This window comes from Micromonospora globbae (assembly GCF_003610785.1).
GTDB classification, from domain to species: Bacteria; Actinomycetota; Actinomycetes; order Mycobacteriales; family Micromonosporaceae; genus Micromonospora; species Micromonospora globbae.
On sequence record NZ_RAQQ01000006.1, the window covers coordinates 223,117 to 338,459 of the forward strand.

Genomic DNA, 115,343 nt, shown 5'->3' on the forward strand with positions numbered 1-115,343 from the left:
GACGACCCGGTCCACGATGCCGGCCACCCGCTGCGGGTCGATGTCCCCCTCGTACGGGCAGCCGAAGCTGGTCGCCACGATCACCTCGACCCGTGCGCCCGCGCCGTGCAGCAGGTCGATGAGCTCGGCGATGTCGTCGAGCGACTCGTCGGTCGAGCGGTTGACGTTGCGCCGGTTGTGCGTGTCGCTGGCCGACACGACCACCTCGATCTCGGTGAAACCGGCGGCCAGGGCCCGCTGCGCGCCGCGGGTGTTCGGCACCAGCGCCGAGTAGCGCACCCCGTCGACCCGGCTGGCCTGCCGCCACACCTCGTCCGCGTCGGCCATCTGCGGGATCGCCTTCGGGTGCACGAAGGACACCGACTCGATGCGCTTCACGCCGGTGCGGGAGAGCGCGTCGAGCAGACGCACCTTGGCGTCGGTCGGGATCGGGTCCTCGTTCTGCAACCCGTCGCGGGGCCCGACCTCCCGGATCGACACGGAGTTCGGAAGGCTCGTCATAAGGGGTCACCTCACTGTGACGCAGTGCTGGGTCGTGTCCTCCAGCATGTCACCCCGTCCACCCAACCCTGTTGATCATGAGGTTAGCGGGGGACAAAAGGGACGGACGCCCTCGCTAACCTCATGATCGCCGGGGAAGCGGCCGGGGGGCCGGGGGCCGGGGGCGGGGGGGTCAGCGCATGCGGGACACGATGGCCGTGTCGTAGTCGCCGGAAAGGAACTCCGGGTTCTCCAGCAGCTCGGCGAAGAACGGCAGGTTGCACTTCGGGCCGGCGATCTCGAACGCGGCGACCGCCGCCCGGGCCCGCTCCAGCGCCTCCGCGCGGTCCCTGCCGTCGACGATCAGCTTCGCCATGAGGCTGTCGTAGAACGGGGTGACCGTGTTGCCGGCGACGTACCCCGAGTCGACGCGTACGCCCTCGCCGACCGGCTCGGTCCACGTGGTGACCGCCCCCGGGCCGGGCAGGAAGCGCTTCGGGTCCTCGGCGTTGATCCGCAGCTCGATGGCGTGTCCGCGCGGGGCGAGCGCGTCCGGGTCGAACGTCGGGGCGAGCCCGGAGGCCACCCGCAGCTGCTCCTCGACCAGGTCCAGTCCGTAGACCAGTTCGGTGACGGGGTGCTCGACCTGGAGCCGGGTGTTCATCTCCAGGAAGAAGAACTCCTCGGCGGCGTCGCCCTTCGCGTCCGGCTCACGGGGGACCAACAGGCACTCCACGGTGCCCGCGTTGCGGTAGCCCACCGCCTCCCCGGCCCGCACACCGGCGGCCAGGAGCCGTTCCCGCAGCTCCGGGGAGACCGCCGGGGACGGGGACTCCTCGACGAGCTTCTGGTTGCGCCGCTGCACCGAGCACTCCCGCTCCCCGAGCGCCACCACGCGCCCGTCGGCCAGGCCCAGGATCTGCACCTCGACGTGCCGCACCCGCGGGAAGTAGCGCTCGATCAGCACCGAGCCGTCGCCGAACATCCGCTCGGCGAACGACCGCACCTTGTCGTACTCGGTGCGCAGCGCGGCCTCGTCGGTGGCCACGCCCATGCCCATGCCGCCACCGCCGGCGGCGGCCTTCACCATCACCGGGTAGCCGATCTCGGCCGCCGCGGCGACCGCCGCGTCCAGGTCGGCCGCCGGCTCGGTGGTGCCCGGCGCGACCGGGACGCCGGCCGCCGCCATGAGGTTCCGGGCATTGATCTTGTCGCCCATCGCGGCGATCGCGTCGGCGCCGGGCCCGACCCAGATCAGGCCGCTCGACTCGACGGTACGGGCGAACTCGGCGTTCTCCGACAGGAAGCCGTAGCCCGGGTGGATCGCCTGCGCGCCGGTGGACTTGGCGGCGGCGAGGATCGCCTCGACGTTGCGGTAGCTCTGTGCGGGGTTCGCCGGGCCGACGCAGACCGCCTCGTCGGCCTCGGTGACGAAGGGCAGGTCGGCGTCGACCTCCGAGTGCACCGCGATCGCGCGGATGCCGAGCCGCTTCGCGGTACGGATGATCCGGCGGGCGATCTCCCCCCGGTTGGCGATCAGCAGCGACTCGATCATGTTTCCTCCCAGCGTCCAGGATTTGGGACGGATCTCAGGGAACCATGCCGGCCGCCTTCGCACGAGTCCCGGGCCCCCGACCGGAGGCACGGGACCGACGAGTCCCGGGTCGGATCAGGCCAGGAGGGCGGCCAGGGTCGCGCCCCGGAGCAGCTCGGCCCGGCGGCGGCGGTCCACCTCGCCGCCGAGGAACGGGGTGGAGTTCATGAGGCCGAAGGCGGCGTGCGCCAGCACCCGGGCCTCGCCGTCGGGCATGCCGGGGTGCAGGGCGGTGAGCACGCTCACCCACTCCTCCACGTAGAGCCGCTGGAGCCGGCGGATCCGGCGGCGCGGCTCGTCGGGGAGGCGGTCCAGTTCGTGCAGGTGCAGCGCGATCACCGCCGGGTTCGCCAGCGCGAAGTCGACGTGGAAGTCGATGAGCGACTCCAGCGCGGCGCGCGGGTCGGCGGGGTGCGCGGCGGCGCGTTCCCGGCCACCGGCGAGCAGCCCCTCGCTCACGGGGATGAGCGCGGCGGCCAGCATCGCCTCCTTGCCGGCGAAGTGGTGGTAGAGCGCCGGGCCGGTCACCCCGGCCGCCGCGCCGATGTCGTCCATCGAGACGCCGTGGTAGCCCCGGGCGGCGAAGAGGCCGACCGCGACCTCCAGGATCTCGTCCTTGCGTGAACGTCGGCGACCCGCCGCACCACCCGCCGTGCCTCGTGCCTGCTGCTCCACCGTCACCGGGCAAGCGTAGACCCGCACGCCGGCCGAGGTGGAGGGGCGGTTGACGGCCGATTGATCACACCCGAACGGCGCGGGCCGACCGGCGGACGGGCTCGGGCACGCGGGCCCGGTGCCGCTGTCCGGGCCGGGCCGGCCGGCGCGCGGCCGGCCCGGCTCCACGTCAGTGGTCGTGGTCGAGGTCGTGCTCCGCCCGCAGGGCGGCGGCCTCGTCGGCGCGGCCGAGTTCGTCCAGCGCCCGCGCCAGCAGCCAGGCGGCCTGCTGCAACGGGCGGGAACCGGCGGGAAGCCCACCGAGCACGTCCCGCAGCACCCGCTCCGCGTCGACCGGCCGGTCGAGCCGCAGCAGCAGCTCCCCCGTGAAGATCTCCACCTGGGCGGCCTCGCCGAACGCCTCGATCGACCGGAGCCGCTCGGGCACACCGGCCAGCCGGTCCAGCGCCTCGGCCTCCCGGCCGTCGCCGGCCAGCACGCGGGCCGCCGCCTCGGCGGCCAGGGCCCGCTCGTACGTCACCGGGGGTTCCGGCTCCCCGTCCCCGCCGACCGCCGCCGCGAGGCGGTCCATCACCTCCACGGTCCGCAGCGCGGCGGGTCCGTCCCCGGCCCACATCCAGGCGTACGCCTCGCGGCGGCGGGTGCGCAGCTCGTCCAGGGTCAGCCCGGCCAGCTCGTACGCGCCGGCCGCCGCCGCGAACCGCTGGGCGGCGAGGGCGTCCCGGTCGGCGTCGTAGAGCAGCCCGCCCGCCTCCTCCAGCATGTGCGCGCGGTGCGGCAGGTTGTCCGGGCCGTCGAGGTTCTCCGCGAGCTGGTCCAGCAGGGCCAGCGCCGGGTCGATCTCGCCGAGCCCCTGGTAGATGCCGGCGAGCAGGTACCGGCAGCGGTCCGCCTGGACCTGCGCGCCGAGCTTGTCGAGCCCGATGACCGCCTCCTCGGCGACCTCCGCCGCCTCGCTCAGCCGGCCGGCGACCCGGTAGGCGTTCGCCAGTTCCCAGCGCAGCAGGGCGTCGCCCTCGGCGCCCCGCTCCACGCAGAGGGTGACCGCCTCGGCGAAGTCGTCCACGGCCTCGTCGGCGCGCCCGGCAGCCATGAGCGCCCGGGCACGGGTGACCCGGGCCGGGATCAGCCCCTTCGGCGGCGTCACCCGCAGCGCCTCGTCGCAGGCGGCCACCGCCTCCGCAGGGTCGTCCGCCGCCCGGGCGTACGCCAGGCTGGCGCTCATGAGCAGCTCACCGACGCCCAGCTCGCGAGACTGCCGGCGGGCCTGCTCGGCCGCGGCCCGGAACTCCTCCGCGCGTTCCAGCTCCTCGAGGACGTGGGTGCGGTGCAGCGCGATCCGGAGTTCCAGGTACGGGTCGCCGGCCGCCGGCACCCGGTCCAGCGCGTCCAGCGCCTCCGCCCAGCGCTCGCCGTGCATGAGCGCCAGCGCCACCCGGTCGTGGGCGGCGGCCCGCAACCGCTCGTCCCCGAGCCGGTCGAGCGCCTCGGCGGCCGCCTCGACCAGGGCCAGCCCCTCCTGGGTGCCCTCCTCCGTCATGGTGAGCAGCACCCCGAGCCGGCTGGCGACCACCTGGGCGCGGACCTCGTCGCCCAGCTCCCGGTAGGCGGCCACCGCCGTCCGCGCCGTCTCGATCGCCGCCGGGAACTCCTCGGCGTCGCTCAGCTCGGCCGCGCGCAGCTCCAGCCGCCGCGCCACCGCGGCCGGGGCCTGCTCGGTGGCGCCGAACCGCCCGTCGTACGCGGCGAGCGCGGACCGGAATCCGGCGAGGTCGTGCCGGTGCCAGCACGCCTCGGCGAGGTCCAGCAGCTCGTCCGCGCCGGCGTCGTCCGGCACCTCCACACCGGCGCCACCCGGGGCTGACCCGCCCGCGTACCGGCCCGCCGGAGGCGTCCCGGGAGACGGGCCGTCCGCGACCGCGCCGGCCGGGGCGACCGCGACGGCGTCGCCGTCCGCCGTGGCGCGCGGGCGGGGCGGGCGGCGGCGCAGGCTCGCCGAGAGCGGCAGGTGCTCGCCGCTCGGCCGCACCGCGAGGCGGGCGGCGACCAGCTCCGACTGGCGGGTGGTGCCGTTGCGGGCGTCGAACCGGGCCGCCAGCTCCGTGGCCGTCCCGGCCAGCTCGTCGGCGAGCCGTCCCGCCGGCACGTCGGCGGCCGGCCGGTCGCCGGCGGCCCGCCGGTGCACGGGCAACTCCCCGTCCACCTGGCGCAGCGCCGCCGCGGCGGCCGCCGCGAAGTGCATGGCGGCCGCCGGCGAGGGCGCCCGGTCGAGCCAGTCCAGGTGCCGCTCGACCAGCTCCAGCGCCCGCGCCTCGTTGCCGGTCAGCGTGCAGAACTCGATGTGGTCGCCGATGTCCCACAGGTCGGAGAGGTTGCCGCGCAGCCGCCGGTACGCCTCCCGGTGCGCGTTGCGCGCGTCGTCGTGCCGGCCCGTGCGCAGGTACGGCACGAGCAGCGCGGTGAGGATGGCCTGCGGCTGCTCGGTGCAGGTGAGCCGGCCGGCGAGGACCGGCTCGGCGAGGGCCGCCGCCTCGGCGTACCGGCCCGTGTCGGCGAGGTACTGCACCTCGGTCGTCGGGTCGCAGCCCGCGCAGTCGGAGAGGTCGTCACGCGGGGTGGTCTGCCAGAGCCGGTACCAGTGGTCGGCCGCCTCGGCGTCCCCGACGTGCTCGGCCACCCGGAACCGGTGCTTGTGGACCGCCTGGAGGCTGTGCCCGCCGGCCCGGTAGCGGCGTTCCATGTCGTCGAGCACCGCGTACGTGCGGTCCAGCGGCACCTCCGGGAACTTCAGCAGGCCGTTGACCATGTACTTGAAGTGCCAGAGCAGCTGCCGCGCGTACCGGGCGTGGTAGGGCTGCGGATCGCGGTCGAACTCCGCGACGCACCAGGAGAACGTCACGAAGGACTTGGCCGGCTCACCGCCGTAGGTGTACGCGGTGGTGCCCTGCATCCGGGTCACGAAGGCCAGCTCCCGGTCCTCGGCGGCGTCGACCCGCCGGAGCAGTTGCTCCAGCGCGGCGATCTGCCCCGCTCCGTACGGCATGTTGCTGACCTCGCGGAGCACCCGCCACAGGTCCTCGTCGGTCGTGCCCACGAATCACTCCCGTCCCGGTACGGCCCGGCCGAGCAGGCCGAGGAACGAACTGTTCAGCAGCGCGGCGTCGGCCGCGCGGATCGGATGGTGCCCGAGCAGCAGCGCCTGCCCGTACAGCGCCTCGACGGCGAGCCCGACCAGCTCCGGGTCGGTGAGCGTGGTGACCCGGCGCAGCAGCGGGTTGCGGTGGTTGAGCACCAGTTGCGGACGGTCCGGCGGGGCCGACGCCGCGATCGCGTCGAGCACGCCGGCCCACAGCTCGTCGGCCCGGTCCCGGCTGGCCGCGAGCTGGTCGTTGAAGGCCGCCGAGCGGCTCACCAGGTAGAGCGCGGGCAGGGAGACCGGGTCGTACGCCCGGATCACCACCTCGCACCCGGTCCGCTCCAGCGCCTTCTGCGCGGCCGCGAGGAACGGCCGCAGTGCCAGCTCGACCTGCGGGTCGAGGCTGTCGAAGCGGGTGGTCAGGTCGCTGGGTTCCAGCCGCTCGATGAGCACCGACCGGTCCACCGTGGGCAGCCGCTCGATCAGCTCGGTGTCGTACGTGTAGCCGCCGTTGACCACGGCGAGGTCCTGCGCGGCGGCGACCGCGGCGAGCTGGCGGAACTCGTCGAGGCTGGCCGCGTACCGGATCAGGCCGTGCCGCTGCCGGAACTCGGCCAGCGTGAGCGTGCCGACGTTGGTGTCCATCGGCCACCACTCGTCGACCAAACGGAGCATCTCGTCGTCGTGCAGCGCCAACGCCTTCACGCCGAGGTGGTGCACCTGGAGGAACTCGGCGAGCCGGCGCGGGTCGTGCCGGGCCAACCGGACCAGCCAGCCGCGGACCTGCTCGCCGAGCGCCTCCCGGGTCGCCGTGAGCAGCGTGTCCTCGTAGAGCGCCTCGCGGCTCGCCGTCGGCCGCAGCTCGCTGGCGTCGACCACGCAGTGCGCGAAGAACGCCCAGTCCGGCAGCAGGCCGTCGGCGTGCTCGGTGAGCAGCATCCGCTTGAGGTAGACGCGGTGCCCGGCCCGCGCCGCCGGGTTCACCGGCTCGGGAAGGATGAACGCGACGCCGGTGAGCCCCGCCTCCGGCACGGACAGCGGCAGCACGTCGAACGGGTCGAAGCCGAGCGTCTCCCGCGCGTACCGGATCAATCCCGGACGGTCGACCGGCGCGCCCGCGGTGGTGGGCCACGGCGGTGGCCCGGCGGTGGTCACCACGTCGCCGACGCGCACCGTGACCGGCAGCAGCGAGCCGAACAGCCGCGCCAGGTCGGTGACGGTGGCCGTGGTGAACCACTGGTCGGCGTCCCGGCGCGGTACCAGCGTGACCGTGGTGCCCGGTTCGCTGCGCCCGGCCCCGGCCGGAGCGGGCTCGACCGTGTAGCGGCCGTCGGAGTGGCCCGTCCAGCGGACGGTCGGCTGGTCGCCGTGCCGGGTGAGTACGCGGATCTCGTCGGCGACCAGGAAGCAGGAGAGCAGGCCGATGCCGAACTGGCCGAGGAACTCGTGCCGGGAGAAGCCCAGCTCGTCCCGCTTCGAGCTGCGGCCGATGGTGGCCAGCAGCTCGTGCACCTGCGCCTCGGTGAGGCCGATGCCTGTGTCGTGGATCCGCAGTGTCCCGTCGCCGGTCAGTTCCGGCGGTTCGATGCGGATCAGCGCCGGCGCGTCCGGGTCGGTCGCCCGGCGCGCGGTGATCGCGTCCACCGCGTTCTGCAGGAGCTCGCGGACGTACACCCGCGGGCTGCCGTAGAGATGATGACTGAGCAGGTCGACGACGCCACGAAGGTCGACCTGGAAGGTGTGGTCCACGCCTGTGTGCTCCCCGGTCCGATGCCGGCGCTCACCGTACCGACCGTCACCGACGCCGCGCGTCCCCCGTTCACCCGTCGGCTTGACCCTCGAGCGGGTCGACCCTCCAGGGTCACCGCCATGCCCGCATCCCGGCTCGGCCGCGACTACCACCTGCTGTGGTCCGCCGCCGTCTCCTCCCGTTTCGGGGACGCGCTGCGTACGCCCGCTCTGGCCCTGCTGGCCGCGACCCTGACCCGCGATCCCCGGCTGATCGCGGCGGTCACCGTGGCCGCGCAGGTGCCGCCGCTGCTCTTCGGCCTGCTCGGCGGCGTGTACGCCGACCGCTGGGACCGCCGCCGGACGATGGCGCTCGTCGACGGCGTACGCGCCGCCGTGGTGGCCGCGCTCGCCGTGGCGGTCGCCGTGGACCGGGCCGGCCTCGGGATGCTGCTGCTGGTCGCCTTCCTGCTCGCCACCCTCGGCACCCTCTTCGACGCCGCCTCCTTCGCGCTGCTGCCGTCGGTGGTGCCGCCGGACGCCCTGCCCCGGGCCAACGGCCGGCTCCAGGCCGGTACGGCGGTGGCCGGGGGTCTCGTCGGCGCGCCCGTCGCCGGTGCGGCGTTCGCCGCGGCCCCCGCCCTCCCGTTCGCCCTCGACGCGGTGACGTTCGCGCTCGCGGCCACGCTGGTGCTCGCCCTCACCCCGCCCACCTCCCCGCGATCTTGCATTTTCCGCCCCGACAAACCCCACGAAAAGCCACGAACCAAGGGCCACAACTGCAAGATCGCGGGAAGCAGGGCACGCGCGGGGGTGCTCTGGGTTGGGGTGCGGTGGTTGCGGGGGGACCGCACGCTGTGGCGGGTCACCCTGTTGAGCGCGGCGAGCAACCTCGCGATCAGCGGGCTCATGGCGATCGTCGTGCTCCACGCGCTGGAGGTGCTGCGGGTGCCGCCGGCCGGGTACGGCCTCTTCATGGCCACGGCGATCGTCGGCGGTCTGGCCGGGGCGCTCGTGGCCGGCCGCCTCGCCTCCCGGTTCGGCACGCTGCCCGTGCTGCGCGCGGTGCTCGCCGCGCAGACCGTCGCGCTGGCCGGGTTCGCGCTGGCCCGACACCCTGTGCCGGCCGGGCTCGCCCTGGCGGTCTTCGCCGCCGGCACGTCGGTGTGGAACAGTCTGTGGGCCGCGTACGGGCAGCAGCGGGTGCCCGCGACGCTGCTCGGGCGGGTGGGTGCCGCCCAGCGGATGGTGGGGCTGCTCACCGCACCGATCGGGGCGGCGGTCGCCGGTCTGGTCGCGGGGGCGTACGGGACGGTGACCGTGGCCGGGGCGGCCGCTGGCACGTTCGCGGTGGTCACCGTCGCGGCGTGGCGGGTGCTCCGCGGGGCCCGGCCGGAGCCGGAATCCGATCCGCTGCCCGCCCCAACCTTTTCCGCCCCCCGTGCGTCTGAGTGATGAGCGCGACGACCCGCCGGAGGGAGGCGCCATGGCACGGGCGGCCGGAGACGACGGGCGGGACGGCTACGTCAGCTTCGTCGAGAGCCACCAGCACCGGCTGCTGCGTGCCGCGTACCTGGTCTGCGGCAACCGGCACCAGGCCGAGGACCTCCTCCAGGACGCGCTGCTCAAGCTCGCGCTGCGCTGGCCCAGCGTGCGCGAGGGCGACCCGGCCGCGTACGTGCGCTCGATCCTCTACCGGGACGCGGTCTCGTGGTGGCGACGGCGCCGCCGCGAGTGGCTGAGCGCCCGGACGCCGGACCAGGCCGGCGCCGACCGGGACGACGCGCTCCGGCTCGCGTTGCGCGAGGCCCTGGTCCGGCTGCCGCCGCGGCAACGCGCGGTCGTGGTGCTTCGGTACTACGAGGACCTGACCGAGGCGGCCACCGCCGAGGTGCTCGGCGTGAGCGTCGGCACCGTGAAGAGCCAGTGCCACGCCGCGCTGCGCCGGCTCCGCGAACTGGCCCCCGAGCTGGGCCGCGACGACGGGCTGGCCAGCGGGATGGAGGTGACGCAGTGAGGGAAGAGGAGCTGCGGCGGCTGCTCACGGTCGCCGCCGAGGACGTACGCCCGAGCCACCCGGCGGGGACCGCCTGGGAGCGGGCGCGGCGGGTCCGGCACACCCGGCGGGCCGTCGGCGCGGCGGCCCTCGCCGTCGCGCTGGCCGGCGGCGGCACCGTGTTCGCCCTGCGTCCCCCGGTCGGACCGCCGCCCATCGTGGCCGACCCGAGCGTCACCGACCTCACGCCCACGCACGCCCCGCCGGTGCAGCGACCGCCGGCCACGCTGGCGTTCCGGGCCGACCCGCTGGCGCGTCTCACGGATCCGGCGACCGCGCCGCTCTCACGCGAACCCGTCCGGCGCGCGCTGGCGCTCTACCAGCCGGTCGACGCCGAGTACCGGGCCGACGGCCCGGTCCGGGTGCTGGGCGACGACGGCGTGGTCCGCTCGCTCGACGTGGTGGACCTCGAACCCACCCGGGACGCCGGCGGCAACGAGGCGCCCGCCCTCAAGCCCGGTGTGCTCTCCCCGGACGGACGGACCGCCGCGTTCGCGCAGACCGGCGAGCTGGTCCTGGTCGACCTGACCACCGCGGGCGTACGCCGTGTCCCGCTCGACGGGTACCTCGAACTGGTGGTCTGGGCCGGCGGCCGGGTGCTGGTCGGCGGCGACGACCGGACGTACGCGGTGGACCGGTCCTCGGGCGCGGCGGCGGGGATCGACGTCTCCGCCTGGGACGTGTCCGCTCCGGACCCGGCTGCCGGGCGGGAGGCGGCGCTCGTCGAGCTGAGCGGGATGCGGGACGGTCTCACGCTGCGCAGCCGGTCGGCGGGGGACGGCGCCCTCCGCACCGAGCAGCGGGTCGGCCAGGGCGACCTGCCGGCGTCGTACCGGGTGAACGAGTTCTACGGCCGGGGCTGGCTGCGCGGTGACCGGGTGGCCCGGGCGGCGTGGATCACCAGCAGGGAGATCGACGGCGCGGAGGGGGTGGCCGTGCTCGACGCGCGTACCGGCGCCGTGGCGCATCTCCTCGACCTCGGTCGAGATCGGACGAAGGGCTGCTGCGAGGTACTGGGCTGGGGCGAGGGCGGCACCGTGCTGCTCCGGCTCGCCCCGGACGCCGGCCTCGCGCGCTGGGACCCGGAGACCGGTGAGATCACCGGCGTCCTGCGCGAACTCCAGGGCCTGGTCTCGCTCGCCGCCGGCTGAGCGCTCACCGCCGGGCTGAGCGCGCCGGCTGAGCGCCCGCCGCAGGGTGAGCTGTCCGGGACGTCGAGTAGGGGCCCCTTCCGGAAGGGGCCCCTTCTCGCACCGGCGTCAGGGGTTCAGGCCGCCGGGCTGGTCGCCCTTCACGACGGGGGCGCGGACCAGGTTGCCCCACTCGGTCCACGAGCCGTCGTAGTTGCGCACCTGCGGGTAGCCGAGCAGGTGCCGCAGCACGAACCAGGTGTGGCTGGACCGCTCACCGATGCGGCAGTACGCCACGATGTCGTCGTCCGGGCTCAGCCCGAGCTGGTCGGCGTAGATGGCCCGCAGCTCGTCGGGGGACTTGAACGTCCCGTCGTCGTTCGCCGCCGACTTCCACGGCTTGTTGAGCGCGCCCGGGATGTGGCCGCCGCGCAGCGCGCCCTCCTGCGGGTAGTCGGGCATGTGCAGCATCTCGCCGGTGTACTCGCCGGGCGAGCGGACGTCGACCAGCGGACGGCCGGCCGCCACGTGCGCCATCACCTGCTCGCGGAAGGCCCGGATCGGGGCGTCGTCCCGCTGCGGCACCGGGTACTCGGCGCGCGGCCGGCTCACCTTCTCGCGGCTCAGCTCGCGTCCCTCCTCGACCCACTTCTGCCGGCCGCCGTTGAGCAGCCGCACGTCGGGGTGGCCGAAGAGGGAGAAGACCCAGAGGGCGTACGCGGCCCACCAGTTGAAGTTGTCGCCGTAGAAGACGACCGTGTCGTCCCGGCCGATGCCCTTGGCGGCGCACATCTCGGCGAAGCTCCTGGCGTCCAGGTAGTCGCGGGTCACCTGGTCGTTGAGTTCGAGGTGCCAGTCCACCTTGACGGCGCCCGGGATGTGGCCGGTGTCGTACAGCAGCACGTCCTCGTCGCACTCGACGACGACGAGGCCCTCGTCGCCGAGGTGCTCGGCCAGCCAGTCGGTGGTGACCAGGCGCTGCGGGTCCGCGTACGCCTGGAGGCGGGGATCAGGATCGCTCGGCACAGACATGATCCCCAAGGTACGCCGGGCGGCCCTTCCCCGACCCCCAAACGTGACGGGGCAGGCAGTCCGCGCGTCAGTCGGAGATCGGGCTGAGCGAGGGGCGCTTGGCGGTGACGGTGTCGCCGGACGAGCGGCCGGTGAGTCGCCGCTTGATCCACGGGGCCAGGTGCTGCCCCGCCCAGCGCAGGTCGGCCGCCCGGGCGGCCAGCCACGGCGTGGGCTCCGGGTGGGGCGGGACCATGAGCCACTCCTCGTCACAGCCCACCCCGAGCGCGTCGAGCACCTGGCCGGCGACCCGCCGGTGCCCGGCCGGCGAGAGGTGCAGCCGGTCGGTGCTCCACAGCATCGGGTTGAGGTACGTGTCGTCGGCGTACAGGTCGACCAGGATCGCGCCGTGCCGCGCGGCGGTCTCGCCGACCGCCCGGTTCAGCAGCTCGACGCGGGGCCGGACCAGCCGCTGCCCGGGGAGCCGGGCCATCACGTCCGCGAACCGGAAGATCAGCACGTCCGAGCCGTTCGCCCGGAGCTGTCCCACGATCTCGTCGAAGCGGCTGACCAGCCCGGCCCCGTCGAACGTGCGGCGCAGCACGTCGTTGCCGCCGGCCGCGAAGCTCACCAGGTCCGGCTTCATGGCGAGCGCCTCGGGGATCTGGTTCGCCACGATGTTGGGGAAGAGCCGGCCGCGGATGGCGAGGTTCGCGTAGCGGAAGTCCGGGCCGGCCTCGGCGGCGAGTCGGGTCGCGACAAGGTCGGCCCAGCCCCGGTAGGTGCCGTCCGGGTACGGGTCGTCCATCCCCTCGGTGAAGCTGTCACCCACCGCCACGAAGCTGCGCCAGCGCACCCCGGCCTCCCTCACGCTCCCTCGTTGCCTGCGGCGACCAGTTTGTCACCGCGATTCGGGCCGGCAGGTGCCGCTGCCGACCGAACGTGGCAGAGGTCATCGCCGACGCCGCTGACCGGCGACGGCGTCACACCGCGTGAGGCCGGCGTAGGCACGGGGCGGACCACGTGGTCCGCCCCGTCCCTGCTCGGTGCGAACCACGGCCGGGCGTCCGACCTGTCGTCTACCATCGATGTATGGCTGGCTCGTCCGCGCTCCTGCGGGTGATGTGGGGCATGGTGGCGGCTGTCGTCGCGATGCTGCTGTCCGGCTGCGACGGGAGCGACGAGCGCGAAGAGGACCGGTCGGACAGGGCGCTGAAGGAGGTTCTCGAGGAGTACCGGCCGCGCTACGAGCAACGGCGCGTGGCTCTCGCCGACGCCGCTTCGCGCGTGCCCAGAGAGAGCCCCGGCAAGGATTCGTGCGACAGGACGTTGGACCCGGAACCGGATTTCGTCCACTTCGATCACACGTCCCTCGTCCTGGACAGCTACAACAGCCCGGGCCAAGGTGGCAACGTCGACATCGCGCCGCTGAGCGAGGCTGGCGTTCCGGAACAGATCGCCGACAATCCCAGCCAGAAGTTGGGCAGGTTCGCCGTGGCGCCGGGCTGGCTCATCCGCGGCATGTGGGTCACGGGCCCGCAAGGCCCGCTGGGCACCAACCGCTTCGAGGTGACCAGCCAATACGGCTACGAGCCGTACAAGGGCGTCGAGAAAGATCCCGCCACGCGGCTCAGGAAGATCCTCGACGTCGGGCTGCACAAGCGCTACGCCCTTCTGTACCGCGTAACGACCTACGACGACCCCTACGCACGGGATGGGGACGTCAAGGATGTCGTGAGGGCGGACGTGTTCCTCGCCGACCTGGAGAAGGGCGACGTGCCCTGCCGACTTACCGCGACTGGGCATGACTACGACATGGAGGGCGTCGAGCTGAGCTGGCATTCGGGCACTCCGTACGAGGACATGCAGGTCACGTTCCAGCTGGACATCGATGCCAAGCTGCGGATCCTCACCCGCAGGTGACTCCGGTCAGTGGGAGGGTGGCTCGACCATCCCCCTCCGGTACGGGCCCCAGGCCACGAACCGCTCGAACAGCTCGCGCGGGGTCGGACCGTCGTGCGGGTTGAGCCGGAACAGGTCGTGCGTCGCCTCGTGGTAGAGCCCGGACAGGTAGATGGCCAGCTCGACGGGGTTCTGGTCGTACTCGACCCGCAGCAGCAGCCGCGCCTCGGCACACGGCCACGGCTGCCCGCAGGCCCGGCACATCCACAGCGGTCGGATCGGCACGTGCGGCGGGTGGCCCGGCGGATAGGGACGCGGCCGGTCGGCGTACGGACCGAGGCGCGGCACCGGGAATCCCGTCCGGGCACGGCCGCCGGTCACCAGCGCCCTCCGTTGGCGCGCCACTGCTGCGCCGGGGTCAACCGGCCCGGGCTGCCCGGGCGCGACGTGGGGATGACGCGGGTGGGCTCCCGCATCCAGCCCGGCAGGTTGGTGCTCTCCGGCGCGGCAGGCGGTGGTGGCGGCTCGGCGGTGCGGCGCCGGAGCCAGCGGAGCGGGTTGCGCATCTCGACCTCCTTCGGGTGTGGGGCCGCCCCGGCACGGGGGGAGGTGCGGGGCGGCCCCGGAAGTGGACCGGACGGGAGGCGGTCCACCGCGTGACAGTCTGGTGAGGACGCCACTACTCTCGGAAGGCATCGACGCCCTTCGGGGCGGGGTCGGGGGGACCGTCCCGACCGCGTGGACGTGCCGTGGAGACGCCGGGAAGATCGTGGAGGACGCGTGGAGGGCGAGCCGACCGCCGAGCTGATTCGGACGCAACTGCGGCGCCTACGGCAGAACGCCGGCCTGAGCCAGGAGGAGTTCGGGAGGCTCGTCCACTTCTCCGGCTCGCAGGTGTCCGCCGTCGAGCTGGGCCAGCGGCCGCTCGACCGGTTCTTCCTGAAGCGTGCCGACGAGGTGTTGAACACCGGCGGGCTTCTGCTGTCGCTGCTCAGGATGGCCGAGCGCGACGGGCAGCCGAGCTGGCTCCGACCGTGGCTGGACGCCGAGCGCGACGCCCAACTGCTCTGGTGCTACCACCCGACGCTCGTGCCCGGTCTGCTCCAGACGGAGAACTACGCCCGCGCGGTGATCCGGGCCGACGACATGCTGAGCGACGACGAGGTGGAGAGGCGGGTGGCGGTCCGGTTGGACCGGCAGGCCGTCCTCGGTCGCGCGCAACCGCCCAAGCTCGTCACCGTGGTGGAGGAGGCCGTGCTCCGCCGGGCCGACGAGAGCTTCCGGGGCATCATGGCCCAGCAGGTCGGTCACCTGATCCGGTGCGTCGAACGCCCGCACGTCCGGGTGCACGTCATCCCGGCCGAGGTGAGCACGCACGTGGGACTCGCCGGCCCGTTCACCCTCGCCCGGGGTGCGGACGGCGGCTGGATCGGCTACCTGGAGAACCAGCTCGGCGGCACGACGATCGACAGGGATGAGGACGTGGCTAGTCTGGTCGCGAGGTGGGAGAGCGTCCGCAGCGAGGCGCTGCCCCACCGGCAGTCGGTCGAGCTGATGAAGGAAGTGGTGTCGTCATGGAGCTGACCGGCGCCGTCTGGCGCAAGTCCACCCGCAGCGGCAACAGCGAGTGCGTCGAGGTGGCCGACAACCTGCCGGGGGTCGTCGGCGTACGGGACAGCAAGGACCCGACCGGTCCGGTCCTCACCTTCACCCCGCGAGCCTGGCGCGCCTTCGTCGCGCACGCCCGGCGCCCCTGACCGATCGCGCCGCACCCGACCTGATCCCCGCGATCACGCGGTCGTGGTGGGCAGGACAAGCGCAGGTGTCGCCCCTGTCCGGCACCACAACCGCGTGATCGACGCGGGCTGGGGCTCGCGAAACCCGTCGCCGGGCCGGCGGCGCCGGTCGTACGCTGCGGCAATGCTGCTGCGTATGTCGACCCTCCTGCTGCGGACCCTGCGCGAGGACCCGGCGGACGCGGAGGTGCCGAGCCACCGGCTCCTGCTGCGCGCCGGCTACGTCCGCCGCGCCGCGCCGGGCGGCTACACCTGGCTGCCGCTGGGCAAGCTCGTGCTGGACCGGGTCACCGAGGTGGTCCGCGCCGAGATGACGGCCATCGGCGACCAGGAGGTGCACTTCCCGGCGCTGCTGCCGGCCGAGCCGTACCGGACCAGCGGCCGGTGGACGGAGTACGGCGACGACATCTTCACCCTCGCCGACCGGAAGGGCGCCGAGCACCTGCTCGCCCCCACGCACGAGGAGCTGGCGACCCTGCTCGTCGGGGACGTCTTCACGTCGTACCGGGACTTCCCCGTCACGCTGTTCCAGATCCAGACCAAGTTCCGGGACGAGGCCCGGCCGCGCGCCGGCCTGCTGCGCGGGCGGGAGTTCCTCATGAAGGACGCCTACTCGTTCGACCTGGACGAGGCGGGTCTCCAGGCCGCGTACGACCGGCACCGCGCCGCCTACACGAAGGTCTTCGACCGGCTCGGCCTGGACTACACGATCGTGCGGGCCACGTCCGGTGCGATGGGCGGCTCGGCGTCGGAGGAGTTCCTGGCGGCCGCGCCGGTCGGCGAGGACACGTTCGTGGGCTGCACCGCCTGCGACTACGCGGCGAACACCGAGGCCGTCACCACCCGCGCGCCGGCGGCCGGCGACCCGTACGCGCACCCGCCGGCCGAGGTGCACGACACTCCCGAGACGCCCACGATCGCGAGCCTCGTGGAGCTGGCCAACGCCCGCCGCCTCGCCGGCCGGAGCGACTGGACGGCCGCCGACACGCTGAAGAACATCCTGCTGACCGTCCGCCGGCCCGGCGCCGACGAGACCGAGCTGCTCGTGATCGGGCTGCCCGGCGACCGGGAGGTCGACCTGAAGCGGGTCGAGGCCGCGCTGCACCCGGCCACCGTCACCGTCTTCGAGGACTGGGCGGAGCACCCGGAGCTGGTCCGCGGCTACATCGGCCCGCAGATCCTCGCCAAGCTCGGCCTCCGCTACCTGGTGGACCCGCGCGTGGTGCCCGGTTCGGCCTGGTTGACCGGGGCGAACGAGCCGGGCCGGCACGCCACGAACGTGGTCAGCGGCCGGGACTTCACCCCCGACGGCGCGATCGAGGCCGCGGAGGTGCGCCCCGGCGACCGGTGCCCGGCGTGCGAGGCCGGCGAGCTGACCATCCGGCGGGGCATCGAGATCGGTCACATCTTCCAGCTCGGCCGCCGCTTCACCGACGCGTTCGCCGTCGACGTGCTCGGCCCCGAGGGCAAACCGGTCCGGCCCACCATGGGCTGCTACGGCATCGGGATGTCCCGGCTCGTGGCGGCCATCGCCGAACAGCACCACGACGACCGGGGACTCGTCTGGCCGGCGTCGGTCGCGCCTCTCGACGTACACCTCGTGGCGGCCGGGAAGGGGCCGCAGGTGGAGGCGGCGCTCGACCTCGGCGGGCGCCTCGCCGCGGCGGGCCTGCGGGTGCTCGTCGACGACCGCGCCGGCGTCTCCGCCGGGGTGAAGTTCACCGACGCCGAGCTGATCGGCGTCCCGCGCGCCGTCGTGGTCGGCCGCCGGCTCACCGAGGGGTACGTGGAGCTGCGCGACCGGGCCACCGGCGAACGGAGCGACGTGCCCCTCGACGGGCTGGTCGAGCGACTCGCCGACGAGGTGCGCGCGACGCGCGGGCACCTGGTGTAACGGGGGCGTGACGGGGTACCGCAACCGGATCGGCGAACGCGTTTGTGGAGGGCTCTCATGACCGGATACCGGGTCAGCGACGTGATGACCAGGCAGGTCGTCTACCTGCCGGCGGAGACCACTCTGGACGAGGCGGCCTCGGTCATGAAGGAGGCCGACATCGGCGACGTGGTGGTGACCGACGGCGCCAGCCTCGCGGGCATGCTCACGGACCGCGACATCGTGGTGCGGGCGGTGGCCGAACGCGTGAACCCCGCCACGACCACGATCGGCTCGATCATCACCCGCGAGGTCGTGATGATCGACCAGCACGCGACGGCCGCCGAGGCGGCGGCGCTGATGCGCGAACGCGGGATCCGGCGGGTGCTGGTCTGTGACAACGACCGCAAGTTGGTCGGGATCGTCTCCCTCGGCGACCTGGCCATGCAGCTCGACCCCCGATCCGCCCTCAGCGAGATCAGCGAGCAGGCGCCGACCGTGTGAGGAGCGGCCCCTCCTCGACGTTCCCGGTAGAGGAGGGGCCGCCTCCCGACGGGGGTAGCCTCGAACGCATGTCTGCCATGCCGGCCAGGTTGGCCGAGATCGTCGACGAGTTCGCCGCCGCACCCCGCGACGTGGTGCTGGAGATGCTGCTCGAGTACGCCGACGTCATCCCCCCGCTCCCGCCGGGCGAGCGGGAGGGCATGGAGCAGGTGCCGGAGTGCCAGACCGCGTTCTTCCTGCGCGCCCGGGTGACGCCGGAGAAGACGGTGGAGACCGCCTTCGACTGCCCTCCCGAGGCGCCGACCACGCGGGCGTTCGCCGGCATCCTCGCCGAGGGGCTGGCCGGCGCCAGCGCGGACGAGGTGCTCGCCGTCCCGGACGACCTCTACCAGCGGATGGGGCTGGCGCAGGCGATCAGCCCGCTGCGGGTACGCGGCGGCACGGCGATCCTGGCCCGGCTGAAGCGCCAGGTCCGGGAACAACTCGGCTGAGCGGGAAGTTGCCACCGGTCATGGAGATCGAGATCTACGCGGACGTGGTGTGCCCGTGGTGCTACATCGGCAAGCACCGCCTGGAGCAGGCCCTCGCGTCGTACGACGGTGACGTGACCGTCCGCTACCGGCCGTTCCAGCTCGACCCGTCGCCGGTGCCCGAGCCGCAGCCGGTCGTCCAGTCGCTCGCCGCGAAGTTCGGCGGTACGGCCAACGCCCGGCAGATGGTCGACCGGGTCACCGACGTGGCCGCGGGCGTCGGGCTTCGGCTCGACTACGACCGGGCCGTCGCGGCGAACACCTTCGACGCCCACCGGCTGGTCGCGTACGCCACCGAGCGCGGCCTCGCCGCCGAAATGGTGGAGGCCCTCTACCGGGCGCACTTCGTGGACGGAATCGACGTGGGGTCGCGGGAGGCGCTCGCCACCCTCGCCGGGCAGGTCGGGCTCGACGCCGCCGACGCCCGCCGGTTCCTCGACTCCGACGAGGGCACGAAGGAACTCGCCGCCGAACTGGCCAAGGCCCGGGACATCGGAGTCACCAGCGTGCCGACCTTCGTGCTGGCCGGCAAGTACGCGGTCACCGGCGCCCAGGAGCCGCAGACGCTGCTCGCCGCCCTGGCCGAGGTCGAGCGGCTGGAGTCGACCAACGGCTGATCCCGGTCGCGGTCGGCGGCCTGCCGACCACGACCGGCGATGTTTCACGTGCAACCACATCGACGCCGACGAGTGCGCCGCGTCCGGGCCGGACGGTCAGGCCGGGCGGGCCAGATCCTCGACCACCCGGGCGCCGGGCAGCGCCCCGAGGGCCGGGCCGGGCAGCGCGATCTTGCTGTGGCGCACGCCCGAGCCGATGATGACGTGCGGCGTGGCGACCACCCGCGAGTCCACGAGGATCGGCCACTGCGCCGGCAGGCCGATCGGCGTGATCCCGCCGTACTCCATGCCGGTCAGCTCCACGGCGTCCGCCATCGGCGCGAAGCTCGCCTTGCGCACGTCGAGCGCCCGCCGGGCCACCCCGTTCACGTCGGCCCGGGTGGTGGCGAGGACGACGCAGGCCGCGTAGCGGACCACGCCCTCCCGCTTGCCGGCCACCACCACGCAGTTGGCCGAGACGTCCAGCCCCACCTCGTACGCCGCGCAGAAGGCGGCGGTGTCGGCGAGGTCGGCGTCGATCGGCGCCACGAGCACGTCGTCCACGTCGACCGGAGCGTCGGCGGGCCACTCGGCGAGCGCCGCGGCCACCGGCGGGGCGAGCAGGTCGGGGCGGGTACGGGCAGGTTCGGTCTTCAGCGTCCCCATCACGGATGCGATCCTTTCACCCGCCCGTCCGCCGCGCCCACCCGTTCCCCCGCGGAAGGCCAGCGCGTGCCGCCCGGGACGGCGGCAGGATCACCCGCCACCGTCCCGGCGCTCAGCTCCCGGCCGCTCAGCTCCCGGCGAGGAAGGCGTTCTCCTTGAGGAACGTCCGGTCCCGGTGGACCGCCAGTTCCTCGGCCCGCGCGGCCTGGGCGCGGCGCACCTCCAGGTCCTCCAGGCCGTGCCGGACGGCGAGCCGGATCACGCCGTAGAGGAAGACGAAACCGAAGCAGTACAGGATCACAGTGGTGACGACAGCGAACATGCGGTCACGCTAGGTCGAACGTGAACGGGACACGTTCTCATCTCCGGGTGGTTCCCCCGTACGTGTCGGCCAGGTAGTCGGCCCAGGTGCGGGTGCCCTTCGGCAGGGCCGTGGTGACGAGCCCGCCGTCGCGCAGCGCACGGCCGAGCCGCCCCGGCAGGCGTACGGGCAGCAGCGGTCGCCGGGAGTGCCGGGCGGCCCGCCAGGCGCGTACCGCCTCGTCGAAGCGGAGCACCTCCGGCCCGCCGTACTCCTCGATGCCCCGCAGCGGCCCGGCCGCGAGCCGGGCCACGAGCCGCGCCGCGACCTCCGCCGGGTCGACCGGCTGGGCGAGGATCGCGCGGTCCCCGATGGTCGGGCCGAACCGGCTCGACATCCGGAGAAGGTCGTCGAGGAACTCCGGGAACTGCGTGGCCCGCAGCACCGACCAGGGCACCGGCCCGGCCGCGACCACCTGTTCGGCGGCGAGCTTGTGCCGGTAGTACGGGATGGGCACCCGGTCCACGCCGACGATCGAGACGTACACCAGGTGCCGGACCCCGGCCTGCCCGGCGGCGACCACGAGCCGGCGTGTGCCGAGCACGTCGACCTCGTGGGTACCGCGGTTGGGCGCGGACGCCAGGTGCAGGATTCCGTCGACGCCGTCCACGGCGTCGGCCAGCCCGTCCCCGGTCGCCAGGTCGGCGGCCACCCACTCGACGCCCGGGTCGGTACGCGGACGCCGGCTCGTCGCCCGCACGGTGTGCCCGTCCTCCCGCAGCCGCGGCACCACCACGCGACCGAGACGTCCCGTCGCCCCGGTGACCAGCACCTTCATCTCGTCCTCCTCGTGTCGTCGGCCCGCCGTCCACGATCTGGACGGCACGGCCGGTGGCGACGTGACCGGCTGTGCGTCGGATCACCGCGGCCCGGACCGGTCCGGTCAGCTCAGCAGGTCGAGCACGGTCACCAGCGCGTAGAACGCGATGACGACCTCGCTGACGACCCAGGCGTGCCGGTCGGACCAGGTGCGGATGCCGGGCAGTGTGTCCATGGCCCGCCGGCCGGCCAGCAGCAGCGCGACCAGCGGCAGGGCGAGCAGCCCGAGGGTCACGGCGATGAACGGCAGCAGGTGCCACCACGCCAGGTCGTGCCGGGCGACGCTCGCACCGACCGCCGCCATCGTGAGGTCGTCCGTCGGCGAGGTGGCGACCAGCACCACGCCGAGCCGGGCCGCCCGCCCCGGTCCGGCGTGCCGGAGGGCGCTCATCCACCGGGGCGTGCCGGACTCGTGACGGCGGAGGTAGACGACCAGCGCGAGGACGACCAGCAGTCCCAGCACCGCCCAGTCGATCCGCCGCGCGGTGCTCTCCAGGCGGCCGACGTCGGTCTCCGCCCGGTCCGCGAAGCCGCGCAGCACCCTGGTGACCAGCCAACTGACCGTCACCCCGGCGGTGACCACCGCTCCCACGCCGGCCAGGTACCCGAGCGGCGCGGCCCGTGGACGGTCGGCCGAGGGCAGCAGCACCGCCGCGACGAACTGCGTCCCGGCGACCATCACCACGGCCAGCGGCAGGATGGTCAGGAAGCTCATCGCCGCCCATCCTCCCGGCCCGCCACCCGGTACCGGGCCGGTTCGCCGACCGCCCACCTCGGTGATCATGAAGTTGTTGCCGACAAATCAGACAACGAGTGGCAACAACTTCAGGATCAGGCCGAGGCCGTCCTGGTCGAGCAGCACGTCACCGCGGCGAGACGCGGGTGGCCAGGAGCGTGCCGACCAGCGCCAGCGCCGCGGAGACGGTCAGGGTGGTGAGGTAGCTGCCGGGGCCCGGCGCCGATCCCGCGGCGAGCACGGCGCCGGTGAGCGCCAGCACGGTCGCCGCGCTCAGCGAGTCGCCCAGTTGCAGCGACGAGCTGTTGCGCCCCTGCTCCCCGGGACCGGACAGTTCGAGGGTGAGCGCCGACAGCGACGGGTAGAGCAGCCCCATGCCGAGCCCGGCGACGGCCCAACCGAGGACGCCCACGAGGACCGGCGTGCCGGGCGCCACCGTGAACGCCACCGTCCCGATGCCGACCGTGATGCAGACCAGCCCGGCGCGCGGCAGGGTGGCCCGCGAGGCCGGCGCCGGGATCCTCCCCTGGATCCAGGAACCCGCCGACCAGGACACCGCCCCGACGGTGAGCACCAGCCCGGCCGCCGTCGGTGAGAGACCGCGCTCCCGCGAGAGCATGAGCGGGATGACCACCTCCGCGCCGACGAACGCCGCCGAGGCGAGTCCACGCAGGCCGATCACGGTGGGCAGCCCCCGGGCGGCGCGGACGAACCCCGCCGGCAGCAGGCGCGGCGCGCAGAGCAGCAGGCCGGCGATGGCGAGCGCCGTGACGACCACGGCGGACACGCCGCGCTGCTGTCCCCCGATATGCAACAGTGCGGCGCTCACCCCCGCCCCGCACGCCCACGCGATCCGCGCCGCCGCGCCCGCCGGCGGGCCGGTCACCGCCGTACCGGCGATGGACCGCAGGCCCGGGCGCACGAACAGCGCCGCCGGCACGGCCACCGCCGGCACCGCGAGGAAGACCCACCGCCAGCCGAGGTGCTCGACGATCAGCCCGGTCAGGGCGGGTCCGACCAGCGACGGTACGACCCACGCGGCCGCGAACGCCGCGAAGATCCGCCGGTGCAGCACCTCCGGGTACGCCTGGCCGACGATCACGTACAGCGCCACGGAGAGCAGCCCCGAGCCGAAGCCCTGCACCACCCGGCCGACGACCAGCACGCTCATCACGGGTGCGGTGCCGGCGACGACGAGCCCGACCACGAACCAGACGAGCCCGTGCCACATCGGCGCACCGGGCCCGCGGGCGTCGCACCAGATGCCGGAGACCACCATGGCGAGCACGCCGGCGGCGAACGCACCGCCGAAGGCCAGCCCGTACAGGGCGAGCCCGTCCAGGCTGCGGGCGACCGTCGGCATGGCCGTACCGACGGCCAACGCCTCGAAGGCGAGCAGCGAGATGAGCGCGACGCTGCCCACGGTCATCGCGCGCAGCCGGGGCGAGAGAAGCCCCGACACCGGGTCGGCCGGCGCCATCGTGGCGGTCACGCGACACCCGCCCGGAGCAGATCGATCAGCATGCGCCCAGCCTGCGACCTCAACCCGGATTGAGGTCAACCGGCGAGTGGCCCACCTCTCTCACCGGCAACTCCGGTGCCGGCGCGGACGAACGGTCGGACGGTCCAAGATTCCGCCGGTCGGAGGGCATAACGGACGGCACGCCGGGAAGCCAGGGCGCCGGACGCGACGCGCGGGAGGCGAGATGACGGAGGTCAGGAGCAGCAGCGCAGGGGAGTCGGGCCGGCACCCGTCCGGCCGTACGCCTCGATGACCCCGGCCGCGCGCGCCGCCGCTCGGCTCCTTCCGCCGGTCGGCGTGCCGCGGCTGGTCGGCGACGCCTCCCGAACCGCCGGTTCCGCCGCGGCGCGGCTGGCCCGGATGGTCGGCCTGACCAGCCGGCGGGTGTGGTCCCGGCCCGGCCGCCACCACATCGAGGTGCACGGCGTCTGCCAGGACGGCGGCGACGCGCTGGCCCGGCAGGTGGAGGCGGCGCTGGAGAGCGTCCCCGGGGTCGAGTGGGCCCGCGTGAACGCGCCGTCCGGCCGGGTCGTGGTGGCCGTCTCCACGCCGGGACCGAAGCTCCGTGACCTCATCGCCACGATCGCCCGCGCCGAACGCGCCTGCCCGTACGAGCCGGACCCGGAGATCCCGCCACCGCATCCGCCCGAGGAGGGCCCGCGCACCCCGCGTACCCTCGGCGCCCTCGCCTCGGACGCGCTCGGCCTCACCATCTCCGCGGCGACCCGGATCCTGCCGTTCACTCCGGTGCCCGCCGAGGTGGCCGGCCTGCTCTCCGCCGTGGACCTGCACCCGCGACTGCACGCCCTCGCCGGCAAGGGCCTGCGGGCCGACCCCCGCACGGAGGTGCTCTTCCCCCTGGCCGAGGCGGTGGTGCAGGGCCTCACCGGCGGCTGGGCGGGCATCGCGCTCGACAGCGCCCAGCGCATCGTGCAGTGGGGCGAGGCGCGGGCCCAGCTCTCCACATGGGAACGGGCCGAGCCGCGGCTCACCGGCGACCCCGAACGGGCCGTCGCCCGCTGGCCGGCGGCGGAGCGACCGTGCCCGAAACCGGACGGGCCGGTCGAGCGGTACGTCAACCGGATGCTCGTCGCCGGCGCGGCGGCCGCGGCGGCCGCCACCCCGGTCGTCGGACGCAAGCGGGCCGCCGCGCTGGGGCTCTCGACGCTGCCGAAGGCACCCGGGAGCGGCCGCGAGGGGTTCGCCGCCCACCTGGGCCGGATCCTCGCCCGACGCGGGGTGATCGCCATGGATCGCGAGGTGCTCCGCGAACTCGACCGGATCGACACGCTCGTGCTCGACGCCGCCGTGCTCGGCTCGGACCGGGGGACGCTCGCCGACCTGGCCCTCATGCCCGGCGCCGACACCGGGGAGGTGGCGGGCCGGGCGTTCGCGCTGTTCGACCCCGCGGACCCGGACCGGCTGCGGGAGTCGGACGGCTGGCGGCTCGGCCCGCTCGACCGGCTGGACGCCGACGCCCCCGAGGACACGCCGGACGTCGCCCGGCTCCGCGCCGCCGGCGGCCGGCTCCTCGGTCTCGCCGAGGGAGGCAGGCTGGTCGCCGTGCTGCGGGTCGAGCCCGAACCGGCGCCCGGCGTCGACGGCCTGCCCACCGCCGCGCGCCACGCCGGCCTGCGGCTCGTGGTCGCCGGCGACGACGAGGACCGGTACGGCTACGCCGACGCCGTCCTGCCCGGCGGGAACCGGCTGGCCGAGTCGGTGCGGACACTGCAACGCGACGGCGCCGTGGTGATGCTGGTCTCCGGGGACCGGGCCGCCCTCGGCGCCTCGGACTGCGGTCTGGGGATCTACGGCCCCGACGACCTGCCACCCTGGGGAGCGCATCTGCTGGTCGGCACGGACCTGCGCGTGGCGGCCCTGCTCGTCGAGGCCGCCGGGGCGGCCCGGCGGATGACCGCGCAGAACATCCGGGTGGCCATGGCCGGCGCCGGCCTCGGCGCGCTGGGTGCGTTCACCGCCCAGCCCGTCCACCTGCCCGGCCGGAGCCTGGCGGCCGTCAACGGCGCGGCGGCGCTGGCCTTCGGTCACGGCGTGTGGCGGGCCGGCCGGCTGCCGAGCCCGGCGGACACCCCCGCCCCGACAGCCACCGCCTGGCACCTCATGCCGATCGAGACCGTCCTCGACCGGCTGGGCACCCGCCCCGACGGACTGACGAGCGCCGAGGCGGGGCGGCGGCGCACCGGCGCGCACGGCGCGGGCCCCGGTCCGGGCGGTCTGCTCCGGGCCTTCGTCGACGAACTCGCCAACCCGCTCACGCCCGTGCTGGCGGCCGGCGCCGTGCTGTCCGCGTCCTTCGGCTCGCTCGTGGACGCCGCCCTCGTCGGTGGGGTCGTCGGCGGGTCCGCGCTGATCGGGGCCGTGCACCAGCGCAACACCGAGCGGTCCCTCGCGCAGCTGCTGTCCCGCTCGGCGGTGACGGCCCGGGTACGCCGCGACGGCACCGACCGGGTGGTGGCCGCCGACGACCTGGTGCCGGGCGACGTGATCCGGCTGGAGCCCGGCGACTCCGTACCGGCCGACTGCCGGCTCATCGAGGCCGTCGGGCTGGAGACGGACGAGTCGTCGCTGACCGGCGAGTCCCTCCCCGTCGGCAAGACCACCCAGCCGGTGGTGGCGGCGGCCATCGCCGACCGGCACTCGATGGTGTACGAGGGAACGACCGTCGCCGCCGGGCACGGCACCGCCGTGGTGGTCGCCACCGGCGCCGACACCGAGGCCGGCCGCAGCCTCGCCCTGGCCCGGCAGGCGCCACCGGCCAGCGGCGTCGAGGCGCGGCTCGGCACACTCACCCGGGCGGCCGTCCCGCTGGCGGCCGGCTCGGCGGTGGCGGTGGCCGGAGCCGGGCTGCTCCGGGGCGTACCGCTCGCGCAGACCGCCGCGACCGCCGCGAACCTGGCGGTGGCCTCGGTCCCGGAAGGGTTGCCGTTCCTGGTCAGCGCCGCCCAGTTGGCCGCCGCCCGGCGGCTGGCCGAGCACGGCGCCCTGGTCCGCAACCCCCGCACCATCGAGGCGCTCGGCCGGGTGGACGTCCTCTGCTTCGACAAGACCGGCACCCTCACCGAAGGACAGTTGATGCTGGCCGGAGTCGGCGACGGGGACGCCGGCCGGTACGCCCCGGTCGACCGGCTCGACGACCGGCTGCGGCTCACCCTGGGCGCGGCACTGCGGGCCACCCCCGGTGCCGTCGACCCGGAGGAGCTGACCCACCAGACCGACCGCGCGGTCCGGCGGGGCGCCGCGGCGGCGGGCGTAACCGAGCAGGCCGGCGCACCCGGCTGGCGGCTGGTCGGCGGGTTGCCGTTCGAGCCGTCGCGGGGCTACCACGCGAGCGTCGGGGAGAGCGGCGGCGGACTGCTGCTCAGCGTCAAGGGCGCCCCGGAGTCCGTCCTGCCCCGCTGCGCGTCCCGGCGGGTCGACGGGCGGGAGGAACGGCTGGACGACGCCGGCCGCGCCGACCTGCACCGGCTGCTCGCCGACCGGGCCGGCGCGGGGCACCGCATCCTGGCCGTCGCGGAGTGCCGGGTGGCCGACGCGGACGTCGACGACGACCAGATCCGCAACCTGACGTTCGTCGGCTTCCTGGCCCTGGCCGACGGGGTACGGCAGAGCGCCGCACCCGCCGTACGCCGGATCCGGCAGGCCGGCATCCACACCATCATGATCACCGGGGATCATCCGGCGACCGCCGAGGCGATCGCGGCCACCATCACCGAGCACGACGAACAGCGCGTCGCCACCGGCGCCGAACTCGACCAGCTCGACAACGAGGCGCTGGCGGAGCGGCTGGCGCGTACCGACGTGGTGGCCCGCTGCACCCCCACCCACAAGGTGCGGATCATCCAGGCGTTGCAGAAGTGCGGGCGTACGGTCGCCATGACCGGCGACGGCGCCAACGACGCCCCCGCCATCCGCCTCGCCGACGTGGGTATCGCCCTCGGCCAGCGCGGCACCCCGGCCGCCCGGGCCGCCGCCGACCTGGTGGTCACCGACGACCGGCTGGAGACCATCATCGCCACGCTCGTCGAGGGGCGGGCCATGTGGTCCTCGGTACGCCACGCGCTGAGCATCCTCGTCGGCGGCAACCTCGGCGAGATCGCGTTCAGTGTGCTCAGCGCGGCGGCCACCGGGCGGTCCGCGCTCAACGGACGGCAACTGCTGCTGGTCAACCTGCTCACCGACCTGGTGCCGGCGATGGCCATCGCGGTACGCCCGCCTGCCGCGGGCCACGCCGACGACCTGCTGCGCGAGGGGCCGGACACGTCGCTGGGCGAGACGCTCACCCGGGAGATCGGCCTGCGGGCGGCGGCCACCACGCTGGGTGCCACCGCCGGCTGGACGCTGGCCCGCTACACCGGGCGACGCCGCCGGGCCGGCACGGTGGCCCTCGTGTCGCTCGTCGGTACGCAGCTGGGCCAGACCGTCCTGGCCGGGGGCACCAGCCCGGCCGTGCTCGCCTCCACCGCGGCGTCGCTCGGCGCGCTCGCCGTCGTGGTGCAGACGCCGGGGCTCAGCCACTTCTTCGGCTGCACGCCGCTCGGCCCGATCGGCTGGGGCATCGCGGCCGGGTCCGCGGTCGGGGCCACGTTCGCCAACGGCGCGCTGAGCCGGCTGGTCGAGCGGCTGCCCCCGCTCGACGGGGCCGGCGGGGGTGACGGCGACCGCCGCGGCGGCACCGGCGGGGACGGCTCGGCGTCGGAGTGAGTGGGATCGGCATGGCCGGCCCGTTCCCGGGTACGGGCCGGGGTGGAGGTGGGTACGTTGGCAGAGCAGCCCGAGGTCACGTTCATCGGCACCGCCACCACGGTGCTCCGGATCGGTGGGTTCACCCTGCTGACCGATCCGAACTTCCTGCACCGTGGGCAACGCGCGTACCTCGGCAAGGGCCTGTGGTCGCGCCGGCGCACCGACCCGGCGCTGCGGATCGCCCAACTGCCGGAGCTGGACGCGGTGGTCCTCTCCCACCTGCACGGCGACCACTTCGACCGGGTGGCCCGCCGGGAACTCGACCGGACGCTGCCGATCGTGACCACCCCGGCCGCGGAGCGGAAGCTGCGCCGCTGGGGGTTCGGAGCGGCCGAGGGGCTGCCCACCTGGCAGTCCCACGAGCTGCACGGCGACGGCGAGTTTCTGCGGCTGACCGCGCTTCCCGGCCAGCACGGACCGGGGGTGCTCGACCGGCTCATGCCCGACGTGATGGGCACGATGATCGACCTGGTCCGCGGCGGCACCCGCGCGTTCCGCCTCTACATCACCGGCGACACCCTGTACCGGCCGCAGCTCGCCCGGATCCCCGAGCGGTACCCGGACATCGACGCGATGCTCATCCACCTCGGCGGCACGAAGGTCGCCGGCATCCTGCTCACCATGGACGCGCGGCAGGGCGCCGACCTCGTGGAGCTGATCCGCCCCCGGCTCACGGTGCCCATCCACTACGACGACTACCGGGTGTTCCGCTCGCCGCTGTCGCACTTCGTCGAGGAGGCGCGCCGGCGGGGCATCGTCCAGCAGGTGCGCACCATCGCTCGCGGCGAGACCGTGCCCCTCACCGTGCCCGCCCTCGCGAAGCCCGCCGTCACCCGACCGGCCTGAGCCGACCCGGAGCCCACCGTCACCCGACCGACCTGACCCGGCCCTGAAGCCCGGCCGAGCAGGCCCGGAGCGCTCGGCTCCTCGACGTACGACGACCGCCGCCGCGGCCACAGGGCCGACGGCGGCGGTCGAGAGCGAGCCGGGTCAGCCGCGCTCGGAGATGGCCTCGATGAGGTCACCGACCGGGCGCTCCGGCAGCGAGCGGGCCACGTCCGCGACGGCCACGATGCCCACCAGGCTGTGCCCGTCGATGACCGGCAGCCGGCGTACCTTGTGCTGCCCCATGGTCCGCAGGATCTCGGCCGCGTCGTCGTCCGCGCCGATGGTCACCGCCTCGCCCTGGGCCAGCTCGCCGGCCGTGACGTTGCCGGGGTCGCGGCCCTCGGCCAGCACCTTCACCACGATGTCGCGGTCGGTCAGCATGCCCTTGAGCCGGTTGTCGTCACCGCAGATCGGCAGCGACCCCACACCGAGCTGGGCCATCTGCTTGGCGGCCGTCAGGAGGTCGTCCTGCTCGCGGACACAGGTCACGTCACTCGTCATGATCTCTCGTGCGGTCGGCATGTGGCGTCACACCTCACTTCCGGGGGGAGTTGACGCCGTTCCTCCTACCCCGGGCAGCCTCAGCCATGCGCGACGACGCCTGCGCCCCGACGTGCGGGTGGGTCCACAGGCGACCGCGTCGACCGTCCGGTGTCCCGTCAGCCCGCCGCGCGCTCCTCGAAGACCTGGGCGGCGATCTGGTAGCCGTCGAACGCGCGTGCCACACCGGCGTACGCCGCGACCTGCACGAAGACTTCGACGATCTCCTCCTTGGTGGCGCCGGCGTTCAGCGCGATGCGCACCTGGCCCCGCAGTGGTTCCAGGACGCCGAGGGTCGCCGCGATCGTCACGGACACCAGGGCCCGCGTCCGCGTGTCGAGGTGCTCGCCACGCGGCCAGACGTCGCCGAACGCGTGCACCGTCGCGATCCGCTTGAAGTCCGCGGCGTTGTCGGGCTCACCGGGAGTCGGGCCGAGGAAGCGTTCCAGGCGGAAGCCCAGCAGCCGCTCGGCCGTGTCCAGCGCGGCGGCGTACGCCGGGTCCGCCGCGACGTTCTCCGGATCAGCCGCCATGATGTCCATTCTTCCGCCTGCCGTCCGGTGACGCGGCGGATCGACGAAGCGGTACCCGGTCGAGGCGGGCTTGCCTGAACCGGGCCTCGACGCGATCATTGGTCGCTCGGCCGGCGGCCCGCCCGCGTCGGTCTCTTCCGCACACAGTCAGCTAGGAATCGCTTCATGCGCAAGCTCGTGTACTACATCGCCTCGACGCTGGACGGGCACATCGCCGGTCCCGACGGTGCCGACCCCACCGGCCCCGGCGGCTTCTGGCCGCTCCCCGAGGACTACCTGCGCCACCTGATCGCCGAGTACCCCGAGACCCTGCCGGGACCGGCCCGGCAGGCCATGGGCATCACCGCCGCCGGAACCCGCTTCGACACGGTCCTGGAGGGCCGCCACTCCTACGACATCGGTCTGAAGGTCGGCGTCACCGACGCCTACCCCCACCTGCGCCACCTGGTGTTCTCCCGCACCCTGTCGGAGAGCCCGGACCCGGCCGTCGAGATCGTGTCCGGCGACCCGGTCGCGAAGGTGCGCGAACTCAAGCAGCAGGACGGCAAGGATCTGTGGCTCGTCGGCGGCGGCGAACTGGCCGGCGCCCTGTATCCCGAGATCGACCAGCTCATCGTCAAGCTCGCACCGCTGACCATCGGCACCGGCATCCCGCTGTTCGGCCGAAGCGCCGTCTTCGACCCCCGCAGCTGGGAGCTCACCGACCACACCGTCCTGGGCAGCGGCGCGCTCTTCCTCACCTACACGCGTACGTCGGCCGACCAGTCGGCATAGGCGCGCCGCGGGATGCCGCCCGGGCGGCATCCCGCGCGGTGGCCGAGGGCCGGGCTCCATCGTCGCTCTGGCTGCCACGACGTCGCCAGCTCGCGGCGGCGAGAGCGCGAGCCGGGGCGGCTCCCGGCCGCCCCCACGGGTCGTGAATCTTCCCGTACGGTGGGTCTGCATCGCCTTGGTCGGCGGACCACAGCGTGTTGCGGCTGGGACAGTCGGGGGATGGATGCGGGACAAGAGACGGAACGTTCGCCTGTCCTTGGCGAGTCTTGACTTCCTCGGCAGCGACGCCGAGTTGCGGGCCGGCGCCGAACGCGCCATGCGTGAGGCGGAGGCCGGGCCCGGGCCCGACGGCTACACGGGCCGCGACCGTACCGGCACGATCACCGTCCACGCGGGCGCACCCGAGGGGACGGTCGACAGCGTCACGGTCAGGCAGGACTGGCGCGCCCGGCTCGGCGCGGGCGGGTTCCCCGACGCGCTGTTCGAGGCGTACACCGCCGTCGTCCGGGCCACGCTCGAAGCGGCGGCATTGCGGGCGCTGCGGGAGGAGCACGAGCCTCGGCCCGCACCGCAGGAGCCGGACGCGCCCGACTCCCGTGAGGCCGACGAGCATCTGTGGCTACGGCGCACCTGGGAGACCCTCCACCGCATCGACGCGGACCTCGCGCGACTGTCGCAGACGGCGAGTCCGGAGGCCGAGGGACGCATCGTCAGCCCGAACGGCAGCCTCACCCTGCACCTTCGCGGCGGCACCATCGCCGCCGTCACGGGCGACGCCGGCCTCCTCGCCAGGTCGGACGCCGGCCAGCTCCAGTACGAGGCCCTGACGGTCCTGCGCACCTACGAACTCGCCCACCACCCCCGGAAGGCTCAGGCGTGAAGGAACTGGTCGTCATCACCGATGCCCTCCGTGACGAGGGCGGCAAGTGGATCGAGCTGTCCGACCGGGTAGCGGCGATCAAGACAGCAGCGGCCGAGCTGACGCTGGACCCGTCGGCCTTCTTCATCGGGGACGCCAACACGGCGATCCACGCGATCGCGTACCGCGACTTCCACACCTTCATGGTCACGGTCCTCGGCGGTGCGGTCACCGAGTTCGAGCAGGTCGGGGCCGCGCTGCGGCGTATCGCCGACGAATACGACCGCGCCGACGAGATGATCTCCCTCGATCTCAACGAGATCTACAGTGTGTGAGGGGTGACGGACGCGTGCAGCCAGGAACCCCCGACCTCGAGTACGGCGAACCGTTCAACAAGGCCTTCGACCAGATCCGGCCCGCCATCGAGACGTGCGTCGACAAGTTCAACGAGATCGTCGAGCAGGTCAACGGGCACCGATGGCTCCTGGGGCCCGCCGGCCTGTGGTGGGTCAAGCACCACCTGGACAACGTCCGCAACAGGCTCGACGAGGTCCTCGACCGCGTCGACCACGCCCTGGAGCATCAACTGCCGGTCCTCTCGCTCATCAACATCAGCTTCCGGTGGGTCAACGATGTGAAGACCCCGGTATCGGACCTCTCCTTCGTCACCACCGAACCGGCGAACGAGAACCTGGCCAAGTGGAACGGCGACGCGGCCAGCGCCTACCACGCCAAGGCGGCCAAGCAGAAGGCGGCGGTGGACGAGACAGTGCTGAAGGCCGAGTTCATCAGCCAGTGGCTGTTCAAGATCGCCAAGGCGAACGTCGACTACGTGGTCGAACTCGCCAAGATCGTGACGGCGCTGGCGGGAAAGCTCGCCCAGGCCGCCGTCGACGCCGCCAGCCTGGTCGATCTGCTCTGGGCGGTCGACGCGCTCGCCGAGTCGATCGGCGACCTGGTCACGGCCGGGCTGGACACCCTCCTGACGATCGGACAGCGCTTCGTCGACGCGCTCGGCAACGTGCGGGACATCGCCACCCAGGTCGGCGACTACTCGAAGCTGCCGGGAGGGCGGTGGCCGGAAGCCGTACGCGGCTGACCGTGGGTCGACCGTGCTCAAGCCGTCGGGACCGCTGACCGGATCGCCGCCAGGATGTCCAGGGACTTCTCCGCCAGCGTCGAGGTGGGCACATAGGAGTCGCCGCCGACGGCGAGCCACACCTTCACCACCAGGTTGCCGGTGCGGGAGTGCACCATGTACTCGGCGTACCTGAACCCCGGCTCCGACTGCTTGCCGAACGCCTCGGCTTCCTCCCCCGCCCCGTCGACCGCACCGATCCGCCGCATGGTCGTCGCCTGACCGGTGCCGCGATACAACCGGCGCGCCTCCTCCACGGTCCCGGGCGTCGACGCCTCCACCCGCAGGTTCGCCTCGTACCCCTTGCTCGTCCGCATCTCGAACAGGCACGCCGCACCGGGCCGGACCGCCGGCGGCGTCGGGTCCGTCCGGGTCACGGTCAGCCCGAGATCCGCGAGCACCGCCAGATCGGTACGCCCGCACAGGTCCAACCCGTCAGCGTGGTAGAGCGGGCCGTCAGCGGGCGTCGGGCCGCCGCCAGATGGAATCGCCGTCGTCGCCGGTCCGGTCGGCGCCACGACCGGATCGACGTCTGCCCCGGTACAGGCGGCCGTTCCCGCGGCGAGCGTGAGACCGGCTACCGCCCCGGCAACCCTCATCCAGGCACGCACGAGCCGACCATACCGTCCGTGATCGGTTCGTACTGTCCCCGCGAGGTCGGCCAGCTGCGCTCCCGCGCGCGGGCCGCCAGGTTCCGGCTGCTCCGCGTTGGCCGCTAGGTTCGGGCTGTGGCCGCTCCAGAAACTCCCGAGCAGATCGCGCGCACCCGCACCGTCACCGCCGCAACCGTTCTCGCCCACGGCGCGGATCTGCGGGCGTACCCCTATCGCCTGCTGTCCGTCCTCGCGCACGGCGTGGGCGCCGACCGGGTGACGCAAGCGGTCGCAGCCGCCGAGGTGCTCGAAAGAAGCGGGTGGGAACTCGTCACGGTCTCGGAGTTCGCATCCAGCCGCCTCGTGTACGCGATCATGCGCCGGCGGTGAGCCGAGAGACAGGGCCTGGCGTAACAGGTCAGAGCAGGAAGGGCGCGACCGATCGTGCTCCTGGTGACCGTCCGGGGTACCGCTTGACGGCACGTGGTTGGCACGAATCCGTATGGTGCCATCGACGACCACCTCATGAGTCGAGGAAGGTGCTGGGGCCACATGTCTGAGCTGGTGCTGCCGATTCGTACCGAGCGACTGCTTCTTCGGCAGTACCGAGTGGACGATGTGGATGCCGTGCTTGCCTACTACGGCGACCCGCTCGTTGCTCGCTACGTTCCGTGGGAACCGTGGTCGCGTGAGCACGCGGCCGAGCAGGTGGCCAAGCGCGTCCACCGTCTGGGTGTCACCGATATCGACTCCGCGCTGGCGCTGGTGGTTGAGCACAAGGGCGAGGTCGTCGGCGATGTTGTTCTGTGGCCGGCCGACGAGACGCTGTCTCGGGGTGAGATGGGCTGGATCTTCAATCCGTCGGCATCCGGGCGCGGGTTTGCCACAGAGGCAGTTCGCGCCCTCGTCCGCGTGGCCTTCGCGCACTGCGGGATGCACCGGGTCATTGCGCGACTCGATGCACGGAACGAGGCATCGGCGCGACTGTGCCAACGTGTGGGCATGGTCAAGGAAGCGCACCTGCGCCAGGACTACTGGCTGAAAGGCGAGTGGGCTGACACCCTGATCTACGGACTGCTCGCGGAGCAATGGCACGGCTAGCTGGAGCTGCCTAGCGGATCTCCTCGTCCGGCAGGAGCCCGTCGTCGCCGGCGGCCGGCTGTCGGGTCTCAGGACCTGCGTGACACATCGTTGTCAGGACCTGGGTGACACTCCGCTGACTGCTGTACCGAACCGGCGGGCCGCGGCCCGCAAAGCCGCGATGAGGACGTGACCGGGGTAGTCGGTCAGCGCGGGGTAGCGCTGCCGATAGTGGCAACTCCAGTAACTCGCCACTCGCTGGCTCGTGAGCGCTAGGAAGGCCGGATTCTCGGCGGCGAACCGCCCGTAGACCCTGCCTGCGCAGTTGTCAGGGACAGCCAACGACGGGGCGAGATCACCTTGAATGACGAGCAGGATCTCGTCGACGTACTCGCCGACCAGCTGCACCACGAATGGCGCCACCCAGGGCTCGGTAAGGCCGACCACCCGTTCCAGATGGTTCTGCCGCACCCGGCCGTCGTGGTGCCGGGTGTACAGGCAGTCGACGATCGCGCGCTGGGTTGGCGACAGCGCTGCTTGCGCGTCCGGTGACGGTTCGTCTGGGTAGATGCGGTAGGGGATCGCCACAGGCTCGCCGGCTACGAGCACGTGAAAGGGCCACGCCGGCTTGTGCTTCGCGGGCGGCAGCACGCGCAACGCGCTCTGTACCTCTGCCCGGAGGTGACGTGGAAAGGCGGCCTCCAGCGCTACGACTACGTCCGGGTCAGCGTTGAGATCCGCCACGGCTGATCGTAGCCCGGGTACGAGCTGGGTGGAGCCCAGGGGACTTGAACCCCTAACCCCTGCCTTGCAAAGGCAGTGCTCTGCCAGTTGAGCTAGGGCCCCGAGGGCGGTCGGCGCCGCGGTCGTCGACCGCCGCGCCGGACGTCAGCGCAGGTCGGGCGCGGTCGTCGCCTCGTGCCAGAGGGCACGCTCGTCGTTGGAAGCCTTGATCTTCTTAGCCACGACGGCGGCCACGCCGACAACGCCGACCAGAATCAGAAGCTTCTTGACCATGGGGCGACCCCTCGCGCTCGGCTGCCGTCGGACGACGTGCGGTGGGGCTAGCTGGAATCGAACCAGCGACCTCAGAGTTATCAGCTCTGCGCTCTAACCGACTGAGCTATAGCCCCGCGTTGCGACGGCCAACATTAACCCATCAGCGCGCGCCGCCCCAAATCGGGGGTGGCCTCGCGCGCCGCCGTCCCGGTCGAACCTACCCGAGTACGGAACGCCGGGGCGACCGCTTTCCACGGCGCCCCGGCGTCCGGTGTCTCAGTCCCGCTCGGCGAGCGTCAGCTCGATGCCGCCCACCAGGTCGGCGCACACGTTGTAGACGAACGCGCCGAGGGTCGCCAGCGCCGTGAACAGGACGACGTTGACCAGACCGATCAGGGCCGAGCTGAGGATCACGCCCTTGGCGGTGATCTGGAAGCCCTCGGTGCCCTGCCCACCGCCGGCGTTGACCAGGTCGGTGAGGCTCTCGTTGACGCTCTGGAAGACGCCCATCGCGTCCAGGGCGAGGTAGAGCACGGACGTGGCCACGACCACCACGATGAAGAGCACCACCGACACGGCGAAGGCGAACTTCATCACGGACCAGGGGTCGATCCGCTTGAGGTTCAGCCGGGCCCGGCGCGGTCCGCGCGAGGCCGCCGAGCTGACCGAGGTACGCGCGGCGCGTACCGCCTCACCGACGCGCGCGGCGCCGACGGCGGCCGCGTTGCCGATGCCCGGTGGCAGGCCACCGCCGTTGGGCACCCGGCCAGGACCGGGGCTGGGGCGGGCGGTGTCCGGCGCCGCGGCACCGCCGATCCGCGGCTGTGTGCCGGTGGCGGCGGCGGACACGCCGGCGCGTACCGGGATCTGCTGGGTCGCGCCCGGCCGGGCCGATGCGGTGGCCTTCGCGGCACCGCCTCCGGCGGCGTCCGTCGGCACCGCCTCGGTCTTGTCGCCGGAGCCCGCGTCCTCGGTCGGTTTGTCCGGCGGTGGGGCCATCCCGGGAGCCCGGGTGAATTTCGGGGCAGGCGCGTCGGCGGGGACCGTGGCACGGCCCACGGCCGCGCGGCCGGTCGCTGGTGCGCCGCCTCCTGCGGCCTCCTCGTCGACCGGGTTGGCCGAGGTCCCCGCGTTCCCCGACTTCGCCTGTGTCTCCGTCATTCAACTAGTCCTGTTCGTCAGGCTCGTCGGCATTGCGAGCAATCGCCACGATAGTCACGCCGTCCGGAAGGTCCATGAGCTTGACCCCCATTGTGTTCCGGTCACGCGTACGGCGTACAGGCTTCACCGGAGTCCGGATGACACCACCGTTGCTGGTGATGGCGAACAGTTCGTCGTCCGGGTCGATCACCACCGCACCGACCAGACCACCGCGTCGCTCTGTGATCTTCGCAGTCAGCACGCCTTTACCTCCCCGGCCCTGGACCGGGTATTCCTCGATGGGGGTACGTTTCGCATATCCCCCGTTCGTCGCGACCAGGACGTCCATGCCCGGCCGGACCACCTCCATGGCCAGCAGCATGTCGTCCTCGGCGAAGCGCATGCCGATCACGCCCGACGTGGCCCGGCCCATGGGCCGCAGCGCCTCGTCGGAGGCGTTGAATCGGATCGCCTGCGCGTTCTTCGAGACCAGCAGCAGGTCGTCCTCCGGCGCCACCAGGGCGGCACCGACCAGTTCGTCCTCATCGCGCAGGTTGATCGCGATGATGCCGCCCGACCGGTTGGAGTCGAACTCCTCAAGCCGCGTCTTCTTCACCAGGCCGTTCTTCGTGGCCAGTACCAGGTAGGGAGCGACCTGGTAGTTCGGAATCTCGATGATCTGCGCGATCTGCTCGTCCGGTTGGAAGGCGAGCAGGTTCGCCACGTGCTGACCCCTGGCAACCCTACTGGCTTCCGGAAGCTCGTAGGCCTTCGCCCGGTAGACCCGACCCTTGTTGGTGAAGAACAGGATCCAGTCGTGCGTCGAGCAGACGAAGAAGTGGCTGACGATGTCGTCCTGGCGCAGGTTGGCGCCGCTCACGCCCTTGCCGCCCCGGCGCTGCGAGCGGTACTGGTCGACCTTGGTCCGCTTCGCGTACCCGGTGCGGGTGATCGTGACGACCACGTCCTCGCGGGCGATGAGGTCCTCCATGGAGACCTCGCCGTCGAACGGCACGATCTGCGTCCGGCGGTCGTCGCCCCACTTCGCGATGATCTCGCCGAGCTCCTCGGAGACGATCCTCCGCTGCCGCTCAGGCTTGGCGAGGATGTCCTTGAGGTCGGCAATTTCCAGCTCCAGCTTGGCCAGGTCGTCGAGGATCCGCTGCCGCTCCAACGCCGCGAGCCGGCGCAGCTGCATGTCCAGGATCGCGGTCGCCTGGATCTCGTCGATCTCCAGGAGCCGGATGAGGCCCTGCCGGGCGTCCTCGACCGTGGGCGAGCGCCGGATCAGGGCGATCACCTCGTCGAGGGCGTCCAGCGCCTTGGCCAGACCGCGCAGGATGTGCGCCCGCTCCTCGGCCTTGCGCAGCCGGTACGCGGTCCGCCGGCGGATGACCTCCACCTGGTGGTCCACGTAGTAGCGGATGAACTGCGCCAGGTTGAGCGTGCGCGGCACGCCGTCGACCAGCGCCAGCATGTTGGCGCCGAACGTCTCCTGGAGCTGGGTGTGCTTGTAGAGGTTGTTCAGCACCACCTTGGCGACCGCGTCGCGCTTGAGCACGAGCACGAGCCGCATGCCCGTACGCCCGGAGGACTCGTCTCGGATGTCCGCGATCCCGCCGAGCTTGCCCTCCTTGATCAGCTCGGCGATCCGCTCGGCGAGGTTGTCCGGGTTGACCTGGTAGGGCAGCTCGCTGACGACCAGCGCGGGCCGGCCGCGCTTGTCCTCCTCGACCTCCACGACGGCGCGCATGCGGATGGAGCCGCGGCCCGTCCGGTACGCGTCCTGGATGCCCGCCGTGCCGACGATGAGGCCGTGGGTCGGGAAGTCCGGACCCTTGACGATCCCCAGCAGCGCCTCGAGCGTGGTGGCCTCGTCCTCGTCCGGGTGCTCCAGGCACCACTGCACGGCCGCGCCGATCTCCCGCAGGTTGTGCGGCGGGATCTTGGTGGCCATGCCGACGGCGATGCCCTCGGAGCCGTTGATGAGCAGGTTCGGGATGCGGGACGGCAGGATGGTCGGCTCCTTGGCCCGACCGTCGTAGTTGTCCTGCATGTCGACGGTGTCCTCGTCGATGTCCCGCATCATCTCCATGGCCAGCGGGTCGAGCTTGCACTCGGTGTACCGCATGGCCGCGGCGGGGTCGTTGCCCGGCGAGCCGAAGTTGCCGTTGCCGTCGACCAGCGGGTAGCGCAGCGACCACGGCTGCGCCATCCGGACCAGCGCGTCGTAGATCGGCGAGTCGCCGTGCGGGTGGAACTGACCCATGACGTCGCCGACGACCCGGGAGCACTTCACGTACCCGCGGTCCGGCCGGTAGCCGGAGTCGAACATCGCGTAGAGGATCTTGCGGTGGACCGGCTTGAGCCCGTCCCGGACGTCCGGCAGCGCACGCCCGACGATGACGCTCATCGCGTAGTCGAGGTAGGAGCGCTGCATCTCCACCTCGAGCCCGACCGGTTCGATGCGGTCGCGCGCGACGACGGCGCCGGTGGCCTCGGTGACCTCAGGCTCGTTCGGTGTGGACTCGGGGGAATCGGTCACTGTTTACCCTTATCAGACTCAGAGTCGTTTTCGTGCTGTGGATAACGGCTGTGGATATCGGCCAGGTTGTGGATAACTCTGTGGACCGGCGGGCCGGCCGGTGGACGCCGGGTCGGCCCGCCGGTCACCGTCAGATGTCCAGGAACCGGACGTCCTTGGCGTTGCGCTGGATGAACGACCGACGCGCCTCGACGTCCTCACCCATCAGCACGCTGAACAACTCGTCGGCGGTCGCCGCGTCGTCGAGCGTGACCTGACGCAGCGTACGCGTCGCCGGGTTCATCGTGGTCTCCCACAGCTCGGGGTAGTTCATCTCGCCGAGGCCCTTGAACCGCTGGATGTCGTCCGGCTTGGCGTTCGGCTTCTGCTGCTGGCGCAGCGCGATCAGCCCGTCGCGCTCCCGGTCGGAGTACGCGTACTGGGCGTCGTCGCCCTTCTTGTTCCACTTGATCTTGTAGAGCGGAGGGGCGGCCAGGTAGACGTGCCCCAGCTCCACGAGCGGTCGCATGAAGCGGAAGAGCAGGGTGAGCAGCAGCGTCTGGATGTGCTGGCCGTCGACGTCCGCGTCGGCCATCAGCACGATCTTGTGGTAGCGCAGCTTCTCGATGTCGAAGTCGTCGTGGATGCCGGTGCCCAGCGCCGTGATGAGCGCCTGGACCTCGTTGTTCTTCAGCACCCGGTCGATCCGGGCCTTCTCCACGTTGAGGATCTTGCCGCGGATCGGCAGGATCGCCTGGGTACGCGGGTCGCGCCCCTGCTTCGCCGAGCCGCCCGCCGAGTCGCCCTCGACGATGAAGACCTCGGACTCGCGCGGGTCGGTCGACTGGCAGTCGGCCAGCTTGCCCGGCATCGATCCGGACTCCAGCAGCGACTTGCGCCGGGCCAGCTTGCGGGCCTGCTGGGCGGCGATCCGGGCCCGGGCCGCCTGGGACGCCTTCTGGATGATGATCTTCGCCTCGGCCGGGTTCCGGTCGAACCAGTCGACCAGCCACTCGTTGCAGACCCGCTGCACGAAGCTCTTCACCGGCGTGTTGCCGAGCTTGGTCTTGGTCTGGCCCTCGAACTGCGGGTTCGCGAGCTTCACCGAGATGATCGCCGCGAGGCCCTCCCGGATGTCCTCGCCGGAGAGCTTCTCGTCGCTCTTGAGCAGCTTCCGGTCGGTGCCGTACCGGTTGACGACGCTCGTGAGCGCGGCCCGGAAGCCCTCCTCGTGGGTGCCGCCCTCGTGCGTGTTGATCGTGTTGGCGAAGGTGTAGACCGACTCGCCGTACGACTCGTTCCACTGCATGGCGATCTCGACCGACATGCCCTCCTCCTCGGCGCCGAACTCGACCACCGTGCGGTGGATCGGGTTCTTCGAGGCGTTGAGGTGCCGGACGAAGTCGGCGATACCGCCCTTGTAGAGGAAGGTCACCTCGCGCGGCTTGCCGTCCTCGTCCTGCGCGCGCTCGTCGAGCAGGTGGATGGTGAGGCCGCGGTTGAGGAAGGCCATCTCCTGGAGGCGGCGGTAGATCGTCTGGAAGTCGAAGTCGACCGTCTCGAAGACGGCCGGGTCGGGCCAGAACGAGACCGCCGAGCCGGTGCGGTCGGTCGACTCGCCCTTCTCCAGCGGGCTGGGCTTGGAGTTCGTGTAGCTCTGCCGCCACACGAAGCCGTCCTTGTGGATCTCCACGAACATCTTCGTGGAGAGCGCGTTCACGACCGAGACACCGACACCGTGCAGACCGCCGGAGACGGCGTACGCCTTGCCGTCGAACTTGCCGCCGGCGTGCAGCACGGTCAGCGCCACCTCGACGCCCGGCTTCTTGAGCTTCGGGTGCAGGTCGACGGGGAAGCCTCGACCGTTGTCGGTCACCCGGACGCCGCCGTCGGCCAGGAGCACCACGTCGATGGTGTCGCAGTAGCCGGCCAGCGCCTCGTCGACGGCGTTGTCCACGACCTCCCAGACGAGGTGGTGCAGACCCCGCTCGCCGGTCGACCCGATGTACATACCGGGCCGCTTCCGGACGGCCTCCAACCCTTCGAGAACGGTGATCGATTCTGCGCCGTACTGCTGCTTGTCCTGCGCTGCCACCCTCGGCCACTTTCTCGCGCCGTCCGCGCCGCCAGGGGCGCGTCGGGCGCGGGTTCGGCGGACAGGACGCGACGTCGGCGCGGACCGGCACCGGAGCACATCCGGGTCACGGGTCGGTACGCGCCGTTCGCCGCGGATGTCCGCGGATCGCGATCGGCTCGACCCGACGTGGACAATGATCGCGGGCCCTTCTCCGGGCCCGTGTCCGTCGCTCCGCACCGGGTCTTCGTCTCTGCGTCAATCTTACTGTGCGTCGGCGGCTGAACCGCCACTCGGCACCCTCGCAAAGCGCCTGAGAACTCCGTAGCCGGCCGAACCGCCGCGTCCGCGACTCCCCCTACGCGCCAGGCCTTCACCACCGTGCCGCGCCCCGCGACGGGTGCACCCGCTGTCGGGCGGGTCGGGGGGTCGCGGACCGACCGGCGGTGCCGTACGTTTGCGGCGGTCCCGGACCCGCTCTTGATCTTTCCAGACCGGAACCGGACGATCTACCCGATCGACCCCCACACGTGCTCTTAAGAGGTGACCCCAGATGGGGCTGGACAACGTCGCGGTGCACTGGCCGCGTACCGGCCGCTTCTACGATCCGGTCGCGCCGGCCGAGTTCGTCGACTTCGGCGAGATCGTCGACATGCCGCGGATCTCCGCGCCGACAGCCGCGCTGGCCGAGTTGATCGCGAAGAGCGGCACGGTGCGGGCCACGGCGTACACGGAACTGGTGGACCTGCTGCTCGGCCTCGACGGTGTGCTCTACGCCACGGACGCCGCGGCCGAGGACGAGGACCCGGTGATCGACCCCGACGGCTGCGCCTGGATCGCGGACGGCATCGAGCGGTTCGTCGCCGGCCACCGGGAGCACGGCGAGGCGGTGACGTTCGAGTCCGTCAGCGCCGTGCTGCGCAGGCTGCTCGGTGACGGGCGCCTGGCCGAGCAGCAGCTCCGCTGGCTGGACGGGCGGCTCGACGCGCTGCGCGACGAGCGGGGCGAACCCCCGCAGTGGGACTTCACCTGCGCCGAGCTGAGCGTGCTGGCCGCGTTCTACCGGCGGTGCGCCGACCGTGGCTTCGCCGTCTACGCCGAGTCGGAGGCCCCCCGCCGGGCCACCCAGCCGTAGCGGAGGGGGGCCGCGGCGCCGCGCGAGACGCCGCCGCGCCCCCTGACCGGCCTCGCGTCAGCGGCCCGCCTCGTCCGCGGGCCGGTCGGCTGCGGGCCGGTTGGCCGCCGCGATGACCCGGGTGAGCGCGGCGTGCAGCTGCCGCAGCTCTTCCAGCGGCAGGCCGAGCCGCGAGACGATCGCCGGCGGGATCTCCTCCGCCCGGGCCCGTAGCGCCCGTCCGCTCTCGGTGAGCGTCACGGCGAGGCTCCGCTCGTCGGCGGGATCCCGCTCGCGGCGGACGTAGCCGTTCGACTCCAGGCGCTTGAGCAGCGGCGAGAGCGTGCCCGGGTCGAGCTGGAGCAGGCGACTGAGGTCGCGGACCGACAGCGGCGCGTGCTGCCACAGGGCGAGCATCACCAGATACTGCGGATGGGTGAGGCCCATCGGCTCCAGCAACGGCCGGTAGACCCCGACGACACCGCGTGCCGCGACCGACAGCGCGAAGCAGACCTGCTGTTCCAGCGCCAGGGGGTCCGCGTCGTCGAGCTGCTCACGCATGCCTGTCGACCTCCTTCGTGGCGGTGTTATCGTACCAACGTTTTGTGCACCAACTATTGGGGCACAAAACATCGGCGTGCGGTTCCCGAGCGGAGGTCAGCAGCATGAGCGAGGACCCGAAGGAGACCAGGAGCGCGGGCGAGGGTGGCCGGTTCTGGCGATTCGCCTACAAGTACCTGGCGGGCCCCGCCGAGGGGGTGCCGGGCGCGGTCTACGGGGGCTCGGCCGAGGCCCGTGAGGGGTGGAAGCGCGACCTGGAGAACCGCAAGCGCTACAGCCGCGAGCAGCGGGAGCGCAAGCGGGCCGCCCGCGAGGCGCGGCGCGACTCCTGATTCGCCGCCGCTCCCGGGCGACCCTTCCGCCGCTCGTGGAGACCCCGGCTGACACACCGGGTCGTGCGACAGCCGCCGCTGACTGCCGCGTCCGCCCCGCCGGTCAGCCGTAGGTGTCCCGCGGGCCGCGGCCCCGGACCCGGCGCGGCCCGCGCGACCACGACGGCGCGGCCGGGCCGTGGATGTGCAGCTTGCGCACCACGTTGTGGCCGACCTCCCGCGCGATCTGCTGGAGCAGCGAGCCCGCGAGCAGCCGCAACTGGGTCGCCCAGGCGGTGGAGCGGGCCTCCACGGTCAACTCGCCGTTCTCCAGCTTCACGGGGCGGCTGTGCTGGGCCACCTCCGGCCCGACCACGCGCTCCCACGCGCCGAAGACCGTCGCCTCGGCCGCCGGCTGCTGCCAGCCGCGCGCCTTGACGAGCCGGTTCAGCACCGCGCCGAGCGGCTGCGGGTCGCGCGGGTCCGGCCCCGGGCCGGAGTAGCCGCGCAGGCGCCGCTCGCCGCCGCCCGTGCCGGTCCCGGTACGCCGTCGGGTCCGTCCCGCCGCCTCCCGTCGCGCCTTCGCGGCGTCCAGCACGGCCCGGGCCAGTTGCGGCCCCGAGGCCCCGTCCGGCACGGCCTCACCACTGTCACCGCCGGCCCGCGCGGGGTCGGCCGCGGCGTCCCCGCCGGTTTCGCCCCGCGCGGCAGGGCGGCCATCCCGGGCGGTTCCGCCACCGGCGGGCGTACGCGCAGCCCCGCGCCTGGTCGAGGAGGCGCGGCTCGCGTCACCCGTACCGGCGCCACCGGCACCGGTTCGCTCCGGTTCAGTCGACACGGCGCACCGTCCCCTCGCCCACCTCGTAGCGTGCTCCCCGCAGTGCCGCCGGCACATCGTCGTCTACGGCGCAGGTGACCAGGAGCTGACTAGCCCCGCCGACGAGTTCGGCCAACCGGTCCCGGCGCCCGGCGTCCAGCTCGGCGAACACGTCGTCGAGGACCAGCACCGGCTCGATCCCGTCGGCGCGGAGCAGGTCGTACGCGGCCAGCCGCAGGGCGAGCGCGAACGACCAGGACTCGCCGTGGCTCGCGTACCCCTTGGCCGGCAGCGGGCCGAGGGTGAGGGCCAGCTCGTCCCGGTGCGGGCCGACGAGGGTGGTGCCCCGCTCGACCTCCGCCGACCGGGACTCGGCCAGCGCGGCGGTCAGCGCCCCCGCGAGCACCTCCCGATCCGTCGTGGGCTCGGGCAGCTCCACTGACGGGCGGTACGCGATCCCCGCCGCGCCCCGCCCGGCCGCCACGGCGTCGTACGCCTTGGCCACGTGCGGCGCCAGCGCGGACACCAGTTCCAGCCGGCCGGCGAGCAGGTCGGCCCCGTGCCGGGCGAGATGCGCGTCCCAGACGGCGAGCGTCGACAGGTCCCCGCCGCGCGTGCCGCCGGTCTTGCGGGCCAGGTACGCGGTCCGCAGCAGCGCGTTGCGCTGCTTGACCACCCGCTCGTAGTCGGCCCGGACCCCGGCGAACCGGGGCTGCCGGCTGACCAGCAGGTCGTCCAGGTAGCGGCGGCGTTCGGCGGGGTCGCCCCGGACGAGTTCCAGGTCCTCCGGGGCGAAGAGCACGAGCCGGAGCGCGCCGAGCACGTCGCGGGCCCGGCGGGCCGGGGAGCGGCCGAGCCGCGCCCGGTTCGCCTTCCCCGGGACGATCTCCAGCTCGACCAGCAGTTCCCGGCCCTCGTGCACGATCGCGCAGCGGATCACCGCCGAGCCGGCACCCATCCGCACGAGCGGGGCGTCCGTGGCGACCCGGTGGCTGTCCAGGGTCGCCACGTAGCCCAGCGCCTCGACGAGGTTGGTCTTGCCGACGCCGTTCGCGCCGATCAGGACGTTCGCCCCCGGCTCGAGGTCGACGCCGACCCGCTCGTACGAGCGGAAGTCGACCAGTTCCAGCCGGCGGACGTACACAGGGTGTGGATACCGCTCAGCGCTTGCGGACGGCGTGCCCGCCGAACTGCTGGCGCAGCGCGGCCACCGCCTTCATGGCGGGCGAGTCGTCCTGGCGGGAGGCGAACCGGGCGAAGAGCGAGGCGGTGATGACGTTCAGCGGTACGGCGAGCCGGACCGCCTCGTCCACCGTCCACCGGCCCTCGCCGGTGTCCTCGGTGTAGCCGCTCAGCTCGGACAGGTCCGGGTCCTCGTCGAGCGCGCGGTCGAGCAGGTCGAGCAGCCACGAACGGACGACGGTGCCCTCGCGCCACGACTTGAACACGCCGGGCACGTTCGTGACCAGCTCGGAGGCGGTCAGCAGCTCGTAGCCCTCGGCGTAGGCGTGCATGAGGCCGTACTCGATGCCGTTGTGCACCATCTTGGCGTAGTGCCCGGCGCCCACCGGCCCGGCGTGCACGAAGCCGAACTCGCCCTCCGGCTTGAGCGCCTCGAAGATCGGCATGAGCCGGGCGACGTGCTCCTCCGAGCCGCCGACCATCAGCGCGTACCCGTTCTGCCGGCCCCAGACGCCGCCGGAGACGCCGACGTCGATGTAGCCGATGCCGCGCGCGTTCAGCCGCTCGGCGCGGGGGGCGTCGTCGCTGAACCGCGAGTTGCCGCCGTCGATGATGATGTCGCCCTCGCCGAGCACGTCGGCGAGCTCGTCGATGGTCGCGTCGGTGACCCCGGCCGGGACCATCACCCAGACCGCGCGCGGCGACTCGAGCTTCTCCGCCAGCTCCGCGAGGGAGGCGACGTCGCTCAGCTCCGCGTTGTGGTCGAAACCGACCACCTCGTGGCCGGCGGCGCGCAACCGCTCGCGCATGTTGCCGCCCATCCGGCCGAGTCCTACCAGGCCGAGCTGCATCTGTCCTTACCTCCGGTGCGTGGGTGGTGCGGGCGCGATCAGCGGGAGACGCGGATCGGCATGATGAGGTAGCGGTACCCGGGCACGACCTCGCCATCCTCGCCCGCGGGAGAAATCACCGCCGGCTTGAAGGCGTCCACGAACGAGAGCACCGCCGTCTGCGCGCCCAGGTTGGCGAGGCCGTCGATCAGGTACTGCGGGTTGAAGCCGATGGTCAGCGGGTCGCCGGTGAAGGAGGCCTCCATGGCCTCGCTCGCCCGCGCCTCCTCGGAACCGCCGGCCTCGACGACCAGCCCGTCGGCGCTGAAGCTGAGGAGCACCGGGGTGGTCCGCTCGGCGACCAGCGCGACGCGCTTGACCACCTCGACCAGGGTGCTGACCGGCACCCGGGCCTCCGCGTTGTGGCTGGCCGGGAAGAGCGACCGCACCGGCGGGTAGTTGGCGCCGTCGAGCAGCCGGCTGGTGGTGCGCCGCGTGCCGCCGGCGAGGCCGATCATGCCCTCGCCGGCGCCGCCCGCGGCGAGCGCCAGCGTGACCTCGCCGCCGAGCGGGCCCAGGGCCTTGGCGGTGTCGTGCAGCGTGCGCGCGGGCACCAGGGCGTTGAGGCTCACGTCGGGGTCGTCCGGGTTCCACTGGATCTCGCGCAGTGCCAACCGGTAGCGGTCGGTGGCGAGCATGGCCAGGGTGCTGCCGGACAGCTCGATGCGTACGCCGGTCATCATCGGCAGCGTCTCGTCGCGGCCGGCGGCGACGGCCACCTGGGCGACGGCGGTGGCGAAGGCCGCCGCGTCGACGGTGCCGGCGCTCTCCGGCATCTCCGGCAGGGAGGGGTAGTCCTCCACGGGCATGGTGGGCAGCGTGAACCGGGCGCTGCCGCAGACCAGTTCGAGGTGGGCGCCAACGGCCGCGATGTCCACCGGCTTGGCCGGCAGCGCCTTGGTGATCTCGGCGAGGAGGCGACCAGAGACGAGGGCCGCGCCGTCCGCGTCGCCCTGCACCTCGACGGTCACCTGGCTGGAGACCTCGTAGTCGAAACCGGAAACCTGCAGGTTGCCGTCGGTGACCCGGAGCATGACCCCGGCCAGCACCGGTACGGACGGCCGGTTGGGCAGGCTCTTCGCGGTCCAGGCCACGGCCTCGGCGAGCGCGTCGCGCTCCACTCGGAACTTCATCAATGCCTCCGCGTCGACGTCGACGACAACTCTCTCATGCCGACCGCTGCCTGCCGACCCGCCCGACGGTGCGGGTACCTCTCGCACCTTAGGGCGCGGGGGCATCGGCTGTGCGCCCGACCCCGTGTCGGGCGCTGCCGCTCACCGCTGCTGCGGCAGCGTCCGGCCCGATCCACAGAAAGTCCAACGGTGATGATTGGTTTTTGTTCTTTCAGAAGAGATAACTCATCGTCTTCATCGCACCTGTGCAAACTGTGGAGAACCGGCGTCTGCGCAGGTGAGACAGGTTATCCACCGGTGTGGTCGCTGTGGAGAACCAGGGGGTCAACCCGTGTCCCGGTCCACAGGCCCGCTCCGCCCACATCGTTGTCCACCGTCGTCCACCGGTTGTCCACCGGAAATCCACCGACTTTCTCCCCAGGCCTGTGGACCGTTCGGATCGTCACGTTCGCCGTCATCCCCAGAACCTTCAACAGCTCGCCCACAGGCCGGTCCCCGTCGGTGGATGACCGGACCCGTTGTCCCCACCCGTCCACACACCGTCCCCAGGAGTTGTCCACAGCCTGTGGGTGACGGCGGGCGGACGGACCGTAGTTATCCACCGACGGTGGACAACGGGATGTGGACAACGACCGTGGGCGGTGGATGGACACGGTCCGATCCTGGAGGCTCGACCGGCTCGAGGGTCAAGGTGTGGAGAACGAGAAGGCCCCGCCGTGGGCGGGGCCGGGGAGAGGCGCCCCGGCAGCGGCCGGGTCGCGGGGCGTGCGGGCGTACGCCTCAGGTGTTCTGCTTGATCCGGTTGGTCAGCTCGGCGATCTGGTTGTAGAGCGAGCGGCGCTCGGCCATCTGCTGCCGGATCCTGCGGTCGGCGTGCATGACGGTGGTGTGGTCCCGGCCGCCGAACGCCTGCCCGATGCGCGGCAGCGAGAGGTCGGTCAGCTCCCGGCACAGGTACATGGCGACCTGGCGGGCGTTGACGAGGACCCGGGAGCGGGAGTGCCCGCGCAGGTCCTCCAGGCTCACCCCGAAGTAGTCGGCCGTGGAGACCATGATCTGGTCGGCGGTGATCTCCGGCCCGGCGCCGTCCGGGATGAAGTCCCTCAGCACCTCCTCGGCCAGCGACAGCTCGACCGTGGACCGGGTGAGGCTCGCGAACGCCGTCACCCGGATCAGCGCGCCCTCGAGTTCGCGGATCGAGTTCGACACCCGCGAGGCGATGAACTCCAGCACGTCCGGAGGCGCGAAGAGCCGCTCCTGCGCCGCCTTCTTCTGCAGGATCGCGATCCGGGTCTCCAGGTCGGGCGGCTGGATGTCGGCGAGCAGGCCCCACTCGAACCGGGTCCGCAGCCGGTCCTCCAGGGTCGCCAGCTGCTTCGGGGAGCGGTCGGAGGTGATGACGATCTGCTTGTTGGCGTTGTGCAGCGTGTTGAACGTGTGGAAGAACTCCTCCTGCGTCCGCTCCCGGTTCTCCAGGAACTGGATGTCGTCGATCAGGAGGATGTCCACGTCCCGGTAGCGCCGCTGGAACGCGCTGGTCTTGTCGTCCCGCAGCGAGTTGATGAAGTCGTTGGTGAACTCCTCGGTCGAGACGTACCGGACCGAGCGGGCGTTGCCGAGCGTCGTGGCGTAGTGGCCGATGGCGTGCAGCAGGTGGGTCTTGCCCAGCCCGGAGCTGCCGTAGATGAACAGCGGGTTGTACGCCTTCGCCGGCGACTCGGCCACGGCGACCGCGGCGGCGTGCGCGAACCGGTTGGACGAGCCGATGACGAACGTCTCGAACATGTACTTGGGGTTGAGCCGGTTGCCGCCGGTGTCGGCGCCGGGCAGCCGGCGCTCGTCCCGCAGACCGGGCCGGTGGTCGGCGCCGCCGCGGCCGGGGCCGCTGTCCGTCCCGCCGTCACGCGGAAGCGCCCGGATCACGTGCTGGTCGCGCGGTGACCCGCTGTCCTCCCGGTAGCGGGACTCGAACGGCCGGGCGTCCGGACCCGGCGGGTCGAGGCGGGCGGCCTGCTCGTCGAAGCCCCGCCGCTCGGGCGCCGGGCGGGGCGCCGGCGGCGGCTCGGCGAAGGCGGCGCTGAAGAGCGTCTCCTGCGCGTCCCCGGGGGCGGGGTGGCCGAGTTCCGGGCGGCGTGGGTCGGCGAACGAGGGCGCGGGCTCGGCCACGCGGCCGGGGCGCGGCTGCTCGGGGATCGCCAGCTCCGGCCGGGCGGCCCCGGCCGGCTCGTCGAGGAGGGTGGGCGCGTCGGTCTCCGGGCCGGCCGGCCCCGGCTCGGGGGCGGCCCGGTAGACGGTTCCGGCGGGTCGGCCCGTCGGGTCCTCGGCCACCCGGACGGTGACCGCCACCTGGATCGGCCGGCCCAGCCGGCGCGTGAGGGCCTCCGTGATCGCCGGACGCAGCCGCGACTCGATCACGTCCCGGGTGAAGGCGTCCGGGACGGAGAGCAGCGCGGTGTCCTCGACGATGGCGCGCAGCCGGGTCAGGCGGAGGTAGGCCCGTTGCTGCGCGGAGATGATCTCGTCGGCGAGCTCGTCCGTCGTCGCCGTCCACACCGCGGCAAGGTCGGTCGTACCGGCCACCGTCGTGCCACCCCCTCGCCTCTGCTCCCCGGCCGCCGCTGTCTGCCAGCCGGCCGTCCCGGGCCCGCCGGGTTCCCGCGGGTGGCGCACCACCACCCGAACGGCCGACCGGTCGTCGTCCACAAGTTATCCACAGCCTGTGTACCGACCGATTGTGGCCGTTCGTCGGACGCGGGTGGGACCTGCCCCCTGCCTAACGGGCGCTGAAGCGGGTACACCGTGCCGAACGATTCACTACCTTGTCCGGTCTTGCCGGTCGACTCCTGCCGGTCGACGACGACTGGCTCCCCCCGACGCCGACCGCAATCGGGCACGGTAACAGCGTTGTCCCTGAGCCATCAACCGCCGACGCGGCCCGGCCGTTGTCGGCATGAGTGAAAACCGCCGCTCCGGTCGTCGGCGCGTCCGGCTGGACCCGGGCTGCACTGTTTGACGGCCATTGCCCCCCTGCGTAGGCTGGAGCGGCTGCTCTCACGCCCTCTGCTAGGGTGATGGGTGCTTGCTGTCCGCACTCGCCCCCGGCATCCCCGGCGGGCCGCGTCGCCGGGCAGCGCCGATCGGAGGCCACCGTCCAGTGGCCTGGACCACCACACTTCCCCGGTCCGGACGGGCCCTGGGGCGTACGACAACGGAGAGCCTGACGTGAGCAAGCGCACCTACCAGCCGAACAACCGCCGGCGCGCCAAGACCCACGGCTTCCGGCTGCGCATGCGCACCCGGGCCGGGCGCGCCATCCTCTCGACCCGTCGCGCCAAGGGCCGCGCCCGCCTGTCGGCCTGAGGCCGAGCGGGCAGGTCCGGGGGGACGTGGGGCAGTCGTGCTGGCGGCCGCGCAGCGACTGCGGCGCAGCACCGACTTCGCCGCAGCGGTCCGGGGTGGCCGACGCGCCGGCCGTGGGGCCGTCGTCGTGCACCTGACACTGCCCGCCGCCCCCGGGTCCTCGACACCGACATCGCCGGAGCCGGCGCGGGACACCGGTGCGGAGCAGCCCTCCGCGCCGACCCGCGCCGGCTTCGTCGTGTCCAAGGCCGTCGGGCCCGCCGTGGTCCGTAACCGGGTCCGTCGCCGGCTGCGGCACCTCGTCCGCGAGCGGCTGGGGCAGCTGCCGGCCGGCAGTACCCTGGTCGTCCGAGCCCTGCCGGCGGCCGCCGACGCGAGCTACCAGCGGCTCGGCGCCGACCTGGACGCGGCGCTCGCCGCGGCCCGGGCAGGCCGGGGGCGACGCCGATGAGCACCGGCCCCGCCTTCCCCCAGCCCAGCAGCGCGGCCGCCCGTGTGCTGAGCGGGCCCATCATCGCGTACCGTCGGTGGATAAGCCCGGCACTGCCGGCCCGCTGTCGGTTCTACCCGTCGTGCAGTGCGTACGCCCTCGAGGCGGTGGCCCGGCACGGCGCGGTCCGCGGAGCCGGCCTCGCGGTCCGGCGGCTGCTGCGCTGCCACCCCTTCCACCCAGGTGGACATGACCCGGTGCCGGAGCCGGGCGGTCGCCGCCGTGCCGATGTGACTGGAGCTCCGAATTGAGTCTCGACTGGATCTACTACGCGATTTCGTGGATCCTGCTGACCTGGCACTCGGCCTGGGACGCCATCGGAGTGCCGGTCGACGCCGTGATCGGCACGAACTTCGCCTGGATCCTGGCCATCGTCTTCCTGGTGGTCACCGTCCGGGTGATCCTGTTCCCGATCTTCGTCAAGCAGATCAAGTCGCAGCGCGCCATGCAGGCGCTGCAGCCGAAGGTCAAGGAGCTGCAGGAGAAGCACAAGGGTGACCGGGAGACGCTCCAGAAGGAGATGATGGAGCTCTACCGGAAGGAAAAGGCCAACCCGCTCATGGGCTGCCTTCCGATGTTCCTCCAGATCCCCGTCTTCCTGGGCCTCTTCCACGTGCTCCGCCGGCTCGACCCGGCCAAGCAGGCCAAGACCCTCTACGGCTGGTCGGTCGAGCAGTTCGACAGCGCCTCCAGCGCCAAGCTCTTCACGGCGCCGATCGCCGGCAAGTTCGGCTCCACCGCCGACGAGCTGGCCCGGCTCAACGCCAACGGCACCACCGTCAAGATCATCGCCGGCGTCCTGGTCCTCGTGATGATGGGCACCACGTACCTCACCAGCCGCCAGATGATCCTCAAGACCGGTTGGGCCGAGGACCCGCAGCAGCGGATGATCCAGCGCCTGATGCTCTACGGCATCCCGCTGTCGCTGCTCATCTCCGGCGCGATCTTCCCGATCGGCGTGATCATCTACTGGGTCACCAACAACCTCTTCACCCTCGGCCAGCAGCAGTGGGTGCTCCGCAAGTACCCGCCGCCGGCCACCGCCACCAGCAAGGCCACGTCGGGGGCCCGGAACCCGGTGCAGCCGGCCAAGACGGGTGCCCTGTTCGGGCGCAAGCCGGCCCCGCAGCCGCCGGCGAAGGCGACCACTCCGAAGGTCGCCGCGCCGAAGCCGGGCGCCAAGCCCGTGAACCCGAAGAAGGGCCGCCCCGCCAAGCGGCGTGGCTAGTTGGTGGTACGGGCCGCCGCGGGAGACCGCCGGCGGCCCGTTCCGCACCGTGCCGCCGCCGTACGGCCGGCGCCGGGCGGAACACCCCGCGCGTGGCGCGGCCACGGGCGACACTGCCCGTACAGACGTGCCCGCGGGCACCGGCGACCTCCCGCCGGGGCTCCGGGAGACCAACGGACCCGACGGTCCGGCCGAGCGACTACGGAGATGAGACCGTGACGGACACCAGCATCCCCCGCGCCGACGAGTCCCTGGACGAGGAGGGGACCGAGCCGATCGAGGCGAGCGACGACACCGAGGCCGAGCTCGAGGCCGAGGAGGCCGAAGAGGGCGGCCGGGAGAAGACGGCCCCGGCCGAGAACGACCTCTTCCGGCAGAGCGAGATCGCCGCCGACTACGTGGAGGGGCTGCTCGACATCCTCGACTACGACGGCGACATCGACGAGCTGGTCTCCGGTGGCCGTCCGGTCGTCGAGGTCGTCGGCGCCCGGCTCCAGAACCTGGTGGGTCAGCGCGGCGCCACCCTGGAGGCGCTCCAGGAACTCGCCCGGCTCGCCGTCTTCCGGCAGACCGGCTCGCCGAGCCGGCTGCTGCTCGACGTCGGCGGCTACCGCGCCACCCGCCGCAAGGAACTCGCCGCCGTGGCCCGCAACGCCGTGGAGAAGGTGAAGGAGTACGGCGAACCGATCCGGCTCGAGCCGATGTCCGCCTTCGAGCGCAAGTGCGTGCACGACGTGGTCAACGCGATCGCCGGGGTGGAGAGCGAGTCGGAGGGTGTCGAGCCGAACCGGCGCGTCGTCGTCCGGCCGGTGGACTGACCGGGTGACCCACGACGACACCGCGGCCGGCGCCGCGACCGGCCCGGGTGGCACCTCACCCGGGCCGTCGGCTGTCCGGCCCGGGCGTGAGGCGCGGGCTGAGCAGCCGGCCCGCGGGGCGTCTGGCGACCGGCAAGGGCCGGGGGCGTCGGGTGCCCGGTCTGCCGGTCGCTCGGGGCGTGAGGCACCGGGTGATCGGGCTGCCGGTCGCTCGGGGCGTGGGGCGTCGGGTGATCGGGCTGCCGGTCGCTCGGGGCGTGGGGCGTCGGGTGATCGGGCTGTCGGTCGCTCGGGGCGTGGGGCGTCGGGTGATCGGGCTGTCGGTCGCTCGGGGCGTGGGGCGTCGGGTGATCGGGCTGTCGGTCGCTCGGGGCGTGGGGCGTCGGGTGATCGGGCTGCCGGTCGCTCGGGCGGTCCCCCCGTGGCCGCTTCGCCGGCCGCCTCGGACGGGACTTCCGCTCCCGATCCGGCCGACGCGACCTTGCCGCCGGAACTGGCCGGCGCGGCCCGCGCCCTGTTCGGTGACCGTATCGACCTCGCCGCCGCGTACGCCGAACTGCTGGCGACCGACGGCGTGGTGCGGGGCCTCATCGGTCCCCGCGAGGCACCCCGGATCTGGGACCGGCACCTGCTGAACTGTGCGGCGGTGGCCGAGCGGATCCCGGAGGGGGCCGAGGTGCTGGATGTCGGCTCCGGCGCCGGCCTGCCCGGCCTGGTGTTGGCCATCGCCCGCCCGGACCTGGCCGTCACCCTCATCGAGCCGCTCGCCCGCCGCACCTCGTTCCTCGTCGAGGCCGTGGACCGGCTCGGCCTTGCCGGGACCGTCCGCGTGTTCCGCGGCCGGGCCGAGGAGGCCGCAACGGGGACGGACGACTCCGGCCCGCTCCGGGGGGACGTCGTTACCGCCCGTGCCGTGGCCCCACTGGACCGCCTCGCCGCGTGGTGCCTACCGCTCGCCGTGCCGCACGGGCGGCTCGTCGCGCTCAAGGGCGCCTCGGTGGCCGACGAGATCGCCGAGCACGCGGCCACGGTGGCGAAGCTCGGCGGCGGGGAGCCCACCGTGCACCGGTGCGGCGTCGGCGTCATCGAACCACCCACCACGGTCGTGGAGGTCGTCCGGGAACGGGTCGTGGCTCCCGCACGCGCGTCCGCGCGCCGGAAGTCCCGGGGTGGTCGTACGCGTCGGCGTTGACGATCGCGGTGCTTCGCGACCCCCAACGCCATTCCGGGCATCGCGGCTCTCTCGTTGTACCGGTGGTTCCCCTGTGAATCCGTGCGGGCGGAGGGAAGGATGAGAACCCGACGTGGACCCGCCGCGCCCGTCCGCCGTAGGCTGGCCGCGCGTCGATAGTGTGGAGCGGGCGGCGACCGACGTGACGGTTCCGGCCGCTTCCCCCGGCCGCAGGCACCGCGGGAGGCGTGCGCGGGCGTGGCCAGTTGACGGGTGCGGACCGACCATCCGAAGCGGGCAGGGATGACAGGTGCATGACGACGGCAGGTACGACGACCCACGCGCGATGGGATCAGCCAGCGAGCACGTTTCACGTGAAACCGACTACCCCGGCTGGTCGCCCGGCGGACCCTCGGCGGACCGACCCGTCGACCCCACTGCGGTGAGTCGCCCGGCGAACGCCCCTGCGGAGGTCCGCTCGTCGACCGGGCGACGCAACATCGCCGCGTCGGCGCGGTTCGAGCCCGCGCTCCCGCACCAGCCCACCCCCGATGCGGTACGCGACGCCGCTCCGGCCCCGGCGGTGTCCGACGCCCCCGTCGCCGCGGTCGAGCCGTACGCGGCCGCCCAGGTTGATCCCGCGTTCGTTTCACGTGAAACGGCCGATGACGATGACCCACCGTTGGCAATGGAGGCGATGCGCGCCGTGCAGATCCTGAACCCGAGTGGCGAGGTGACCATGCCTCGGCCGGAGCGGACCCGGGTCATGTGCGTCGCGAACCAGAAGGGCGGTGTGGGGAAGACGACCACCACGGTCAACCTGGCCGTGGCGCTCGCGCTGCACGGCAACCGGGTGCTCGTCGTCGACCTCGACCCGCAGGGCAACGCCTCGACCGGGCTGAACGTCCCGCACCACACCGGGGTGCCGGACGTCTACGACTGCCTCATCAACGGGGTGCCGCTGGAGGACGTCGCCCAGGGCGTCGAGGGCATCCCGAACCTGTGGTGCGTGCCGGCCACCATCGACCTGGCCGGCGCGGAGATCGAACTCGTCTCGGTCGTCGCCCGCGAGTCCCGGCTCGCCCGGGCGATCGCCGCCTACCCCGGGCACTTCGACTACGTCTTCATCGACTGCCCGCCCTCGCTCGGCCTGCTCACCGTGAACGCTCTGGTGGCCGCGCAGGAGGTGCTCATCCCCATCCAGTGCGAGTACTACGCGCTGGAGGGGCTGAACCAGCTCATCAACAACATCAACCTGGTCCGGCAGCACCTCAACCCCCGGCTCGAGGTCTCCACCATCCTCCTCACCATGTACGACCGGCGTACGCGGCTGGCGGACGCGGTCGAGCAGGACGTGCGGAACCACTTCGGCGACAAGGTCCTCCGGGCCGTCATCCCCCGCAACGTCCGCGTCTCCGAGGCGCCGAGCTACGGCCAGTCGGTGATGACCTACGATCCCGGATCGCGGGGGGCCACGAGCTACTTCGAGGCGGCCCAGGAGATCGCCGAGCGGGGCGTCATGGAGCCGGTGAGCCGGAATGCGTAGTGCGGACGAGTCGTCGGGAGGCGTGGAATGAAGAACCGTCCTCGGGGCGGTCTGGGTCGAGGCCTGGGGGCGCTCATTCCGACCGGGCCGGCGGCCGGCGCCGTCGCGGGCACGGCTGACCCCACGGGTACGCCCGCAGCCGTCGCCGCCACGGGCGGCGTGCCGGCCGCAGCCCCGGCAACGCCCTCACCCGAGCCCGACTCGACGCTGAGCCCGGTTCCGGGAGCCCGGTTCGCCGAGATTCCCGTCGACGCGATCGTGCCGAACCCGAAGCAGCCCCGGCAGGTCTTCGACGAGGAGGCGCTGGAGGAGCTGAAGATCTCGATCCAGGAGGTCGGCTTCCTCCAGCCCATCGTCGTACGCCAGCTCGACGGCGAGAAGTACGAGCTGGTCATGGGCGAGCGCCGGTGGCGGGCCGCGCAGGCGGTCGGCAAGGAGCGCATCCCGGCGATCGTCCGGGACACGCGGGACGACGCCATGCTCCGGGACGCCCTGCTCGAGAACATCCACCGGGCGAACCTCAACCCGCTGGAAGAGGCGGCCGCCTACCAGCAGTTGCTGGAGGAGTTCGGGGCCACGCACGAGGAACTGGCGCGCCGGATCGGCCGCAGCCGGCCGCAGATCTCGAACACGATCCGGCTGCTGAACCTCCCCGCTCAGGTGCAGCGGCGGGTCGCCGCCGGGGTGCTGTCCGCGGGGCACGCCCGGGCGCTGCTGAGCCTCGACGACGCGGAGGCCCAGGAGCAACTGGCGCTGCGAATCGTCGCCGAAGGGCTCTCCGTACGCGCCACCGAGGAGATCGTGGCGCTGGCCCTCAGCGACGGCCCGGCGAAGTCGCCGGCCGCGAAGCGGCGGCCGAAGCCTCACGCCCCGGCGCTCAACGATTTGGCCGAGCGGCTGTCCGACCGGTTCGACACGCGGGTGAAGGTGGACATCGGCCGGAACAAGGGCAAGATCACGATCGAGTTCGCGACGGTCGACGACCTGGAGCGGATCGTCGGGATCATCGGGGTCGGCCAGGAGTCGACCGAAGGCTGATCCTGCCGCTGCCGCTGCCGCTGCCGCTGCCGCTGCCGCTGCCGCTGCCGGTGCCGGTGCCGGTGCCGGTACCGGTGCCGAGGCTCCGCCGCGCGACGCGCGATCCGATGGCCGCACGCATCCCAGGGGGACGTGCGGCCATCGGCTTTCCGAGGGTGTCCCTGGGCCGGGGCTGTCGACTCGATGCGGGGTGCCACGCCGGGTCGCGGTATCCCCCGGCGTGGCCGGTCCCGCGCCGGTATGCCGGCGGGCTGGATGCCGCGCGATGCCGGGCACGAAGTGGAGCAGGGGCGCGGAGCACTCGCGCGGCCCTGTCGTTTCACGTGAAACGGCCGGATGGGTGGCGCAGCGGGCTTCCAGGGCCGCGCCCTCGCGCATGGTGTCTTCTCCTATGGCCGAGCCCGATCGGGGCGGGAGGGGCCCGTTCAGGGCTGCGCGGAGGGGCGGCCATGCCGTCCTCCATCCTGGCGGGTGGTTAGCGGTGGGACGATCCTCGGTCGCGTAAGCACATGACCGCGTGAACGACTGACCGCGTGAGCACGTTGGCGCGTGAGGGCGGGCGGGCGCGAGGGCGCGAGCATCTGAGGGCGCGAGCGCATGTGGGGCCAGCGAGCCGGCGCTGTCGACCTGCCCCAGATATGGGACAGCGGACATCGCGGGCCGCGCAGGCCCGAGCACGCCTGGCTCGAGCACGCCTGGCCCGAGCACGCCGTGAGTCGGGTACGCCTGGGGTCGAGCGCACGTCCCGGCCTGAGGACGGGTCGCCTCCAGAGCCAGCTCCGTGCGCGCGGCGCCTGAAGGACGCCTGGCTCGCGCACGCTCGACCGGGACTCGTCCGGCAGAGCCCGCTTGATTCAGCGTCGCTCCAGCGTCGCTCGGCCCGAGGCGGCTTGGTCTGGGCCGCTCGCCCCCGGGGTCCGCTCGTCGGAACGCGCCTCAAAGACGGAGCCCGTCCGACATCGAGCCCGCCTGGCATCGAGCCCGCTGGCATCGAGCCCGCTGGCATCGAGCCCACCCCGCATCGAGCCCACCCCGCAACGAGCCCACCCCGCAACGAGGCCCGCCTGGTCTGGGCCCGCCGGGGAGCAATTCCGCTTCGCTACTCCGTGGGCGCCACGATGGGCCCGATGGTACGAGCCGGTGGCGGTGACCTTGAGGAGGGTGCGTGTCCGCGGGCCGGACCATCGGAGGGCGACCGCGTCCGCCAGTGGTACGGCGACGTTCGCCGCAAAGCCGGGCGGGCGGCCCGGTACTCCACCCAGACGAGACTTCCCGCCGGATCAGGGTGCCCGCACCGGGCTCGTCGGTATCCCACCGACGCCGCGACGATGCCTTTCCGCCTTCGACAAAGTGTGCGTCCATGCCGTGGCCCGCTGCGCCACGCGCTCGGGAAGCCCGATCCCGCGCCACATCGAGCCGCCGGGACCAACAGCCGTGTTTCACGTGAAACCGCGTCGCAGGCCGGTCGCGGATCGCCCGCCTCTTGACCGGAAACCCCTCACGGACAACTCGCCAGCGCCGGTCGACCTCGTGCCGATCTCCCCGTGCCCCGGTCTAGCGCCGAACGCCGGTCGACGCCGAGGCACCCCGCGCCGACCGCCCGCCGATCTGCCCGGTCTATCCCGCGCCGACCGCCCGCCGATCTGCCCCAGCATCTTGCTCACTCCACGTGCCTCACCCAATCTGGCCGCCCCCATCTGGCCCCGATCTGGCCGCCCGATCCGACCCCCGCCACCGACTCAGGGGCGCCGCGGCGCATACGGCCACCGTCCATAGCGATCCCCTGCAGTCCCGTCCCCGCCGAGCGGACCCGCGCCAGGCGCCTCCGCGCCCAGTCGATCGCGCCGAACGCCGGTCGACGCCGAGGCACCCCACGCCGAGCGCCTCCGCACCAACTTCAGTCCGCACCGATTTCCATCCGCACCCAGTCGGTTCTGCCGCCGGCTGGTCGCCGTCGAGGCGTCCGCGCCGGCCCCGTGGGTTCCGATCGGCCGCGAGGACTCGCGTCCCCCCGCCGCGACGGTCGCCTCGGGGCGCTTCGCCCCACGCCCGCGCCGTCCCCGGCCCACCCCGCGCCGTCCTCCGACCACCCCCCCGCGCCGTCCTCCGACCACCTCGCACCGTCCCCCAGCCCGTTCCGCATCCCCGACCACTCCCATGCCTGGCGGCGATCCCCGCCACGACGAAGCGGACCGCCAAGCCGACGTCCTGACGGCGTTGCGCCAGCGATCAAGGCCGAACCGGAGCCCTCCGAGTTATCCACACCGGTTATCCACAGGCACCCACCGTTTCACGTGAAACACCGCGTGGAACCGGGTGTCGACCTGTGGATGACGCCGTGTGTTCGCGACCTTCCGGGGCTCTGGACATCGACGTGAGCACCTGATCGAGAGTGCCCCACCGGCCGGCGAGAACGGATGATTCGGGGTAGGGACAGCCGTCCCGGACTCGGTTAGGGTCAGCCTCGTGCACGACACCCCTCCCGCAGTTCCGGACTTCACCCGGTGGCCCTCGTTCCCCTTCGAGGGCGATCTTCGTGTCAAGCAACTCGACGACCCGGTCCCGGTCGAGCCGCCCCGCAAGGGTGAGGGCAATCGGGAGTGCATCACCTGCGGCGCGCCGGACGAGGCGTACATCTGGGTGGGCGAGCGGTGGCGGGTACGCGCCATGGACCGTCCCACGGGCCTCCCGATGGTGCTCATCCTGGAGTCCCGGTCGCACCTCGACCTCGGCGACCTCCCGAACCTGCTCGCCGCGGAGCTCGGCGTGATGACGGTACGACTGGAGCGCGCGATCCGCTCGCTCGACGGGGTGGCCCGTGTGCACGTGAACCGCTGGGGTGACGGGTCGGCGCACCTGCACCTGTGGTTCCTCGCGCGGCCCTACGGTCAGCTGCAACTGCGGGGCACGTTCCTGTCGCTGTGGGACTCGATCCTGCCGCCGATTCCCGAGGCGAAGTGGCGAGAGAACCTCGCGCTCGTCGCCGCCTGGCTGGCGGAGTTCGGTGGCCGCCCGCTGGCGGAGCCACCCCGGATCGAGTGGCAGGCACCGTCCAGCTTCACCTCGACGCTGCCCACGATCGAGACGGACGATCCGGTGGGCGACCTGGTCTCGGTGATCGAGGCGGCCGAGGAGAACCCGACCGCCGAGGAGAGTCCGGCGGGCATCGGCGGAAGCGCGACGGCCGGCAGCACGACCTCCGGCGGGAGCGCGGCCTCCGGCGGCAGCGCGGACGCGACCACGGCCGAGTCACCGGCCATCCCCGGACAACGCCCCCCGTCGCCCGACGAGGCGAAGCCGGCCGTCGGCCAGGCGGGCGGCGCCTGAGCCATCCCGGACGCCGCCCCGCGCCGGATGGGACGCTGACGACCGCACGGTACGGCGGAACGCGGAGCGCGCAGCGCCGCCCTTGCCCGCCCGAGCGGTCCCAGTGCGCCGTCAGCGGCTGTCAGCTCCGGCGCGCCGTCAGCCAGCCGTCAGGGCCGGCGGGCGGCGGCCCGGGCGACCAGCGCGCTCAGCACCCGCCCGAAGTCCAGGCCCGCGGCCGACACGGCGAGCGGCAGCAGCGACGTCTCGGTCATGCCCGGCGAGACGTTGACCTCCAGCACGTGCGGCTGGCCCGCCGCGTCGACGATCATGTCGACGCGGGACAGGTCCCGCAGCCCGAGCGCGTTGTGCGCGGCCAGGGCCACGTCGGCGACCCGTGCCGCGGCATCGGCGTCGAGCCTCGCGGGGGTGTGCCACGTCGTCCGCCCGGCGGTGTACCGGGCCGCGTAGTCGTACACCCCGTTGCGCGGGACGATCTCCACGGCGGGCAGCGCCTGGGGGCCGTCGCCCATGTCGATGACGGAGACCGCCACGTCCATGCCGGCGACGTAGCGCTCGACGAGCGCCGTCGACCCGTACGCGAAACAGCCGACCATCGCGGCCGGGAGCGACGCGCTGTCCCGGACCACGGCGGCACCCAGGCCCGAGCCGCCCTGCGCCGGCTTGATCATCAGCGGCAGGCCGAGCCGGTCAACGATCCGGTCCAGCACCGCCACGGCGCCCAGTTCGGAGAAGCGGTCGTGCGGCAGCGCCACCCAGTCCGGGGTGGGGATGCCCGCCTCGCGGAGTACGGCCTTCGCCGACGGCTTGTCCCAGGCCAGGCGGGACGCCCGTGCGTCGCAGCCGACGTACGGGACGTCGCAGAGGTCGAGCACCCCGCGCAGCGAGCCGTCCTCGCCCGTCGCACCGTGCAGCGCGATGACGACGGCGTCCGGCGGGTCGGCGGCCAGCGCCGGCAGCAGCGCGATGTCGGCGTCGCGGAGTTCGACGTCCATGCCGACGGACCGGAGCGCGTCGAGCACCCGGCGGCCGGAGCGCAGCGAGACGTCCCGCTCGTAGGAGAGGCCGCCGGCGAGCACCAGCACGTGCAGGTCGTCGGTGTTGCCCGGGGCGGTCACCTCGGGGCGGTCGGCAGCGGTCGTACCCATGCCGGCATCATGCCAAGGCCGGCCCCGGCGCGTCCGAGCCGGCCCGGCCCCGACGCGGGCCGTCCCCGCGGACCGCGCCGAAGACGCGGCGCGTCGCCAGCTCCTGCTCCATCACGCCGGCGAGCCGGCGGACGCCCTCCCGGATGCGGTCCGGGGGCGGGAAGCTGAAGTTCAGCCGCATGTTCCCGGTGCCGGAACCGTCGGCGTAGAAGCCGGTGCCCGGCACGTACGCGACCCGGGCGGCGACGGCACGCGGCATCATCGCCTTCGAGTCGAGGCCGTCCGGCAGGGTCGCCCAGACGAAGAGGCCGCCACCGGGTCGCGTCCAGGTGGTGCCCTCCGGCATCAGGTCGGCGAGCGCGTCCAGCAGGGCGTCCCGGCGTTCCCGGTAGATCTCCCGGTAGACCTTGAGCTGTTCCCGCCACGGCATGGTGCCGAGGTAGGTGGCGACGGCCGCCTGGGCGTACGCGCTCGGGCAGAGGATCTGGGCCTCGCTCGCGATGACCAGCTTGTCGCGGACCGCGTGCGGGGCCAGGATCCACCCGACCCGGAGCCCGGGGGCGAAGGTCTTGGAGAACGTGCTGAGGTAGAAGACCCCGTCCCGCCGGCGGGCCCGCAGCGGTGCCGGCGCCTCGCCCTCGAAGCCCAACTGGCCGTACGGGTCGTCCTCCACGACGAGCAGCCCGGCGCGTTCGCAGATGTCGAGCACCCGTTCCCGCCGCTCCTCGGTCAGCGTCACGCCGGCCGGGTTCTGGTAGGTCGGGATGGTGTAGAGGAACTTGACGCGCCTCCCGGCGCGGGCGAGGTCGGCGATGGCCGCTTCGAGCGCCTCGGGGATCAGGCCGTCGTCGTCCATCGGTACGTGCACCACCTGGGCCTGGGCGGCCTGGAACACCCCGAGCGCGCCGACGTAGGTCGGCCCCTCGGCGAGCACCACGTCGCCCGGGTCGAGGAAGAGCCGGGCCACCAGGTCGAGAGCCTGCTGCCCGCCCACGGTGACCACGACGTCGTCGGGCGAGGCGCCGCAGGACGCGTCGATCCCGGAGAGGGCCATCACCTCGCAGATCCGCTCGCGCAGCTCCAGGGTGCCCTGGCCGATGCCGTACTGGAGGGTGGTCACGCCGTGCTCGGCGCCGAGCTGGCCGAGCATCTCGCCGACCGCGTCGAGCGGCAGCGCCGCGATGTAGGGGGCGCCGCCGGCCAGCGAGACGACCTCCGGACGGCTCGCCACCGCGAAGAGGGCCCGGATCTCCGAGGCCGTCATCCCGCGGACACGGCGGGCATAGCGGTCGGTGTAGTCGTCGAGTGTCGTGCCGGTCATGACATCACCTCGATCGCTGGAGGGGTGACTTCCGTCCCGGGCGTACCCCGGACACCGGCGACCATGGCGGCAAGGGGGACGCCGTTTTTCGATCCTAGACCGCGCCGACCAGGCACGGGGCGTCGCTGTGAGCCGCGTCCAGATGCCGGACGTCACCCGCGGCGGTGGGCGTTCGCGCGTCCTCTCCCGTACGGTCGTACTGCGGCGTACGATCGCTCGTCGGGGGCAGGAAGGCGGCGCTGTCGTTCCGTGCCGGTTTCACCGCCGAGCCTAGTGTTGGGGATGCGCCAATGTCGCGACGTCTGGTCAGTCTGACCCTGGACACCCTCGAGGACCTGCCCCGTCCCTGCCGGCAGTGCGTCTACTGGGAACTGGACCCCGTCTCGGCGGACCGCGCCTGCGCGACCGGGGACCCCGGTCTGGAGAAGGAGGCGTGGGTCTCCCAGACGCTCCTGGAGTGGGGCTCCTGCGGGAAGCTCGCCTACGTCGACGGCATGCCGGCCGGTTTCGTCATGTACGCGCCGCCGGCCTACGTGCCCCGCTCGATGGCGTTCCCCACGTCGCCCGTCTCCGCGGACGCGGCGCTGCTGATGACGGCGAACGTGGTGCCCGCGTTCGCCGGTGGCGGGCTGGGGCGGATGCTCGTCCAGGGCGTCGCGCGGGACCTCACGAAGCGGGGCATCAAGGCGATCGAGGCGTTCGGTGACGCGAAGTTCGGCGACACGCAGGACGACGCCTCCCGCGCCTGCGTGGCACCAGCCGATTTCTTCCTCTCCGTCGGTTTCAAGACCGTACGTCCACATCCCCGCTTCCCCCGGCTGCGCCTCGAACTGCGGACGGCGCTGAGTTGGAAGTCCGACGTCGAGTACGCGCTGGAGAAGCTGCTCGGGTCCATGAGCCCGGAGACACTGCTCCGTCCCGTGCGGCCCGCCCCGGCGACCCGCTCCACCAGCTAGGGCGGGTGATCCCCGCCGAGCCGAGGCGGAGTCCCGGCGGCGCCTGGGCGCCTCAGTCCACGACGGTGCCGGCGGCCACCACGGCCCGCAGTTCGCTCACGTCGATCGAACCGGTCGGCACGTCCCGCTCGATCGGGAAGTACATCCGCTGCACGGCGGCGACGATCGCCTCGACCACGCGGTCACGGAACCGCGGGTCGACCAGCCGGCCGCGGTCCGTCGGCGAGGTGAGGTAGCCGACCTCGACCCGGACCGCCGGCATGCGGGTCAGCCGGAGCAGGTCCCACGCCTTCGCGTGGGTGCCGCAGTCCCGCAGCCCGGTGCGCGCCACGATCTCGCGCTGCACGAGCCCGGCGAGACGTTCACCGGTCGCCGACGTCACCCCGTTGTCGGTGCCGTAGTGGTAGGTCGCCACGCCGTCGGCCGCCGGGTTCTGGTGCCCGTCGGTGTGCAGCGAGATGAACACGTCGGCGCCGAGCGCGTTCGCCAGCTGGGCGCGGTCGGTGTCGGGCAGGCACTCCCCGGGGGCGGGGCCCCGTGTGAGCTGCACCCGCACCCCGGACGCGGCGAGCCGCCCCTCCAACCGGCTGGCCAGGTCGTGCACCAGGTCGGCCTCGGTCCAGCGCAGCGGCCCGTCCGGCACCACGACGCCCGGGTCGGTGCCGCCGTGCCCGGGGTCGATGACGACCGTACGACCGACCAGGGTCGGCCCGGACTGGCGGATGGCGTCCGACTCGCGCAACCACTGGGGGCGGCCGCCGACGACCTTGCGCCCGAGCCGCCGCAGCGCGTTCATGGTGTGCGGTCCGCACGCCCCGTCGGGAGTGAGCCCGACCTCCCGCTGGAACTGGGCCACCGCGCGGGACGTCCGGACGCCGTAGATGGCGTCGGCGCGGCCCACGTCGTACCCCATCTCCAGCAGGCGCTCCTGCAACGTGCGGACGTCCTCGCCGGTGAGCGGTTCGGGCACCGCGTGGTAGAGGGTGCGCGCGCCGAGGCGCCACCGGGCCGCCTCCAGGGCCCGCCAGGTCTCCGCGCCGACCCGGCCGTCGACGCTGAGCCCCCGTGACTGCTGGAAGGCGCGTACGGCCCGCTCGGTCGCGGCGTCGAACTCGTCGGACCGCCCCTCGTCGGTCGGTGCGAGCAGGTGGAGGCCGGCCAGTACGGTACGGATCTCCGTCACCGCGGGTCCGCGGTCACCGGGACGGATCGGACGCACGCACGACCCCCTCTGCGCGGATGCTGGCTGGCCGGGCGGCCCGTGCTTGAGGTTATGCGGTCCGGGGCGGCGAGGTGGCTCGGCCGACGAAAAAACGCGACCCCGCACCCGGTCGGCCCGGGTACGGGGTCGCTGCGTCGGTGCTGCTCAGAGAGCGGACTCGATGAGCTTGACGAGTTCGCCCTTCGGCTTGGCGCCGGCGATCGACTGCACCGGCTCGCCGTTCTTGAACACCGTCAGGGTCGGCACGGACATCACCCGGTACGTCCGGGCGGTCTCCGGGTTCTCGTCGATGTTGAGCTTGACGATGCTGACCCGGTCACCCATCTCGCCGGCGATCTCCTCCAGCAGGGGCGACACCTTGCGGCACGGCCCGCACCACTCGGCCCAGAAGTCGACCAGCACCGGCTTGTCGGACTTCAGCACGTCGGTCGCGAAGCTCGCATCGGTGACCGCCTTGGTTGTTCCCACTATGGCCCCTCCTCCGGGTGTGTTTGGTTGTTCAGCCCTGCAGCGTCGCGATGAAACGCTCGGCGTCGAGGGCGGCGGCGCAGCCCGTACCGGCGGCGGTGATGGCCTGCCGGTAGGTGTGGTCTACCAGGTCGCCGGCCGCGAAGACACCGGGCACGCTGGTCCGCGTGCTGGGCGCCTGCACCTTCACGTACCCCTCGTCGTCCAGCTCCACCTGGCCCCGGAACAGCTCGCTGCGCGGGTCGTGGCCGATCGCCACGAAGACGCCGGTGACGTCCAGCACCTTCGTCTCGCCGGTGTGGACGTTGCGGACGCGTACGCCGGACACCTTGCCGTCGGAGCCGAGGATCTCCTCGACCACCGTGTTCCACTCGACCTTGATCTTGTCGTTGTTCAGCGCCCGGTCGGCCATGATCTTGCTGGCCCGGAACGAGTCGCGCCGGTGGATGATGGTGACCGAGTCCGCGAAGCGGGTGAGGAAGCTCGCCTCCTCCATGGCCGAGTCGCCACCGCCCACGACGACGATGTGCTGGTTGCGGAAGAAGAAGCCGTCACAGGTCGCACAGGAGGAGACGCCGTGGCCGAGGTACTCCTGCTCGCCCGGCACGCCCAGCGGCCGCCAGGCGGAACCGGTGGCGAGGATGACCGCGCGGGCCCGGTAGGCGGTCTCACCGACCCAGACCGTGCTGGCGGCGTTGGAGCCGACGTCGCCGGTGTCCACCAGCTCCACCCGGGTCACGTCGTCGGTCAGGAACTCGGCGCCGAACCGCTCGGCCTGCTTGCGCATGTTGTCCATCAGCTCGGGGCCGAGGATGCCGTCGGCGAAGCCCGGGAAGTTCTCCACCTCGGTCGTCGTCATCAGCGCGCCGCCGGACTGGACGCCCTCGATGACGAGGGGCTTCAGGTTCGCGCGCGCGGCATAGACCGCCGCCGTGTAGCCGGCCGGCCCGGAGCCGATGATGATCAGGTTGCGGACCTCGTCCACTGCCGTCTCCCGAGTTGTGTGTGCCGGCCGCGGCGTGCACACCGAGGCCGATCCGGGTGCCGACGCCTGGAGGTGCCGGCAGCTACTTCCGAAACGTCATCGTACGAACCGGGAATTCCCGAGCCGGGCGTCCGGTGGGTCACGTCACGCGAGCCCTCGAACGCCCGGTGACCGCTCGTTTCACCCTACCCGCGTGCGGTAGCGGGTGTCCGCGCCGGACCCGGGCACACCGCACTCGGGGCCGCTCACCCACGCCCAGCTGGTCCCCGTGCCGTCGGTGAACCGTACGACGAGGGCCTGCTCCCCCTGGAAGGCGGCGTAGTCGATCAGATCGGCCACGAGCGGGCCGGCCGGGTGCTCGGCCGCGATCGCCCGCAGGCACGCCCGGAGCGCATCCTGGTCGGTGAGGCGCGCGAGCAGGTCCCGGCCGTCGGGCGCCGGGATCCGGCCGCCCTCGGCACCGGCCATCCGGGGCGGCGACGGAACGCCGTACGCCTTGGTGGTCGCGAGCGGGGCGGCCAGCGACTGCGGGGTGTAGTCCGTGCCGCTGTGCATGGCCGGGCCCGTCGTCCGCACCGGGTCGGCGCCGCTGGCCGCCTCGGGGGCGCTGGCCGGATGGTTCAGGGCCGTGTCGGCGGTCCTGGCGTCGTCCGTGCCGCGCGCGAGGTGGTTGACGCCGAGCCCGACGGCGGCCAGCGAGACCGCGGCGAGCGCCACCGGGCCCGCCACGCGCCGCCAGCGTCGCCGCCGGCCCGGGCCGGTCGCCGCACCCGGCTCCGAGCGCGGAGCCCCCACGCCGGGCCGCCGCGGGGAGCGCCCCTGCGCGGGTACCAGTCGGACGCCGGCCGGCTCATCGTCCGGCGCGTCCCCGTCCGGCGCCGCGTCGGTGCCCGCCGGGTCGGTCGCGGCGGGCGGGACGTCCGGGTCGGCACCGGCCGGCCGGGAGTCGGTGGCCGGGTCGACCGGGACTGAGTCCGCGTCGGCGGCCGCGTCGAGCACCGCCGGGTCGGGGCGGTCGGCCGACAGGGCGGCGAGGGCCGCGGTGATCCGGTCGGCGACCGCCGGCGGGATCTCGTCCACCGGCTCGCCCCAGCGGGCCAGGTCGGCCCGCACGGCCGACACGGCGGGCGCCAGCCGGGCGTACGCCTCGGCCCACGCCGCGTCCTCGGCGACCAGCCGGGCGACCATCGCCTGCTCGGGTGTGCCGTCGAGCGCCCCGCCGAGGAAGTCGGCGAGCAGGTCGTGGTCGACCTCCCTGAACCCCCCGACCGTCACATGTCCTCCTGGTTGGCGTCCCGCCGGGTTCGCCCCGACCCTGATCCGACGCCCTCGGTGGGGCGTGGGTTCCCCGGGGTGACCGGCGGCACGTCGACCTGGTCCCTCCCGGCCCGCACGTCCCCGGCCGGCGACGACGACGCCGGGCGGCCCGCCGAGGGGCGCAGGTGGCCCAGGATCACCGCCAGCCGGGCCCGCCCGCGGGCGCACCGGCTCTTCACCGTCCCCTCGGCCACCCCGAGGATCCGGGCCACCTCGGCGACCGGGTAGCCCTGCACGTCGACGAGGACGAGGGCGGCACGCTGCTCCGCCGGAAGCGCGGCGAGCGCCTCCCGGACGACCAGCGCCGTGTCGTGGTCGTACGCGGGGGCGGCCGGCTCGACGCCCCCGGTGCCCGGCCCGCTGTCGGTGCGTACGCCGTCCGGCAGCGGCACGGTGGGGTGTGCCTGTCGGCGGCGGATCCGGTCCAGGCAGGCGTTCACGACGATCCGGTGCAGCCACGTGGTGACCGCCGAGTCGCCGCGGAACCGGGCCGCGGCCCGGTGGGCGGAGAGCAGGGCGTCCTGGAGCGCGTCGGCGGCTTCCTCGCGGTCACCCATGGTGCGCAGCGCCACCGCCCACAGGCGGTCGCGGTGGCGCTGGAAGAGCTGGGCGAAGGCGTCCCGGTCACCGGCGACGTGGGCGCGTAGCAGCGCGAGGTCGCTGACCGGATCGGCGGGCCCGGCCGGGGCGGGCGGGCCCGCCGGGGGCACGCTCGCCGTACGGGTCTCGCGTTCGTCCATCACCACGTCCGGCGGAGGCGGTGCCCGGAGCGCGGCGGACGGCTCACGACCCCTGGACCGTGATCTCCTGGACCCCGAGCCGGTAGCCTCCGTCGTCGTCGGCCGGCAGCTTGGTCACCCAGAAGAGCAGGTAGCGGTACTGCGCGTCGGGGTTGAAGCCGGCGAAGGCCATCGTGGCGCCGTCGTGGTCCTCGTACGGCTGCCCGATCCGGGTCTTGTAGTTCTCCAGCAGCTGCTTGTCGCCCGACGAGGTGGAGGGCCAGTTCTGCGTGCCGGTGAGGAGTTCGGCGCTGGCGCCGGTGCCCGAGAGCGTGACCTGCAACGACTTCACGGTGTGCGGGGCGCCGAGGTCGATCCAGACACCCATGCCGCGCTTGAGGTCGCCGAACTTGTCGTTCGGGTACCGGTCGGTCCGCCAGCCCTCGTCCTCGTTCTTGTCGATGATCTTCTTGGCGCCGTCCAGCTCGTCGCGCTTCTTGCTGTCGGGGTCGACGATGCGGATGTCCTGGATCCGCAGCGGGCCCACGGTGGGGGCCGGCGCCCCGTCGCCACCGGCCGGCGCGCTGGAGGTGGGCGCGGCCACGGGGTTGGTGCGGGGGTCGTCCTTCCCGTCGCCCAGCACGCTGATGCCGATCAGCAGCCCGACCAGCGCGACCGCCAGCAGGCCGGCGATGCCGATGGCGACCTTGCGGCCGCCCGCGGCGGCCAAGGGCGAGGGCTCGTCGCCCGTCTCGGCCGTGAAACGCAGCGGGCCGGTGTTGTCGAGGAACTGGTCCTCGGCCGGTACGTCGAGCCGGGCCAGTTCGGCGGCGAGCACGTCGGACGACGGCGGGCTGATCTCCGCGTCGAGCAGGTCCATGGTGAGGTCGTCCAGGTACGCCGGCACACCGGCGCGGACCTGGCGGGGCGCGGCGAGGGCGCCGTTGGCGTCCCGGACGGCGTCGGGGATGGCCGCCCGCCCGTGCCCGGCGGTGGCGCCGCGCAGCGGGGCCTCGGTGTGCGGCCAGTAGCCGGTCAGTGCGAAGTAGAGGATCCCGCCGACCGCCCGGATGTCGCTCTCCTGGCTGTCGTCGCCGTCGGTGCGGGCGTCGGCCAGCACCACCCGGCCGTCATCGGAGATCATGACGGTGCCCGGGTGCACGTTCCCGTGCACCATGCCGGTGGCGTGCACGGCGGCGAGGGCGCTGGCCACGGCGGCGCCGATCGCGGTCGCCCGGGCCGGGTCCAGGGGCTCCTCGGTGACCAGCTCGCGCAGGGAGTGCCCGTCGACCCATTCGCGCACCACGTAGGCCCGCTCGCCCTCGTCGATCGCGTCGTAGACGCCGACCAGGTTGGGGTGGATGACCCGGCTGGCCGCGACGGCGGCCTGGAGCATCTCGGTGGCGGAGTCGCCACCCGGGTAGCGCAGCACGACCGCGACGGGACGGCGCAGCACGACGTCGACGCCACGCCAGACCAGGCGCCCGGCGCTGTCGTTGTTGATGTGCTCGACCAGTTCGTACCGCTCGGCGAGGATCTCACCGGCCGTGGGAGCACCGAAGGTCATGACCGGCGGAGCGCTCTCGTCCGCGTCCTGACCCTCGCCGACCTGGGTCACCCGTCCTCCCTCGGTGATCGTGTCGATCGATGGACCCGCGCTGCTGGGCATGTGGCTTCCCGCTCTGCCTTCGAAGGAACCGGCCGACCGGTGTCGACGCGAGGCGCCGCGCCTGCCGAACCCGTCGAGAGCGACCTTACCCGGGTTGCCCGCCTCCCCGACATGTCATCTTCCCGCCGTACCCGCCGGGGGTGCCGGGGGTCGGACGAGTCGTCCGGTTACGACTGTTGTCAACCACGTTGCTGGCACATGTACTAGCCAAATCTACGTGTTCGCCGCAAGAGGCCGCCGGAGGGGCTCGAACCGGCGTGGTCGCCCGGATCACGCCGTCGGGGTTCCCACCGTACGGCCGGGCACGCTCAGCCGTACGGCTGGTTATCCACAGGCCGATCCGGCAGCTGACCGGTGAATCGCGGAGTTATCCACAGGCTCATCCCCAGACTGGTGATCCACCGTCACCATGCGTCGCCGAGCCGGGCGGGCGCGGTCAGCGGCCGAGCCGCCGGCGCACCATGCCCACCACCTCGGTGATCTCGCCGATCCGGAGCAGCGTGGCGAGCCCGAGGTACGTGCCGCCGATCGCGGCGCCGCCGATCACGAGCTGGACGAGAGCCTGACCCCAGCTCGGCGTGTCGTCGCCCGGCAGCAGGGCCACCACGAGGAGGCCGACCAGCGCCGCCCCGAGGGCCGCGACGAGGACCCGGCCGAGGGTGCGCATGATGCCGCCGAGCCCGATCCGCCCGACCCGGGGCCGCAGCAGCCACGCCGAGGCGATGGCGGCCGCCAGGTAGGACACCGCGTTGCCGACCATCATCCCGGCCGCGGCGAAGTGGGCGGCGAACGCGGCGAAGAGCACGATCTGCACGCCGATCCGCAGCGCCACGACCGGGATGTTGATCAGCGCGGGCGTACGCGTGTCGGGCAGCGCGTAGAAGGCGAACGTGAAGAGCTGGCTGATCGCGAACGGCACCAGGGCGAGCGCGGCCAGCAGCAGCACCAGCGACGTGTCGGCGGCGTTCTCGTCGGTGAACGCGCCGTAGCGGAACAGCACGACTGCCAGCGGGCCGGCCAGCACGGCGTAGCAGACGGCGATCGGGGCGAGCACCGCCGAGACGGTCCGGGTGCCCCGGGACAGGTCGGCGGCGAAGTCGGCGTAGCGGCCGTCGGCCGCCGCCGCGCTCATCCGCGGCATCAGCGCCGTGATGATCGAGACGGCGATGATGCCGTGCGCCATCATCAGCAGGAGGAAGACGTTGTTGTAGATCAGCGCGCCCGCGTCACCGTCGCCCGCGCGGTTGAGCAGATTGAACAGCACGATCAGGCCGACCTGGCTGACCGCGACGTAGCAGAACATCCACCCGCCGAGCCGCCCCAGCTCACGCAGTCCCAGCGCGCGGAAGTCGAAGCGCAGCTTCCACCGGAAACCGACCCGGCGCAGCGCCGGCAGCAGACCGGCGGCCTGGATCGCGACACCGAGCAGGGTGCCGCCGCTGATGAGCACGATCCGGCCGGCAGTCATCTCCTCCGGCCGGACGATCTCGGCACCGAAGATCGCGATGTAGAGGCCGGCGGTGGCGATCACCACGATGTTGTTCAGGATCGGCGCCCACATGGGGGCGGCGAAGTGCCCGCGCGTGTTGAGCACCGCGCTGATCAGCGCGCTGAGGCCGGTGAAGAAGATCATCGGCAGCATCAGGTACGACAGGTGGGTGACGAGTGACTGGTAGTCCTCGCCCCGGTTGTCGCTCGCGTACAGCTGGGTCAGCCACGTCGCGGCGACCACCGCGACCAGCGCGGCCGCCGCGAGGGTGACCACGGCCAGGGTGAGCAGTCGCTGGGCGTACGCCTGGCCGCCGTCCGCGTCGGCCTTGCGCCGGCGCACGAGCACCGGGATCAGCACGCTCGTGAGGATGCCGCCGAGCAGGAACTCGTAGACCATCCCGGGCAGGATCTGCGCGGTCGTGTACGCGTCGCCGACCAGCGCCCCGCCGAGCGCGGCGGTCAACGCGAGCGTGCGGAGGAAGCCCGTGCCGCGGCTCACGAGGCTGCCGATCGCCATCACCGCGCTGTTGGTGGCCGCGCTGCCCTCGGCGACCTGCTCCTGCGGCGGAGCCGTCGACTCCATCGACGGCTGGTTGAGCGGCTCGGCGGAGATGAAGACGGCACCGTCGTCGGTCGGCCGCCCCGGGTACCCGCCCGGCCCACCGCCCTGTGCGGCGTTCGCGCTGCGGTAGAGCCCGCCGCTCATCTTCAGCCTCCCCGGATGCCTCGCCGGGCGCGTGCCCGCACGTGACAGACGATAGTCAACGCGAGCGCGTTACCCACGCCCGGCGCGGGTGATCCGGACCAGGCCCGATAGTCTGGCGATCCCATGTCCGAAGCCTCCGCACCGCACGCCGCCGACCGCCGCGAACTCACCGCCGCGCAGCGCAACGCCGTCGCCGAACTCCTCCGGGTCTCCCCGGTCGCCGACGAGCTGGGCCGTCGGTTCGCCCGCGCCGGTCACGAGTTGCACCTCGTGGGCGGTTCGGTGCGGGACGCCCTGCTCGGCCGGCTCGGCGAGGATCTCGACTTCTGCACCGACGCGCACCCCGACGAGACGCTGCGCATCGTCAAGGGCTGGGCGGAGGCGATCTGGGAGACCGGCCGTGAGTTCGGCACCATCGGCGCCCAGCGCGGCGGGCTGCGGCTGGAGATCACCACATTCCGCGCCGAGGCGTACGACCAGGTCAGCCGCAACCCCGTGGTGGAGTACGGCACCAGCCTCGTCGAGGACCTGAAGCGACGCGACTTCACCATCAACGCGATGGCGGTGAGCCTGCCGGACCACCGGTTCACCGACCCGCACGGCGGGCTCGAGGACCTCGCCGCCCGGGTGATCCGCACCCCCGCCGCGCCGCAGGAGTCGTTCCGCGACGACCCGCTGCGGATGCTCCGCGCCGCCCGGTTCGCCGCCCAGCTGCGCTTCGCGGTGCACCCGGACGTGCGGGCGGCGATGACCGCGATGGCCGCCGACCTGGACCGGATCACCGCCGAGCGGATCCGGGACGAGTTCACCAAGCTCCTCTGCGGCGCCGACCCCGTCACCGGGCTGCGGCTGCTCGTCGACACCGGGCTGGCCGATCGGTTCCTGCCCGAGCTGACCGGGCTCAAGCTGGAGATCGACGAGCACGCCCAGCACAAGGACGTCTACGAGCACACGCTCACGGTGGTCAGCAACGCCATCGGCTACGAGGAGGACGGCTGCGACTTCATCCTCCGGATGGCCGCGCTCATGCACGACGTGGGCAAACCGGCCACGAAGGCGGTCGGCCCGGACGGCCGGGTCAGCTTCCACCACCACGAGGTGGTCGGCGCGCGGATGACCAAGGCCCGGATGAAGGCGCTGCGCTACCCGAAGGACGTCATCGGCAAGGTCACCGCGCTGGTCGCGCTGCACCTCCGCTTCTACGGGTACGGCCGGGGCGAGTGGACCGACTCGGCCGTGCGGCGGTACGTCACCGACGCCGGTGACCTGCTGCCCCGGCTGCACAAGCTGACCCGGTCGGACTGCACCACCCGCAACCGGCGGAAGGCGGCGCAGCTCGCCGCGGACTACGACGCGCTGGAGGAGCGGATCGCCCGGATCGCCGCCGAGGAGGACCTGGCGCGCGTCCGGCCCGACCTCGACGGCAACGCCATCATGGAACTGCTCGGCGTGCCGCCGGGGCCGGTGGTGGGCCGGGCGTGGAAGTACCTCAAGGACCTGCGGCTGGAACGCGGCCCGCTGGACCGGGAGACCGCCGAGGCGGAGCTGCGGCGCTGGGCCCGGGACGAGGGCATCGTCGACTGACGACGGCGGAGAGGGGGCGCCGCCCCCGACCGGGAGCGGCGCCCTTCGGCGTACGGTCAGCGGGCCTCGACGGCCGTGCTCTCCACGGAGGATTTGCCGTTTCCGGCGGCCGTGCCCAGCCGGGCGAGGAGGCCGGCCAGGTCGATGCCGGTGAGGTCGCTGCCGAGCTGGAGCCCCTGGGCCACGTTGCCCGCCACCGACTTGGTGAGGGACGAGGCGCCATCGGTGGAGATGACGGTCATCTTGTCGATCGCGCCGATCGGCGCGCTCGCCGCCTCCACCACCTGGGGCAGCACCTTGACCAGCAGGTCGAGCACCGCAGCCTCCCCGTACGCCGCGAACGCCTCGGCCTTGCGGGCCATCGCCTCGGCCTCGGCCTGCCCCTTGGCCTGGATGGCCGCGGCCTCGGCCTGCCCCTCGCGCTCGACGGCCTCGGCGATCGCCGACCGCCGCCGCTGCTCGGCCTCACCCTCCTTGGCGCCCTCGATCGCGTTCGCCTCGGCCAGCGCGGCCCGCCGCGCCCGTTCGCCCTCACCGGTGAGGCGGGCCTGCTCGGCCGCGGCCTGCGCGGCGGCGATGACGGCCTGCCGCTGGGCGTCCGCCTGGAGGACCGCCGCGTTGCGGGCCGCCTCGGCCTCCTGCTCCACCTTGTACCGGGCGGCGTCGGCGGGCTTGCGCACCTCGGTGTCCAGCTGGCGCTGCTTCAGCTCGGCGTTGCGCTCGGCCACCTTCTGCTGCTCGGAGAGGATCGCCTGGTCCCGTTCGGCCTGGGCGAGCGGGCCGGCGGCGGCGGACTTCGCCTTGGCGGCGTCGATCTCGGCCTGAATGGCGGCCTGCTTGAGGGCCAGGTTCCGATTCGCCTCGGCGATCGCCTCCTCGGCGAGCAGCCGCTCCTGCTCGGCCTGCTGCCGGGCCCGGGCCTCGGCGATGGCGGCGTCCTTGAGCACCCGGGCCGCCTCCGGCCGGCCGAGGTCCTGCAGGTAGGTGCCCTCCGCCAGGATGTCCTGAAGCTGGAAGGTGTCCAGCACCAGGCCCTGGTTGGTCATCGAGTGCTCGGCCTCCTCGGCCACCGCGCTGGCGAACGCGGCCCGGTCGCGGATGACCTCCTCGACGGTGAGCCGGCCGACGATCGAGCGCAGCGCGCCGGCGAGCACCTCCCGGGTGAAGTCCTCGATCTCGTCCTGCTGGTGCAGGAAGCGCTGGGCCGCGGCGCGGATCGCATCCTCGGTGCCGCCGACCTTGACGATGGCGACCCCGTGCAGCTCGGTACGGATGCCCTGCTTGCTCACCGCGCCCTTGATGCCGACGTCGATCCGCCGGCTGGACAGGTCGAGCGACTGGAGCTTCTGCACCACCGGCAGGACGAAGACGGAGGCGCCCAGCACCACCTTCTGCCCGGACATGTCGGTCGACCGGCCGCCGTCGGCGGTCTGCGTGGTGCGGCCCTTGCGGCCGGTGACGATGAACGCCTCGTTCGGCCCGGCGACCTTGATCCTGGAGAGCACGAACAGTACGAGCACGAGGACGAGGAGGACGGCTCCTCCGATGGCGATGAACAGGGGCATGCGAGTGTCCTGTCTTGAAGGGGGTCGGATCAGTAGGTCTCGACGTGCACGCTTGTCTCGCTGAGCGCCTCGACGACGAAGATCTGGGCGCCCATCGGGATGGGCCGGTCCGCCCGGGCGTTGAGTTTGACCGGCTGGCCGGCCACCCGTACGCGGACCTCGCCGTAGCCGTTCGCCGGCACCGGGGTGACCACCAGACCCAAGGCGCCGACGAGATCGCCCCGGGTGGGGGTGGGATCCGTGCGCATCCGGCGGGCCGCCCGGCTCAGCCGGGCCGCGAACCAGGCGACGGGAAACGCGGCGAGCGCGCCGCCGGCGACCGCGGCGGCGATCGCACCGCCGGTCCGCCCGCCGAGGAGTTCGTTGACGATCGCGGCGCCGAAGCCGAACGCTCCGGCGAAGCCGGCCACCGCCTCGACCGACACGGGCCCGTCGAGGTCGAGGCCCCCGACGTGGAGGAGTTCCGTGCCGAGCAGGGCGAGCGCCAGCACCGCGACGCCCGCCCCACCGATGATCAGAAAGATCAGCGTCCCCGTCACCACGACCGGTACGGTATCGACGCTGCGCAACGGGTCAGGCGGGTCCGACCGTCAGGCTGAGGTTGTCCAGCGCCGGGGGCAGCGGTTTTCGGGCCAGTTCCTGGCCCTCGACGTCGACCAGCACCATCTCGTTGGTCGACCGGTCGCGGTGCAGCAGCCGGTCACCGGCGAGCCACACGTCGTCGTCGGCGAGGGCCGTGCCGACGATCTTCCCGTTGCCGACGTCGACGATCCGGGGACCGTCCTGTCCCTTCACGACCACCAACCGGCCGTCCGGGGACCACGACCACGGGCCGGCGGGATCCCCGGGCACGGGCAGGAAGCGGGTCGGGCGGCCGTCGTCCGGCGAGAAGAGCTGGACGCCGCGCCGGGCGTGGGGCTGGGACTCCGAGGTGGGAGCCGTGGGGTCGGTCTGTTGCAGCACCACGTTCCGGCCGTCCCGGGTCCAGGTGAAGAAGCACCGGTCGGTGCAGTAGTACTTCTTCTGGTCGACGGGGTGGACCCGGTAGCTCCCCCCGGCGGCGAGCACACCGAGCGCCAGCTTGCCGGTCGCCTTGTCGAGCACGGTGAGCGCCAGCCGGCGCCCGTCCGGTGACCAGTGCGGCGTCATGACGTGCGGGCCGGTGGACACCCAGCGGACCGCCTCGGTGCGCAGGTCGAGGAGACCGATCTCGCCCGGCCGTTCGTAGTCGACGACCGCGGCGACGTGGCCGCTCGGCGGCGCCCACACCTCCTCGTACCGGTCGACCGCGCGGTAGCGGCCACTGTCGCGGTCCAGGACGTACGCCGTCGAGGACGGCGTGCCGGTCGAGCTGGCGCCCGCGAGAACCCAGCCGCCGGGGAGGGTGAGGACCCGCCGGGCCCAGTCGTCACCCGGCGCGGGCTCCGCCGAGGGGACGGGTTCCGGGCCGATGGCGGCGGACGCCGACGGGCCGACGGTGGCGGACGTCGACGGGCCGGGGGCGCCCCCGCCGACGACGGCCGGCGGGTCGGCGCGGAGCCAGGCGTACGGCACGGCCAGGACGACGAGAGTGGCCAGGGCACCGGCGGACGCGGCGGCCCGCCGCCGGCGGCGGAGGGTACGGCCGCGCCGCAGTGCCTCGCCGGCGAGATCGGACGGCAGCCGGGCCTCGTTCGCCAGCTCGTGGACGGCCTGCCGGACCGCGTCCTCGGACCTGCTGGTCACCGCTTCACCTCCGTGACGGTGTCGTCGAGGGCGGGCACGAGCTGCCGGAGCCGGGCCAGGGCCTTCGAGGCGTTGCTCGCCACCGTGCCGACCCGGCAGCCGAGCAGGGCGGCGGTCTGTTCGAGGCTCAGGTCCTCCAGGTAACGCAGCGTCAGGACGGCGCGTTGCCGGGGCGGGAGGGCCAACAGCGCCTCCCGCAGCAGCAGCCGCAGGTCGGTGTCGTCACCGCTGTCGCGTCCCGCGCGTTCCGGCAGTTCGGCGACGGGCACCTCCGGGCGGCGGGCCCGGCGCCGCCATCGGGAGACCTGGTCGTGGTAGAGGATCCGCCGCACGTACGGCTCGGCGTCGCCGCGGATCCGCGGCCACCGGGCGTACGCCTTGGCCAGCGCGTTCTGGAGCAGGTCCTCCGCGCCGTGCTGGTTGCCGGCGAGGGCGTACGCGACGCGCAGCAGGACGTCGCCCCGCTCGTTGACGAAAGCGGTGAACTCCCCGTCGGTTCCCGAAGCCACCCGTCCACCTCCGTTACACAGACGCCGGCCGGGCGCGGATCTTTGCCCCGATCCTCAATCTTTCCGTTGACAAGATGCTGCGGAGGGGCCAATCTTGACACCGACAAGACGGAGGTGTCCCCATGTCCTCGGCAACCCTGACCACCGCCGGCATCCTGTTGATCACCGTGGTGGCCGTCGCGTACGGCGGTCTCACGCTGCTCACCCACCTCGCCCGGCGTCGGGCCGGCTACCTCGACAACCCCGTGCGGCGCGGACTCTGGACGGCCGGCCACGCCCACGCCGGCGTGCTGGTGCTGTTCACCCTCGCCGTGCTGCCCTACATCGACCAGGCCGACGCGTCCGACGGCACCCGCACGCTGATCCGGTCGCTGCTGGTGGCCGCGCCGATCCTGATGCCGCTGGGCTTCTTCCTCTCGGTCGCGCGCCCGCAGGACACCCGGCCCAACAAGCTCATCTGGCTGACCGTCGCCGGAGGCGCCTGCCTGGTCGTCGGGGCGCTGCTGCTCGGGATCACCCTGCTCTGATCCGAGCGGGTGGGAATGTCGGCCGGTCGCGGACAATGAACGGATGCGCTGGACCGTGCTCGACTCCCCGATCGGGGAGTTCTCCGTGGCCACCGACGGCACGAGCGTCTGCGGCACCCACTTCGGCCGGGTAGCCGACGCCGTCGACGAACCGGTCGACGACCTCGGCCGGCAGGCCGTGGCCGAGCTGCGGAGCTACTTCGCGGGCGCGCTCACCGGCTTCACGGTGCCGGTGCGGATCCCGCGCGGTTCGGACTTCGAGCGCGCCGTGTGGCGGGAGATGACGCGCATCCCGTACGGGGAGACGCTCACGTACGGCGAGGTGGCGTCCCTGGTGGGCGACCCGGGCGCCGCCCGGGCGGTCGGGGTGGCGTGCAACCGCAACCCGGTCCCCGTGATCGTGCCCTGTCACCGGATCGTCGGCGCCGGCGGCAAACTGGTCGGCTTCGGCGGCGGCCTGGACCGCAAGGTGCACCTGCTGGAGCTGGAGGCGCGGGTCGCGCTGGAGCACGCCTGGTCCTGACGGCGGCGGCGCCTTCCTCAGTCCGGGGCGGGCAGGCAGCCGCCGTCGGCGATCGGGGCACCGATCTCGACCCTGACCTCGCCCTGCCCGACGCTGCCGAAGACGCACGCGCGCCCGGTCCATCCCGCGAAGAGCAGGCCGTCGCCGGGACCGTTGTCGAGCCGCCCCGGCGAGCGGACGGTGACGGAGGTCAGGCCGGTTCCCTCGACGACCCGGCGCACGGCCGCCTCGTCGGCGTCGTTGCGGCCTCCGGCGGTCAGCAGGTTGAGGTGGCGCGCCACCTCGCCCGCGCAGGCCCGCGCGCCCTCGGCCGCCTCCGGGGCGAGGGTGCCGCGCTGGCGGAAGGCGTCGTTGGCCGCCTGCTGCCGCCGCAGCATCTCCTCGCGCCGCTGCTCCTCACCGAGTGGGGATCGCGACGGCGTCGCCCCGGCCGGCGTGGAGCGGGCGGGAGCGGGCTCGTGTGGCGGGCGGGCGACCACGGGCCCCGGCACCGCGCACCGCGCCTCTGGCACGGGCGGACGAGCCACGGTCGTGGCGGCCGCCGGCTCCTCGGCGGCGTCGGCCGCGGGGCGGGCGTCCGGTGGCGCGCAGGCGACGAGGGCCGGCAGCAGCACCGCCGCGGCGAGCGCGACCGCGGCGGATCCGTGACGCTCGCGCCTCCATTCACCGTTGCCGGCTCGCATGGACAGCCAGGCTACCGGCGTGCCGCCGCGTTCGCGTGACGGCGCGGTGGTGCGTACCGCCCTCCGGGGCCGGGACGCGTCGAGGGCCGGGTCCACACGGACCCGGCCCTCGACGGATGCCGCGGTGAGCGCGTCAGCGCTCGACCTCGCCGGCGATGAACGCCTCCACGGCGGCGTGCGCGTCGTGGTCGGCGTACTGCACCGGCGGGGACTTCATGAAGTACGACGAGGCCGACAGGATCGGGCCACCGATCTTCCGGTCCAGCGCGATCTTCGCGGCGCGGACGGCGTCGATGATGACACCGGCCGAGTTCGGGGAGTCCCACACCTCGAGCTTCAGCTCGGCGTTGAGCGGGGCGTCGCCGAACGAGCGGCCCTCCAGGCGGATGTACGCCCACTTGCGGTCGTCCAGCCACGGCACGTGGTCCGACGGGCCGATGTGCACGTCGCTCTTGACCATCTCGTGCGGGATCTGGGAGGTCACCGACTGGGTCTTCGAGATCTTCTTCGAGACGAGCCGGTTGCGCTCCAGCATGTTCATGAAGTCCATGTTGCCGCCGAAGTTGAGCTGGTACGTGCGCAGCAGCTCGACGCCCCGGTCCTCGAACAGCTTCGCGAGCGCGCGGTGCACGATGGTGGCGCCCACCTGGCTCTTGATGTCGTCGCCGACGATGGGCAGGCCCGCGTCGGTGAACTTCTTGGCCCACACCGGGTCGGAGGCGATGAAGACCGGCAGGGCGTTCACGAACGCGCAGCCGGCGTCGATCGCCGCCTGGGCGTAGAACTTGTCGGCCTCCTCGGAGCCCACCGGCAGGTAGGAGACGACCACGTCGACCTGCGCGTCGCGCAGCGCCTGCGCCACGTCGACCGGCTCGACGTCCGACTCCTCGATGATCTCCCGGTAGTACTGGCCCAGACCGTCGAAGGTCGGGCCGCGCTGCACGGTGACGCCGGTCGGCGGCACGTCGCACAGCTTGATGGTGTTGTTCTCGCTGGCGACGATCGCCTCGGCGAGGTCCATGCCCACCTTCTTGGCGTCCACGTCGAACGCCGCGACGAACTGCACGTCGGAGACGTGGTAGTCGCCGAAGGTGACGTGCATGAGACCCGGGACGCGATCGTTCGGGTCGGCGTTCCGGTAGTACTCGACGCCCTGCACGAGGGACGAGGCGCAGTTACCCACACCGACGATGGCGACGCGGACGGAGCCCATAGCGTCTGCCTCCTTCTTCTTCATCACGGCCGCTCTTTCCTGGACTCTCCAGGCGGGGGCGGGCTGATCTCTTCTCGTCGGCCGCCGGCTGTCCCGGTTTGCGGGACCGTCGGGGCTCGGCCGGAGCGCTCGTTGGCGATGAGCTCCTCCAGCCAGCGGACCTCGCGCTCACAGGCTTCCAGTCCGTGGCGCTGCAGTTCCAGGGTGTACGCGTCGAGGCGCTCGGCCGCCCGGGCCAGCACGTCGCGCAGCCCTTCGCGACGCTCCTCGATCTTGCGGCGGCGACCCTCCAGGATGCGCAGTCGGGTTGCCTGGTCGGTCCGGGCGAAGAACGCGAAGTGCACGCCGAAGCCCGTGTCGTCGTACGTCTCGGGCCCCGCCTGTGCGATGAGCTGGGCGAAGCGTTCCTTGCCCTCCGCGGTGATTTTGTAGACCACCCGACCACGTCGGCTGGTCAGCGCGGGAACCTCCTCGGCGGTGGCAGGTGTCTCGGCAGCTTCGGTGATCCAACCCGCCGCCTGCAACCGGCGCAGGGTCGGGTAGAGCGAGCCGTAGCTGATCGCCGCTCGGATGGCACCGAGCTTGGCGGTCAACTCCTTGCGCAGCTCGTAGCCGTGCATCGGAGACTCCTGCAGCAGGCCGAGGATGGCGAGCTCGAGCACGGGCCACCACCTCTTACCCTCTGCGCGGAGCGATAACCGCCGCGATGTATCGGACCGATACATCGCACGTTAGCGGCTCACCCCCATCAGGGCAAATCCCGAATTCGGGGTCCGGCAACTACGGATAGTCACCCCGGTCGCCTCGTCGGGCCGGACCGCGTACCCTCTTCCGCATGCGTACGCAGCGCCAGGTCGTCGACTACTCGCTCCGGAAGCGAGCGGTGCTGCGTGAGCTCCTGGCGGGCCGGGTCGGCACGTACGACGTCTGCGACGCGTCGCCGTACCTGAAGAACGCGGCTCGGTTCCACGGTGAGCCGACCGACGAGCGCTGCCCGATCTGTCGGAGCGAGAACCTCATCCACGTCCACTACATTTACGGGGACGAACTCAAGCAGTCGGCCGGGCAGGCCCGGACACTGGCGGAGTTGCCGGTGTTGGCGATGACGCTACGTGAGTTCCAGGTCTTCGTGGTGGAGGTGTGCCTCGGCTGTGACTGGAACCATCTCGTCGAGCAGTACCTGCTCGGGCGGGACGGGCTGGCCGAGGGCGGGCCGGAGCACGAGGTGGCGGGCGGCGAGGCCGCCGGCCCGGTACGGCGAAGGCGAGAGGCGCAACGGTGAGGCCGATCCGTCGGACGGGCCCGGCGCGGCGCAGGCTCGCCAGGACGGACGACGAGTGATTGGTCTGAAAGGCCCGATTGATCGGGAAGTGACGTCACGCGAGCGGCACGTACGTGCCGCCCTGACGCGTGAAGAAGCTCACGGCAACCCGGTGGCCGCGCGACGGCGCGCCACCGCGACCGGCAGGGTGTGAGGAATGAACTCGTACGGCGATCCCAGTTCGCGTGGGCGGGCCCAGATCCCGAATCCGAGTGGTGACCTCGGACGGGCGGCGGACGACGCGTACCGCCGCCCCGGCGGCGACGGCTGGTCGGCCCAGGAGGGCTCGGCGTCGGCCGGACGCGCCTCGGTGGCACCCCGCGGTGCCTCCTCGGGCGGGCGGGCCTCGGTCACGCCGCGGGGCGGAGCCGCGAGCGCGGCCCCCGTCGGCTCCGCGTCGGTCGGTTCGGCCTCGGTGGGGCGCGCCGGTTCCGGTCGGGCCTCGGTGCCGGTCTCCCCGGCCGCCGGCGGCGCGGCCGGCCGGGCGAGCGCCGGTAGGGCTTCGGTGCCGGTCTCCCCGGCTGGCCCGGCGGGTCGGGCCACCGTCGGCGCCGCCGCGGTCGGTTCCGCGTCGGCCGGTCGGGCGAGCGTCGGTTCGGCCTCCGTCGGCGGTCGTGCCGCGGTGGCCCGGGCGAGCGTCTCTCCCGTCTCCGGTGGCCCGGGAGGCGCCGGAGGGCCGGGCGGTCCCGGTGGGCCGACCGGCCCGCGACGCGGCCGCCGTGGTCCCGACGACCCGGGCGCCGCCGCGCGGGCGAAGAAGCGCAAGCGGATGAACATCGCCATCGCGAGCTTCGCGGTCTTCATCATGCTCGCCGGTCTCGGCGTCGTCGGCTTCACCTACTACTCGACGAACGTGGTGCTCCCCGAGGAGATCAACCCGCCGCAGGCGACCACGATCTACGACTTCAGCGGCAAGACGATCATCGCGAAGGTCGGCCAGGAGAACCGCACGCTGGTCACCATCAACCAGATCCCGCAGTACGTGCAGGACGCGGTGGCCGCCGCCGAGGACCGCAACTTCTACCGGCACTCCGGTGTGGACTACAAGGGCATCGCCCGCGCCGCCTGGAACAACTTCACGGGCGGGGACAAGCAGGGCGCCTCGACGATCACCCAGCAGTACGCGCGCAACGCGTTCGACAACCTGAAGGACGACACGTACGCCCGGAAGGTGAAGGAGGCGATCTTCGCCTCCAAGCTGAACGACCAGTACTCGAAGCCACAGATCATGCAGCACTACCTCAACGTGATCTACTTCGGGCGGGGCGCGTACGGCATCGAGGCGGCGGCGCAGACCTACTTCGGCAAGTCGATCAACAAGGTCACCCCGGCCGAGGGCGCGGTGCTCGCCGCGCTGATCAAGCAGCCCGAGCCGACCGCCACCCACAAGGGCTACGACCCGGCCATCAACCCGACCGACGCCAAGGCCCGCTGGGACTACGTCATCAACGGCATGATCCAGGAGGGGTGGCTCAACGCGCCGGGCAAGCCGCAGGCGCCCACGGAGTACCCCAGCAAGACGCTCAAGGCCCCGAAGAAGGGCGGCGTCGGCGTCGACTACGGCGTCAACACGCCGTACGGCAACGTCATCAACTACGTCCGGCAGGAGATGCGGGAGAAGGGGCTCTGCGTCGACGACGAGACGCAGGTCACCGACGCCAAGCCGCTCTGCTCGCAGGCGCTGATGTCCGGTGGCTACCGGATCCGCACCACGATCGACACGAAGATCCAGAAGGCGGCGCTCGAGGTCGCCCAGCGCAAGACCAAGGGGTCCGAGCTCGCGGGTCAGCCGGCGAACCTGATGGCCGCCGTGGTCGCCATCGACCCGACCAACGGCCGCGTGCTCGCCTACTACGGCGGTGACACCGGCGTGGGCATCGACTACGCCGGCAAGAACACCGACTCCGCCGGGAACCTCTTCGGCGGCCACTCGCCCGGCTCCAGCTTCAAGATCTACACCCTGGCGGCGGCCCTCAAGGCCGGCAAGTCGCTCGAGTCCCGCTGGAAGGGCCGGGCATTCACGCCGAAGGGCACGGAGTTCAAGGTCAGCAACGCCGGCACCGACAACCCGAAGTGCGGAAACAGCTGCACCCTGCGGGAATCCACGTTGCAGTCGCTCAACGTGCCGTTCTACCACGTGACCGAGGACATCGGCCCGGACAAGGTCATCGAGATGGCCCGGGACGCCGGTGTCACCACGATCTGGCGGACCGACACCAACCCGCAGAAGCCCTACGACCTGACCAAGGAGGAGCCGGAGAAGGTCGCCCACCCGAACGGCCCGTTCTTCCACGTGGTCGGCTACGGCCAGTACCCGATCACCGTGCTGGACCACGCCAACGGTGTCGCCACGTTCGCCAACGGCGGCGTCTACAACAAGGCGCACTTCCTCTACTCGGTCGAGAAGCAGGACGAGACGACCGGCAAGTGGAAGAAGATCAGCAGCGAGAAGCTGAACTCCCAGCGCCGGATCGACAAGGACGTCGTGGCCGACGTGACCTCCGTCCTGAAGGACTACCCGGGTCGGGTGCACCACGAGCTCGACGGTGGCCGGCCGGCGGCCTCCAAGACCGGCACCTGGGAGCAGAAGGAAGGCAGCCCGGAGAACGGCGACGCCTGGATGATCGGCTACACGCCGCAGCTCGCCACCGCCGTCTGGGTCGGCAACGTCAAGGAACGCAAGCCGCTGAAGATGAAGGACGGCACGCGGATCAGCGGTGGCAACCTGCCCGGTGAGATCTGGGAACGCTTCATGGACGAGGCGCTCAAGGGCGAGGAGAAGGAGCCCTTCCCGCCCGCGGCGAACATCGGCGACAAGGACTCCGGCAACGGCGAGGCTCCGCCGCCTCCGCCGGAGCAGCAGCAGCCTCCGGGTTGCCCGAACCCGCTGAACCCGTTCTGCCCCCGCGACGGCGACAACGGCGGGAACAACGGCGGTGGCGACAACGGCGGGAACAACGGCGGCGGCGACAACGGTGGCGGCGGGCCCAACAGACGGGACCTGCCCGGCGGCATCGGCGGTGGGCTGCTACCGAGCACACCACCGACGTACTACCGCAACTGACGCACCCACCGCCGCTGGCGGCCGGACCACCCGTCCGGCCGCCAGCGGCGTTTCCGGCACCCGTACCGGAGCGGTCCGCGGCGGGGCGCGTCCGCCGTCCGCGCGCCGGGACGGGACGCGGACCCGGGATGTACGGCAGGATGCCTCTTCATGAGCACCCAGTCGACGCCCGACCTCGGCGACGCCGGTAGCACCGACCACCCGTCCCGCTCCGACGGGTTCGTCCGGGGAGTGTCCGGCCTGATCGGCGGCCCGCTCGGCGACCACGCCGTGGCGCTGGACCGCCCGGCCGGACGGGAGCGGCGTTTCTGGACGGCGGCCAGGATCGTGCTGGCCCTCGTCTGCCTGACCCTGGCCCTGCACTGGGTGCAGAAGTCCCCCTGCCAGGACGGCGCCTGGCAGAACAACGTCCAGTACACCCGGTTCTGCTACACCGACGTGCTCGCCCTCTACTACGCCGAGGGGTTGAACGAGGGTAAGGTGCCCTACCGCGACCACCCGGTCGAGTACCCGGTGCTGACCGGGTACTTCATGGGGGCGCTCGGTCTGCCGGTGCACGCGCTCGGCCGCGACGACCCCGGAATCAACCAGGGCATGTGGTTCTACAACCTGAACGCGCTGGTGCTCGGTGCGCTCGCGGTGGCCACCGTCGCGGTGATCCTCGCGCTGCGCCGCCGGAGGCCCTGGGACGCGGCCCTCTTCGCGCTGGCGCCGGCGCTGCTGCTCACCGCCACGGTGAACTGGGACCTGCTCGCCATCGGCCTGGCGGCGTTCGGCCTGCTGGCCTGGGCGAGGCGACGGCCGTTGCTGGCCGGCGCCCTGCTCGGGCTGGCCGGCGCGGCGAAACTCTGGCCGCTGTTCCTGCTCGGTCCGCTGCTGGTCCTCGCCCTGCGGGCGAACCGGCTGCGTGCCGCGCTCAGCGCCGTGGCCGCCGCCGTGGTGGCGCTGGTCCTGGTGAACCTGCCGGCCGCCGTGCCGTACCGGGAGAACTGGGACCGCTTCTTCGAGCTGAACAGCAGTCGCCCGATCGACTGGGGCACCCTCTGGTACATCGGCCGCTACCTGGACGGCAAGGTGGGCAACGACCCCGGGCAGTTGGGCCCGTTCGAGTGGCTGAACGCCAACATCCCGACACTCAACCTGCTCTCGTACGCCCTCTTCGGGCTGGCGTGCCTCGGCGTGGCCGCGCTCGCCCTGCTGGCACCGCGCCGACCCCGTCTCGCCCAGCTCGCGTTCCTGGTGGTCGCGGCCTTCCTGATCTTCAGCAAGGTGTGGTCCCAGCAGTTCGTGCTCTGGCTGCTGCCGCTCGCCGTCCTCGCCCGCCCGCGCTGGGGAGCCTTCCTCGCCTGGCAGGCCGCCGAGGTGTGCTACTTCGCCGCGTTCTACGGCGAACTGCTCGGGGCCTCCACGGGCCGGCCCGTCTTCCCGGAGGGGGTGTTCGTGCTCGCGGCCACCCTGCGGCTGGTCACCGTGGCCGTGCTCTGCGGGCTGATCGTGCGCGACGTCCTGCACCCCGAGCGGGACGCGGTCCGGGCGACCTACGCCGACGACCCCGACGGGGGCGTGCTCGACGGCGCGCCGGACGCCCCGTGGTGGGAGCGGTGGCGGCGGCGCTCGGCGCTGCCGGCCGAGTCGGTGCCGACCGAGTCGCTACCGGCCACCGGCTGAGCCGAGCGCGCCGGCCGCTTCGGTTGAGCCGAGCGCGCCGGCGGCCTGCGTCGGCAGGCTCGTGGGCAGGCCGCTCGGCAGGCCGCTGGGGAGGCTGGTCGGCAGTCCACTCGGCAGATCGGTCGGCAGACCGCTGGGGAGACCGCTGGGGAGACTCGTCGGAAGGCCGGTCGGCAGGCTCGTCGGCAGATCGGTCGGCTGGCCGGACGGCGTCGGCTGCGGACCCGACGACGAGTCGCCGGGCCAGAGCCGGTAGACCACCGCCGAACCGATCTCCTCCCGGGTGATCCCGAGCGAGTCCACCGGCGTGTCCACCGACATCTCCCACGGCGTGCCCGCGATCTGGTCGCGCAGCAGCACCACGTTGCGTACGCCCAGCGTGCGCAGGTAGTCCACGCTGACCTGGTCGGGGAACGTCTGGGTCACCCGACGGACGTCGTCCAGTTGCCGGGGAGTGAAGCCGCTGCCGCCGTTCACCACGTCCTGGAAGTGGGTCGTGGACCAGAGCATGACGTGCTGGTCGAGGCCCTGGTTGCTCGGCAGGACCAGCATCGGGCCGTCGACGACGCGCATGGCCTCGGGCTGCGCCGGGGCGACCGGGTGGGGTGTGGTGTTCAGCCCCTCCGCCGTCACGAGGAGCAACGGCAGCACACTGGCCAGCCGGAGCCACGGGCCGGGCCAGGACGGGATCCGCTGCGCGGCGAGGTCGTGCACCCGGTCGGTGAGCGCGGTGACCGCGCCCGCCGCCAGCAGGCAGAGCAGCAGCGTGACCCAGAGCATGAGCCGGCCGGGGGTGCGCAGGCCGTTCCAGCCGGGCAGGTGCTCGAAGAGGGGCACGTACGTCCAGGTGCCGCCGAAGAAGCGGGTGCCCATGGCCAGCACCATCGTGCCGAGCACACCGGCGAGCAGCAGGAGGCGGTGCCGCAGCCTCCACACGGAGAAGAAGAGGCCACCGGCGGCCAGGGCGTAGAGCACGAAGCCGGGCAGCAGGGTCATCTCGGGGTGCCACGGCAGGGCCGCCCGGGCGCCCTCGTGCAGTCCGCCCCAGATCCGCGACTCGGCCGGTGCGGTCACGAAGCCGGACGCGGGCGGCGAGAAGAGCGCGATGTCGCCGACCGACCGCTCGGCGTTGGGGTGCAGCTCGGTCACCCTGAAGTACGGGATGGCCATCAGCAGCCCCACGCCGGCGAAGAGCGCGCCACCCACCAGGTCGGCGATGAACAGCCGGACGCCGAACGGCCGCCGTACGCCGCCGAACCAGCGCCGGACGTACCAGGTGACCGCCGCGACGAGCACGGCCGCGCCGAGGAAGTACGCGAACGGCAGGCCGATCCCGAAGCCGAGGCTGAGCTGCCAGGCCGCCACCAGCCAGCCGGCGTACACCCAGCCGTCGTGCCGGCGCTCGGGCCGGTAACCGTGCCGCAGCGACCAGCCGTGGCCCCGCGCCAGCATGGCGAGCGCCAGCGGGATGCCGCCGTTGGAGAGCACGTGGAGGTGCCCGGCCTGCGCCAGCAGCCACGGCGCGTACGCGTAACCGACCCCGGCCACCGCCGCGCCCATCCGTGCCGAGCCGAGTTGCCGTGCCAGCGCGTACGCCCCGAACGTGGCGAGCGCGTGCGCCAGCACGAACATGATGTTGTAGCGGAGGACGGCGGCCTCGGGACCGGTGCCGATCATGCCGGCCGGCGCGTAGCCGAGCAGCGTGTCGGAGAAGGCGAAGCTCCACGCCTCGGGGAAGAACGAGTTGGACTGCCACAGCTGGGCCGGGTTGGTCAGCAGGATGTGCCCCGACCAGGCCATCTGCCAGGACTGCAGGCTCGGGTCCCAGGTGTCCTGCGGCAGCGTGTAGCGCGGGTAGCGCAGCGTCGGCCACGTCATGAGCACCGCGAGCGCGAGGGAGCCGAGCGCCGCGAGCGTCCACTCGTGAACGAGGGACCGGCCGACCGCCCGCCCGACGCGCCGTACGCGACCGGGTACGGGCTCCGGCGCGGGCCCGAAGGCGGCCCAGGGGTCGGCCGTGGCCTCCCCGTCGGTGCTGGTCTCGTCGGTCCCGCCGGCCTTGCCGTCGGCGGTGGTCTTGTCGGTGTCGCCGGGCTTGCCGTCGGTGGCCGTCTTGTCGGTCCCGGTGGCCTCGCCGCCGTCGGTGGCCGTCTTGCCGGTGTCGGCGACCGTGTCGTCGGTGGCCGTCTTGTCGGTGTCGGCGACCGTGTCGTCGGTGGTCTTGCCGGTCTCGGTGGCCTTGTCGTCGCCGGTTCTCTCGTCGGTGCTGCCGGACTTGCCGTCGGTCTGGGCGGCCTCGCCGTCGGCGCTCGTTCCAGCGATCACGTCGGGCTTGCGGCCCGGGGTCGTCTCGCCGCTGTCGTGGGGCTTGCGGGCCGCGGTCGTTCCACCGGCCTCGGCGACCGTGGAGTCCGTGCTCGTCCCACCGTTCTCGCCGGCGTTGCGGCCCGCGGTCGTTCCACCGGCCTCGGCGGGCTCGCCGACGGCGGTCGTGTTGTTCCGGGCGGGCATGCCGGCGTCCGGCCCGTCGGTGGCGGGCTTGTCGGCAGCGGCGGCCTTCCCGGTCACCGCGGTCGCCGCGCCGCTCGTCCCAGCCGCGCCGCTCGTCCCAGCCGCGCCGCTCGTCCCGGCCGTGGGTCCGGCGGCTCGGTCGCCCGTCGCGTCGCTCGCGCGCGGCCCATCGACCGTCGCGTCCGCGGTGCCCGCCCCGCCGCCAGCGGGGGGCGTGGCCCCCTCCCGGCGTTCCTGGCTGTTCCCGGCCGGGGCTGGCGCGCCTCCGGCCTCCGACTGTCCGGTCGTCATGCCGCCGGCCGCTCCGTCCCGAGCTGCTCACGAAGGAAGGCGATGTCGGCGGCCTGACCCGTCGCGCCGCCCGGCGTCTCCACGATGACCGGCGCGCCGGCTGCCCGGATCACGGCCACCACCAGCTCGGGGTCGATCGTGCCGCCGCCGAGGTTGTCGTGCCGGTCCTGCCCGGAGCCGAACGCCCCCTTGGAGTTGTTGGCGTGCACCAGGTCGATGCGACCGGTGATCGCCTTGACCCGGTCGACGAGGCCGAGCAGTTCCTCACCGCCGGCGTGGGCGTGGCAGGTGTCCAGGCAGAAGCCCACCTCGAACTCCCCCACGGCGTCCCAGAGCCGGGCGAGCGCGTCCAGCCGTCGCGCGCAGGCGTTGTCGCCGCCGGCCGTGTTCTCGATGAGGACCGGGACGGCGAAGCCGCCGGACTCGGCCGCGTACGCGAAGGTCTTGCGCCAGTTGTCGAACCCCACCGCCAGGTCGTCACCGGCGTTGACGTGCCCGCCGTGGACGATCAGCCCCTTCGCTCCCACCGTGGCGGCCGCCGTGGCGTGGCTCAGCAGGAGCTTGCGGCTCGGGATCCGGATCCGGTTGTTGAGGGTCGCCACGTTGATGACGTACGGCGCGTGCACATAGATCTCGGTCTCGGCGTCGCGCAGCCGCTCGGCGTCCTCCCGGGGCGCTGGCGCCTTCCATCCCTGCGGGTCGGAGAGGAAGAACTGCACGGCGTCGGCTTCACGAGCGGCCGCCTCCGCGAGCGGGTCGGTCGAATCGACGTGGGCTCCGATACGCATGGAGGCGAGCCTACGTCGCGCCTCCGACGCGCGGAACGACGACGGGAGCGAGTTGTGGCCGCGAACGTCACCCGACCTGTCGGCGGTCGTTGATGAGAGGGGAGTGGAGGCACGTCGTCCCTGGCCCGCTCGTCGGCATCGGCGCCGGTCGAGGCTCCGGCCGGGCGGCGGGTGTCATTCCCCGACGCGGGCGCCCTCGTCGTGTGGCCCGACGCGGCGAGGGCCGGCCCGGTACGAACAGGGCGATCACAAAATTCTCAGGAATTTGCGCCATTTCCACCGACAAGTGACGACAGCAGTTGTATCGTCAGGTAACAACACGATAAAGCTCCGCGGGGCGTCTCCGGTCCAACCTCATCGGTGTGGTCGTTCCTCCCCAGGTCCCACCCAAGGAATGCGGACGGGACGCCCCGCGGCCTCGTGGACGGGGGTCCGCTGCCAGCCTGACGGCCGGCGCGGACCCCCGTCGCCGCGTTTCCCGGGGTGTGCCGTGGCTGCGGGCCGGGGACGACGACGCTGTAGAGCCCGGACTGGGAGCGCACCGGCCGGGTCGGTGTGCACGCGACCAGCCGCAGCGTGCACCGGCCCGGGCATGATCGTCCCGACCAGGTATCCTGGCCCGGTTGTCCGCGTCCGGGCGGGTCCCCCCGACCCTGGAGCGGTCCACGACGCACGACCTCCTGCCACGGAAGGACCGTGGCCGCTTAGCCCACAGGAGGTGAGCACGTCTTGCGTCATTACGAAGTCATGGTGATCCTCGACCCCAGCCTCGAGGAGCGCACCGTCGCCCCGTCGCTCGACACGTACCTGAACGTGATCCGGACCGCGGGCGGCTCGGTGGAGAAGACCGACGTGTGGGGCCGCCGGCGCCTCGCGTACGAGATCAACAAGAAGGCCGAGGGCATCTACGCCGTCATCGACCTCCAGGCGACGCCGGAGGCGGTGGCCGAGCTGGACCGTCAGCTGCGACTCAACGAGTCGGTGCTGCGCACCAAGGTCATCCGGCCGGAGATGCGCTGAGGCGCATCCGACCCGGTTCGCCCGGATCAGCCTCATCGACGCTGTCGTACGGCTCTGGGAGCCTGTACGACGAGACGATGAGTGCGCGAGGAGATGGTCATGGCAGGAGACACCACCATCACGGTCATCGGCAACCTCACCGATGACCCCGAGTTGCGGTTCACCCCCTCCGGCGCGGCGGTCGCCAAGTTCCGGGTCGCCTCGACGCCCCGTTTCATGGATCGGGCGTCCGGCGAGTGGAAGGACGGCGAGCCGCTGTTCCTCTCGTGCACCGTCTGGCGCCAGGCCGCCGAGCACGTCGCCGAGTCCCTCCAGCGGGGCACCCGGGTGATCGTGTCCGGCCGGCTGCGGCAGCGGTCCTACGAGACCCGCGAGGGTGAGAAGCGCACCGTCATCGAGCTCGAGGTCGACGAGATCGGCCCGTCGCTGCGCTACGCCACGGCGAAGGTGCAGAAGATGTCCCGCTCCGGCGGCGGTGGCGGCGGCTTCGGTGGCGGTGGTGGCCAGGGCGGCGGAGGCAACTTCGACGACCCGTGGGCCTCGGCCGCGCCCGCCCCCTCGCGTTCCGGTTCGGGCGGCGGAAACTTCGACGACGAGCCCCCGTTCTAATGGCGCCCAGCGCCCGTGATCGCAAACCAGGAGCAAGAGCAATGGCCAAGGCTGCGGCACTTCGCAAGCCGAAGAAGAAGGTGAACCCGCTCGACAAGGACGGGATCACCTACATCGACTACAAGGACACCGCGCTGCTGCGCAAGTTCATCTCCGACCGCGGCAAGATCCGCGCTCGGCGAGTGACCGGCGTGACCTCGCAGCAGCAGCGGCAGATCGCCCGTGCGGTCAAGAACGCCCGCGAGATGGCGCTCCTGCCGTACACGTCCACGACCCGCTGAGAGGAGGCGCCGACATGAAGATCATCCTTACCCAGGAGGTTTCCGGCCTCGGTGCCCCCGGCGACATCGTCGAGGTGAAGGACGGCTACGGCCGTAACTACCTGCTGCCGCAGGGCTTCGCGATCGCCTGGACCAAGGGTGCGGAGAAGCAGGTCAGCCTGATCAAGCGGGCCCGCGCAGCCCGGGAGATCCGCGACCTGGGCCACGCCAACGAGGTGAAGGACCAGCTCGAGGGTCTGAAGGTCAGCCTCAAGGCCCGTGCCGGCGACGGTGGTCGGCTCTTCGGCTCGGTCACCCCGGCCGAGATCGTCGACGCCGTCCGGGCGGCCGGCGGCCCGAGCCTCGACCGGCGTCGGCTGGAGCTGCCCGGTCACATCAAGTCGACCGGTGCCTACCCGGTGCGCATCAAGCTGCACCCCGAGGTGACGGCCTCGTTCAACCTGAACGTCGTCGCCGCCTGACCCGTCACGCACCGACCAGGGCCCGCACCGAGCGATCGGCGCGGGCCCTGGCCGTCTCTGCGGGCGTACGGCCGACCGCCGCTCACCGCCCAGCGCGGCGCGACCTGGGGCGAGCGGCCCCGGGTGCGGTGTGCCGGTGACCGGTGGGCGCTCAGCCCGGCGGTGGCCCGCGCCGTGACGGCCGGCGCGGCAACGATCAACCGATCGGTTGCCCGGTCACCACGCTGATGAGCACGGTGGACAGCCCACCGCCCACCACCGCGGAGGCGAGCGCGATCGTGGTGGCGCGCCAGGTCGTCCCGACCCGGCGCAGCAGCGCCGCCACCACGAGACTGCTCGCCAGGGCCAGAGCGAAGCGGGGCGCGCCGGCGACGAGGGAGCCCAGCGCGTGTGCCCTCGGCGAGTCGCAACCACCCCCGGTGATGTCCGTGACGCAGCCAGCCGGAGGCCGCGCGTCGAGGGTCAGGAGCCACGCGAAGATCAGGACCGCGGGGATCAGGTAGCACGCTGCCGTGTAGAGCAGAGGCCGGAGCGGGCCACCCGGATCCGGGTCGAGCAGGTCGTCCTCCAGACGCCGGGCCCAGGCGGCCGAGTCCAGCGTGTCGAGCCGTCGCCGGACCGCCGGCCGGCCCGTGCCACGAGGCGCGCCGATCGGATCCGCCGGGCGCCGGCCCGCCCCGTAGCCGGCGGGCCTGCCGCGCGGTGCCGCGTACGTGATCGCGGGCGAGCGGGGCGCCGACGTGGGCGGGTCCATCCAGCGCGGGTCGTCGCCCGCGAGTCGCGTGCCTGACCAGAAGCCCTCGTCCCGCCCGGCCCAGTCCCGGCTCTCGTCCGCCCGGTCCCGCCGCGACCGGGGCGGCTCCGTCCGGTCCCACCGGCCGGCGTCGGCGTACCGCTCCCACTGGCCGGTGCTGTCGGACCGCTCCCAGGCCCCCGTGTCGTCGGGCCGGTCCCAGCTTCCGGTGTTGTCCGGCTGCTCCCAGGCCCCGGTGGCGTCCCACCGGTCCGTCCCGCCCGCCGCCGGCCAGGCGTGCACCCCGGACGCGTCCCACGGGTCGACCGCCGGCGGGTACGCGGGAGCTGCTTCCTCCGCGGCGGGTCGGGCCGCCCGGTCCCACGGGTCGGCTGCCGGACGGGACCAGGACTCCTCCACGGGACGGAGAGCGCGTCGCGCGCGTCGCTCGGGCTCCCGGCGGGCCGGCCGCTCGTCGGTGGCGGACGACTCCTCGACTCCCGACCAGATCACCTGGGGACGGGATGAGGACGCCCGCCGAGGGCGGGGCACGACGACCGACCCGGAGACCGGCTCGTCCTCCACCGGGTCGGCACGGCGGCTGCCCACGTACCCCTGCTCCTGTGGACGGTCGAACGTCCACTCGCCGGTGTGGTCCGACCCCGGGCCGCCGGCGGCCGGCAGCTCCTGCCAGGCGGTCGCGCGGGCCTCGTCCCCACCGCCGGTCGTCTCGACGGCACGCCGGCCACCACCCGAGCGGGGCCGGACCACCTCGTCGTCGTCATCCGGCGCGGCGTGTCGCCCGCCGCCGTCGGCGCGCCGGACGCCGGACTCCAGCGCCCACCGCGGCAGGTAGGCGTCGACGGGCTCCTCCTGCTCCCGCTCCCACGACCGCCGGCGACCCGGCGCGCGCCGCGGCTCGTCGGGAACCTGGGGGTCGACCGGATCGGCATCGGGCGGGCTCCACGAGACGGTCGACCGACGTGCGCGCGGGCCACCCTCCCCGCGTCCCCAGTCCCGGTAACTCACGGCCGGAGCGTGACCCTTCTCAACCGATGGCGCAATCCGCTGTCCAGGTGTAGCCGTTCGCTGGAGATAGTACGGGACGAAGGACGCGCCGACCCCACCGAAAAGTTTCCCTCCACAGCCTGGGGATCGCGTTATCCCAGCTCAGAGCGGGTGTGCCCGCGAATTCCCCAGTGGTTGTCCACAGCCTGTGCACACCCTGCGCACATCCCTGTGCACCGGCGTCCACAGGTTGTCCCGAGGCTCGTCCACCGCCGATGTTGAGTCCCTGAACTCGGGTTTCGTATGGTGGGCCCCCGACCGCCCGCCGATGACCCCCGATCGACCGGTTCGGTCACCACGAATGTCGCACCCGGACGGTAGAGCTGGGGGCGAGGATCCGACGCATCGGAGGGGGGACCGTGTCGGTCACCGACGACATGCGGGCGGAGCCGCGCGCCGGAGGGCAGCCGCCCGCGCCCGCGCAGCGTGACGGCCAGTTCGAGCGCACCCCACCGCAGGACATCGCCGCCGAGCAGTGCGTGCTCGGAGGCATGCTGCTCTCGAAGGACGCCATCGCCGACGTCGTCGAGATCCTCAAGAGCAACGACTTCTACCGGCCGGTGCACGCCACCATCTTCGACGCCATCCTCGAGATCTACGGCCGGGGCGAACCCGCCGACCCGATCACGGTGGCGGCCGCCCTCGCCGACTCCGGCGACCTGGCGCGCGTCGGCGGCGCGCCCTACCTGCACACCCTCATCGCCAGCGTGCCGACCGCGGCCAACGCCGCGTACTACGCGCGGATCGTGAGCGAGCGCGCGATCCTCCGCCGGCTCGTGGAGGCCGGCACGAAGATCGTGCAGCTCGGCTACGGCACGGCGAACGGCGGCAGCCGCGACGTGGACGACATCGTCGACCTCGCCCAGCAGGCCGTCTACGACGTGACCGAGCGCCGGGTCAGCGAGGACTTCGCCGTCCTGGCCGACATGCTCCAGCCGACCCTCGACGAGATCGAGGCGGTGGGCGCACAGGGCGGCGTGATGACCGGTGTGCCGACCGGCTTCACGGACCTGGACCGCCTGCTCAACGGTCTGCACCCGGGGCAGCTGGTGATCGTGGCGGGCCGGCCGGGTCTCGGGAAGGCGCTCGCGCTGGACACCCCTCTCCCGACTCCCGACGGCTGGACCACGATGGGAGAGGTCAAGGTCGGCGACCAGCTGCTGGCGGCGGACGGCACTCCGACGACGGTCACACACGCATTCGACGTCAGGTACGACCGTCCGTGCTACGAGGTCGAGTTCTCGGACGGCACCGTCATCGTGGCGGACGCGGAGCACCTCTGGAAGACGACGACGCGGGCGAGCCGACGGCAGGGCCCAGGGAGGGCACGACGTCACTGGCCCGAGTCGAAGCTGGCCAGGGTCCGAGCGGCGTACGACGCGGCGCTCGACGCCGACGGCGATCAGGCGATCACGTTCGCTCAGGCGCTCGACCGGGTCGGTCCGGAGTTCCGGCACGTCCTGCGCACCGCCGCCACAGGGGTGGGCTCCATCGGCAGGGTCAGCCGGCCGGTCATCCGCTCCGGCACGGTGCGGAACTGGACGGCACCCGGATACCCCGAGCGTCCGCTGTTGGCCGCCGTGCTCGAACGGACCGAGCACCACGTGAGCGCGGGCACCCGGGCTGGCCACGACGGCGTCGTCACCACCGCCGAGATCGCCGCCACGCTGCGCACCGACACCGCGGACCGGCGGCTCAACCACGCTGTCCGCAACTGCGCACCGCTGCAACTGCCGGAGCGGGACCTGCCGGTGCCGCCGTACACACTCGGGGTCTGGCTCGGTGACGGGCACACGGGCGCGAGCCGGTTCACCACAGCTGACCCGGAGTTGGTCGCGTACGTGGAGGCGGACGGTTTCACCGTCCGTCCCAGCGGGCCGATGGTCTACACCATCCTGCCGCCCGAGCCGATCACTCCGTCGGCGGCCGGGCGCTGCGTGGACTGCGGTCGCTCCACGCGAGCGTTGCGGGAGAACCGGGCGACACGACGGTGCACAGAGTGTCACGCCCGCAACGGTTCGCTGGTCGGTCTGCTCCGCCAGGCTGGGGTCGCCGACGAGAAGCACATTCCCGCGGTGTACCTACGCGCGTCCGAGGCTCAACGCCGGGCGCTGCTCGCGGGGTTGATGGACACCGACGGAACGGTCGCGCCCACCGGCAACCTGCAGTACACGTCAACCTCCGAGCGACTTGCCAACGACGTACGCGAACTGGTGGTCAGCCTCGGCTACCGCTGTACGGTCACCACGAAGCCGGTGCGGGGGCGGACGGCGAGGTCGTCCACGGCCTACACGCTGAACTTCTCCACGCCGGACCCTGTCTTCCGCCTCGAGCGGAAGCGGGCCGCACACCGTGCACGCCGGCGAACGACGTCTGACGTCCGAACGGCCTCCCGGTTCATCGTCGACGTGCGTCCGGTGCCGAGCGTGCCGGTCCGGTGCGTCACCGTCGACAACCCCGAGCACCTCTACCTGGCCAGTCGCGCGATGATCCCCACCCACAACAGCACGGTGAGCATGGACTTCGCGCGGAACGCGGCGATCCGCGCCAACCAGGCCTCCGCCATCTTCTCCCTGGAGATGAGCAAGGTCGAGATCGTCATGCGTCTGCTCTCGGCCGAGGCGCGGGTCCCGCTGCACGTACTCCGCAGCGGGCAGCTCTCCGACGACGACTGGACGAAGCTGGCCCGCTGCATGGGTGAGATCAGCGAGGCGCCGCTCTTCGTCGACGACACGCCAAGCATGAACCTCATGGAGATCCGGGCGAAGGCGCGCCGGCTCAAGCAGCGGCACGACCTCAAGCTGGTCGTCGTGGACTACCTCCAGCTGATGACCTCGCCGAAGCGCACCGAGAGCCGCCAGCAGGAGGTCGCGGACCTGTCCCGTGGTCTCAAGCTGCTGGCCAAGGAGATCGAGTGCCCGGTGATCGCGGTCAGCCAGCTGAACCGCGGGCCCGAGCAGCGTACGGACAAGCGGCCACAATTGTCTGACCTGCGTGAGTCGGGCTGCCTTACGGCGGAGACGAGGGTGCTGCGTGCTGACAACAACACCGAGGTGACGCTCGGTGAACTACTTGCCAGCGGAGCGAGGGACGTCCCGGTGTGGGCGCTGGACGAGGGGCTGCGTTACACCCCGCGCACGATGACCCATGCCTTCCCCAGCGGTAGGCGCGAGGTCTTCCGGATGACGCTCGCCTCGGGCAAGTGGATCGACGCCACGGCCAATCACCCGTTCCTCACGTTCGCCGGCTGGATGCCTCTGGGGGATCTTGCGCCCGGTGCCAGGATCGCCACACCCCGTCACGTGCCGCCCCCACTGGCTGTCCGGCCGTGGGCGGCGCCGGAGGTCGTGCTGCTGGCGCACCTGCTGGGCGATGGTTCCTTCGTACGGCGACAACCGATCCGGTACGCCAGCCGCGACGAAGCGAACCTCATGGCGGTGACGGAGGCTGCCAAGCACTTCGGAGTTTCGGCGGTACGCGACGAGTACGAGGCTGCGCGGGTGGTCACGCTACGGCTGCCCGCCCCCTATCGGCTCGCCCGGGGTCGCCGAAACCCGATCGCCGAGTGGTTGGACGGCTTGGGGCTCTTCGGTCTCCGCTCACATGAGAAGTTCGTTCCGGCGCCCGTCTTCGCTCTGCCGAAGGAGCAGATCACGCTGTTCCTGCGGCATCTGTGGGCGACCGATGGTTCGGTCCATGTCAACAAGTCGGGGCGCGGTGGGCGAATCTACTACTCGTCCACGAGCCGACGGATGCTGGAGGATGTCTCCCGGCTTCTGTTGAGGTACGGCATCACGGGCCGGCTCAAGACCGTGTGCACGGCCAACCACCGCACGCAGTACACGCTCGACATTTCGGGGCGGGACGACCAGCTGCGGTTCCTGCGGGAGGTCGGAGTGCACGGGGACCGGGCGAGGAACTGTACGGAACTCCTCGCCTCGCTCGAGGGCATGAAGAGCAACCCCAACGTCGACACCGTGCCACGCGAGGTGTGGACCAGGGTCCGGGAGGTTCTGGCAGAGCGTCGCATGAGCCATCGCGAGTTCGCGGCGGCCGTCGACACCCAGTTCTGCGGGAGCGCGCTGTGGAAACACGCTCCGAGTCGGTCGAGGCTGGCCAAGATCGCAGCTGTCCTCGATGAGGCCGATCTTGAGCTGCATGCGACGAACGACATCTTCTGGGACGAGATCGTGTCGATCGAATCGCTTGGCGAGCAGGAAGTCTTCGACGCCACCGTTCTCGGGACACACAATTTCATCGCGAACGGCATCGCCACCCACAACTCGATCGAGCAGGACGCCGACGTCGTCATCCTCCTTCACCGCGACGACTACTACGACAAGGAGTCCCCGCGCGCCGGGGAGGCGGACTTCATCGTCGCCAAGCACCGGAACGGCCCGACCGACACCATCACGGTCGCCGCGCAGCTGCACCTGTCCCGCTTCGTCGACATGGCGGTCGTCTGAGCGCCACGGCGGAACGGCGACCGGCCGGGTGGCGGCCGAGGAGGCTCAGCCGAGCAGCGGGAACCAGCCCGCCGCCTCGCCCAGTTCCCGCCGGTCCCGGTCGGTGAGCGGGAGCCGGCCGGCGGCCTTGAGCAGGAACTCGTGGTCGTCCCAGCCCGACGGGCGTACGGCGTCGTCGCTGAGCAGGCCGTCGGCGGTGGCCGTCGCGACGCGGGTGGCCAGCGGGCCGGGGCGCGGCGCGTCGGGCAGGTCCACCACGAGGTCGAGATGGTGGATGACCGCCTCGGTGGTCAGGGTGGCCAGGAAGTCGGGTACCCGCAGCACGTGACCCTGGGTGGCCACGAAGCCGCCGGGATCGCTCGCCGTGGCCGCCCGTACGGCGGCCGGGGCCGTGTCGCACCAGATCCGCACGACCCCGGAGGGGCTGTCGAAGGCGGCGGCGGACCGGCGGACCCAGCGGGCGTGCCGGGCGGCGCCGTCGCCATCGGTCGGTTCGGCACGCCAGTAGCTGACGTCGTCCACATCGGCCGGGCCGGCGGCGGGGGTCGCCAGCGTCACGAGGGCCCGTTGCGCGTCACAGAGCAGGTGGAACAGCAGGTCGTAGACGAGCCAGCCCCGGCACCGGGTCGGTCGTTGCAGGTCGGCGTCGGTCAGGCCGGCGACCGCGGCGGTGACGCCCTCGTACGCCTCGGCCATCGCCTCGTGCTGTGCGACTGCGGTCATGGGATGCAGCTTTGCACGGCCCGGACGCGGCGGCACGACCCCGCGCGCCCCGACGCTGCACGGGGCCCGTGGGCACGGCGCGACGCCCGGACACGACCGGCCCGGCGCGCGACGCCAAGGCCCCGGCGGGGCCGCCGGCACGGCGGGACGCCAGGACCCGACGGACGCGCGCCGTCACCGTACGCCGTGACGGCCGGCCCGGTGGGCGCCGGACCGGCCGTCGGCGTGGTGACGAAGGTCAGCCGAAGAACTCGTCGAGGAAGCTCTTGTGCTTCTTCCGCCGGTAGTGGCCGTGGTAGCCGTGGTGCTGCCCGTGCCCGTAGGCCGGGGCCGGCGGGTAGCCGTGCGCGGGCGGCGGCGGAGGCGGCACGGCACCGTAGCCCGGCTGGTGCGGGGCGGCCGCCGGGGGCGGCGGAGGCGGCGGGAAGCCGCCCGGCTGGTGGGCTGGCTGACCCGCGGGAGCGGCGGCGGTGGCCTGCTGGCGGTTCCAGTTCGCCTCCGCCTCGAACAGCTTCTCCAGCTCGCCGCGGTCGAGGAAGATCCCCCGGCACTCGCTGCACTGGTCGATGACGACGCCGCTGCGTTCGTACTGGCGCATTTCTCCGTGGCACTTGGGACAGGTGAGGCTCATCACCCGACGGTACCCGGTCGGGTCACGCCGTCGCCGTCAACGTGTCCGTGACCTCCTCGTCGGTGACCTCGTGGAAGTCCTCGTAGTAGGCGCTCACCGCGATGAACTCCACCGGGTGCTGCGCGCAGATCACCTGGTCCGCCTCGGCGCTCAGCATCTCGTACGCCTCCTGCGAGCCGACGGGCACCGCGACCACGACCCGGCGCGCGCCGAGCTGGCGGGCGACCTCGACGGCGGCCCGTGCGGTGGCGCCGGTGGCGAGGCCGTCGTCGACGATGACGGCGGTGCGGCCGGTCAGGTCCAGCGGCGGCCGTCCCGCCCGGTAGAGCTGTTCGCGGCGGTCGAGTTCCGCCTGCTCGCGACGGACGGTGTCGGCGATGTCGTCGGCGTCGAGGCGGCTGGCCACGTGCTCGTTGAGCACCTGCACCCCTCCGGGGCCCAGTGCGCCGAACGCGACCTCGCGGGCCCAGGGCATGCCGAGCTTCCGGATGACCAGGACGTCCAGCGGTGCCGACAGCCGTTCGGCGACCACCTGGGCCACCGGTACGCCGCCGCGCACCAGGCCGAGAACGATGACGTCCGGGTCGCCGATCAGTCCCGTGAGCCGGTCGGCGAGCATCCGGCCCGCCTCGGCACGGTCGCGGTAGGTCGTCATGCCTCAGGTCTACGCCCTGCCGCGCGCCACCGCTCGCGAGTTGCCGGAAAGAGCCGGATCCGTGGCGGCTTGCTCGGGGTCGTGCAGGGCCGGGGCGAGGGCCAGCAGGGCGAGCGGGTAGAGCAGGTACCCGAAGCGGGTCGAGGGCATCAGCGCGATCGCGGCGAGCAGCCCGTACCCGCAGATCAGCGCGGTGGTGGCGGCGGTGCGCGGCGGGCGGAGGGCGAGCCGGACGGCGATGGCCGCGCCCGCCGCGACGAGCAGTCCGGCGGCGATCAGCCGGCCGCCGGGCAGCCCGGTCGCGATGAGGTGCCCGGGGAAGGGCGACTGGGCCGGGCTGGTGACGAGCCCGTGGCCGAGCGGGAAGCGGAGCACGTTCTCGACCAGGGCGTCCCGGTCGACCAGCAGGGCGGGCAGCAGGGCGGCCACGGGCAGCCCAACGGCGCCGGCGGCCACGCGGACGCCGGCCCGCCGGGTGGCGCCCCAGATGATCAGGACGAGGGCGACCGGCCAGGCGAAGAGCTTGAGCGCGCCGGCGAGGCCGACGGCCACCCCGGCGCGGCCGGGCCGGCCGGTGGCGGCGAGCGCGAGGGCCAGCAGGCAGAGCGCGAGGACGGGAAGGTCGTCGCCGCCGGTGGCCAGGGTCAGGGCGCAGATCGGCAGTACGGTGGCGGCCTGCACGGCACGGAGGAGGGCGGGCGTCCGGTGCCGGTCGGCGGTGGCGTCCGTGCGCGGGGCGGTGGCGTCGGTGCGGAGGGCGGCGACGGCGAGGGCGAGGGCCAGCGCGGTGCCGAGCGCGAACCAGACCCGCGCGTCGGTCCACCATCCGTCGGCGGCCGCCCGGGGCAGCCCGAAGAGGGCCATGCCCGGCTGGTAGGGGGTGTAGCCGAGCAGCCGTTCGTCGGCGGGCAGGGCGGCGATGGCGTCGTGGCCGAGGTACGGGGTGCCGTGGTCGACGAGCCGGGCGCCGGCCTGCTCGACGACGAGCACCTCCTCCTGTGCCCGGTCGGTGCGGCCGGCCGCCCGTTCGACGCTCTGGAGCACGAGCGGCAGCAGCGCCGTGGTCACCCAGGTGACGAGGGTGACCGCCCAGCGGGCCGGCAGCGAGACGAGCGGCGAGCCCGGGTCGTGGCGGCGGACGAGCAGTTGCGCGGTGGCGGCGAGCGCGGCGACGAGGTAGCCGATCGCCGCCGTGCCGCCCCAGGCCCGGTGCGGCAGCAGCGTCGAGGTGGCGGCGGTGAGCGCGGCGAAGCCCGCGGACCCGGCGTACAGGGCGAGGTCGAGGGCGAGGCCGCCGGCGGCGGAGTCGAGGGCCCGCCAGCCCCGGCGGCGGGCGGTCGGGGCAGCGGCGGTCACGCGGGCAAGTGTGTCAGACGGCCGCCGTGCCCTGGGTACGCGTGCGGGTCAGGCGGGGAGGTGGGGGCGCTGCTCCCGGCCGCGACCGGCGGTGCGGCGTCCGGGGGCGAGGCGGATGACGGCGCCGGAATCGTGCAGCGGGGCGGCCAGCAGGCCGGGGCTGCCGCCGGCGCCGCGGTGCAGCGCCGCGAGGAGCGTGCCGACGGGCATCGGCCGGGCGAACAGGTGTCCCTGGCCGCTGGCGCAGCCCTGCTCCCAGAGCGCCCGCCGCTGCGGCTCGCTCTCCACCCCCTCGGCCACGACGGTCAGGTCGAGGCTGCGGCCGAGGTCCAGGGTGGAGCGGATGACGGCGGCGGCCTCGGCGGAACTCTCCATGGCGGTTACGAAGCTGCGATCGATCTTCAGCTCGTGGACGGGGATCCGGGAGAGCAGGCTCAGCGACGAGTACCCGGTGCCGAAGTCGTCGAGGGCGAGGCGTACGCCCTCGTCGCGGAGCCGGCTGAGCACCCGGTCCACGACGTCGAGCTGGCTGAGGGTGAGGGTCTCGGTGAGTTCGAGCACCAGCCGGTCCGGGGGCAGGTCGTGGGCGCGGAGCCGGGCGAGCACGGAGCCGGGGAAGCGGGCGTCGAGCAGGCTGCGCGGGGAGACGTTGACGGCCACGGGTACGTCGAAGCCGGCCTCCCGCCAGGTGGTGGCGGCGATGAGCGCCTGGTCGAGGATCGCCTCGGCGAACGCCGGCAGCAGGCCGGACCGCTCGACGGCGTCGAGGAAGCGCAGCGGGTCGATGATCCCGTGGGTGGGGTGGTGCCAGCGGGCGAGCGCCTCGGCGCCGGTGATCTGGCCGGTGCCGAGGTCGACGATGGGCTGGAAGTTCACCGTGAACTCGTGGTCGGCGACCGCGCGGGGCAGGTCCCCGCCGAGGGTGAGCCGGCCGAGGTCGGCGGTGTCCCGGGTCGGCGCGTACGTGGAGATGCGCTGGCCGGCACGCTTGGCCTGGTACATGGCCACGTCGGCGCGGCGGAGCAGTTCCGCCATCCCGCCGCTGGCCGGGGCGGCCGCGATGCCGCCGCTCGCCTCGACGCTGATCCGCATGCCGTCCAGGTCGAACGGCTCGTGCAGCGCGGCGAGCAGGTTCTCCGCCCGGTGCGCGGCGACCGCGGGCGCGGGCAGGCCCCGCAGGAGTACGGCGAACTCGTCACCGCCCAGCCGGGCCACCAGGTCGTTGCCGTGGGCGGCGCCGCGCAGCCGCTCGGCCACCTGCACGAGCACCTGGTCACCGGCGGCGTGCCCGAGCGTGTCGTTGACCTCCTTGAAGTGGTTGAGGTCGATGAGGACCAGCGCGGTCACGCCCTCGGCGTGCCGGGTGCCGAGCTGCGCGGCGCCCTCGTCGAGGAGGTGCCGCCGGTTCGCCAGGCCGGTCAGGGCGTCGTGGGTGGCGGCGTGGGCGTGCTCCTCGGCGACCCGGGCCAGCTCCGCGTACGCCTGGGCGTTGCGGACGGCGGTGCACAGCGCCGAGGCGAACGTGCGCAGCGTGTACCGTTCCCGCTCGGACAGTTCCACGACGCCGCGGAAGCGCAGCCGCAGGACGCCGACGTCGGCGGTCCGGTCGCGCCCTTCCAGCGCGGCGGGGACCACGGTGCCGTCGACGGTGGTGGGCTCGTCGCCAGACCCGTCGTACGTGATGGCGCCGCCGGCGTCGCCGCGTACCGTCCGGCCGCCGTCGCGTAGCGCGATCTCCACCTCGTCGGCGGAGAAGAGTTCGGCGGCCTGGGTGACCGCGGTGCGGAGGACGTCGTCCAGGTCCACGACGTTGAGCGCGTCGGTGGCGCGGGCGAGATGCTGCCACGCCTCCTGTTCGGCGCGTCCCCTGATCCGGGCCGAGTACGCCACGTGCAGGCTGAGCACGAGCGGAGGCACGGCCAGCAGGAGCCGGGGGTCCGCCCGGATGATGAGCAGGATGCAGACGGCCACGACGAAGCGGGCGCCGAACCCGATCAGCCGGAGGTCGAGGTTGCTGCGAAACTGGCGGGCGATGCCGTTGCCCGACGCGAGGGCGATGACCGGCATGGCGAGCAGGTCGTCCAGCAGCGCGGCGACCAGGTACACCGCGCCGAGGACGACGACGATCTGCAGGAACCCCCGCGGTGGCCAGCGGTCACCGAGGAGCAGGATCAGGGCGGTGGCGCCTCCTGCGACGAGCGTGTGCTTCGCGATCCCGAATGCGGTCTTGATGGCGGACAGGCGGGTCAGGAACGACGCGCAGGCGATGCCCACTCCGGTGGAGAGGATCACCCAGGACGCCGGCGCGATCGCGAGCCCGAGGACGATCGCGGTCTCCACCCAGGCGATGGCGAAGGTGGTGGACCGGATCCTCAGCGGCGCCTTGACGACGGCTCCGAGAGCGATCATCAGGGCGAGGGCGCAGATCGTGGAGGCGTCGCGAACCGATCGCGGCGGGTCGTGCCGGAGGGCGACCGCGGCGCTCAGCGCCACGGCGGCGGCCGAGGCCACCAGCACTCCGACCAACACCAGTAGGCGTCGGTCGGTTTCCTGGTGACCATCCGCCGTCCGGCTCACGCATCCTCATCCGTTGCCGACCGTCAGTATCCGACGACCGGCAGCGTACCCCGCGTGTCACGGGCTGGTAAGAGCTCAGGTCCACTCGGTGCTGCGCATGGCAGGTCCTCCTCGCGAATCGCCGGGGTCCCCCGGAAGCTTTCTGCGGCGAGCGTAGGAGAGATAGCAGCGGATACGGAAGCATTTATGTCGGTATGCGCAGAATAAGTCAAGCGAAGGCGGATCTGTTACGTTCTGTCCGCAAGCCTGAGCGGAGCGCGCCTAACCCATTCTCCGAAATCAGAAGCTGTATCGGGGGCGTTGCCGCGCGTTAACAGTGAGTTGCTCCAACAGTGTCGCGCAGGTGGCCGGAACCTTCATCCACGGAACGGTTCATCCGGTCCTCCGCCGAGCTGTATGGAACGGAAGAGCGCAGGTCGGAGACTGTGCGTCGCGCGTACGGACACCCCGAGCGACGTTCCGTTCCCTATGCTCCGAGGCGTGATCATGTGAATACCCAATTGCCGGCAAAGCAGAGGGAACGGTGGAGATTCACGTTCTGGGCGGCCTGGTGGTGCAACTTTCCTCAGGCACGCTGCAGCTGGGAACGCCGAAACAGCGCACAGTTCTTGCGATGCTCGCGACGCATCCGGGACAGCTCGTGACCGTCGCCGAACTCGTGGATGAACTGTGGCCCGAGGAGCCCCCTCGGTCCGCCGTTCCGAACGTGCGTACGTACGCCGCCAATCTGCGGCGGAACTTCGAGACGGTGGACGCCGCCGCGGGCGTTCTCGTGCGCCAGGCGAACGGCTACCGCTTGCGCGTCGAACGGGACCAGGTCGACATCCACTGTTTCGAGACCGAGTACCGGCAGGCCCGCGCCCTGTTCGACGAGGGCCTGCTCGATCGGGCCACGGAGGTGCTGGAACGGGCGGTGGGACGGTGGCGGGGACCGATGCTCGCCGGCGTGCCGCTCGGACCCGTGCTGGCCGCACGGACGGCCGCCGCCGAGGACGAACGGCTCCAGGCCACGGAGCTGCTGGCCGACGCGTGGGTACGGACGGGGCGGCAGGAACGGGCCGTGCCCGTCCTCCGCGAGCTGCTCGCTCTCCACCCGCTGCGGGAGTCCGCCCACCTGCTCCTCATGCGCGCGCTCCACCAGCGCGGCGACCGCGCGGGGGCGGTCGCCGCGTACGAGAGTGCGCGTGCGGCGCTCCGTCGTGAGCTCGGCATCGAGCCCGCCGCGGAACTGCGGCTCCTGCGGCGCGCCATCGACGACGCGGACGAGACGTCCCGCGCCGACGTCGCGGCACCCCGGCAGCGCAGACCCACGAGCGGCAACGCCGGGGCGCCCCGGGCGGAGGGCGCGCGGGCCGGAGGCGGCGGCTGGCTACCGCGACCGGTCACCGACTTCGTGGGCCGCGACGGTGCCATCGAGCGGCTGCTCGCCGAGACGGCGAGGGTGGAGGCGTCCACGTCCGTCGTGCACGTGATCGACGGGATGGCCGGCAGCGGCAAGACGACGCTCGCCGTGCACGTGGCCCGCCGGCTCGCCGACCGCTACCCGGACGCCCCGCTCTTCATCGACCTGCGCGGACACGGCGGCGAGAAGCCGATCGACCCGAGCAGCGCGCTCGCCACCCTGCTCCGGCAGCTCGGCGTGCCCAATCCGCAGATCCCCGCGGAGCTGGCGGACCGGGTGGAGCTGTGGCGACGGGAACTGGCTCGCCGCCGCTGTGTGGTCGTCCTCGACAACGCCGCCGGTGGGGAGCAGGTCCGTCCGCTGCTCCCGACGCTGCCGGGCACGGTGGTCATCGTGACCTCGCGCCGACGCCTCGCCGGCCTCGACGTGGGACCACCCGAGTCCCTGCCGGTCATGACGACCGAGGAAGGGCTCGCACTGCTCGCGCGGACCGCCGGTCGGGACCGGGTGGACGCCGAGCCGGACGCCGCCCGCGAGGTCGTCCGCCGCTGCGGCCACCTGCCGCTGGCGATCCGGCTGGCCGGTTCCCGGCTGACCCGGCGTCCCAGCTGGAGCCTCACCCATCTCGCGCGGCTGCTCGGTGACGACGCCAGCGCGCTCGGGCAGCTGTCCGAGGCCGACCGCTCGCTGGCCGGTGTCTTCGCGACGTCCTACGACCCGCTGAGCACGGCCGCGAAGCGGCTGTTCCGGCTGTTCAGCCTGCATCCCGGGAACCGGGTCACCGCCGCCATGGCGGCGGCGCTGGCCGGGCTGTCGCTCGACGCCGCCGACCGGGCCCTCGACGAACTGGTCGACGGGCACCTGGTCGACGAGGTGGAGACCGGCCGCTACCGCATGCACGACCTGCTCCGGCAGTACTCGTCGGAGCTGTCGGCGCGCGTCGACCCGGCGGAGGAGCGACGGTCGGCCCTGCGCGAACTGCTCGACTTCGTGCTGCACGCGTCGCTGCGGCCGGCCGAGCTGCTCGAACCCGACTTCATCCGGGCGCAGGTGTCGCCACCGCCCCCGCGCCGTCCCGACCTCCTCGACGCGGTCGGAACCCCGCCGGTGGAGTGGTTGGAGCGGGAGCGGGCGGAACTGGTCGCGCTCGTCGTCCGCGCCCGGGAGAGCGGTCACCACGCCCACGCCTGGCGTCTGGCGCGCGTCCTCTGGCGGTTCTGCTACATGCGCGCGTACTTCGACGACATCCTCCTCACCCACCGGCACGGGCTCGCGGCGGCCGAGGCCGCGGGTGAGGCGCCCGCCGTCGCCTGCATGAACAACTACATGGCCTCCGCATACGTCCGGACCGGCGACTACGCGGCGGCCCTCGCCCACGTGAGTCGGGCCGTCGCGATCTGCGAACGCATCGGGGACCGGCAGAACCTGTTCCGCTACCGCGCCAACCTCCTGGTGGTCTACCTGTTCCGCGGCGACGTCCAGGAGGCGGTGGCGGTCGGTCTGGAGAGCCTGCGGGACTCGCGGGCCAGTGGACACGACATCACCATCGGCCTGCCGAACATCGGCCTGGCCCTCGCGGCGTGCGGCCGCTACGAAGACGCTCTCCGGATCCACCGCCTGCACCTGCACTGGGCCCGGATCGGCCGGGACTACTTCCACATCCAGAACGCCCTGGCCCACATCGGCGGGGTGAAGGTGCGTCTGGGCCGGCACCACCAGGCGATCCGGTTGCTGCGGGCGTCGCTCGCGCTGCGGGACCGGACCGGGCACCGGTACGCCGAGGCGGAGGTCCGCATCGACCTGGGCGCCGCGTACCGGGCGCTCGGCCGGCTGGCCGAGGCGGAGCGGGAGCACGAACTCGCCCTCGTCCTGGCGACCGACTCCGGTGAACGCCACGTCGAGGCGGCCGCGTTGAACGGGCTGGGGCGGACGCTCGCGGCCGCCGGCCGGGACGACGAGGCCGCCGAGCGGTACCGGGCCGCGCTGCGACTGGCCACCCGGATCCGGTCGCCGTACGAGCAGGGGCGCGCGCTGGCGGGGCTCGCGGCGCACTTCGCGCGTACGGACCCGGTGGAGGCACGCCGGCACGGCGAGCGGGCGCTGGCCATCTTCCGGTGGATGGGTGTGCCGGAACGCCGCGAGGTGGAGCGCTGCCTTGCCGAGCTGGCCGCTGCGCCGGCGGCGGTCGAGCCGGCCCCCGTACCGGGTGCCGCCGAGCCGCCGGATCCGCGCTGACCTGCGGCGGCGGGCTTATCGAATTCTTATCGGCGGCGTCGATAGGGTCTGCCGCGTTCGGTGAACGGGGGAGGTTCTGGCGTGCGTTCAGAACCGGGTCGCCGAAACGCCCGCCGCCCGGGTCCCCCCAGCGACTGAGCGGCGGGTCACGAGGGAGGGGCGGCGCCTGCCGTGCGGCCGCGCGGACAGCACCTTCGCGCGGTGCGCACCGGTGCCGCTCCTCCCCACCCGGGGCCTCCTGGCGGCCCCGTTCCGTCCCCGCCGGAGGGTAGGCTCGCGGCCGTGACCGAATCCGCGCAGCTGACCGGCCCCGCGCAGCTCAGCCACGTCGACGCCGCGGGCGCCGCACGCATGGTCGACGTCTCGGCCAAGGCCGTGACCGGGCGGTCGGCGGTCGCCGCCGGCCGGCTGCGCACCACCGCCGAGGTCGTCGAGCTGCTGCGCCGCGACGGCCTGCCGAAGGGTGACGCGCTGGCCGTCGGGCGGCTCGCCGGCATCATGGGCGCGAAACGCACGCCCGACCTGATCCCGCTCTGCCACCCGATCGCGCTGCACGGCGTGACCGTGGAACTCGAACCCACGGTCGACACCGTCGAGATCACCGCGACGGTGCGCACCGCCGACCGGACAGGCGTCGAGATGGAGGCCCTGACCGCTGTCGCGGTCGCCGGCCTCGCCCTGATCGACATGGTCAAGGCGGTCGACCCGGCGGCGTCCGTGGAGGCGGTTCGCGTGCTGCGCAAGGAGGGCGGCAAGACCGGCGAGTGGGTCCGTCCGGAGGACCGGCCGTGATCCGGGCACGGGTCATCGTGGCGTCCAACCGGGCCGCCGCCGGGGTCTACGCCGACACGAGCGGCCCGCTGCTCGTGGCCGGCCTGCGCGACCTGGGCTGCGAGGTCGACGAGCCCGTGGTCGTGCCCGACGGCGAACCCGTGGGCACAGCGTTGCGGGCCGCCCTCGCCGACGGGGTCGACGTCGTGCTGACCAGCGGCGGCACCGGGATCACCCCGTCCGACCGGACGCCCGACGTGACCCGGGAACTGCTCGACTACGAGATCCCCGGCATCGCGGAGGCGATCCGCGCCCACAGTCGTGACCGCGTCCCCACGTCGGCGCTCTCCCGAGGGCTGGCCGGCGTGGCCGGGCGGATGCTCGTCGTCAACCTGCCCGGCTCGACCGGCGGCGCCCGCGACGGCCTGGCCGTGCTCGGGCCGATCCTCACGCACGCCGTCGACCAGCTACGCGGCGGCGACCACCCCACCAGCCCCCAACCCGGCCCCCACGGCGCCGGCTCCCGGTGATCATGAGGTTGTCGCCGCGACACGCCGATGCGCGTGACGACAACGTCATGATCGACGCAGTGGGACGTGCGGGCCGGTGGGCGCCGGGCAGCACCGTCGGCCGGCGCCCGCGCCGGGGAGGTTCGGCGTGGTCACTGGCCCGGCACGGTGTCCGCCCTCCGGATAGGCTCGTCCGGTGAGCACGGAAACCGCAGCGGCGGCCGCGCGGACCGCCGCATCCGCGCCGGCCGACTGGGCACAGGCGCGCTCCGACGCGTACGCGGCCGGTCTCGCCGCCGCGCTTCCGGTGGCCGGACGGCCGCTCGTCGAGACCGACGGGCTGACCCTCGCCGAGCCGCTGACCACGCGCACCGATCTGCCGGCCTTCCCCACGTCCAGCGTGGACGGCTGGGCCGTACGCGGCTCCGGGCCCTGGCGGGTCGTCGGCCGTGTGCTCGCCGGCGGCACACCGCCGCCGCTCACGGAGGACGGCACGACCGTCGAGATCGCCACCGGCGCGATGGTGCCGGACGGCGCCACGGTGGTGCTGCGGATCGAGGAGTCCGACCGGACGCCGGACGGCCTGGTCAGCGGCACGCCCCGCAGCACGCCGGAGTGGCGGAGGCCGGGCGAGGAGGCGTACGCCGGTGAGGAGCTGCTTCCCGCCGGCACGCCGGTGGACCCGGCGGTGATCGGCCTGGCCGCCTCCTGCGGGCACGACACGCTGCGGGTCCGGCGTGCGCCGCGCGCCGCGCTGCTGGTCTTCGGCGACGAACTCCTGACCGCCGGCCCGCCCGGCGCGGGCCGGGTGCGCGACGCGCTCGGCCCGGCGCTGCCGTCCTGGCTGCGCCGCTACGGCTGCGAGATCACGCCCGCCGACGTGGTGGGCCCGGTGGCCGACACGCTTCCCGCCCACGTGTCGGCGCTGCGCACGGCGCTGGCGCGGGCCGACCTCGTGTGCACGACCGGCGGCACCATGCACGGCCCGGTCGACCACCTGCACCCCGCGCTGGCCGAGCTGGGCGCCGAGTACGTCGTCAACACGGTGGCCGTCCGGCCGGGCTTCCCCATGCTGCTCGCCCGCCTGACCGGGCCCGACGGGCGGGTCCGTTTCGTGGCCGGCCTGCCGGGCAACCCGCAGTCGGCCATCGTCGCGTTGGTCTCCCTCGTGGCGCCGCTGCTCGCCGGTCTCCAGGGCCGCCCGATGCCGGCGCTGCCGCACGCCACGCTGGCCGAGCCGGTGGCCGGACGCGGCGACTACACCCACCTCGCGCTGGTCCGGCTGGACCGGGCCGCCGGCAGCGCCCACCCGGTGCGACACGTCGGCTCGGCCATGCTGCGCGGGCTCGCCGGCGCGGACGGCTTCGCGGTGATCGCTCCGGGGACCACCGGCGAGCCGGGTGCCCGCGTGCCGGTCGTACCCCTGCCGCTGCTGCCCGGGGAGCGTGCCTCGTGACCGCACCGACCCTCGCGTACGGCGAGGTCACCGACCAGCCGCTCGACCTCGCCGCGCACGAGGCGGCCGTCGCCGACCCGCGCGCCGGCGCCGTGGTCTCCTTCCAGGGCGTGGTCCGCGACCACGACCACGGCCGGGCCGTGACCAGCCTGGAGTACGAGGGACACCCGAGCGCCGAGCGCATCCTGCGGGAGGTCGCCGCGGAGATCGCCGCCGACCCCGAGGTGTACGCCGTCGCCGTGTCGCACCGGATCGGTCCCCTCGCCATCGGCGACGTGGCGCTGGTCGCCGCGGTGAGCACCGCCCACCGGGCCGCCGCGTTCGCCGCCTGCGCCCGCCTCGTCGACGAGGTGAAGGCGCGGCTGCCGATCTGGAAGCGGCAGGTCTTCGCCGACGGCACCGAGGAGTGGGTCAACTGCCCCTGACGGGGCGCGCCGGCGGCGGCCGGTCAGCGGCGGGCGCCCACGACGACCCGGCTCATCCGGTCGGTGTAGAAGACCGGTTCGGCGCCCGGCCGCCAGGGCAGCGCGGCGACCAGGACGATGAGGGCCACCGCCAGCGAGTTCTCCATGAGCGCGCCGAAGAGGCCGTCCTGGTAGTGGGACACCTCCGGCAGCTGGTGCTCGTACGGCCAGATCGGCGAGACAAGGAAGAGCAGGTAGAGCCCGATGGCGGCGACGCCGTGGCGTAGCCCGGTCAGCGTCGGGTACCAGATCGGAGGGCGCAGCCCGTTCACGCCGGGCAGCGCGCCGTTGGTGGCGGCCTGCCCGGCGCGGTGCGCCAGCCCCCGGCTCGCCTCGCGGCGGCGTACGGCCGCGTCGGCCAGGATGATGATCGCCGGCACCACGAAGACGAGGTGGTGCGTCCAGGAGATCGGGCTGATCACGTTGGCGGTGAGCCCGACCAGCGTGAACGCGGTCAGCTCGTCACCGTCGGCGTGCGCGTTGGAGGCGCGCGACAACCCGAGCGCGAGGATCAGCACGGAGAACGAGAACCAGAGCAGGCCCGGCGTCTCGATCGAGTCGTAGAGGCGGGCCAGCAGCCCGGCCAGGGACTGGTTCGGCGTCATGTCGGCCGCGCCGACCCGCTCGGTCTGCCACAGCACGCTGCCGAAGTACGTGCGGGACTCGGCGCCCACGATCGCGAAGGTGCCGATCGTGACCCCGATCGTGGTGGCGATCGCCGTGGTGGCCGCCCGCCACTGCCGGGTGATCATCAGGTAGACGATGAAGAGGGCCGGCGTGAGCTTCACGGCGGTGGCCAGCCCGATGCCGGCGCCCGCCCAGGCGCCGCTGTAGACGAAGCGCAGCAGCGGGCCGTCCTCGTCGGAGACGTGCGTGCCACGGCGGGAGCGCCAGCGCAGGCCGATGAGGTCGGCCATCACCAGCGCGAAGAGCAGCAGGTTGACCTGGCCGTAGCCGAGGGTCTCCCGGCCCGGTTCGATGGCGGCGGCGAGCGGCACGGCGAGCGCGACCGTGAACCACAGGGGCCAGCCGAGCCGGTCCACGATCGGGCGGAGCAGGCCGGCGAGCACGATGGCCAGGGCGCCGAGGCTGGCCAGCGCGTTGACCATGCCGGCGGCCTCCACGGGCAGGTGCGCCATCGGCAGCATCACCAGGCCGGCGAACGGCGGGTAGGTGAACCCGAGGGTGGTGTCGGGGGCGACGAACTCGTAGAGCTCGTGTCCGGTCGCCCACCACACCACGGCGCCGTGGTAGATCTTCATGTCGAAGAAGGTGTACGGGCGGCCGAAGGCCTTCACGGCGAGCCACGCGGCGTACGCGACGGCCACGACGACGCCGATCCGTACGACCGTCCTGCGATCGATCCCGCTCGTCACGCGTCGGACGGTGGCGAGGCGGTCCGCCCGTCTCCCGACGGTCGCCGGCATGGCGTGGCCACCCCCGTACCAAGCTCGTCCTACCCGTCCAGGTCCCGCACGGAGCCTAGAACGGCGCCTCACGTTGATGCCTCCCGCGTTATGCGACCGTGTCCGATCCCACACATGTTTTTGACATTTCCACCGCGTTAACGCCTACCGGGCGGTTCAGGTGATTCGCGGTGTTGAGCGGGGGGTGGAACTCGTGAGGGGGGTATCGACGCAGGTCAGCCGGGGAAACGGCGCGCGGTGCTCGTGGCGCGGGCGGCGGCGAGCCGTGCCTCCCGGCGCGCCGTGCGGACGGCCCGCTTCATGGACCGTCGCGAGTGGTCCACGCGGTGCCCCGCACGCCAGCGCAGCCCGGGCTTGCCCTGCGTGTCGACGGCCGCGAGCAGGAGTCCGCCGAGGAGCCCCAGGTTCTTCAGGAAGTGCACCTGGTTGTTGTTGCGGGCCGCGGGGTCGTCGTTGTTCCAGAAGGGATGCCCGGCGATCGTCGTCGGCACGAGCGTCCCGGCCAGCAGGAGCGCCGCCGGCCGGACGAACTTGCCGGTGGCGAACATCAATCCGGCGCCGACCTGCACCGCAGCATTGGCTCGGATCAACGTCTCGGTGTCGGTCGGGAGGCGCGGGTTGGCCCGCTCGATCAGAGGCGTCACCCGATCGGTGACCGGTTTGGCGGCCGGCACCAGCCGCCCCGGGTTCATGAAGTTGCGGTACCCGCTGACCACGAAGATGCCGCTCAGCATGGCGCGGGCGAGGGAGCGCACGGGTGTCATGGCTCAGTCATACCCCGTCGCGGCCCCGGCCACCCCGGTATCCACCGAACGGTATCGGCGGGTGTTTACGTCACGCCACGCCGAATCGAGCGACCGTCGCGGATGGACGGGCTCCGGCGGGTAACGTCGCGCGCGTGACCACGCTGCGGCTGCGACCCGAGGACCCGGCCGACACCGGCCCGGTCCGGCGGGTGCTCGCGGCCGCCTTCGCGCGCCCGGACGTGACCACCCCACCCGAGGTGGTGCTGGTCGACGAGCTGCGTGGCTCGGACGCGTGGATCCCCGAACTCGCCATGGTCGCCGAGTACGGCGGCGAGGTGGTCGGATACGCGCTGCTGACCCGCGTACGGGTGAAATCCGAACAGGGAGCGGCGCCGGCGCTGGCCCTCGGCCCGGTGGCGGTGGCGCCGCACCGGCAGCGGGTGGGGCACGGCACGGCCGTGGTGCAGGCGGCCCTCGACGCCGCCACCGAGCTGGGTGAGCGCCTCGTCGTGGTGCTCGGCAGTCCCGCCTACTACCGGCGCTTCGGCTTCGGCCGGGCCGACCGGATGGGCCTGACGAGCCCCTGGTCCGGGCTGGGCGAGCCCTGGCAGGCGCTGGTGCTGCCGCCGGCGACCAGCGACGCCGCCCCGCCGCCGAGGGGCGAGGTCGTCTTCCCGCCGCCCTGGTCCAAGGTCTGACCGGCGGGGCGCGTCGGCCCGCACCGTGCGGCCGTCGCGGCCGGATCAGGCGGGACGGCGCGGCGGGCGGGGGGAGCCGGCGTGGCCGGATCAGGCCGGCTGGGTGCGCAGGTACCGGCCGAAGTGCGGCACGGTGAACGCCACCGTGCCCCGTTCACCCGAGTAGATGAGGCCCTTCTTGATGAGGGCGTCCCGGGCCGGGGAGAGGCTGGCCGGCTTCCGGCCGAGAGCGCGGGCGATCTCCGCGGTGGGCACGGCCGCGTCCATGTCGTCCCGGGCGCCGCCGCCCGCCTCGGCCTCGACGAGCGAGAGCGTGGCCATGGCCCGCATGTACTCCCGCTCGGCCGGGGTGGCGCGCTCGAAGCGGGAGCCGAAGAAGCCGACGGCGAGTTCGGCCTCGGCCTCCGGAGCGGCGACCCGCACGTCCGCCGCCGTGATCGGGGAGCGCGGCGCGTGGTCCCAGGTCGCCTTCCCGTACGCCTGCACGAAGTACGGGTAGCCGCCGGACTTCTCGTAGAGCAGGTCGAGCGCCTTCTGCTCGTACTCGACCTCCTCACGCTCGGCGGGGGCGCAGAGCGCCTGGTCGGCGGCGATCCGGTCGAGGCGGTCGATCCGCTGGTAGCGGAAGAGGCGCTCGGAGTACGACTTCGCGGCGCTCAGCACCGCCGGCAGGTGCGGCAGGCCGGCGCCCACCACGATCAGTGGCGCGCCGAGCTGGGACAGCTCGTGGCAGGCGGCACAGAGCGCGGACACGTCCTCGGCGCCGAGATCCTGCATCTCGTCGATGAAGATGGCGATGCCCGTGCCCACGTCGCTGGCCACGGCGGCGGCGTCGGTCAACAGCTCCACGAGGTCGATCTCGATGTCGCCCGAGTCGGCCCGGCCGCTGCTGGCCGGCACGTCGATACCGGGCTGCCAACGGTCACGCAGTTTCGGCGCGGCCCCACCGCGGCCGGCGGGCGCGGCGCGCAGCGCGAACGCCTTGAGGACGCCGAGGAAGGCGTCGATCCGGTCGGGAGCGCGGTGCCGGGGCGCGAGTTCGCGTACGGCCATGTGCAGGGCGGCGGCGATCGG

General features: G+C 73.0%; 103 protein-coding genes and 2 tRNA genes (2 of these 105 only partly in view). 47 read left to right on the plus strand and 58 right to left on the minus strand.

Features of this window, described 5'->3' with window-relative positions:
- The 5 genes from D7I43_RS10685 to D7I43_RS10705 form a co-directional block, all read right to left on the minus strand.
- On the minus strand, positions 1-501 hold the 5' portion of the coding sequence (locus D7I43_RS10685) for a hydroxymethylglutaryl-CoA lyase (RefSeq protein ID WP_120328272.1). Its footprint begins 411 nt before the window's first position; only the first 501 of its 912 coding nucleotides appear in the window; it begins with the start codon at positions 499-501; its stop codon lies beyond the left edge, outside the window.
- Positions 502-673: 172 nt separating this feature from the next.
- Positions 674-2,035 carry an acetyl-CoA carboxylase biotin carboxylase subunit gene (locus D7I43_RS10690; RefSeq protein WP_120328273.1) on the minus strand — a complete coding sequence of 454 codons (1,362 nt, stop codon included), beginning with the start codon at positions 2,033-2,035 and terminating at the stop codon, positions 674-676.
- Between the two features lie 114 nt (positions 2,036-2,149).
- Positions 2,150-2,755 carry a TetR/AcrR family transcriptional regulator gene (locus D7I43_RS10695; protein WP_120328383.1) on the minus strand — a complete coding sequence of 202 codons (606 nt, stop codon included), beginning with the start codon at positions 2,753-2,755 and terminating at the stop codon, positions 2,150-2,152.
- 163 nt (positions 2,756-2,918) lie between these two features.
- Positions 2,919-5,792, minus strand: coding sequence for a hypothetical protein (locus tag D7I43_RS10700; RefSeq protein WP_120328384.1), 2,874 nt, complete (start codon positions 5,790-5,792; stop codon positions 2,919-2,921).
- A 54-nt stretch (positions 5,793-5,846) separates the two neighbouring features.
- Complete coding sequence (locus tag D7I43_RS10705) at positions 5,847-7,634, minus strand: HSP90 family protein (RefSeq protein WP_120328274.1); 1,788 nt, start codon at positions 7,632-7,634, stop codon at positions 5,847-5,849.
- A 120-nt stretch (positions 7,635-7,754) separates the two neighbouring features.
- On the opposite strand from D7I43_RS10705, the gene D7I43_RS10710 reads away from it, so the two are divergent.
- Genes D7I43_RS10710 through D7I43_RS10720 form a run of 3 tightly spaced genes read left to right on the plus strand, consistent with a single transcriptional unit; the run spans position 7,755 to position 10,820 of the window.
- Positions 7,755-9,068: an MFS transporter gene (locus D7I43_RS10710; protein WP_120328275.1), complete on the plus strand. Its 1,314-nt coding sequence runs from the start codon at positions 7,755-7,757 to the stop codon at positions 9,066-9,068.
- Positions 9,069-9,099: 31 nt separating this feature from the next.
- A complete protein-coding gene (locus tag D7I43_RS10715; RefSeq protein WP_120328276.1) occupies positions 9,100-9,630 on the plus strand; it encodes a SigE family RNA polymerase sigma factor in 531 nt (176 codons plus the stop codon).
- Complete coding sequence (locus D7I43_RS10720) at positions 9,627-10,820, plus strand: hypothetical protein (protein WP_120328277.1); 1,194 nt, start codon at positions 9,627-9,629, stop codon at positions 10,818-10,820. Before D7I43_RS10715 ends, D7I43_RS10720 begins: the two co-directional genes overlap by 4 nt.
- A gap of 108 nt (positions 10,821-10,928) precedes the next feature.
- On the opposite strand, the gene D7I43_RS10725 is transcribed toward D7I43_RS10720, so the two are convergent.
- Together D7I43_RS10725 and D7I43_RS10730 are read right to left on the minus strand one after the other, a co-directional pair.
- Positions 10,929-11,831, minus strand: a complete 903-nt coding sequence (locus tag D7I43_RS10725; RefSeq protein ID WP_120328278.1) for a sulfurtransferase — start codon at positions 11,829-11,831, stop codon at positions 10,929-10,931.
- Between the two features lie 67 nt (positions 11,832-11,898).
- A complete protein-coding gene (locus D7I43_RS10730; protein WP_120328385.1) occupies positions 11,899-12,666 on the minus strand; it encodes an SGNH/GDSL hydrolase family protein in 768 nt (255 codons plus the stop codon).
- A 236-nt stretch (positions 12,667-12,902) separates the two neighbouring features.
- Between D7I43_RS10730 and D7I43_RS10735 the strand changes: the two genes are divergently transcribed.
- On the plus strand, positions 12,903-13,733 hold the full coding sequence (locus tag D7I43_RS10735; protein ID WP_120328279.1) for a hypothetical protein: 831 nt from the start codon (positions 12,903-12,905) through the stop codon (positions 13,731-13,733).
- 6 nt (positions 13,734-13,739) lie between these two features.
- On the opposite strand, the gene D7I43_RS10740 is transcribed toward D7I43_RS10735, so the two are convergent.
- A complete protein-coding gene (locus D7I43_RS10740; protein ID WP_120328280.1) occupies positions 13,740-14,093 on the minus strand; it encodes a hypothetical protein in 354 nt (117 codons plus the stop codon).
- Positions 14,090-14,278, minus strand: coding sequence for a hypothetical protein (locus D7I43_RS10745; RefSeq protein WP_120328281.1), 189 nt, complete (start codon positions 14,276-14,278; stop codon positions 14,090-14,092). Before D7I43_RS10745 ends, D7I43_RS10740 begins: the two co-directional genes overlap by 4 nt.
- 214 nt (positions 14,279-14,492) lie before the next feature.
- On the opposite strand from D7I43_RS10745, the gene D7I43_RS10750 reads away from it, so the two are divergent.
- From D7I43_RS10750 to D7I43_RS10775, 6 genes are all read left to right on the plus strand, one after another.
- Positions 14,493-15,296 carry a helix-turn-helix domain-containing protein gene (locus D7I43_RS10750; RefSeq protein ID WP_120328282.1) on the plus strand — a complete coding sequence of 268 codons (804 nt, stop codon included), beginning with the start codon at positions 14,493-14,495 and terminating at the stop codon, positions 15,294-15,296.
- Complete coding sequence (locus D7I43_RS10755) at positions 15,287-15,469, plus strand: DUF397 domain-containing protein (RefSeq protein WP_120328283.1); 183 nt, start codon at positions 15,287-15,289, stop codon at positions 15,467-15,469. Before D7I43_RS10750 ends, D7I43_RS10755 begins: the two co-directional genes overlap by 10 nt.
- Positions 15,470-15,632: 163 nt before the next feature.
- Positions 15,633-17,402: a proline--tRNA ligase gene (locus D7I43_RS10760; RefSeq protein WP_120328284.1), complete on the plus strand. Its 1,770-nt coding sequence runs from the start codon at positions 15,633-15,635 to the stop codon at positions 17,400-17,402.
- A 57-nt stretch (positions 17,403-17,459) separates the two neighbouring features.
- Complete coding sequence (locus D7I43_RS10765) at positions 17,460-17,885, plus strand: CBS domain-containing protein (protein ID WP_120328285.1); 426 nt, start codon at positions 17,460-17,462, stop codon at positions 17,883-17,885.
- Positions 17,886-17,953: 68 nt separating this feature from the next.
- The gene (locus D7I43_RS10770) at positions 17,954-18,376 is read left to right on the plus strand and encodes a SufE family protein (RefSeq protein ID WP_120328286.1); all 423 of its coding nucleotides are present in this window, start codon (positions 17,954-17,956) and stop codon (positions 18,374-18,376) included.
- 20 nt (positions 18,377-18,396) lie between these two features.
- The gene (locus D7I43_RS10775; RefSeq protein ID WP_120328287.1) at positions 18,397-19,032 is read left to right on the plus strand and encodes a DsbA family oxidoreductase; all 636 of its coding nucleotides are present in this window, start codon (positions 18,397-18,399) and stop codon (positions 19,030-19,032) included.
- 96 nt (positions 19,033-19,128) lie between these two features.
- Here the strand turns inward: D7I43_RS10775 and D7I43_RS10780 are convergent, their stop codons facing one another.
- From D7I43_RS10780 to D7I43_RS10800, 5 genes are all read right to left on the minus strand, one after another.
- Complete coding sequence (locus tag D7I43_RS10780) at positions 19,129-19,677, minus strand: YbaK/EbsC family protein (RefSeq protein ID WP_120328288.1); 549 nt, start codon at positions 19,675-19,677, stop codon at positions 19,129-19,131.
- 127 nt (positions 19,678-19,804) lie between these two features.
- A complete protein-coding gene (locus D7I43_RS33575) occupies positions 19,805-19,999 on the minus strand; it encodes a hypothetical protein (protein WP_120328289.1) in 195 nt (64 codons plus the stop codon).
- 37 nt (positions 20,000-20,036) lie between these two features.
- Positions 20,037-20,816, minus strand: coding sequence for an SDR family oxidoreductase (locus tag D7I43_RS10790; protein ID WP_120328290.1), 780 nt, complete (start codon positions 20,814-20,816; stop codon positions 20,037-20,039).
- A 105-nt stretch (positions 20,817-20,921) separates the two neighbouring features.
- A complete protein-coding gene (locus D7I43_RS10795) occupies positions 20,922-21,572 on the minus strand; it encodes a GAP family protein (protein WP_120328291.1) in 651 nt (216 codons plus the stop codon).
- 148 nt (positions 21,573-21,720) lie between these two features.
- Positions 21,721-23,085: an MFS transporter gene (locus D7I43_RS10800; RefSeq protein WP_240032900.1), complete on the minus strand. Its 1,365-nt coding sequence runs from the start codon at positions 23,083-23,085 to the stop codon at positions 21,721-21,723.
- Between the two features lie 279 nt (positions 23,086-23,364).
- Between D7I43_RS10800 and D7I43_RS10805 the strand changes: the two genes are divergently transcribed.
- Positions 23,365-27,837 carry a cation-translocating P-type ATPase gene (locus D7I43_RS10805; protein ID WP_120328292.1) on the plus strand — a complete coding sequence of 1,491 codons (4,473 nt, stop codon included), beginning with the start codon at positions 23,365-23,367 and terminating at the stop codon, positions 27,835-27,837.
- A gap of 57 nt (positions 27,838-27,894) precedes the next feature.
- Complete coding sequence (locus D7I43_RS10810; protein WP_240032901.1) at positions 27,895-28,725, plus strand: MBL fold metallo-hydrolase; 831 nt, start codon at positions 27,895-27,897, stop codon at positions 28,723-28,725.
- Positions 28,726-28,869: 144 nt separating this feature from the next.
- On the opposite strand, the gene D7I43_RS10815 is transcribed toward D7I43_RS10810, so the two are convergent.
- Positions 28,870-29,289: a CBS domain-containing protein gene (locus D7I43_RS10815; RefSeq protein WP_120328293.1), complete on the minus strand. Its 420-nt coding sequence runs from the start codon at positions 29,287-29,289 to the stop codon at positions 28,870-28,872.
- A 137-nt stretch (positions 29,290-29,426) separates the two neighbouring features.
- The gene (locus D7I43_RS10820; protein ID WP_120328388.1) at positions 29,427-29,840 is read right to left on the minus strand and encodes a carboxymuconolactone decarboxylase family protein; all 414 of its coding nucleotides are present in this window, start codon (positions 29,838-29,840) and stop codon (positions 29,427-29,429) included.
- A gap of 165 nt (positions 29,841-30,005) precedes the next feature.
- Here D7I43_RS10820 and D7I43_RS10825 point away from each other — a divergent pair, with 165 nt between their 5' ends.
- The 4 genes from D7I43_RS10825 (at position 30,006) to D7I43_RS10840 (ending at position 32,572) form a co-directional block, all read left to right on the plus strand.
- On the plus strand, positions 30,006-30,614 hold the full coding sequence (locus D7I43_RS10825; RefSeq protein ID WP_120328294.1) for a dihydrofolate reductase family protein: 609 nt from the start codon (positions 30,006-30,008) through the stop codon (positions 30,612-30,614).
- 256 nt (positions 30,615-30,870) lie between these two features.
- Complete coding sequence (locus D7I43_RS10830; RefSeq protein WP_120328295.1) at positions 30,871-31,494, plus strand: hypothetical protein; 624 nt, start codon at positions 30,871-30,873, stop codon at positions 31,492-31,494.
- Complete coding sequence (locus tag D7I43_RS10835; protein ID WP_120328296.1) at positions 31,491-31,808, plus strand: hypothetical protein; 318 nt, start codon at positions 31,491-31,493, stop codon at positions 31,806-31,808. Before D7I43_RS10830 ends, D7I43_RS10835 begins: the two co-directional genes overlap by 4 nt.
- Before the next feature lie 14 nt (positions 31,809-31,822).
- Positions 31,823-32,572 (plus strand): hypothetical protein, encoded by a 750-nt coding sequence (locus D7I43_RS10840; protein ID WP_240032902.1) that lies wholly within the window; start codon positions 31,823-31,825, stop codon positions 32,570-32,572.
- Positions 32,573-32,589: 17 nt separating this feature from the next.
- Here the strand turns inward: D7I43_RS10840 and D7I43_RS10845 are convergent, their stop codons facing one another.
- Positions 32,590-33,012 carry a hypothetical protein gene (locus D7I43_RS10845; RefSeq protein ID WP_240032903.1) on the minus strand — a complete coding sequence of 141 codons (423 nt, stop codon included), beginning with the start codon at positions 33,010-33,012 and terminating at the stop codon, positions 32,590-32,592.
- A 327-nt stretch (positions 33,013-33,339) separates the two neighbouring features.
- On the opposite strand from D7I43_RS10845, the gene D7I43_RS10850 reads away from it, so the two are divergent.
- Together D7I43_RS10850 and D7I43_RS10855 are read left to right on the plus strand one after the other, a co-directional pair.
- Positions 33,340-33,594 (plus strand): transcriptional regulator, encoded by a 255-nt coding sequence (locus D7I43_RS10850; protein WP_120328298.1) that lies wholly within the window; start codon positions 33,340-33,342, stop codon positions 33,592-33,594.
- Positions 33,595-33,756: 162 nt separating this feature from the next.
- A complete protein-coding gene (locus tag D7I43_RS10855) occupies positions 33,757-34,305 on the plus strand; it encodes a GNAT family N-acetyltransferase (RefSeq protein WP_120328299.1) in 549 nt (182 codons plus the stop codon).
- Positions 34,306-34,398: 93 nt separating this feature from the next.
- Here the strand turns inward: D7I43_RS10855 and D7I43_RS10860 are convergent, their stop codons facing one another.
- From D7I43_RS10860 to gyrB, 7 genes are all read right to left on the minus strand, one after another.
- Positions 34,399-35,028, minus strand: coding sequence for a hypothetical protein (locus D7I43_RS10860; RefSeq protein ID WP_120328300.1), 630 nt, complete (start codon positions 35,026-35,028; stop codon positions 34,399-34,401).
- A gap of 29 nt (positions 35,029-35,057) precedes the next feature.
- Positions 35,058-35,130, minus strand: a tRNA-Ala gene (locus D7I43_RS10865).
- A 42-nt stretch (positions 35,131-35,172) separates the two neighbouring features.
- Positions 35,173-35,301 carry a DLW-39 family protein gene (locus D7I43_RS33580; RefSeq protein ID WP_240032904.1) on the minus strand — a complete coding sequence of 43 codons (129 nt, stop codon included), beginning with the start codon at positions 35,299-35,301 and terminating at the stop codon, positions 35,173-35,175.
- A 42-nt stretch (positions 35,302-35,343) separates the two neighbouring features.
- A tRNA-Ile gene (locus D7I43_RS10870) sits at positions 35,344-35,417 on the minus strand.
- 142 nt (positions 35,418-35,559) lie between these two features.
- Positions 35,560-36,444: a DUF3566 domain-containing protein gene (locus D7I43_RS10875; protein ID WP_120328301.1), complete on the minus strand. Its 885-nt coding sequence runs from the start codon at positions 36,442-36,444 to the stop codon at positions 35,560-35,562.
- Between the two features lie 4 nt (positions 36,445-36,448).
- Positions 36,449-38,968, minus strand: a complete 2,520-nt coding sequence (gyrA, locus tag D7I43_RS10880; RefSeq protein ID WP_120328302.1) for a DNA gyrase subunit A — start codon at positions 38,966-38,968, stop codon at positions 36,449-36,451.
- Between the two features lie 130 nt (positions 38,969-39,098).
- On the minus strand, positions 39,099-41,042 hold the full coding sequence (gyrB, locus tag D7I43_RS10885) for a DNA topoisomerase (ATP-hydrolyzing) subunit B (RefSeq protein WP_120328303.1): 1,944 nt from the start codon (positions 41,040-41,042) through the stop codon (positions 39,099-39,101).
- Positions 41,043-41,574: 532 nt separating this feature from the next.
- Here gyrB and D7I43_RS10890 point away from each other — a divergent pair.
- Positions 41,575-42,156, plus strand: a complete 582-nt coding sequence (locus tag D7I43_RS10890; RefSeq protein ID WP_120328304.1) for a hypothetical protein — start codon at positions 41,575-41,577, stop codon at positions 42,154-42,156.
- Between the two features lie 57 nt (positions 42,157-42,213).
- On the opposite strand, the gene D7I43_RS10895 is transcribed toward D7I43_RS10890, so the two are convergent.
- The gene (locus D7I43_RS10895) at positions 42,214-42,696 is read right to left on the minus strand and encodes a MarR family winged helix-turn-helix transcriptional regulator (RefSeq protein ID WP_120328305.1); all 483 of its coding nucleotides are present in this window, start codon (positions 42,694-42,696) and stop codon (positions 42,214-42,216) included.
- A gap of 104 nt (positions 42,697-42,800) precedes the next feature.
- On the opposite strand from D7I43_RS10895, the gene D7I43_RS10900 reads away from it, so the two are divergent.
- Positions 42,801-43,028 carry a hypothetical protein gene (locus tag D7I43_RS10900; protein WP_120328306.1) on the plus strand — a complete coding sequence of 76 codons (228 nt, stop codon included), beginning with the start codon at positions 42,801-42,803 and terminating at the stop codon, positions 43,026-43,028.
- 103 nt (positions 43,029-43,131) lie between these two features.
- Here the strand turns inward: D7I43_RS10900 and D7I43_RS10905 are convergent, their stop codons facing one another.
- The 5 genes from D7I43_RS10905 to dnaA all read right to left on the minus strand — a co-directional run bounded on the left by D7I43_RS10905 (position 43,132) and on the right by dnaA (position 49,609).
- On the minus strand, positions 43,132-43,644 hold the full coding sequence (locus D7I43_RS10905) for a DciA family protein (protein WP_120328307.1): 513 nt from the start codon (positions 43,642-43,644) through the stop codon (positions 43,132-43,134).
- Between the two features lie 190 nt (positions 43,645-43,834).
- Positions 43,835-44,968, minus strand: coding sequence for a DNA replication/repair protein RecF (recF, locus tag D7I43_RS10910; RefSeq protein ID WP_120328308.1), 1,134 nt, complete (start codon positions 44,966-44,968; stop codon positions 43,835-43,837).
- Between the two features lie 16 nt (positions 44,969-44,984).
- On the minus strand, positions 44,985-45,857 hold the full coding sequence (gnd, locus tag D7I43_RS10915) for a phosphogluconate dehydrogenase (NAD(+)-dependent, decarboxylating) (protein ID WP_120328309.1): 873 nt from the start codon (positions 45,855-45,857) through the stop codon (positions 44,985-44,987).
- 38 nt (positions 45,858-45,895) lie between these two features.
- Positions 45,896-47,029 carry a DNA polymerase III subunit beta gene (gene dnaN, locus D7I43_RS10920; protein WP_120328310.1) on the minus strand — a complete coding sequence of 378 codons (1,134 nt, stop codon included), beginning with the start codon at positions 47,027-47,029 and terminating at the stop codon, positions 45,896-45,898.
- Between the two features lie 780 nt (positions 47,030-47,809).
- Positions 47,810-49,609: a chromosomal replication initiator protein DnaA gene (gene dnaA / locus D7I43_RS10925; RefSeq protein ID WP_120328390.1), complete on the minus strand. Its 1,800-nt coding sequence runs from the start codon at positions 49,607-49,609 to the stop codon at positions 47,810-47,812.
- A gap of 642 nt (positions 49,610-50,251) precedes the next feature.
- Between dnaA and rpmH the strand changes: the two genes are divergently transcribed.
- The 9 genes from rpmH (at position 50,252) to D7I43_RS10970 (ending at position 60,007) form a co-directional block, all read left to right on the plus strand.
- Entirely contained in the window at positions 50,252-50,389 is a 138-nt protein-coding gene (rpmH, locus tag D7I43_RS10930) for a 50S ribosomal protein L34 (RefSeq protein ID WP_007073824.1), read from the plus strand.
- Between the two features lie 37 nt (positions 50,390-50,426).
- On the plus strand, positions 50,427-50,840 hold the full coding sequence (gene rnpA, locus D7I43_RS10935) for a ribonuclease P protein component (RefSeq protein WP_120328311.1): 414 nt from the start codon (positions 50,427-50,429) through the stop codon (positions 50,838-50,840).
- Complete coding sequence (gene yidD, locus D7I43_RS10940; protein ID WP_120328312.1) at positions 50,837-51,130, plus strand: membrane protein insertion efficiency factor YidD; 294 nt, start codon at positions 50,837-50,839, stop codon at positions 51,128-51,130. The genes rnpA and yidD overlap by 4 nt, the downstream gene beginning before the upstream one ends.
- The gene (gene yidC / locus D7I43_RS10945; protein ID WP_120328313.1) at positions 51,127-52,107 is read left to right on the plus strand and encodes a membrane protein insertase YidC; all 981 of its coding nucleotides are present in this window, start codon (positions 51,127-51,129) and stop codon (positions 52,105-52,107) included. The genes yidD and yidC overlap by 4 nt, the downstream gene beginning before the upstream one ends.
- A 215-nt stretch (positions 52,108-52,322) precedes the next feature.
- Positions 52,323-52,925 carry a Jag family protein gene (locus D7I43_RS10950; RefSeq protein WP_120328314.1) on the plus strand — a complete coding sequence of 201 codons (603 nt, stop codon included), beginning with the start codon at positions 52,323-52,325 and terminating at the stop codon, positions 52,923-52,925.
- Between the two features lie 421 nt (positions 52,926-53,346).
- On the plus strand, positions 53,347-54,117 hold the full coding sequence (rsmG, locus tag D7I43_RS10955) for a 16S rRNA (guanine(527)-N(7))-methyltransferase RsmG (protein ID WP_120328391.1): 771 nt from the start codon (positions 53,347-53,349) through the stop codon (positions 54,115-54,117).
- A gap of 289 nt (positions 54,118-54,406) precedes the next feature.
- The gene (locus D7I43_RS10960; protein WP_120328315.1) at positions 54,407-55,642 is read left to right on the plus strand and encodes a ParA family protein; all 1,236 of its coding nucleotides are present in this window, start codon (positions 54,407-54,409) and stop codon (positions 55,640-55,642) included.
- A gap of 27 nt (positions 55,643-55,669) precedes the next feature.
- On the plus strand, positions 55,670-56,680 hold the full coding sequence (locus D7I43_RS10965) for a ParB/RepB/Spo0J family partition protein (protein WP_120328316.1): 1,011 nt from the start codon (positions 55,670-55,672) through the stop codon (positions 56,678-56,680).
- A 2,466-nt stretch (positions 56,681-59,146) separates the two neighbouring features.
- A complete protein-coding gene (locus D7I43_RS10970) occupies positions 59,147-60,007 on the plus strand; it encodes a hypothetical protein (protein ID WP_240032905.1) in 861 nt (286 codons plus the stop codon).
- Positions 60,008-60,156: 149 nt separating this feature from the next.
- Here the strand turns inward: D7I43_RS10970 and D7I43_RS10975 are convergent, their stop codons facing one another.
- Both D7I43_RS10975 and D7I43_RS10980 read right to left on the minus strand, forming a co-directional pair.
- Complete coding sequence (locus D7I43_RS10975) at positions 60,157-61,155, minus strand: D-alanine--D-alanine ligase family protein (RefSeq protein ID WP_120328317.1); 999 nt, start codon at positions 61,153-61,155, stop codon at positions 60,157-60,159.
- Between the two features lie 7 nt (positions 61,156-61,162).
- Positions 61,163-62,476 (minus strand): aminotransferase-like domain-containing protein, encoded by a 1,314-nt coding sequence (locus D7I43_RS10980; RefSeq protein WP_120328318.1) that lies wholly within the window; start codon positions 62,474-62,476, stop codon positions 61,163-61,165.
- A gap of 290 nt (positions 62,477-62,766) precedes the next feature.
- Between D7I43_RS10980 and D7I43_RS10985 the strand changes: the two genes are divergently transcribed.
- Positions 62,767-63,432: a GNAT family N-acetyltransferase gene (locus D7I43_RS10985; RefSeq protein ID WP_120328319.1), complete on the plus strand. Its 666-nt coding sequence runs from the start codon at positions 62,767-62,769 to the stop codon at positions 63,430-63,432.
- 52 nt (positions 63,433-63,484) lie between these two features.
- On the opposite strand, the gene D7I43_RS10990 is transcribed toward D7I43_RS10985, so the two are convergent.
- The 7 genes from D7I43_RS10990 to murJ all read right to left on the minus strand — a co-directional run bounded on the left by D7I43_RS10990 (position 63,485) and on the right by murJ (position 72,009).
- Entirely contained in the window at positions 63,485-64,651 is a 1,167-nt protein-coding gene (locus D7I43_RS10990; RefSeq protein WP_120328320.1) for an N-acetylmuramoyl-L-alanine amidase, read from the minus strand.
- Positions 64,652-64,798: 147 nt separating this feature from the next.
- Entirely contained in the window at positions 64,799-65,122 is a 324-nt protein-coding gene (gene trxA, locus D7I43_RS10995) for a thioredoxin (RefSeq protein WP_120328321.1), read from the minus strand.
- Between the two features lie 31 nt (positions 65,123-65,153).
- Positions 65,154-66,107: a thioredoxin-disulfide reductase gene (gene trxB / locus D7I43_RS11000; protein WP_120328322.1), complete on the minus strand. Its 954-nt coding sequence runs from the start codon at positions 66,105-66,107 to the stop codon at positions 65,154-65,156.
- Positions 66,108-66,287: 180 nt separating this feature from the next.
- Positions 66,288-67,382 (minus strand): serine/threonine-protein kinase, encoded by a 1,095-nt coding sequence (locus tag D7I43_RS11005; protein WP_120328323.1) that lies wholly within the window; start codon positions 67,380-67,382, stop codon positions 66,288-66,290.
- Positions 67,379-68,164 carry an RNA polymerase sigma factor SigM gene (gene sigM / locus D7I43_RS11010; RefSeq protein ID WP_120328324.1) on the minus strand — a complete coding sequence of 262 codons (786 nt, stop codon included), beginning with the start codon at positions 68,162-68,164 and terminating at the stop codon, positions 67,379-67,381. The genes D7I43_RS11005 and sigM overlap by 4 nt, the downstream gene beginning before the upstream one ends.
- 43 nt (positions 68,165-68,207) lie before the next feature.
- Positions 68,208-69,812, minus strand: a complete 1,605-nt coding sequence (locus D7I43_RS11015) for a protein kinase family protein (protein ID WP_120328325.1) — start codon at positions 69,810-69,812, stop codon at positions 68,208-68,210.
- Positions 69,813-70,248: 436 nt separating this feature from the next.
- Complete coding sequence (gene murJ / locus D7I43_RS11020; RefSeq protein WP_120328326.1) at positions 70,249-72,009, minus strand: murein biosynthesis integral membrane protein MurJ; 1,761 nt, start codon at positions 72,007-72,009, stop codon at positions 70,249-70,251.
- A gap of 123 nt (positions 72,010-72,132) precedes the next feature.
- Here murJ and D7I43_RS11025 point away from each other — a divergent pair, with 123 nt between their 5' ends.
- On the plus strand, positions 72,133-73,593 hold the full coding sequence (locus tag D7I43_RS11025) for a CCA tRNA nucleotidyltransferase (protein ID WP_120328327.1): 1,461 nt from the start codon (positions 72,133-72,135) through the stop codon (positions 73,591-73,593).
- A gap of 56 nt (positions 73,594-73,649) precedes the next feature.
- On the opposite strand, the gene D7I43_RS11030 is transcribed toward D7I43_RS11025, so the two are convergent.
- Genes D7I43_RS11030 through D7I43_RS11045 form a run of 4 tightly spaced genes read right to left on the minus strand, consistent with a single transcriptional unit; the run spans position 73,650 to position 77,392 of the window.
- Complete coding sequence (locus tag D7I43_RS11030; RefSeq protein ID WP_120328328.1) at positions 73,650-75,158, minus strand: flotillin family protein; 1,509 nt, start codon at positions 75,156-75,158, stop codon at positions 73,650-73,652.
- 29 nt (positions 75,159-75,187) lie between these two features.
- Positions 75,188-75,727 carry a hypothetical protein gene (locus D7I43_RS11035; protein WP_120328329.1) on the minus strand — a complete coding sequence of 180 codons (540 nt, stop codon included), beginning with the start codon at positions 75,725-75,727 and terminating at the stop codon, positions 75,188-75,190.
- Positions 75,728-75,731: 4 nt separating this feature from the next.
- Positions 75,732-76,883: a WD40 repeat domain-containing protein gene (locus D7I43_RS11040; protein ID WP_120328330.1), complete on the minus strand. Its 1,152-nt coding sequence runs from the start codon at positions 76,881-76,883 to the stop codon at positions 75,732-75,734.
- Positions 76,880-77,392 carry a SigE family RNA polymerase sigma factor gene (locus D7I43_RS11045; protein ID WP_120328331.1) on the minus strand — a complete coding sequence of 171 codons (513 nt, stop codon included), beginning with the start codon at positions 77,390-77,392 and terminating at the stop codon, positions 76,880-76,882. Before D7I43_RS11045 ends, D7I43_RS11040 begins: the two co-directional genes overlap by 4 nt.
- Positions 77,393-77,514: 122 nt before the next feature.
- On the opposite strand from D7I43_RS11045, the gene D7I43_RS11050 reads away from it, so the two are divergent.
- Positions 77,515-77,919, plus strand: coding sequence for a hypothetical protein (locus D7I43_RS11050; protein WP_120328332.1), 405 nt, complete (start codon positions 77,515-77,517; stop codon positions 77,917-77,919).
- Between the two features lie 43 nt (positions 77,920-77,962).
- Positions 77,963-78,442: a methylated-DNA--[protein]-cysteine S-methyltransferase gene (locus tag D7I43_RS11055; RefSeq protein WP_120328333.1), complete on the plus strand. Its 480-nt coding sequence runs from the start codon at positions 77,963-77,965 to the stop codon at positions 78,440-78,442.
- 17 nt (positions 78,443-78,459) lie between these two features.
- On the opposite strand, the gene D7I43_RS11060 is transcribed toward D7I43_RS11055, so the two are convergent.
- From D7I43_RS11060 to D7I43_RS11070, 3 genes are all read right to left on the minus strand, one after another.
- Positions 78,460-79,125 carry a hypothetical protein gene (locus D7I43_RS11060; RefSeq protein ID WP_147427242.1) on the minus strand — a complete coding sequence of 222 codons (666 nt, stop codon included), beginning with the start codon at positions 79,123-79,125 and terminating at the stop codon, positions 78,460-78,462.
- Between the two features lie 133 nt (positions 79,126-79,258).
- The gene (locus D7I43_RS11065) at positions 79,259-80,338 is read right to left on the minus strand and encodes an inositol-3-phosphate synthase (RefSeq protein ID WP_120328335.1); all 1,080 of its coding nucleotides are present in this window, start codon (positions 80,336-80,338) and stop codon (positions 79,259-79,261) included.
- Between the two features lie 23 nt (positions 80,339-80,361).
- The gene (locus tag D7I43_RS11070; RefSeq protein ID WP_120328336.1) at positions 80,362-81,000 is read right to left on the minus strand and encodes a PadR family transcriptional regulator; all 639 of its coding nucleotides are present in this window, start codon (positions 80,998-81,000) and stop codon (positions 80,362-80,364) included.
- A 173-nt stretch (positions 81,001-81,173) separates the two neighbouring features.
- Between D7I43_RS11070 and D7I43_RS11075 the strand changes: the two genes are divergently transcribed.
- Positions 81,174-81,620, plus strand: coding sequence for a DUF5318 domain-containing protein (locus tag D7I43_RS11075; protein WP_120328337.1), 447 nt, complete (start codon positions 81,174-81,176; stop codon positions 81,618-81,620).
- 138 nt (positions 81,621-81,758) lie between these two features.
- Here D7I43_RS11075 and D7I43_RS34350 read toward each other — a convergent pair whose 3' ends face one another.
- Complete coding sequence (locus D7I43_RS34350) at positions 81,759-82,202, minus strand: hypothetical protein (RefSeq protein ID WP_420870192.1); 444 nt, start codon at positions 82,200-82,202, stop codon at positions 81,759-81,761.
- 226 nt (positions 82,203-82,428) lie between these two features.
- On the opposite strand from D7I43_RS34350, the gene D7I43_RS11080 reads away from it, so the two are divergent.
- Together D7I43_RS11080 and D7I43_RS11085 are read left to right on the plus strand one after the other, a co-directional pair.
- Positions 82,429-84,723: a transglycosylase domain-containing protein gene (locus tag D7I43_RS11080; RefSeq protein ID WP_420870193.1), complete on the plus strand. Its 2,295-nt coding sequence runs from the start codon at positions 82,429-82,431 to the stop codon at positions 84,721-84,723.
- Between the two features lie 150 nt (positions 84,724-84,873).
- Positions 84,874-86,391: a glycosyltransferase family 87 protein gene (locus D7I43_RS11085; RefSeq protein WP_120328339.1), complete on the plus strand. Its 1,518-nt coding sequence runs from the start codon at positions 84,874-84,876 to the stop codon at positions 86,389-86,391.
- Here the strand turns inward: D7I43_RS11085 and D7I43_RS11090 are convergent.
- A complete protein-coding gene (locus D7I43_RS11090) occupies positions 86,374-88,959 on the minus strand; it encodes a hypothetical protein (protein ID WP_240032906.1) in 2,586 nt (861 codons plus the stop codon). The genes D7I43_RS11085 and D7I43_RS11090 overlap by 18 nt on opposite strands.
- Before the next feature lie 230 nt (positions 88,960-89,189).
- Positions 89,190-89,981 (minus strand): deoxyribonuclease IV, encoded by a 792-nt coding sequence (locus D7I43_RS11095; RefSeq protein ID WP_120328340.1) that lies wholly within the window; start codon positions 89,979-89,981, stop codon positions 89,190-89,192.
- 729 nt (positions 89,982-90,710) lie between these two features.
- Between D7I43_RS11095 and rpsF the strand changes: the two genes are divergently transcribed.
- From rpsF to rplI, 4 genes are all read left to right on the plus strand, one after another.
- Positions 90,711-91,001, plus strand: a complete 291-nt coding sequence (rpsF, locus tag D7I43_RS11100; RefSeq protein WP_120328341.1) for a 30S ribosomal protein S6 — start codon at positions 90,711-90,713, stop codon at positions 90,999-91,001.
- Between the two features lie 81 nt (positions 91,002-91,082).
- Entirely contained in the window at positions 91,083-91,610 is a 528-nt protein-coding gene (locus D7I43_RS11105; protein WP_192902119.1) for a single-stranded DNA-binding protein, read from the plus strand.
- A gap of 41 nt (positions 91,611-91,651) precedes the next feature.
- On the plus strand, positions 91,652-91,891 hold the full coding sequence (rpsR, locus tag D7I43_RS11110; protein ID WP_120328342.1) for a 30S ribosomal protein S18: 240 nt from the start codon (positions 91,652-91,654) through the stop codon (positions 91,889-91,891).
- Positions 91,892-91,905: 14 nt separating this feature from the next.
- Positions 91,906-92,352: a 50S ribosomal protein L9 gene (gene rplI / locus D7I43_RS11115; RefSeq protein ID WP_120328343.1), complete on the plus strand. Its 447-nt coding sequence runs from the start codon at positions 91,906-91,908 to the stop codon at positions 92,350-92,352.
- Between the two features lie 196 nt (positions 92,353-92,548).
- Here the strand turns inward: rplI and D7I43_RS11120 are convergent, their stop codons facing one another.
- Positions 92,549-94,114 (minus strand): hypothetical protein, encoded by a 1,566-nt coding sequence (locus D7I43_RS11120; protein WP_120328344.1) that lies wholly within the window; start codon positions 94,112-94,114, stop codon positions 92,549-92,551.
- A 530-nt stretch (positions 94,115-94,644) separates the two neighbouring features.
- On the opposite strand from D7I43_RS11120, the gene D7I43_RS11125 reads away from it, so the two are divergent.
- On the plus strand, positions 94,645-98,619 hold the full coding sequence (locus tag D7I43_RS11125) for a replicative DNA helicase (protein WP_420870195.1): 3,975 nt from the start codon (positions 94,645-94,647) through the stop codon (positions 98,617-98,619).
- Positions 98,620-98,664: 45 nt separating this feature from the next.
- Here the strand turns inward: D7I43_RS11125 and D7I43_RS11130 are convergent, their stop codons facing one another.
- The 5 genes from D7I43_RS11130 to D7I43_RS11150 form a co-directional block, all read right to left on the minus strand.
- Positions 98,665-99,342, minus strand: coding sequence for a maleylpyruvate isomerase N-terminal domain-containing protein (locus D7I43_RS11130; RefSeq protein WP_120328346.1), 678 nt, complete (start codon positions 99,340-99,342; stop codon positions 98,665-98,667).
- 238 nt (positions 99,343-99,580) lie between these two features.
- The gene (locus D7I43_RS11135; protein ID WP_120328347.1) at positions 99,581-99,976 is read right to left on the minus strand and encodes a TFIIB-type zinc ribbon-containing protein; all 396 of its coding nucleotides are present in this window, start codon (positions 99,974-99,976) and stop codon (positions 99,581-99,583) included.
- Between the two features lie 19 nt (positions 99,977-99,995).
- Positions 99,996-100,628 (minus strand): phosphoribosyltransferase, encoded by a 633-nt coding sequence (locus D7I43_RS11140; protein ID WP_120328348.1) that lies wholly within the window; start codon positions 100,626-100,628, stop codon positions 99,996-99,998.
- Between the two features lie 9 nt (positions 100,629-100,637).
- Positions 100,638-101,984, minus strand: coding sequence for a glycosyltransferase 87 family protein (locus tag D7I43_RS11145; RefSeq protein ID WP_120328349.1), 1,347 nt, complete (start codon positions 101,982-101,984; stop codon positions 100,638-100,640).
- Positions 101,985-102,032: 48 nt separating this feature from the next.
- Positions 102,033-104,561, minus strand: a complete 2,529-nt coding sequence (locus tag D7I43_RS11150) for a putative bifunctional diguanylate cyclase/phosphodiesterase (RefSeq protein WP_420870194.1) — start codon at positions 104,559-104,561, stop codon at positions 102,033-102,035.
- 553 nt (positions 104,562-105,114) lie between these two features.
- On the opposite strand from D7I43_RS11150, the gene D7I43_RS11155 reads away from it, so the two are divergent.
- From D7I43_RS11155 to D7I43_RS11175, 5 genes are all read left to right on the plus strand, one after another.
- Positions 105,115-108,198 (plus strand): AfsR/SARP family transcriptional regulator, encoded by a 3,084-nt coding sequence (locus D7I43_RS11155; protein WP_275670831.1) that lies wholly within the window; start codon positions 105,115-105,117, stop codon positions 108,196-108,198.
- A 300-nt stretch (positions 108,199-108,498) separates the two neighbouring features.
- Positions 108,499-108,990 carry a cyclic pyranopterin monophosphate synthase MoaC gene (gene moaC / locus D7I43_RS11160; RefSeq protein ID WP_120328394.1) on the plus strand — a complete coding sequence of 164 codons (492 nt, stop codon included), beginning with the start codon at positions 108,499-108,501 and terminating at the stop codon, positions 108,988-108,990.
- Positions 108,987-109,499, plus strand: a complete 513-nt coding sequence (locus tag D7I43_RS11165; protein ID WP_120328395.1) for a MogA/MoaB family molybdenum cofactor biosynthesis protein — start codon at positions 108,987-108,989, stop codon at positions 109,497-109,499. Before moaC ends, D7I43_RS11165 begins: the two co-directional genes overlap by 4 nt.
- Before the next feature lie 175 nt (positions 109,500-109,674).
- The gene (locus D7I43_RS11170; RefSeq protein ID WP_120328351.1) at positions 109,675-110,934 is read left to right on the plus strand and encodes a molybdopterin molybdotransferase MoeA; all 1,260 of its coding nucleotides are present in this window, start codon (positions 109,675-109,677) and stop codon (positions 110,932-110,934) included.
- Positions 110,931-111,359 carry a molybdenum cofactor biosynthesis protein MoaE gene (locus tag D7I43_RS11175; RefSeq protein ID WP_120328352.1) on the plus strand — a complete coding sequence of 143 codons (429 nt, stop codon included), beginning with the start codon at positions 110,931-110,933 and terminating at the stop codon, positions 111,357-111,359. Before D7I43_RS11170 ends, D7I43_RS11175 begins: the two co-directional genes overlap by 4 nt.
- 23 nt (positions 111,360-111,382) lie before the next feature.
- Here D7I43_RS11175 and D7I43_RS11180 read toward each other — a convergent pair whose 3' ends face one another.
- Together D7I43_RS11180 and D7I43_RS11185 are read right to left on the minus strand one after the other, a co-directional pair.
- Positions 111,383-112,825 (minus strand): glycosyltransferase 87 family protein, encoded by a 1,443-nt coding sequence (locus tag D7I43_RS11180; RefSeq protein ID WP_120328353.1) that lies wholly within the window; start codon positions 112,823-112,825, stop codon positions 111,383-111,385.
- A 215-nt stretch (positions 112,826-113,040) separates the two neighbouring features.
- Positions 113,041-113,589, minus strand: a complete 549-nt coding sequence (locus D7I43_RS11185; RefSeq protein WP_120328354.1) for a DoxX family protein — start codon at positions 113,587-113,589, stop codon at positions 113,041-113,043.
- 134 nt (positions 113,590-113,723) lie between these two features.
- Between D7I43_RS11185 and D7I43_RS11190 the strand changes: the two genes are divergently transcribed.
- A complete protein-coding gene (locus tag D7I43_RS11190; protein ID WP_120328355.1) occupies positions 113,724-114,269 on the plus strand; it encodes a GNAT family N-acetyltransferase in 546 nt (181 codons plus the stop codon).
- Positions 114,270-114,359: 90 nt separating this feature from the next.
- Here the strand turns inward: D7I43_RS11190 and D7I43_RS11195 are convergent, their stop codons facing one another.
- Positions 114,360-115,343 carry the 3' portion of an ATP-binding protein gene (locus D7I43_RS11195; protein WP_120328356.1) on the minus strand. The gene runs 258 nt beyond the window's last position, so 984 of the gene's 1,242 nt are visible here — the last part of the coding sequence; its start codon lies beyond the right edge, outside the window; the stop codon is at positions 114,360-114,362.

Coding starts and splice junctions, on each gene's coding strand:
- D7I43_RS11085 (WP_120328339.1), top strand. CDS start 84,874: ATGAGCACCCAGTCGACGCCCGACCTCGGCGACGCCGGTAGCACCGAC.
- D7I43_RS10700 (WP_120328384.1), bottom strand. CDS start 5,792: ATGCCGTACGGAGCGGGGCAGATCGCCGCGCTGGAGCAACTGCTCCGG.
- D7I43_RS11180 (WP_120328353.1), bottom strand. CDS start 112,825: ATGCCGGCGACCGTCGGGAGACGGGCGGACCGCCTCGCCACCGTCCGA.
- D7I43_RS10760 (WP_120328284.1), top strand. CDS start 15,633: ATGCTGCTGCGTATGTCGACCCTCCTGCTGCGGACCCTGCGCGAGGAC.
- D7I43_RS10765 (WP_120328285.1), top strand. CDS start 17,460: ATGACCGGATACCGGGTCAGCGACGTGATGACCAGGCAGGTCGTCTAC.
- D7I43_RS11060 (WP_147427242.1), bottom strand. CDS start 79,125: ATGCGAGCCGGCAACGGTGAATGGAGGCGCGAGCGTCACGGATCCGCC.
- D7I43_RS10890 (WP_120328304.1), top strand. CDS start 41,575: ATGGGGCTGGACAACGTCGCGGTGCACTGGCCGCGTACCGGCCGCTTC.
- rpsR (WP_120328342.1), top strand. CDS start 91,652: ATGGCCAAGGCTGCGGCACTTCGCAAGCCGAAGAAGAAGGTGAACCCG.
- D7I43_RS10715 (WP_120328276.1), top strand. CDS start 9,100: ATGGCACGGGCGGCCGGAGACGACGGGCGGGACGGCTACGTCAGCTTC.
- D7I43_RS11055 (WP_120328333.1), top strand. CDS start 77,963: ATGCGCTGGACCGTGCTCGACTCCCCGATCGGGGAGTTCTCCGTGGCC.
- D7I43_RS11130 (WP_120328346.1), bottom strand. CDS start 99,342: ATGACCGCAGTCGCACAGCACGAGGCGATGGCCGAGGCGTACGAGGGC.
- D7I43_RS10815 (WP_120328293.1), bottom strand. CDS start 29,289: ATGCCGACCGCACGAGAGATCATGACGAGTGACGTGACCTGTGTCCGC.
- D7I43_RS11025 (WP_120328327.1), top strand. CDS start 72,133: ATGTCCGAAGCCTCCGCACCGCACGCCGCCGACCGCCGCGAACTCACC.
- D7I43_RS10770 (WP_120328286.1), top strand. CDS start 17,954: ATGTCTGCCATGCCGGCCAGGTTGGCCGAGATCGTCGACGAGTTCGCC.
- murJ (WP_120328326.1), bottom strand. CDS start 72,009: ATGAGCGGCGGGCTCTACCGCAGCGCGAACGCCGCACAGGGCGGTGGG.
- D7I43_RS10975 (WP_120328317.1), bottom strand. CDS start 61,155: ATGGGTACGACCGCTGCCGACCGCCCCGAGGTGACCGCCCCGGGCAAC.
- D7I43_RS11050 (WP_120328332.1), top strand. CDS start 77,515: ATGTCCTCGGCAACCCTGACCACCGCCGGCATCCTGTTGATCACCGTG.
- D7I43_RS10965 (WP_120328316.1), top strand. CDS start 55,670: ATGAAGAACCGTCCTCGGGGCGGTCTGGGTCGAGGCCTGGGGGCGCTC.
- D7I43_RS11095 (WP_120328340.1), bottom strand. CDS start 89,981: ATGCGTATCGGAGCCCACGTCGATTCGACCGACCCGCTCGCGGAGGCG.
- D7I43_RS11065 (WP_120328335.1), bottom strand. CDS start 80,338: ATGGGCTCCGTCCGCGTCGCCATCGTCGGTGTGGGTAACTGCGCCTCG.
- D7I43_RS33580 (WP_240032904.1), bottom strand. CDS start 35,301: ATGGTCAAGAAGCTTCTGATTCTGGTCGGCGTTGTCGGCGTGGCCGCC.
- D7I43_RS10725 (WP_120328278.1), bottom strand. CDS start 11,831: ATGTCTGTGCCGAGCGATCCTGATCCCCGCCTCCAGGCGTACGCGGAC.
- D7I43_RS10690 (WP_120328273.1), bottom strand. CDS start 2,035: ATGATCGAGTCGCTGCTGATCGCCAACCGGGGGGAGATCGCCCGCCGG.
- D7I43_RS10710 (WP_120328275.1), top strand. CDS start 7,755: ATGCCCGCATCCCGGCTCGGCCGCGACTACCACCTGCTGTGGTCCGCC.
- D7I43_RS10790 (WP_120328290.1), bottom strand. CDS start 20,816: ATGAAGGTGCTGGTCACCGGGGCGACGGGACGTCTCGGTCGCGTGGTG.
- D7I43_RS10755 (WP_120328283.1), top strand. CDS start 15,287: ATGGAGCTGACCGGCGCCGTCTGGCGCAAGTCCACCCGCAGCGGCAAC.
- D7I43_RS10895 (WP_120328305.1), bottom strand. CDS start 42,696: ATGCGTGAGCAGCTCGACGACGCGGACCCCCTGGCGCTGGAACAGCAG.
- D7I43_RS10735 (WP_120328279.1), top strand. CDS start 12,903: ATGGCTGGCTCGTCCGCGCTCCTGCGGGTGATGTGGGGCATGGTGGCG.
- D7I43_RS10980 (WP_120328318.1), bottom strand. CDS start 62,476: ATGACCGGCACGACACTCGACGACTACACCGACCGCTATGCCCGCCGT.
- D7I43_RS10900 (WP_120328306.1), top strand. CDS start 42,801: ATGAGCGAGGACCCGAAGGAGACCAGGAGCGCGGGCGAGGGTGGCCGG.
- D7I43_RS10805 (WP_120328292.1), top strand. CDS start 23,365: ATGACCCCGGCCGCGCGCGCCGCCGCTCGGCTCCTTCCGCCGGTCGGC.
- D7I43_RS11075 (WP_120328337.1), top strand. CDS start 81,174: ATGCGTACGCAGCGCCAGGTCGTCGACTACTCGCTCCGGAAGCGAGCG.
- D7I43_RS10780 (WP_120328288.1), bottom strand. CDS start 19,677: ATGGGGACGCTGAAGACCGAACCTGCCCGTACCCGCCCCGACCTGCTC.
- gnd (WP_120328309.1), bottom strand. CDS start 45,857: ATGCAGCTCGGCCTGGTAGGACTCGGCCGGATGGGCGGCAACATGCGC.
- D7I43_RS11015 (WP_120328325.1), bottom strand. CDS start 69,812: ATGCCCAGCAGCGCGGGTCCATCGATCGACACGATCACCGAGGGAGGA.
- D7I43_RS10795 (WP_120328291.1), bottom strand. CDS start 21,572: ATGAGCTTCCTGACCATCCTGCCGCTGGCCGTGGTGATGGTCGCCGGG.
- D7I43_RS11125 (WP_420870195.1), top strand. CDS start 94,645: ATGCTGCTCTCGAAGGACGCCATCGCCGACGTCGTCGAGATCCTCAAG.
- D7I43_RS10775 (WP_120328287.1), top strand. CDS start 18,397: ATGGAGATCGAGATCTACGCGGACGTGGTGTGCCCGTGGTGCTACATC.
- D7I43_RS10985 (WP_120328319.1), top strand. CDS start 62,767: ATGTCGCGACGTCTGGTCAGTCTGACCCTGGACACCCTCGAGGACCTG.
- D7I43_RS11030 (WP_120328328.1), bottom strand. CDS start 75,158: ATGCCCCTGTTCATCGCCATCGGAGGAGCCGTCCTCCTCGTCCTCGTG.
- D7I43_RS11185 (WP_120328354.1), bottom strand. CDS start 113,589: ATGACACCCGTGCGCTCCCTCGCCCGCGCCATGCTGAGCGGCATCTTC.
- D7I43_RS11140 (WP_120328348.1), bottom strand. CDS start 100,628: ATGACGACCTACCGCGACCGTGCCGAGGCGGGCCGGATGCTCGCCGAC.
- D7I43_RS33575 (WP_120328289.1), bottom strand. CDS start 19,999: ATGTTCGCTGTCGTCACCACTGTGATCCTGTACTGCTTCGGTTTCGTC.
- D7I43_RS10855 (WP_120328299.1), top strand. CDS start 33,757: ATGTCTGAGCTGGTGCTGCCGATTCGTACCGAGCGACTGCTTCTTCGG.
- dnaN (WP_120328310.1), bottom strand. CDS start 47,029: ATGAAGTTCCGAGTGGAGCGCGACGCGCTCGCCGAGGCCGTGGCCTGG.
- sigM (WP_120328324.1), bottom strand. CDS start 68,164: ATGGACGAACGCGAGACCCGTACGGCGAGCGTGCCCCCGGCGGGCCCG.
- yidD (WP_120328312.1), top strand. CDS start 50,837: ATGAGCACCGGCCCCGCCTTCCCCCAGCCCAGCAGCGCGGCCGCCCGT.
- D7I43_RS10875 (WP_120328301.1), bottom strand. CDS start 36,444: ATGACGGAGACACAGGCGAAGTCGGGGAACGCGGGGACCTCGGCCAAC.
- D7I43_RS10745 (WP_120328281.1), bottom strand. CDS start 14,278: ATGCGCAACCCGCTCCGCTGGCTCCGGCGCCGCACCGCCGAGCCGCCA.
- D7I43_RS11080 (WP_420870193.1), top strand. CDS start 82,429: ATGAACATCGCCATCGCGAGCTTCGCGGTCTTCATCATGCTCGCCGGT.
- D7I43_RS10825 (WP_120328294.1), top strand. CDS start 30,006: ATGCGCAAGCTCGTGTACTACATCGCCTCGACGCTGGACGGGCACATC.
- D7I43_RS10820 (WP_120328388.1), bottom strand. CDS start 29,840: ATGGCGGCTGATCCGGAGAACGTCGCGGCGGACCCGGCGTACGCCGCC.
- rplI (WP_120328343.1), top strand. CDS start 91,906: ATGAAGATCATCCTTACCCAGGAGGTTTCCGGCCTCGGTGCCCCCGGC.